The sequence below is a fragment of the Paenibacillus sp. ATY16 genome (assembly GCF_003399985.2).
GTDB lineage: Bacteria > Bacillota > Bacilli > Paenibacillales > Paenibacillaceae > Pristimantibacillus > Pristimantibacillus glycanilyticus.
In genome coordinates, this window is the sequence record NZ_NMOK02000037.1 from 461,371 (window position 1) to 567,858 (window position 106,488).

At 51.2% G+C, this 106,488-nt stretch carries 95 protein-coding genes and 1 riboswitch (1 of these 96 only partly in view); of the genes, 19 read left to right on the forward strand and 76 right to left on the reverse strand.

Annotation, left to right across the window (positions count from 1 at the left end; translation table 11 throughout):
- The 6 genes from CFI03_RS22470 to CFI03_RS22495 form a co-directional block, all read left to right on the forward strand.
- Positions 1-1,110 carry the 3' portion of a cellulase family glycosylhydrolase gene (locus CFI03_RS22470; protein WP_248759846.1) on the forward strand. The gene continues 642 nt to the left of window position 1, outside the view, so 1,110 of the gene's 1,752 nt are visible here — the last part of the coding sequence; the start codon falls outside the window, past its left edge; the stop codon is at positions 1,108-1,110.
- Positions 1,111-1,347: 237 nt separating this feature from the next.
- On the forward strand, positions 1,348-2,493 hold the full coding sequence (locus CFI03_RS22475) for a hypothetical protein (protein WP_248759854.1): 1,146 nt from the start codon (positions 1,348-1,350) through the stop codon (positions 2,491-2,493).
- 594 nt (positions 2,494-3,087) lie between these two features.
- Positions 3,088-5,019, forward strand: a complete 1,932-nt coding sequence (locus CFI03_RS22480) for a fructose-1,6-bisphosphatase (protein WP_248759856.1) — start codon at positions 3,088-3,090, stop codon at positions 5,017-5,019.
- A gap of 681 nt (positions 5,020-5,700) precedes the next feature.
- A complete protein-coding gene (locus CFI03_RS22485; RefSeq protein ID WP_248759858.1) occupies positions 5,701-13,995 on the forward strand; it encodes a GH36-type glycosyl hydrolase domain-containing protein in 8,295 nt (2,764 codons plus the stop codon).
- Between the two features lie 577 nt (positions 13,996-14,572).
- The gene (locus CFI03_RS22490; protein WP_248759860.1) at positions 14,573-14,941 is read left to right on the forward strand and encodes a DUF6864 domain-containing function; all 369 of its coding nucleotides are present in this window, start codon (positions 14,573-14,575) and stop codon (positions 14,939-14,941) included.
- On the forward strand, positions 14,938-15,252 hold the full coding sequence (locus CFI03_RS22495) for a hypothetical protein (RefSeq protein WP_201005905.1): 315 nt from the start codon (positions 14,938-14,940) through the stop codon (positions 15,250-15,252). Before CFI03_RS22490 ends, CFI03_RS22495 begins: the two co-directional genes overlap by 4 nt.
- 130 nt (positions 15,253-15,382) lie before the next feature.
- On the opposite strand, the gene CFI03_RS22500 is transcribed toward CFI03_RS22495, so the two are convergent.
- From CFI03_RS22500 to CFI03_RS22515, 4 genes are all read right to left on the reverse strand, one after another.
- Complete coding sequence (locus CFI03_RS22500) at positions 15,383-15,715, reverse strand: hypothetical protein (protein WP_248759862.1); 333 nt, start codon at positions 15,713-15,715, stop codon at positions 15,383-15,385.
- A 943-nt stretch (positions 15,716-16,658) separates the two neighbouring features.
- Positions 16,659-17,741, reverse strand: coding sequence for a Ger(x)C family spore germination protein (locus tag CFI03_RS22505; RefSeq protein ID WP_248759864.1), 1,083 nt, complete (start codon positions 17,739-17,741; stop codon positions 16,659-16,661).
- Entirely contained in the window at positions 17,734-18,804 is a 1,071-nt protein-coding gene (locus CFI03_RS22510) for a GerAB/ArcD/ProY family transporter (protein ID WP_248759866.1), read from the reverse strand. Before CFI03_RS22510 ends, CFI03_RS22505 begins: the two co-directional genes overlap by 8 nt.
- 5 nt (positions 18,805-18,809) lie before the next feature.
- On the reverse strand, positions 18,810-20,138 hold the full coding sequence (locus CFI03_RS22515) for a spore germination protein (protein WP_248759868.1): 1,329 nt from the start codon (positions 20,136-20,138) through the stop codon (positions 18,810-18,812).
- A gap of 846 nt (positions 20,139-20,984) precedes the next feature.
- On the opposite strand from CFI03_RS22515, the gene CFI03_RS22520 reads away from it, so the two are divergent.
- Positions 20,985-22,784, forward strand: coding sequence for an ABC transporter substrate-binding protein (locus CFI03_RS22520; RefSeq protein ID WP_248759893.1), 1,800 nt, complete (start codon positions 20,985-20,987; stop codon positions 22,782-22,784).
- 157 nt (positions 22,785-22,941) lie between these two features.
- Positions 22,942-23,397, forward strand: coding sequence for a GNAT family N-acetyltransferase (locus tag CFI03_RS22525; protein WP_248759900.1), 456 nt, complete (start codon positions 22,942-22,944; stop codon positions 23,395-23,397).
- A gap of 1,313 nt (positions 23,398-24,710) precedes the next feature.
- On the opposite strand, the gene CFI03_RS22530 is transcribed toward CFI03_RS22525, so the two are convergent.
- Positions 24,711-25,043 (reverse strand): hypothetical protein, encoded by a 333-nt coding sequence (locus CFI03_RS22530; RefSeq protein WP_248759902.1) that lies wholly within the window; start codon positions 25,041-25,043, stop codon positions 24,711-24,713.
- 696 nt (positions 25,044-25,739) lie between these two features.
- Here CFI03_RS22530 and CFI03_RS22535 point away from each other — a divergent pair.
- The 3 genes from CFI03_RS22535 to CFI03_RS22545 all read left to right on the forward strand — a co-directional run bounded on the left by CFI03_RS22535 (position 25,740) and on the right by CFI03_RS22545 (position 27,261).
- Entirely contained in the window at positions 25,740-26,504 is a 765-nt protein-coding gene (locus tag CFI03_RS22535) for a copper amine oxidase N-terminal domain-containing protein (protein ID WP_248759904.1), read from the forward strand.
- Positions 26,473-26,907 (forward strand): hypothetical protein, encoded by a 435-nt coding sequence (locus tag CFI03_RS22540; RefSeq protein WP_248759906.1) that lies wholly within the window; start codon positions 26,473-26,475, stop codon positions 26,905-26,907. Before CFI03_RS22535 ends, CFI03_RS22540 begins: the two co-directional genes overlap by 32 nt.
- Positions 26,908-27,024: 117 nt before the next feature.
- On the forward strand, positions 27,025-27,261 hold the full coding sequence (locus CFI03_RS22545; RefSeq protein ID WP_248759909.1) for a hypothetical protein: 237 nt from the start codon (positions 27,025-27,027) through the stop codon (positions 27,259-27,261).
- A gap of 1,035 nt (positions 27,262-28,296) precedes the next feature.
- On the opposite strand, the gene CFI03_RS22550 is transcribed toward CFI03_RS22545, so the two are convergent.
- The 4 genes from CFI03_RS22550 to CFI03_RS22565 all read right to left on the reverse strand — a co-directional run bounded on the left by CFI03_RS22550 (position 28,297) and on the right by CFI03_RS22565 (position 32,305).
- Positions 28,297-29,367 (reverse strand): LLM class flavin-dependent oxidoreductase, encoded by a 1,071-nt coding sequence (locus CFI03_RS22550; RefSeq protein WP_248759911.1) that lies wholly within the window; start codon positions 29,365-29,367, stop codon positions 28,297-28,299.
- A gap of 2 nt (positions 29,368-29,369) precedes the next feature.
- The gene (locus tag CFI03_RS22555; protein ID WP_248759913.1) at positions 29,370-29,849 is read right to left on the reverse strand and encodes a MarR family winged helix-turn-helix transcriptional regulator; all 480 of its coding nucleotides are present in this window, start codon (positions 29,847-29,849) and stop codon (positions 29,370-29,372) included.
- Between the two features lie 161 nt (positions 29,850-30,010).
- On the reverse strand, positions 30,011-30,766 hold the full coding sequence (locus CFI03_RS22560) for a MerR family transcriptional regulator (RefSeq protein WP_248759915.1): 756 nt from the start codon (positions 30,764-30,766) through the stop codon (positions 30,011-30,013).
- A 135-nt stretch (positions 30,767-30,901) separates the two neighbouring features.
- On the reverse strand, positions 30,902-32,305 hold the full coding sequence (locus tag CFI03_RS22565) for an MFS transporter (protein ID WP_248759917.1): 1,404 nt from the start codon (positions 32,303-32,305) through the stop codon (positions 30,902-30,904).
- 142 nt (positions 32,306-32,447) lie between these two features.
- Between CFI03_RS22565 and CFI03_RS22570 the strand changes: the two genes are divergently transcribed.
- Positions 32,448-33,338, forward strand: coding sequence for a LysR family transcriptional regulator (locus CFI03_RS22570; protein WP_248759919.1), 891 nt, complete (start codon positions 32,448-32,450; stop codon positions 33,336-33,338).
- A 61-nt stretch (positions 33,339-33,399) separates the two neighbouring features.
- Here the strand turns inward: CFI03_RS22570 and CFI03_RS22575 are convergent, their stop codons facing one another.
- The 9 genes from CFI03_RS22575 to CFI03_RS22615 form a co-directional block, all read right to left on the reverse strand.
- Positions 33,400-34,284, reverse strand: coding sequence for a tetratricopeptide repeat protein (locus tag CFI03_RS22575; RefSeq protein ID WP_248759921.1), 885 nt, complete (start codon positions 34,282-34,284; stop codon positions 33,400-33,402).
- A 24-nt stretch (positions 34,285-34,308) separates the two neighbouring features.
- Positions 34,309-35,265, reverse strand: a complete 957-nt coding sequence (locus CFI03_RS22580; protein ID WP_248759923.1) for an ATP-binding protein — start codon at positions 35,263-35,265, stop codon at positions 34,309-34,311.
- A 44-nt stretch (positions 35,266-35,309) separates the two neighbouring features.
- The gene (locus CFI03_RS22585; RefSeq protein ID WP_248760113.1) at positions 35,310-36,410 is read right to left on the reverse strand and encodes a threonine aldolase family protein; all 1,101 of its coding nucleotides are present in this window, start codon (positions 36,408-36,410) and stop codon (positions 35,310-35,312) included.
- Positions 36,398-37,120 (reverse strand): SDR family NAD(P)-dependent oxidoreductase, encoded by a 723-nt coding sequence (locus CFI03_RS22590; RefSeq protein WP_248759925.1) that lies wholly within the window; start codon positions 37,118-37,120, stop codon positions 36,398-36,400. The genes CFI03_RS22585 and CFI03_RS22590 overlap by 13 nt, the downstream gene beginning before the upstream one ends.
- A 161-nt stretch (positions 37,121-37,281) precedes the next feature.
- A complete protein-coding gene (locus tag CFI03_RS22595; protein ID WP_127495119.1) occupies positions 37,282-37,821 on the reverse strand; it encodes a hypothetical protein in 540 nt (179 codons plus the stop codon).
- Positions 37,822-38,120: 299 nt separating this feature from the next.
- Positions 38,121-38,633, reverse strand: a complete 513-nt coding sequence (locus CFI03_RS22600) for an acyl-CoA thioesterase (RefSeq protein ID WP_127495120.1) — start codon at positions 38,631-38,633, stop codon at positions 38,121-38,123.
- A 41-nt stretch (positions 38,634-38,674) separates the two neighbouring features.
- On the reverse strand, positions 38,675-39,634 hold the full coding sequence (locus tag CFI03_RS22605; protein WP_248759927.1) for a nucleoside hydrolase: 960 nt from the start codon (positions 39,632-39,634) through the stop codon (positions 38,675-38,677).
- A gap of 113 nt (positions 39,635-39,747) precedes the next feature.
- The gene (locus tag CFI03_RS22610) at positions 39,748-41,028 is read right to left on the reverse strand and encodes a D-alanyl-D-alanine carboxypeptidase family protein (protein WP_248759929.1); all 1,281 of its coding nucleotides are present in this window, start codon (positions 41,026-41,028) and stop codon (positions 39,748-39,750) included.
- Between the two features lie 17 nt (positions 41,029-41,045).
- Entirely contained in the window at positions 41,046-41,891 is an 846-nt protein-coding gene (locus CFI03_RS22615; RefSeq protein WP_248759931.1) for an HAD hydrolase family protein, read from the reverse strand.
- Between the two features lie 155 nt (positions 41,892-42,046).
- On the opposite strand from CFI03_RS22615, the gene CFI03_RS22620 reads away from it, so the two are divergent.
- The 3 genes from CFI03_RS22620 to CFI03_RS22630 all read left to right on the forward strand — a co-directional run bounded on the left by CFI03_RS22620 (position 42,047) and on the right by CFI03_RS22630 (position 43,672).
- A complete protein-coding gene (locus tag CFI03_RS22620) occupies positions 42,047-42,355 on the forward strand; it encodes a hypothetical protein (protein WP_248759933.1) in 309 nt (102 codons plus the stop codon).
- Between the two features lie 42 nt (positions 42,356-42,397).
- Positions 42,398-42,886: a cysteine hydrolase family protein gene (locus CFI03_RS22625; RefSeq protein WP_248759935.1), complete on the forward strand. Its 489-nt coding sequence runs from the start codon at positions 42,398-42,400 to the stop codon at positions 42,884-42,886.
- 138 nt (positions 42,887-43,024) lie between these two features.
- Positions 43,025-43,672 (forward strand): metal-dependent hydrolase, encoded by a 648-nt coding sequence (locus CFI03_RS22630; protein ID WP_248759937.1) that lies wholly within the window; start codon positions 43,025-43,027, stop codon positions 43,670-43,672.
- Positions 43,673-43,765: 93 nt separating this feature from the next.
- Here the strand turns inward: CFI03_RS22630 and CFI03_RS22635 are convergent, their stop codons facing one another.
- The 28 genes from CFI03_RS22635 to CFI03_RS22770 form a co-directional block, all read right to left on the reverse strand.
- On the reverse strand, positions 43,766-44,038 hold the full coding sequence (locus CFI03_RS22635; protein ID WP_127495127.1) for a HesB/YadR/YfhF family protein: 273 nt from the start codon (positions 44,036-44,038) through the stop codon (positions 43,766-43,768).
- Positions 44,035-44,250 (reverse strand): DUF3006 domain-containing protein, encoded by a 216-nt coding sequence (locus CFI03_RS22640; protein ID WP_248759945.1) that lies wholly within the window; start codon positions 44,248-44,250, stop codon positions 44,035-44,037. Before CFI03_RS22640 ends, CFI03_RS22635 begins: the two co-directional genes overlap by 4 nt.
- A 20-nt stretch (positions 44,251-44,270) precedes the next feature.
- On the reverse strand, positions 44,271-44,993 hold the full coding sequence (locus CFI03_RS22645; RefSeq protein ID WP_248759947.1) for a metallophosphoesterase: 723 nt from the start codon (positions 44,991-44,993) through the stop codon (positions 44,271-44,273).
- Between the two features lie 75 nt (positions 44,994-45,068).
- Positions 45,069-45,575, reverse strand: a complete 507-nt coding sequence (locus CFI03_RS22650) for a metallophosphoesterase family protein (protein WP_248759949.1) — start codon at positions 45,573-45,575, stop codon at positions 45,069-45,071.
- A 41-nt stretch (positions 45,576-45,616) separates the two neighbouring features.
- Positions 45,617-45,985, reverse strand: a complete 369-nt coding sequence (locus tag CFI03_RS22655) for an ArsR/SmtB family transcription factor (protein WP_248759958.1) — start codon at positions 45,983-45,985, stop codon at positions 45,617-45,619.
- Positions 45,986-46,074: 89 nt separating this feature from the next.
- Positions 46,075-46,746 carry a ThuA domain-containing protein gene (locus tag CFI03_RS22660; RefSeq protein WP_127495132.1) on the reverse strand — a complete coding sequence of 224 codons (672 nt, stop codon included), beginning with the start codon at positions 46,744-46,746 and terminating at the stop codon, positions 46,075-46,077.
- Between the two features lie 19 nt (positions 46,747-46,765).
- On the reverse strand, positions 46,766-47,221 hold the full coding sequence (locus tag CFI03_RS22665; protein ID WP_127495133.1) for a VOC family protein: 456 nt from the start codon (positions 47,219-47,221) through the stop codon (positions 46,766-46,768).
- Between the two features lie 124 nt (positions 47,222-47,345).
- Complete coding sequence (gene add, locus CFI03_RS22670) at positions 47,346-48,389, reverse strand: adenosine deaminase (protein WP_248759961.1); 1,044 nt, start codon at positions 48,387-48,389, stop codon at positions 47,346-47,348.
- Between the two features lie 151 nt (positions 48,390-48,540).
- Complete coding sequence (locus tag CFI03_RS22675; RefSeq protein ID WP_248759963.1) at positions 48,541-49,782, reverse strand: pyridoxal-phosphate-dependent aminotransferase family protein; 1,242 nt, start codon at positions 49,780-49,782, stop codon at positions 48,541-48,543.
- Complete coding sequence (allC, locus tag CFI03_RS22680; protein WP_248759965.1) at positions 49,779-51,035, reverse strand: allantoate deiminase; 1,257 nt, start codon at positions 51,033-51,035, stop codon at positions 49,779-49,781. The genes CFI03_RS22675 and allC overlap by 4 nt, the downstream gene beginning before the upstream one ends.
- Before the next feature lie 15 nt (positions 51,036-51,050).
- A complete protein-coding gene (locus CFI03_RS22685) occupies positions 51,051-52,451 on the reverse strand; it encodes an allantoinase (protein ID WP_248759968.1) in 1,401 nt (466 codons plus the stop codon).
- Between the two features lie 18 nt (positions 52,452-52,469).
- Positions 52,470-52,856, reverse strand: a complete 387-nt coding sequence (uraH, locus tag CFI03_RS22690) for a hydroxyisourate hydrolase (RefSeq protein WP_248759970.1) — start codon at positions 52,854-52,856, stop codon at positions 52,470-52,472.
- 5 nt (positions 52,857-52,861) lie between these two features.
- The gene (gene pucL / locus CFI03_RS22695; RefSeq protein WP_248759972.1) at positions 52,862-53,821 is read right to left on the reverse strand and encodes a factor-independent urate hydroxylase; all 960 of its coding nucleotides are present in this window, start codon (positions 53,819-53,821) and stop codon (positions 52,862-52,864) included.
- Between the two features lie 15 nt (positions 53,822-53,836).
- The gene (gene uraD, locus CFI03_RS22700; RefSeq protein WP_248759974.1) at positions 53,837-54,337 is read right to left on the reverse strand and encodes a 2-oxo-4-hydroxy-4-carboxy-5-ureidoimidazoline decarboxylase; all 501 of its coding nucleotides are present in this window, start codon (positions 54,335-54,337) and stop codon (positions 53,837-53,839) included.
- Entirely contained in the window at positions 54,312-54,845 is a 534-nt protein-coding gene (locus tag CFI03_RS22705) for a (2Fe-2S)-binding protein (RefSeq protein WP_248759982.1), read from the reverse strand. The genes uraD and CFI03_RS22705 overlap by 26 nt, the downstream gene beginning before the upstream one ends.
- Positions 54,842-57,151, reverse strand: coding sequence for a xanthine dehydrogenase subunit D (gene pucD / locus CFI03_RS22710; RefSeq protein ID WP_248759984.1), 2,310 nt, complete (start codon positions 57,149-57,151; stop codon positions 54,842-54,844). Before pucD ends, CFI03_RS22705 begins: the two co-directional genes overlap by 4 nt.
- Before the next feature lie 33 nt (positions 57,152-57,184).
- On the reverse strand, positions 57,185-58,078 hold the full coding sequence (locus CFI03_RS22715) for an FAD binding domain-containing protein (RefSeq protein ID WP_248759987.1): 894 nt from the start codon (positions 58,076-58,078) through the stop codon (positions 57,185-57,187).
- Positions 58,079-58,095: 17 nt separating this feature from the next.
- Positions 58,096-59,025, reverse strand: a complete 930-nt coding sequence (locus CFI03_RS22720; protein WP_248759989.1) for an ABC transporter permease — start codon at positions 59,023-59,025, stop codon at positions 58,096-58,098.
- Between the two features lie 16 nt (positions 59,026-59,041).
- Positions 59,042-60,163, reverse strand: a complete 1,122-nt coding sequence (locus CFI03_RS22725) for an ABC transporter permease (protein WP_248759991.1) — start codon at positions 60,161-60,163, stop codon at positions 59,042-59,044.
- Complete coding sequence (locus CFI03_RS22730) at positions 60,160-61,707, reverse strand: ABC transporter ATP-binding protein (protein ID WP_248759993.1); 1,548 nt, start codon at positions 61,705-61,707, stop codon at positions 60,160-60,162. Before CFI03_RS22730 ends, CFI03_RS22725 begins: the two co-directional genes overlap by 4 nt.
- 144 nt (positions 61,708-61,851) lie before the next feature.
- The gene (locus CFI03_RS22735) at positions 61,852-63,009 is read right to left on the reverse strand and encodes a BMP family ABC transporter substrate-binding protein (RefSeq protein WP_127495147.1); all 1,158 of its coding nucleotides are present in this window, start codon (positions 63,007-63,009) and stop codon (positions 61,852-61,854) included.
- Positions 63,010-63,189: 180 nt separating this feature from the next.
- Complete coding sequence (locus CFI03_RS22740) at positions 63,190-63,792, reverse strand: nucleotidyltransferase family protein (RefSeq protein WP_248759995.1); 603 nt, start codon at positions 63,790-63,792, stop codon at positions 63,190-63,192.
- Positions 63,713-64,798, reverse strand: a complete 1,086-nt coding sequence (locus CFI03_RS22745) for an XdhC family protein (RefSeq protein WP_248759998.1) — start codon at positions 64,796-64,798, stop codon at positions 63,713-63,715. The genes CFI03_RS22740 and CFI03_RS22745 overlap by 80 nt, the downstream gene beginning before the upstream one ends.
- 86 nt (positions 64,799-64,884) lie before the next feature.
- Positions 64,885-66,210 (reverse strand): 5'-deoxyadenosine deaminase, encoded by a 1,326-nt coding sequence (locus tag CFI03_RS22750; protein WP_248760000.1) that lies wholly within the window; start codon positions 66,208-66,210, stop codon positions 64,885-64,887.
- 45 nt (positions 66,211-66,255) lie between these two features.
- Complete coding sequence (locus CFI03_RS22755; protein ID WP_248760002.1) at positions 66,256-67,842, reverse strand: PucR family transcriptional regulator; 1,587 nt, start codon at positions 67,840-67,842, stop codon at positions 66,256-66,258.
- A gap of 256 nt (positions 67,843-68,098) precedes the next feature.
- A complete protein-coding gene (locus CFI03_RS22760) occupies positions 68,099-70,060 on the reverse strand; it encodes a stalk domain-containing protein (RefSeq protein WP_248760004.1) in 1,962 nt (653 codons plus the stop codon).
- An 81-nt stretch (positions 70,061-70,141) separates the two neighbouring features.
- Positions 70,142-71,116 carry a serine hydrolase domain-containing protein gene (locus CFI03_RS22765; RefSeq protein WP_248760006.1) on the reverse strand — a complete coding sequence of 325 codons (975 nt, stop codon included), beginning with the start codon at positions 71,114-71,116 and terminating at the stop codon, positions 70,142-70,144.
- Positions 71,117-71,139: 23 nt separating this feature from the next.
- On the reverse strand, positions 71,140-72,555 hold the full coding sequence (locus CFI03_RS22770) for an MDR family MFS transporter (protein WP_248760009.1): 1,416 nt from the start codon (positions 72,553-72,555) through the stop codon (positions 71,140-71,142).
- A 207-nt stretch (positions 72,556-72,762) separates the two neighbouring features.
- Here CFI03_RS22770 and CFI03_RS22775 point away from each other — a divergent pair, with 207 nt between their 5' ends.
- Positions 72,763-73,389 (forward strand): DedA family protein, encoded by a 627-nt coding sequence (locus CFI03_RS22775; RefSeq protein ID WP_248760011.1) that lies wholly within the window; start codon positions 72,763-72,765, stop codon positions 73,387-73,389.
- Between the two features lie 153 nt (positions 73,390-73,542).
- Here CFI03_RS22775 and CFI03_RS22780 read toward each other — a convergent pair whose 3' ends face one another.
- Positions 73,543-73,821: a hypothetical protein gene (locus tag CFI03_RS22780; RefSeq protein WP_127495156.1), complete on the reverse strand. Its 279-nt coding sequence runs from the start codon at positions 73,819-73,821 to the stop codon at positions 73,543-73,545.
- 218 nt (positions 73,822-74,039) lie between these two features.
- Between CFI03_RS22780 and CFI03_RS22785 the strand changes: the two genes are divergently transcribed.
- Positions 74,040-75,452: a hypothetical protein gene (locus tag CFI03_RS22785; protein ID WP_127495157.1), complete on the forward strand. Its 1,413-nt coding sequence runs from the start codon at positions 74,040-74,042 to the stop codon at positions 75,450-75,452.
- Positions 75,453-75,508: 56 nt separating this feature from the next.
- Here CFI03_RS22785 and bacA read toward each other — a convergent pair whose 3' ends face one another.
- The 12 genes from bacA to corA form a co-directional block, all read right to left on the reverse strand.
- Entirely contained in the window at positions 75,509-76,297 is a 789-nt protein-coding gene (gene bacA, locus CFI03_RS22790) for an undecaprenyl-diphosphate phosphatase (protein ID WP_127495158.1), read from the reverse strand.
- 150 nt (positions 76,298-76,447) lie between these two features.
- The gene (locus CFI03_RS22795; RefSeq protein WP_248760013.1) at positions 76,448-77,746 is read right to left on the reverse strand and encodes a hemolysin family protein; all 1,299 of its coding nucleotides are present in this window, start codon (positions 77,744-77,746) and stop codon (positions 76,448-76,450) included.
- A 127-nt stretch (positions 77,747-77,873) separates the two neighbouring features.
- Positions 77,874-78,233 (reverse strand): Lin0512 family protein, encoded by a 360-nt coding sequence (locus CFI03_RS22800; protein ID WP_127495160.1) that lies wholly within the window; start codon positions 78,231-78,233, stop codon positions 77,874-77,876.
- Between the two features lie 14 nt (positions 78,234-78,247).
- Positions 78,248-79,384 carry a DUF3900 domain-containing protein gene (locus CFI03_RS22805; protein WP_481857703.1) on the reverse strand — a complete coding sequence of 379 codons (1,137 nt, stop codon included), beginning with the start codon at positions 79,382-79,384 and terminating at the stop codon, positions 78,248-78,250.
- A gap of 30 nt (positions 79,385-79,414) precedes the next feature.
- Entirely contained in the window at positions 79,415-80,509 is a 1,095-nt protein-coding gene (locus tag CFI03_RS22810; protein WP_248760017.1) for a nitric oxide synthase oxygenase, read from the reverse strand.
- A 242-nt stretch (positions 80,510-80,751) separates the two neighbouring features.
- Positions 80,752-81,198, reverse strand: coding sequence for a disulfide oxidoreductase (locus tag CFI03_RS22815; protein ID WP_127495163.1), 447 nt, complete (start codon positions 81,196-81,198; stop codon positions 80,752-80,754).
- Positions 81,199-81,203: 5 nt separating this feature from the next.
- On the reverse strand, positions 81,204-81,944 hold the full coding sequence (locus CFI03_RS22820) for a DsbA family protein (protein WP_248760019.1): 741 nt from the start codon (positions 81,942-81,944) through the stop codon (positions 81,204-81,206).
- Between the two features lie 175 nt (positions 81,945-82,119).
- Positions 82,120-84,201 carry a HelD family protein gene (locus CFI03_RS22825; protein WP_248760021.1) on the reverse strand — a complete coding sequence of 694 codons (2,082 nt, stop codon included), beginning with the start codon at positions 84,199-84,201 and terminating at the stop codon, positions 82,120-82,122.
- Positions 84,202-84,309: 108 nt separating this feature from the next.
- A complete protein-coding gene (locus tag CFI03_RS22830) occupies positions 84,310-84,600 on the reverse strand; it encodes a DUF1294 domain-containing protein (RefSeq protein WP_248760023.1) in 291 nt (96 codons plus the stop codon).
- A gap of 25 nt (positions 84,601-84,625) precedes the next feature.
- Positions 84,626-87,118, reverse strand: coding sequence for an ATP-dependent helicase HrpB (hrpB, locus tag CFI03_RS22835; protein WP_248760031.1), 2,493 nt, complete (start codon positions 87,116-87,118; stop codon positions 84,626-84,628).
- An 84-nt stretch (positions 87,119-87,202) separates the two neighbouring features.
- Positions 87,203-88,027: a hypothetical protein gene (locus tag CFI03_RS22840; protein WP_248760033.1), complete on the reverse strand. Its 825-nt coding sequence runs from the start codon at positions 88,025-88,027 to the stop codon at positions 87,203-87,205.
- A 30-nt stretch (positions 88,028-88,057) separates the two neighbouring features.
- Complete coding sequence (gene corA / locus CFI03_RS22845; RefSeq protein WP_248760035.1) at positions 88,058-89,005, reverse strand: magnesium/cobalt transporter CorA; 948 nt, start codon at positions 89,003-89,005, stop codon at positions 88,058-88,060.
- Between the two features lie 125 nt (positions 89,006-89,130).
- Between corA and gluQRS the strand changes: the two genes are divergently transcribed.
- On the forward strand, positions 89,131-90,099 hold the full coding sequence (gene gluQRS / locus CFI03_RS22850) for a tRNA glutamyl-Q(34) synthetase GluQRS (protein WP_248760037.1): 969 nt from the start codon (positions 89,131-89,133) through the stop codon (positions 90,097-90,099).
- A 62-nt stretch (positions 90,100-90,161) separates the two neighbouring features.
- Here gluQRS and CFI03_RS22855 read toward each other — a convergent pair whose 3' ends face one another.
- The 16 genes from CFI03_RS22855 to lepB form a co-directional block, all read right to left on the reverse strand.
- A complete protein-coding gene (locus tag CFI03_RS22855; protein ID WP_248760039.1) occupies positions 90,162-90,872 on the reverse strand; it encodes an adenosylcobinamide amidohydrolase in 711 nt (236 codons plus the stop codon).
- A complete protein-coding gene (gene cobD, locus CFI03_RS22860) occupies positions 90,869-91,960 on the reverse strand; it encodes a threonine-phosphate decarboxylase CobD (RefSeq protein ID WP_248760041.1) in 1,092 nt (363 codons plus the stop codon). Before cobD ends, CFI03_RS22855 begins: the two co-directional genes overlap by 4 nt.
- A gap of 22 nt (positions 91,961-91,982) precedes the next feature.
- Complete coding sequence (cobS, locus tag CFI03_RS22865; RefSeq protein WP_248760043.1) at positions 91,983-92,795, reverse strand: adenosylcobinamide-GDP ribazoletransferase; 813 nt, start codon at positions 92,793-92,795, stop codon at positions 91,983-91,985.
- Positions 92,777-93,763: an adenosylcobinamide-phosphate synthase CbiB gene (gene cbiB, locus CFI03_RS22870; protein WP_248760045.1), complete on the reverse strand. Its 987-nt coding sequence runs from the start codon at positions 93,761-93,763 to the stop codon at positions 92,777-92,779. The genes cobS and cbiB overlap by 19 nt, the downstream gene beginning before the upstream one ends.
- The gene (gene cobU, locus CFI03_RS22875; protein ID WP_248760047.1) at positions 93,760-94,368 is read right to left on the reverse strand and encodes a bifunctional adenosylcobinamide kinase/adenosylcobinamide-phosphate guanylyltransferase; all 609 of its coding nucleotides are present in this window, start codon (positions 94,366-94,368) and stop codon (positions 93,760-93,762) included. Before cobU ends, cbiB begins: the two co-directional genes overlap by 4 nt.
- An 11-nt stretch (positions 94,369-94,379) precedes the next feature.
- A complete protein-coding gene (cobT, locus tag CFI03_RS22880) occupies positions 94,380-95,447 on the reverse strand; it encodes a nicotinate-nucleotide--dimethylbenzimidazole phosphoribosyltransferase (protein WP_248760115.1) in 1,068 nt (355 codons plus the stop codon).
- 26 nt (positions 95,448-95,473) lie between these two features.
- Positions 95,474-96,280 carry a heme ABC transporter ATP-binding protein gene (locus CFI03_RS22885; RefSeq protein ID WP_248760049.1) on the reverse strand — a complete coding sequence of 269 codons (807 nt, stop codon included), beginning with the start codon at positions 96,278-96,280 and terminating at the stop codon, positions 95,474-95,476.
- Positions 96,277-97,314, reverse strand: a complete 1,038-nt coding sequence (locus tag CFI03_RS22890) for a FecCD family ABC transporter permease (protein WP_248760051.1) — start codon at positions 97,312-97,314, stop codon at positions 96,277-96,279. The genes CFI03_RS22885 and CFI03_RS22890 overlap by 4 nt, the downstream gene beginning before the upstream one ends.
- A 1-nt stretch (position 97,315) precedes the next feature.
- Positions 97,316-98,296, reverse strand: a complete 981-nt coding sequence (locus tag CFI03_RS22895) for an ABC transporter substrate-binding protein (RefSeq protein WP_248760059.1) — start codon at positions 98,294-98,296, stop codon at positions 97,316-97,318.
- Between the two features lie 172 nt (positions 98,297-98,468).
- Positions 98,469-98,683: riboswitch (cobalamin riboswitch) on the reverse strand.
- Between the two features lie 32 nt (positions 98,684-98,715).
- Positions 98,716-100,950 (reverse strand): heavy metal translocating P-type ATPase, encoded by a 2,235-nt coding sequence (locus tag CFI03_RS22900; protein WP_248760061.1) that lies wholly within the window; start codon positions 100,948-100,950, stop codon positions 98,716-98,718.
- Positions 100,951-101,095: 145 nt separating this feature from the next.
- Positions 101,096-101,404, reverse strand: a complete 309-nt coding sequence (locus tag CFI03_RS22905; protein WP_248760063.1) for a rhodanese-like domain-containing protein — start codon at positions 101,402-101,404, stop codon at positions 101,096-101,098.
- A gap of 1 nt (position 101,405) precedes the next feature.
- Positions 101,406-101,786, reverse strand: a complete 381-nt coding sequence (locus CFI03_RS22910; RefSeq protein WP_248760065.1) for a DnaJ family domain-containing protein — start codon at positions 101,784-101,786, stop codon at positions 101,406-101,408.
- 107 nt (positions 101,787-101,893) lie between these two features.
- Complete coding sequence (locus CFI03_RS22915) at positions 101,894-102,205, reverse strand: YbjQ family protein (protein WP_015844937.1); 312 nt, start codon at positions 102,203-102,205, stop codon at positions 101,894-101,896.
- A 132-nt stretch (positions 102,206-102,337) separates the two neighbouring features.
- Positions 102,338-102,664 (reverse strand): YqzG/YhdC family protein, encoded by a 327-nt coding sequence (locus CFI03_RS22920; protein WP_248760067.1) that lies wholly within the window; start codon positions 102,662-102,664, stop codon positions 102,338-102,340.
- Between the two features lie 80 nt (positions 102,665-102,744).
- A complete protein-coding gene (locus CFI03_RS22925; protein ID WP_248760117.1) occupies positions 102,745-103,554 on the reverse strand; it encodes a VanW family protein in 810 nt (269 codons plus the stop codon).
- A 29-nt stretch (positions 103,555-103,583) separates the two neighbouring features.
- On the reverse strand, positions 103,584-104,120 hold the full coding sequence (lepB, locus tag CFI03_RS22930; RefSeq protein WP_248760069.1) for a signal peptidase I: 537 nt from the start codon (positions 104,118-104,120) through the stop codon (positions 103,584-103,586).
- A 149-nt stretch (positions 104,121-104,269) separates the two neighbouring features.
- Here lepB and CFI03_RS22935 point away from each other — a divergent pair, with 149 nt between their 5' ends.
- Positions 104,270-105,457, forward strand: a complete 1,188-nt coding sequence (locus CFI03_RS22935; protein ID WP_248760071.1) for an MFS transporter — start codon at positions 104,270-104,272, stop codon at positions 105,455-105,457.
- A 5-nt stretch (positions 105,458-105,462) separates the two neighbouring features.
- Here CFI03_RS22935 and CFI03_RS22940 read toward each other — a convergent pair whose 3' ends face one another.
- Positions 105,463-106,374 carry an energy-coupling factor transporter transmembrane component T gene (locus tag CFI03_RS22940; RefSeq protein ID WP_248760074.1) on the reverse strand — a complete coding sequence of 304 codons (912 nt, stop codon included), beginning with the start codon at positions 106,372-106,374 and terminating at the stop codon, positions 105,463-105,465.
- Positions 106,375-106,488 lie beyond the last annotated feature (114 nt).

A 106,488-nucleotide genomic window follows, 5' to 3' on the forward strand; every position in this document is an offset into this window, starting at 1 on the left:
GTGATTCGTCATTCGGGTGGCAATAATGCAACAAGAATGGTTATTATTCCGACTTATGAAACAAACAGTGCTGAGGATAAAACCCTTGCAACCTACAACTTTATCACAGGCCTGAATGATCCGAACATTATTGCCACCGTTCATTATTACAGCGACTGGGTGTATAGCGGCAACCTGGGTATTACAGGTTTTGACGAACAGCTTTACAAAGACTCCGCTCAAACGCCGAGATCCAATACGGATCTGTTCTTTAACACCTTGAATAACACTTTTATTTCAAAAGGCATCGGGGTTGTCATTGGCGAATATGGCTGGTTATCTTCCGATGAAGGCGCTGCTGCAAATCAGTCGGGCGAGAAGCTGAAATATTTGGAATATTTGAATTACATGGCTTCAAAATATAGAGTCAGTACGATGATCTGGCCGCCTGCATTCGATCGGGTCGCGCCATATGACTGGAATTATTTGATAGGGTCAACGATTAAAACATCCGTTCAGGGACAACGTTCCTCCTATTCGACAGGGTTAAACGAAATCTATATTAAAGAAAAGGCTGCTAGGGATATTCAGATTCCGCTTACGCTGAACGGGAATACCTTTAAAGGCATCGCAGGATGGAAGAAAAGCGATTATTCCTATAATGCCAAAACCGCAACCCTTACGCTTTCCAAAAATTTTGTAAACGAGAAATTCACAAAGGGGTCATACGGGCTCATTGCGGATTTGGAGTTGAAATTCTCAGCAGGCGCCGCATGGCATCAATATATAATCAAATATGCAGCGCCAGTATTTCAAACCGCTACAGGCACGACAACATCCGGAATTACGATTCCGGTAACCTTCAACGGTTCCAAGGTAAAACGTGCTTCAGCCTATGATGCATCCGGCAACAGAATCGGCCCAAATTCCTGGTTCACGTATATGCAGTTTGGCTCTGAATTTAATGCGAACTATACCGAAGGTACGTTCAGTATTCAAAGCAACTTCTTTAACAATTCCGTATTGGATGGTACCATCAAGATTACGATCGAATTCTACGATGGGCAAGTCATAAACTATGCCATCCAAAAGAGCGGATCGAATGTGACCGGGATCGGGGTAGTTTCTTGATCTCAGGTTACTGTAGATTCTGCGACGAGTATATACCGTCGGCATAACAACATAGAAGTAGATCCCCGATCCTTACCGGCATCGGGGATTTTTTTGCTCGCCAGATCTCTCTTACGCTATGCACTTGAAATCCAGATTATTTATTTTAACTACAGACAAAAATAGTGAGACTTCGACTACATGTTATCTCTATTCTGTAATTAGAAGATAATATTTCCAAAATGGAGGATGGAACTAATGTATATTATTAGGATATCATTCAAAAGGGTGAATTGTATTGACACCGAATCACTCTTTTCTTCCGACAAATTTGCAATGGCAGGCACTGTATTCAGTGGTAATGATTCTAAAGGAATGATTTTTGACTTGATCCGCATAAATGATGGTGAAAGCAGAGATTTGAGTTCATACGTTTTCGAATTGCACTCAGAAGAGCCTAGCATCGGAGTTGTACTAAAAGCACTCGACTTAGATGAAAATAAAGGCTGGATTGAAAACAAAGCTGACATATTAAAAGCAGCTGAGGGAATATCCACCGCAGTTAAGTTTATACCAGGATACGGTTTGTCGATAAGCAGTATTATTGATACCGCCGCAACGGTCATCCCACCTATTATTGATAAATTTGTAGAATGGGATAACGATGATGAAATAATTGACTATAAGCACGTTTTTGATTTTGTACCGTTGAGTTTAGATAAACAAACCATTCCAGTAACGTTTAATGCACGATATGGAAACGAGCTTTCTTCTATAGGTTTCTCCAACTCTAACTACTCCGTAGAGTTTGAAGTTGAATGTATTTGGGAAGCATCTTTCGGACCTTCTATTACCATCGATGAAGACGCGATGAGCACTTTCCGTGCAATTAACGTAAAAGCTACTGAGGCAGGTTTTAAAGGGGGGTATCCTAATTTCTATAAAGCCATATACGGCATCAATACGTACTATGGCTCGATTAACTTTCTAGAATCAAATTGTTTATTTCGAGACATACCGATCAATGAACTCGGAAATCCTCAGTTGAATGATTTTGCACAGAGGATGAAAGCCGTTCAAGATTATGCAGTTAAAAATGGGTTTGTCGGAGGATTCCCAACGTATTTTATAGCTGACTATCACCATGGAATTGTATGTGGAACTATTTTGTTAAATAGTAATCAAGCAGAATGGCGGGACATTCCCTATGGGCAAATTGATTTAAAAGATATTGGTGCGCGGTTTAGAGCAACACATGATTACGCCATAAAAAACGGTTTTAGAGGGGGCTTTCCAAATTTTTATCATGCGGACTATCCAACAGGTAGAGTTGGTGGAAGTATCTTGATAAAATTAGGCGCTGCTGAATGGCGTGATGATTTAATGTTAGAGGGGGTTAGATAATTTAAAGATTACAATCTCAAGTGACAAGACTATATAAAGAAAAAAAATCATAACTCCACAACATTAAAGAAACCCGTTTCTGTACTTAAACTCAAAGTCGGAGCTGACCTCAAATAATGAGACAAATTAAAACACCTTCAAGAGGAAGCCTCCATGTCGTAAGATATGGGGACAACTTTGGAGGTGCTTTTGCTTTGGCAAGCGGCCTTGGATACTAGAACGGGGAACAAGATCAGTTGTCGGATGATAAGAAAATTATCTCATTAAAGACCGCGTAAATCGCGGTTTTTATATTTTATGGGATAATGTTGTTGTCAAATCAGAATGACAAGAACTTTATCCCATTCCCGATTTTGACAAGAATTTGACATCATTCCCGGCAGAGCTGATTTCCTATAACATTCTAAGCTTGTAAAAGATTAAGCTAACGGGCGGATAGTGGGGGAAGTTTCAGTTATAATAGCTGTTAGTAAGAGTTCCAAAGGCCTAATGACTTTCCCTTTACTGTTAACATAAAGCTTAGAGATACGTGGCTAGCCCCATTAAAAAAACCTCTTATACATTACCATATTTCCTTGAAGGAGGATATCTATTTTGGATGCGCAGTTTCTAGATCTATTAGCCCAAAAATACGATACGGAAGAAAAAGTTGTAACAGAAATCATCAACCTTGAAGCGATCTCCAATCTTCCCAAGGGAACTGAGCATTTTGTCAGTGATTTGCATGGGGAGTTCCAAGCTTTTCAGCATGTACTAAGAAACGGTTCAGGCACCGTAAAAGAGAAAATCAAAGCCTTGTTCCGTGAGGATTGGACGGATCATGAAATCAATGATTTTACGGCGTTAGTCTATTATCCGGAAGAAAAAATACAGCTGGTTAAAGGAGACCTGTGCAATAAACAAGCCTTGAACCGATGGTATAGAAAAACGATTGAACAAATGCTTAAGCTCATTTCATTCGCCTCATCCAAATATACGCGGGCCAAATTGCGCAAGGCTCTGCCGGAGCAGTTTGTATATATTGTAGAAGAGCTTCTATACAAGACGGATTCGACAAACAATAAGGACCCCTATTATGAGGAAATATACCGGCAAATTATTTCCTTGGGCCAGGCGGACAAGCTTATTATTGGCCTTGCTTATACGAACCAGCGCCTGGTGGTTGACCATCTTCATGTAGTCGGGGATATCTATGATCGCGGGCCGGACCCCGATAAAATCATGGACACGCTGATCGACTACCATTCCGTAGACATTCAGTGGGGGAACCATGATGTCCTGTGGATTGGCGCCTATGCGGGTTCCTTGGTCTGCCTTGCGAATATTATCCGGATCTGCGCCAGATACGACAATCTGGACATCATCGAGGACGTATACGGAATCAATCTTCGTCCACTGCTCAATTTGGCGGAGAAATACTATAATGACAATCCGGCCTTTAGACCAAAGCTGCAGACCGACCATAACGGCTCGGAGCAGGAAATCCTGCAGATCACCAAAATTCATCAAGCCATTGCCATGATTCAGTTTAAGCTTGAAATCCCGATTATCAAGAGACGCCCATACTTTAATATGTCTAACAGGCTTTTGCTTAAGCAGATCGATTACGACAAGAATGAAATCAAGATCGGCGGAAAAACTTACCCGCTGGAAAACACCTGTTTTGCAACCGTAAATCCGCAGCAGCCTGAACAATTGCTGGAGGAAGAACAACAGGTAATGGAAAAGCTGCTGTTCTCCGTTCAGCATTCCGAAAAGCTGGCCAGACATATGAGTTTTCTTATGAAAAAGGGTAGCCTTTATTTAATATACAACGGGAATTTGTTATTTCACGGCTGCATTCCTTTGGATGAAGAAGGAAACATGGAAGAAATGCAGATTGAAGACAAGAAGTATTCGGGCCGTCAGTTGCTTGATGTTTTTGAATATTATTTACGTTACGCCTTTGCGCACCCGGAAGATACGGATGATCTGGCTACGGATATGGTATGGTACATCTGGACAGGGGAATGTTCGTCGCTCTTTGGAAAGAAAGAAATGACCACCTTTGAACGGTACTTTATCCAAGATAAAGAAACCTATAAGGAGAGAAAGAACCCTTATTACCATCTGCGTGAAGTTGAGGAGATATGCCGAAAAATTCTGCTGGAATTTGATATGAATCCCGATCATGGACATATCATTAACGGTCACACGCCGGTTAAAGAAATCAAAGGAGAGAGTCCGGTTAAAGCAAACGGGAAAATGATTGTTATTGACGGAGGCTTTTCCAAAGCCTATCAATCCACAACAGGGATCGCCGGCTATACCTTGTTGTATAATTCCTTTGGCATGCAGCTCGTTGCCCATCAGAAATTTATTTCAAAAGAAGATGTGTTATGCAACGGAACGGACGTCTTGTCTATAAAAAGGCTGGTGGACAAAGAACTGGTGCGGAAGCTGGTGAGGGAAACCAATGTCGGGGAGAAGCTGCTGCTGAAAATCTCAAATTTGAAAAATCTCCTAGAATATCGCTACATGAAATGAAACAACTATACGGAGAAGTACCTTTTCATAGGCAACACCAAGCTTACAACATACGGATAAAAGCCTGCGGAGAAAAGCTGCAGGCTTTCCGATGCACATCATGCGGCGCCGATATTACGCCCTGCCATTTCACGAATGTCCATACGATGACTTTCGATGGTCAGGTTGGAGTATGCCGGCGATTTCTGATCATTCCTGTTCAGCGCACCGCTTGCGTATACGGTAACCCGGGATGATAATGGGCTCTCCCGCGCTGCCAAGCTGTTTTCAACTTGACGGTACCCGAAATTATGAACCGTGCCATGATTACCGGCTCAATTGAAATCGCCTCAATCTGGGCGTCGTCACCGTGACCTTCCAAGCGCCGAGGCATTACCTGGAACAGGCGAAGCTAGCTGAGATTGTGGAGGATCAATACGGAGAGTAAAGCGATTGCTCGTTCCGTCATCGAGGCGGCACCTAAGCTGTTGAACGATTTGAATACGACATAATGTTGAAGAACAGTGCCAGATGCCGTCTCAATGAGGCATCCGGTTTATTGTCGTTGGCGAATAAGTTGAAAGGAGTATTTTATAAAAGTCCTTTAAAATGGAAATGATTAGATGGTCCAATATTTCTTCACGAACCGGACGAAAAGTACGTTTGCTGAATTCTAACCTATTTCTTCCGGAGGAACCATTCATGTCTACCACAACTGAACAACTCAGAGAGCGCGCGCACGAGCTGGCGCTTCAGCAACAGCTCAAGTCTGCGGTCGGTCGGTCAGGTTATATAAAAAGACAAGTCGAAACCGACATCGCTAGTATCCGAGCTTTCGTCGCTTTGCTGCAGGATGCGCCAGTCGGCTGCGGTCAGCAAGCCGAAGAATGGCTGCTAGACAATGCGGAGTTCATCGAGGAACAAGTGCTGAACCTGAAGATGCATTTGTCCGAGTCAGTGCTTATCCATCTGCCCCGACTGCGCGGAGAGGAACGATTGCGTATCCACGCGCTTTGTCTGGCATATCTGGAACAAGTCGAAGGCATCCTGGACGAGAGGACGCTGCTAGCTTTCCTTGGCGCTTATCAGGAAATATCCGTACTGACGCTGGCCGAGACCCGGTTGATTCCGATCATGCTCAAAGTTTCTCTTATCGGGAAGATCGCTGAAACCATGGCATTGGTCCGGTACAGGCGGGAAGTATGCAGTCAGGTTGAGCAGCTGTTAAAGCAGATAGAACCGGCCAGACTAAGCACCGAAACGATCGGTACGCTACTTGAGCAAGCAGGTCAGATCCCGCCGTTGTCCGGTCCATGGGCCGCGCATCTCATAAGCCATCTGCGGGAATGGTCGGGCGATTCGGCTGCCGTACGCGAATGGCTCGTTTGTACGTACGAGAACGGCTCGGACGACCTTGACCGAATCGTCACGTACGAAGCCAAGCTCCAAGTCGCCTATCAGGTAAAAGCAGGCAACCTCATTACGAGCCTGCGCAGCAACGAACGCAGAAACTGGGATGAACTGTTCGAGGCGATCAGTCTACTCGATCGCACCATGCGCGAGGATGCGACGGGCCTTTACCCTCGCCTGGATACATCCAGCAGGAATGGAATCTTAAATCGGATCGAGGAAATGGCCAGACGCCTGCGAGTACCGGAAAGTCTCGTCGCTTCGCAATCGATCGCGCTTGCAAAGCATGCCTATGAACATGGCTCCGCGAATCCGATACAAATAGAGAACAAAACTACGGAACAAGAGCATCCGCAAGAAGCGCTAATGCGCCAAGCCTTTGCTGCATATTACGTCTTTGAGCCGGCAGGCGTAAAAAGCCTGGTTCAAGCGTTGAATAAGTGCAGTAAGCCGCGGACAATGCCGCTCAAAGGCTTAGCTAGAAGCGCGCCCATGAACTATTTCTCTTCTCTGCTGGCACTGTTCATGCTGCTGCTGGTCGTCGTGGCGGCTTGGGTCGTCGATTGGGATACCATAACGACAGCAGGCATTGCAGCGGTATTCCTAGCTCTTCTGTTCCCGGTAAGCGAGTGGGTTATGACTGGCCTAAACTTTGGGATTGAGCGAATCTGCCGGGCCAAACCTCTGTTGCGGTTCGACTATTCGAACGGGATTGCGGCGGAAGCTGCGACTATGGTCGTCATACCGGCTATATGGTCGACGGTCCAAGAAGTGGACGAGCTTGCCGATCGGCTCGAGATCCATTACTTAGGCAATCGGGACCCGAATATTCATTACGCGTTGCTCGGCGATTTCACCGATGCAAAAGAAGAAAGCCTTCCCTCGGACGAGATTCTTGTCGCCGCGGTCAAAGCCCGCATCGACCGCTTGAACCGTATGTACGGGGACAGCGGCACAACCTTTCATTACTACCAACGAGCCAGACTGTGGAATCCCGGCGAAGGCAAGTTCATGGGCTGGGAGCGAAAACGGGGAAAGCTGGTCGAGTTCGTGAATTTGTTACGCGGTAGCGAAGATACCAGCTATGCGGTAACGCACGGCGACCGTAAGGTCTTGCCCGGTATTCGCTACATCATTACCTTGGATGCCGACACCCAGCTTCCGATCGGAAGCGCGCAGCGGCTGATCGGAACGCTGCATTTTCCCTACAACCGACCTCGCTTAAACAAGGCGGGCACTAGGGTAGTGGAAGGGTATGGCGTCCTGCAGCCCCGTATCGGCACCAGCCACGATTCGGCCATGCGTTCTCGGCTTGCTTATTTCTGGTCCGATCCGGGCATCGATCCTTATGCGTTTACGGTCTCCGATCCGTTCCAAGACGCGTTCGGTACCGGCATCTTTACAGGCAAAGGAATTTTCGACGTCAACGTATTCGCTCAATTGCTTGGCGAGCGCATTCCGGACAATACCGTGCTTAGCCATGATTTGCTCGAAGGCGGATTTCTGCGGGCGGCGCTCGTGTCCGACATTGAGTTAATCGAAGAGCACCCGTCCACCTTTCTATCTTTCCAGAAACGGATGCATCGATGGGTTCGAGGTGACTGGCAGCTCCTGTGCTGGCTCCGCACCAAGCTTTGTGACCGGCGCGGAGAGCTGCAGCCGATCGATCTGTCTCTGCTCACGCGGTGGCAGATTATCGACAATCTGCGGCGCAGCTTGATGCCTATCGCGATGCTCGTGCTGTTCGGGCTGGCCGTGACCGTTTTGCCCGGCTATCCGGCACGCTGGCTTGCGTTCTTGTTCCTCACTCTGCTGCTGCCCTTAATCAGGCAGCTAGCCATCATGAATTCGGCAGGTGCGCATTCAAAGCATGTGCTGTCGACACTGGTAATGGCCGGCATCGGATTCTGGACGCTTCCGTTTCAGACAGCCGTGTTGCTGGACGCCATAGTCAAGACGCTATACCGCATGGCCTTCAGCAAGCGCGGGATGCTGGAATGGACCAGCTTCTCGCAGACGGAACGAAGTCAAGCTGAGGCACGGCGCCGCTTGATTCTTGGCGGCAGGGGGGGCTACTTGTTAATCTTGCTATTCGCGGTCGCGGTTGTCCTGCAGCCGAGCATCCCGCTTCTGTGTTTCGGACTGGCCCTTTGCCTCTTCTGGGCGCTTGCTCCGGTTGCAGTACGCTGGCTTGATCAACCCGTTCTCAAAGCGGAGCGGCCGCTTGAAGCCGCTGACGCGGAGCAGCTGCGCACCTTAGCGAAGGAAATTTGGCAGTTCTACGAGGACTATGCGGGGAAAGAGGATCACTATCTTCCGCCGGACAACGTGCAAATCGAGCCCCCGAACGGCGTTGCGCACCGAACGTCGCCAACCAATATCGGGTTTCTCCTGACGGCGGCTCTAGCCGCGAGAGAGTTGGAATTCATCACAACGCCGATGCTGGTGGAACGGCTCGAGCGAACGGTCGGCGTGATCGAACGGATGGAGAAGTGGAACGGCCATTTGTACAACTGGTACGACACTTCAACGCTGGAGCTGCTTCGTCCGGCTTATGTCTCGACGGTGGATTCCGGCAACTTCGTAGCCAGTCTGATGACGGTTAAGCAAGGTCTGATTCGCTGGCTTCAGACGGACGGATGGGGCAAAGGTTCCCGGCGGCGCGGGCAAGCTCCATTAGCGGCCGTTGGCACGGAGTTTGCCATCGAACAGGATCGCATTCATCCGGAGGAAATGTACGAAGCGCGACGAGAATCAAATGTGAAGCAAGATGAGCCGATGCATGCAACGACCGGTTGGATTGGTCAGGGTTATGAGCTTGTCGACCGCTTGGAACGGCTGATCGTCTCAACCGATTTCCGACAGCTCTATGACGACAAGGCCAAGCTGTTTGTGCTCGGCTACCATGCCGATTCGGGTCAACGGGAAACGATTCTCTACGACTTGCTCGCATCGGAAGCAAGGCAAACAAGCTTCGTCGCCATTGCGCTTGGTCAAATTTCGGTCTCCCATTGGATGGCGCTTGGCCGCACGGCCAAGCAGCAAGGCGGGCACGCGACCTTGATCTCTTGGTCCGGCACGATGTTTGAATACATGATGCCTTGGCTGATTATGCGAACCTATCCGGGTACGGTCTGGGATAGTACCTACCGCGGCGTCGTGCGGCGTCAGATCGCATACGCCGCACGACGCAACGTGCCCTTTGGCATCTCGGAATCAGGCTATTATGCGTACGACTATCAGCTGAATTACCAATATCGCGCCTTTGGCGTGCCGGGGCTGGGGTTCAAGCGCGGGCTTGAGGAAGACACGGTCATCGCGCCTTATGCCACGATTATGGCGCTTCCGTTCGCGCTGCGCGAAGGCCTTCTAAATTTGGAGCGTTTGGATCAGCTTGGCGGGCGAGGACAATACGGCTATTACGAGGCGATCGATTACACCGCTCACCGTATGCCGCAGGGGGAAACCTACAAAATCATCCGCAGTTTCATGGCGCATCACCAAGGCATGAGCTTGCTTACGCTGGCCAACATGCTGGTGCCGTCTTGCATGATCAACTATTTTCATGCGGATAAGCGCGTTCAGGCCGCCGAGCTGCTGCTGATCGAGCGGATTCCGCACAAGTCGGCGCTTCTCAATCGGGAGCTGCCGGGCAGGTCGCGAAGCGGAGGCGAAACCAAGTTGCCGCAGAACGACCCGCTGCGAGAATTCGCGGAGGTGCCCGCGCATTTGCCTGAGGCGAACGTGCATGGGAACGGTTCGTTAACGACGGTCCTGACGGAAACCGGCAGCGGCTTCATCCGATATAACGGACTGGATTTGACGCGCTGGCGGGAAGATCCGGTGATGGATCCTTGGGGCAGCTACATCTATATTCGGGAAGTGGAGAAGAATGTTTGCTGGTCCCCGACCTATTTGCCATGCCGCAAGCAGGCGGATCGCGCGAGCGTTCAGTTTCGCAAGGAGCGGACGACGTTCCTCCGCGAGGATGACGGGCTGCAGACGAAGCTCGAGGTGACCGTATCGACCGAGCATAATGCGGAGCTGCGCCGGTTGACGTTGACCAACGCGACGCAGGAGGTCCGAATTGTCGAAATAACGACGTACATGGAATTAGCCATGGCCGCGCACAACGCGGACAAGGCTCATCCCTCCTTTACCAAGCTTTTCGTTCAAACGGAGTTTGCTTCGGAGGAGCAGTGCCTGCTAGCCTTCAAACGCCCTCGTAATGATGACGAGAAAGCTCTATGGGCTTTTCACACGCTACGAGTTGACGAGGATCAAGGAGCAGCAGAATTCGAGACGGACCGCACAGCCTTTATCGGCAGAGGGCATACGCTTGCCAATCCGCGCGGACTGGCTGCCCGGCTAGGCGGCACCTTCGGTGCCGTTGCCGATCCCGCTTTTATCATGCGTAAGCGAGTGCATGTTGAACCTGGCAAGCAGATCAGCCTGACAGCCCTAACCGGTGCAGCCGAGAGCAAAAAACAGGCGCTTGAAATGGTTGCGCAGCTGTCGTCCGCCTCGCAGGCAGAACGTACCTTCCAAATGGCATGGACGCGAAGCCAAATCGATCTGCAGCATTTACGCATCGGCGAACAGGAGGCGTCCGCTTACCAGCTGCTGGCCGGACGGGTCCTGTTCGCATCTCCGTTTCGTCCAGAGCAGGAGGCAAGCATCTCCGCGAATACGAAAGGGCAGCCGGGCCTGTGGGCGCATGGCGTCTCCGGCGACAGGCCGATTGTATTGGTGAGCGTGGCCGAAACGTCGAGCCTGCCGTTCATGAATAAACTCCTGGTCGGCTACGAATATTTGCGCCGGAAGGGGTTAAGCTTCGATCTCGTAATTTGGAACGAGTCCTCCGGCGGTTATCAGCAGGAGCTTCGCGATTCACTCCAGCGGATGATCGAGCAGCATGTCCATAACCTTAACAATGGCGCCGGCGTTCATATCGTCGCGGCAACCGAGCAATCCCAAGAAGACAAGAATCTGTTGTTCGCCACAGCGCGGCTGCTGCTGCATGCGGAAGGACCAAGTCTGAGAGCCCAGCTCCTGTCTCGCGAGTCAGGAAGCACCGAGCAATTACCCGACCTGGTGCCGACTTCGCCGCAGAACCTTTATTCCGACAAGCCATCGCGGGACGAAGGCGCGGATCTGTTCTTCAACGGATACGGAGGCTTCTCGCCTGATGGCGGCGAGTACCGGATCGTGCTTCGCAACGGGCAGCATCTGCCTGCTCCTTGGATCAACGTAATTGCAAACGAGAATTTCGGCTTCCTGGCTTCGGAGCTGTACACCGGGCAAACCTGGTGGAGCAACAGCCGTGAATGCAAGCTGACGCCATGGTCCAACGATCCCGCACTGGATCCGCCTGGCGAAGCTGTCTATATACGAGATGAATCGAGCGGTGAATATTGGGGGATGACGCCATCCCGAAAGTCGGAATCCAAAACGGTGCATACCGTATCGCATGGACAAGGCTACTCGCGCTACGAGCACGAGAGTCATGGTCTATCGCATGAGATGACGGTATTTGTCCCTCTGAACGATCCCGTCAAGATCATCCGGCTGCGTTTGACTAATGAAACGAGCGACGTACGGAAGCTGTCCGTGACGTACTACGCCGAATGGGTTATTGGAGTGAATCGCGAAGACAACGCCTCCAATATCGTTACGGAATGGGATCCAGAACATCAGATACTGCTTGCTAGAAACACCTATCAGGACACGTTCCGTAAAGCGACGCCATTCCTTGCCATGCATCCTCGGACATTAGAGCCTAGCCAGACCTGGACGGGAAGCCGGCTGTCATTCATCGGGCGCGAAGGCGACTTGGAGGATCCTGCCGCAATGCGCAAAATGCGTCTTTCGGGAGAGACGGGACCGGTCCATGATGCCTGTGGAGCAATTCAAGGCATCGTATCGCTCGAACCCGGCGAGGCTGGCGTCGTCTATATCCTGCTCGGCTGCGGCGATTCCCGTGATGCCGCGACCCAGCTGGCCCGAAAGTACAGTGAAGCGGACGCATGCGAAAAGGCTTATCAGGATGCTTGCGCCTTCTGGAAAGACATAAACGGCACGATCCATGTTGCTACGCCTTCGGCCGAAATGAATATTATGCTGAACAACTGGCTGCTCTATCAGTCGTTGTCCTGTCGGATGTGGGCACGCACGGCATTCTATCAGGCGGGAGGCGCCTTCGGGTTCCGGGATCAGCTTCAAGATTCTTTGTCCATGCTGCATGTCCGGCCGGAAATGACGAGAGCACAGATCATTCGCCATGCTTCGCACCAGTACCGTGAAGGAGATGTGCAGCATTGGTGGCACGAAGAGACGCACCGCGGTATCCGCACGAGATTTTCGGACGATCTGCTCTGGCTGCCATATGCCGTTGTCCGTTATTTGGAGCAAACGGAGGATGAGAGCCTATTAACGGAAACGGCTCCTTTCCTTCAGAGTGAGCTTCTGAAGGAAGACGAGCACGAACGTTACGAAGAGACGGTTCTGTCGGAGGAGAACGGGACGATACTCGAACACTGCTTCCGCGCGCTTGATCGGGCGCTTCGCTTCGGCGAACACGGATTGCCGCTCATGGGAATCGGTGATTGGAACGACGGAATGAGCAATATCGGACCGCAAGGGCGCGGCGAGAGTGTATGGCTGGGCTGGTTCCTGGGCGAAGTCCTGAGCGGCATTGCCGGAATCTGCGAGCGGTATGGCAAGCGAAGTCACGCGGAGCGTTACCTAAGCGCGCGAAGCAAGCTGGAGAATGATATGCAGGAAGCAGCCTGGGACGGAAATTGGTACCGCCGCGCGTTCACCGATGCCGGAGATTGGCTAGGATCCGTCCGCAATGCGGAATGCCGCATTGACGCTATCGCCCAATCCTGGTCGGTCATATCCGGCATGGCGCCGAAGGACCGCGCGCAGCAGGCGATGCACTCCTTCGACAAGGAGCTGGTCGACCGACATCTTGCCGTCGCGCATATTTTGACACCGCCATTCGACAAGACCAAGCCAAGCCCGGGCTACATCCAAGCCTATCCGCCAGGCATTCGGGAGAATGGGGGGCAATATACGCATGGTGTCATCTGGAGCATTGTAGCGTGGAGCATGCTCGGGGACGGGGACAAGGCTTTCGAGTTATTCCATATGTTCAACCCGATTACGCACACAAAGTCCTCGTTTGACGCCCGCACTTACGTCGGGGAGCCTTACGCCATGGCGGCTGACGTTTATACGGAGCATCCGCATCGCGGACATGCGGGTTGGACGTGGTACACCGGCGCTGCCGGCTGGATGTACCAAGCGGGAATCGAGTGGATAGTAGGGATAAAGAAAAGGGGACAAAAGCTTCTGATCCAGCCCTGCATCCCTGCGGAATGGCCGGAATACACCGTTACGTATAAGTACAAACACACAGCCTATCGAATCATCGTCCGCAACCCGTCGCGCAAATCCGGCGGCTGCACGGCATTAAGGATCGATGGCAAAGAGACCGAGCTCAGCTTGAATCTTATGGGCGAAAGTCCGTTTATCACGCTGGAGGACGACCAATTGGAGCATGTGGTCGAACTGACTTTATAGCTCGTTTGCAGGGATCGTGTATATACCCGCATTCACAACGTTTGATGTACCGAAAGGCCGCATATTTGCGGCCTTTTTGACCTTGATCGGCTTCGTGCCGTTCAAGGTTTTTTTGGAGAAAATTTTATGAGGCTCCCTCGAAATGATGCAGCATCTTCATGTCGTATTAAGACAAGAACTTTTATACAAGGACGAAATGATCAGAGGGTACAAATACATCTTAGAAGATAATAGAACATGGTATCATTGAGAGTCGCATAAATTGCGGCTTTTTTGTTTTATGTTATCAAGTTCTTGTCAATATGAACGGTTGGACCGCAAATTCGACTTTCAACTTCTAGCTGCCTACTTAGAAACAACTGGCAGCTCTGAACGAGCTTTTTGAGCATACTGAGCGCGCTGTAGAAGAGTCTTAATGTCCTTCGTCTCAAATAGCCTGATCCGATAAATAATTATTAAGAAAACATTCAAGACAATATTCCTGCCGCGGCCATCGATCGATAGACATGAATTCGAACACCTGCTCGTACACTGTAATAAAAAGCTTGTTCGAAGACAACTTACCACGGAGGTGTAAATGATGAAAATTAAGTCCGGCGGATATGAAGCAGTGTATCACGGCCGCGTACTGGCCTATGGAATGAATCCGATCGAAATTGTATTGTCGGAAGAGAGTGATCCGCTGATATTCGTGTTTTGTATTGAACACGAATCGGAACGAGACGACTTCATGACGAATATTCAGCTGGTTCGTTACAATGAAGTCCGCATCGCTTGCGTTAATTTTCCGAGAGGCAAGCCAATCGGTAATCAAGATATGATTCAGCTCGGCGTGTTGAACAACCGCAAACTATCTTTGCGTTATGAAGTGACTATAAATTACGATGCGACGTCCTGGGCGTTGGCCTTTACTTTCTTTGCGGGAGAGGGGGTCGTGCCGGTATGAACAAAATCGAAATTCAGGATCCGAAGGTAGCAAGCAAGATCATCGCTGCGAACGCGGAGAACGATAAGCGCAAAGCGGAGCTCGGCTTTCTTGGTAAATTCTTTGGTTCAGGTGAGAACGTGCGCCTGTATATCGTCGGTACGATCACGCTCGGTGTGCTTATCATCGCGCTGGTCTATACGTTGATCCCCGACCAATATCGTTCGCCCGACTTCGGTTTAAAGGAAATGTGGACGCTCGTGGTACTTCCTGTTGAATCGACAATTATCGGTTACTTGATCGGATCGCGGTCAAAAGAAGAAGGAGGCTAGTCGAGCATTTTTGCGAGGGACTCTTAATGATAAAGCTGTTCAATCACGATTGGTTTACTCAAGAATTTAGTAATTCAGATAACAGAACATAGTAACATTGTAAGCCGCAAAAATTGCGGTTTTTTTGTAGTTATATATTGGAACAATACTGGATATTCTTTTTGGAACGTGTGACAACACTATAAGCAACAGCTGCTGTTTTTTCATAGTAAACTGCCCAACCTGATTGCGTTCCGCCAAGTGGATCCGCGATTTGGATTTTAGACTTGTCATCATATATTGCATTGACTACAAGGCTGTGGCCGGTTGTTGAATAATGCCAATTTGCTCCGGATGGATTTGAAATTCCCATCGTGCTCGGTGCTTTCATAGTTACGATATCATAGTAAATATCATTGAGCATGGAAGTTTGAGTTGGGCTTGCTGCGTAAATATAATAAACTTGGCTTTGCTTGCCGTTCAAGTAGGGTGCGATCTTGGTAGGATCTGTACCGTCTGCATCAGTTCCCACAGCTTTTGCAATCGTAGCTTGGCTATCCCGCCAATACTCCTGCTTGCGTCATGTCTGACAGGGCATGTGGTATGAAGTACAGGTGGAGTCGGCAGAACGGCGGCTGTAGCCACCACCCTTCTAGGGAAGGTATGCCAACGGATATGCCGCGCGGCTGAAAAACAAGATATCGTGAGAATGTTCCGCGAAATGGGACTGACAAACTTCCGAATGTACATGTCTAAAGATAGAACGTACGGAAACATACGGACCATCAAAACGATGGGGTGAGTGGCGTAAAGTAAGAATTTTTCTTATGAAATACGCTGTGCCGGACGATGGCGGCACCCAGCTCACAGGCTTAGAGGAAGCACCTAAGTCTTGAACGTATAGCTAGGTTTTTGAGTAGTTCATAAACGAAAGGAAATGTTGATGATACTTAATCATTTGGACATATGCCCATTAGCCGATGGAAGAATACTGTGCATAAACATAACAAATGATGACCTAGTAACTATTCGGTATCTGTATCAGACCTGGGCTAAAGAGCTGCTATACAAGGGATTTGCTAGAATAATAAACATATGTATAAAATACTATGTAACTTTAATATACTGAATCTATATAAAAATATACTATTTATATGACTTTCTATGGATTGTGACACAATTAAATATCTCTGAAAAGAGGCCAGCGTCGCCGCAGCGTCGCCGCTGGCCTTTTTGTCGTTTTTCTTATTAAAAACAAGCAATTCGGTTGATGCACACGGGAGCCAGGTAAGCAGTGCTGAGGAAACGCGATTAATCGCTTTGTGACGGATATGCGCATGCGGGTGTCTACACGCTACCATGATAGCGGCGAATTATTTCCAAAGCAGTGCTTAATGTCAAGGGCACACCACGCCTGCTCCTGGAAGCTAATCCTCTTGAACCAGTTCGCCTAGATTGTTGATCACGACGTGGACGCTGTATTTGATTTTCAGCTTAGGGTAATACTCAGTCCGCCAGTTCGTGAGATTGTTGAACGGGATTTTGCTTCTGAAGTGGTTGCCGAGCCCCATCGGATCGCAGCCGGACTTTACCAGCTTGTTCGTGACGTTCTCCAGCTTCTTCGTGAATTCTACTTGTAGTTCTTTCTCATGCTCGCTTGCCGATTTTACGGCCTCTGACTCCGTAAGCGAAGCCTGAATGGAGAGCTTTCCGAGCAGTTCCGGGCCGCTACCGGTCATCTTACTTTGCCAGTCGATATGGGCTGATCGAATGGTGACGCTCGCATTTTGCATTACTTCGACATCGGCGCCGTAATAGTTATTACTTACCACGTTTATCGCCACAATCTCTTCTTCGTTCAGCCGGCCGACCATCTTCCCTTTTTTCAGCAGGGCGGAGCCGTCGAATTCGAGCACCGTTCTTCGGCCTGGCTTAATGATGGGGATCATGGTGTCCTGCGTGTACGATCTTGTCGCGGCGAATGCGTCCAGCAAGCTGGTTTTCGTCGTTCTAGGCGTCCATCCGGCGCGTTTGTTCGAGAATTTATAGAAAGTCGTGACATCGTTCGAAATGGCATTATTGGAATTGGTCAGTAATTCTTCCATATCTCCGTCCGTAATGGCAAGCAGCGCTTTGGGGGAGAAATTCCTTGACCGGATCACGTTGGTCAGTTCTTCATGAAGTCCCGCTTGGGCGAGCTCTTGACTGAAGACAATGAGTTGCACGCTGAGCAGGTCGATGTAATTCTCGACGTCGACTCGAATGGCGTTAATCGCTGCGCTGACCGTGGAAGCTTCTCTCGAGACGACCTTGACTGTCAGCTTCCGTTCTGCCGGGATGGGAATCTGCAGCGAAACTTTATAAGCTTTTTCCTGCCCTTTGGATATGCCTATGATGACCGGAATGGAGCGGTGATTTATGTCATGACTGTCCCAGCAGCCGCCGGTCAGCAAGCCGCAACAAAGCCAGACGAAAAGGAAACAAATCCATTTTAACGATCGTTTAGGCACGCGGCAGTCCCCCAACCTTTGTTCGATTGCGATAGTAGCCCGCGATCAACGCAAGGATCAGCAACATGCCTAAACGAAGGGGTCCTCCCCAGCGCAATTGGTGTTCCAGTGCTTCCAAAGTCGGAATGGAATAGGCGACGACGATTGCAAGCGAAGACATGACAGCCGGATTCGTGATTAGTCTTGGAACGAACGACGAATGCAGGGCAAGCTGTCTCGTCAGCCATAGCAGGCCGCTTAGGTTTATGAGCGTGCTGAACATGATCGTCATGATATAGAATAACGAGATCCGGTCGAAAAAAAACCATTTTACTCGTACCGTGTCTAGCAGCACGATCAAAGGAAACCGGAGATCTTCCACAACTTCCTGGCCGAGCACGCTTAGGGGAAGATATACGTTTGCGAGGAACAGAAAGAGTGAAACTAACCACGCTCCCCAAAGCCAGCGTTTGGCGGATGCGGAATACGGCCCGAAAAATCCAATCAAGCCGCAGACGTTGACGAAGGCGATAATCGAAGGCAGGATTTTCGGTTCATGCAGGAAAGCCAACGTCGGACGTAGCGGAAAAATCATAAGGTAATTCCCGTACCTCAAGGCAGCAAGGAAGGAGAACAGCATTAAGGGGATGCCGAAGCATCCAATCACCAGCGCCAGCCGCAGCAGAGAATCGCTGTCCGCATAAGCGATGCTCAGCGCGGTGACGAGCAGCAACGCGAACAAAACCCAAAGCGGCGTGGAGGGCAGATACAACATGCTGAGCGTTTGGGCATGCCCCCGGATCATGACCCCGATGGCCATCAGGTTGAAGATGATCAGCGGCCAAACAAAACAGAGACGTATCCATGTTCCCGCATGCTGGAATTTAGCGAGCAGATCCGTCTTGTCCTCACGCAAGCCTCCAACCAGCAGACGCAGCAGCGCTCCTTGTATCAGCCAGCCGATGACGATGACGAGCCAATGGCCGGATGACTGGGACTGAATGATGCTCTGCGGGTACACGAACATAAATAGTCCGTATTGTAGTACAAGAAAGAAGGCTCCAACGCTGATTCCGCGGCTCATTCTGTTCACTCCTTTTTCATACTTAGCCTGAATGGAATCATCGGCTGCCGCATAATCGTAGCCGAGCTGATGAACGAGAGCAGGATATAGAACCCGCACACAATGCCGAGCGGCCCGAATATAGCGGCAAAGAGAAGCATTATATACCGCCATAGCCGGATAACGAGCGCAAAGTTATACCCGATGACGGTGAAATTGGCGATGGTGGAAGCCGCGAGGATGATAATCAACAGGCTGCTGACCAGATTCGCCTCGACGACCGCTTGTCCGAGAATGATGCCGCCGACCATCGTCATCGCCGGACCGACGCTCTTGGGCAGCCGAATAAGCGCTTCGAACAGCATTTCGATAATGAACAAGAGCAGTAGCGCTTCGGTCAGTGAAGGATAAGGAACGCCTACTCGGCTCAACGAAATGGAATAAATGAGCTCGACCTTCATGACGTCCGGATTCACCGATATCAAAGCGACATAAGCCGCCGGAGCGGATATGGCGATAATGACGCCAAGAATGCGGAATGCGACGATCATGAACGCGATGACGGGGGTGTACTCCAGGTCGGTATCCGCAATGAACAGGTCGGGCAGCTCCACAGGGAGGACGATGGCTTCCGGATAACCATCGACTAACAAAACGACCCGGCCTTTCTTCAGGAAGTAGGTGACCTCGTGCGGAGACTCCGTTTTGAAGAAGGACGGAATCGGATTCCATTTGGGCCGTCTGCACAGCCAGTTTGAAACTTGCTGGAGAGAGACGAAAGGAGTGTGCGTCTGCGCGCTCAGCGCCTTCTCGATATCGGCCGCGAAAGCTGGATCCGTTACGTGATCAAGTGAAAGCACTATAATCCGCCGTTTTTCACGGGTGCCGATATCGACATGCGTAAACTTCAGGTCTTGAGAGCGAAGCTCACTCCGGATCAGTCCGAGATTGGTTGACAGATCTTCGATGAATCCTGCTTGCGAAGAGACGAGGATGTTCTGATTATTTGGCGTGCCGACCGGCCGGTAAAGCTGCCGGTCCTCCGACTGCACCCAAGCCGCTCCGGTTCCGCCAGGCTGTAAAATGATGGTCCGGCCGTCAAGGAGGCCGCGAACCAAACCATCGCGCGCTTCCTCCGCGCCAAGCTCACCGAGCAGCGCTTGCCAATTCTCTGCAGGCTCCCGCCCGGCTTCCGACAGACGCCGGGCGGTTGCCGCAACGTCCACAAGACTGGACAACGCGATCATTTCCAGATGGATTCCGCATATTTGAAGAGTAAGGATTTGGAAATCCATCGCATTCCCTAGTTGCTCAATGATCTGTTTTCGTTGTGAATTTTCCTTTTTTATAATCATTTCCCATCACCTATCCTCTAGCATGACCAACGCCATCCAGAATTATGTAAAATATTACCGATCTATCGATTGAACGCGACGGATTTCAATGGAATCATCTCGCACATATCGATGGAAGGATGCATGAAGAATGATTCGCCTGACGTGGGAAGTATTATTCAATTATAGCGAAGTGATCTGGCTTAGGGCGTGAAGGGCCATGAACGTTTCAGTGGTGCATCGATGTGTAGTCTTCACGCGGATTCAGCGGATGCTACCGTTTCTAAACAAGTTCGGAATGTACGGGCCATGCGAGAAGTAATTGCGGGGATTGAGGAGCGTCGTAGTAATCCCCCTACTACATGTGTAGCAGATTTGGATCCCTCATTAACCTAAACATTCCTGTGACTGCGGTTTTCAACGATTAATTATTAAACTCCCAGAAAACGTAAGGCGAGTTTTACGCTGGAATGTTCTTTATTTTCCGTCAGATAACTTTCATATGCCCATAAACGGGGGATTGGAAATCATTCTCGACTAAGAAAAATTTCTTCTCATCAAGCAAGAATTGGAGGTGAGTTCTGGTTGAGAAGGCAAAAATGCCGCCTTGCATAAGCAGATCTAAAAGAAGCCCAGCATGATCCAGTTGCAACGATTGCACGCCGAGTCCGGATACGCAGGCGGTGGAACTGCTGAAGTAGCTAGCGTACAACCACAAAAATACAGACAGGCAGTCTGATGGCTGAAAGAGCCCGAAGACTGCCTTTTTGCTCCCCGCGCAGAAAGGCCCGGCCGCTGGGATTGAAATGAGCCAGCAAAATTTGTATGTTGGTTGCATACCAATTTTTATAAAAGGGGCTATGTCCAGTGAAATTGGCAGAGGATTACCTTCGGCTGCGATGCGCTTATTCCGGTGAAAAAGAAGGAGAACCGTTTCGGGTGACGATCGACGGGCTCGCTGAGACCCTGTACTGCACGCCCCGTAACGCCAGGCTGATCCTGCGCAAAATGACGGATGCCGGCCTGATCCGGTATGTGGCCGGGCAGGGCAGAGGCCATCAGTCGGAACTGACGTTTCTGGCGGACAAGCAGGGGCTCGTGATTAGGGAAGCACAGCGATACGTGAAACAGGGAGATCTGCAGGGCGCTCTGCTCTGGGTAAAAGAGCAGGCGAGCGAACCCGATGTGATGCAGCGGTTTATGGACTGGCTGACCGGCTATTTCGGTTACCGGACGGAAACGACCGGGGAGGGTAGTATAGTGGAAACGCTCCGCCTGCCGATATACCGGCCGATCGTGACACTGGATCCGGCGGACGCGATGTATGCTTTCGATACCCATTTGATCCGCCAAATCCATGCGACCCTGGTGCAACTGGAAATGGAGATCGGCAAGGTTATTCCCGGCATCGCGCACCATTGGGAGTCCAGCTCCGATGCCTGCCTTTGGACGTTCTATTTACGGAAAGGCGTGACATTTCACGACGGCAAGGAGCTTACGGCCGATGACGTCAAATACAGCCTGTTACGCTTGCAGCAGGAATCTAACAATCATTCATGGCTGTGCAGGGACATCGCTGAGATCTACGCGGAATCGCGTTACACCGTCCGCATTGAGCTGCGTCAGCCCAATGTCCTGTTTGCCGTATTTATGTCGCATACGGGGACGGCGGTCCTTTCCCACGGCAGCGGGGAGTCCGGGGCCGGAACGGTTCCCTCAAGCCTGCCTGTCGGGGCCGGACCTTATCGGATCGCTAAGCTTACGTCGGGGATGTGCGTGCTTGAGGTTTTCCCGAATTATTATGCGGCCCGGGGCCTGATAGATCGTATTGAAGTGATGATCATCACGGACATCGGTGGTGTATGGACGGTGGAGAACAATCCAGGTGTACTGGTCGTTGAAACGGGGGAAGCCCGCCGCCAGGAACTGAAGACATGGCAGCGCAGCCGTCTCGTCACCGGATGCAGTATGCTGACCATGAACCTCGCCAAGCCTGGGGTTCTGCAAAACGGTTCCTTCCGCAGGGCACTTGCACTTGCGGTTGACCGGAACCGCATGGTCCGGGAGCTAGGGTACCCGCATGCCTTCCCCTGTCTCGGTTTTCATCTTGACCCTCAGCCGGTTGCTACTGATTCGCTGTATGATCTGGAAGAGGCATCCAAGGAATTAAAACGGGTCGAATATGGCGGAGAGGGGCTGAAGCTGTATGCGTACCGGCGTCATGAACAAGCGGCTTATTGGCTTCAGCAGCAATATGGTCAGGTCGGAATCCGGCTGGACGTTCATATTCTGCCCTGGGAGGAATTAATGAAGGAAGAACGGTTCCGGGAGGCGGACCTGATTTTGTTCGAGGCGCTGCTGAGCGAGGGGCTGCTCCGACAGATCGAATATTTGCTGTCCCGGAAGAGCTTCATTCGCAGCATGCTGAATCCCGGAATGCAGGTGGAAGTAGACCGGCTTGTGGGGCGGCTGCTTCAGGAGGCGGAACCGGAAGCCCGGGATGAGGCGCTTCAGCGATTGGAGACCTGGCTGATCGAACACGGCACGGCGGTCTATTTGACCTACAACGAGGCCCGGGTGCTGTCCCATCCGGCGCAGCAGGGCGTACGGTTGAATGCTGCCGGGTGGGTAGATTTTAAGGACATCTGGTTTAAAGGGGAAGGTTAACAGCGGCTGATCCATCGTGATTGCGGAACGAGAAAACATGACATCTGACGAAAGGGGAAATGTTTCCCGAGAAGATTACCTTTTTTTCATGCTCGTCCGGCTGTACAATGATCACAGCACAAGAGATGAAACTTAGAACGGAGTGAAGGTGAAGGGTATGGAAATTAGGCTGGACGATTTAAGCGGGCCGGAAATAGCAGCATTGATCCGCGAACATCTTCAAGGCATGGCGGAGGAATCCCCGGCGGAGAGCGTGCATGCCCTAGACCTGGACGGGCTGCGGCGGCCGGATGTGACACTCTGGAGCGCATGGGAGCAGGGGGAGCTGCTTGGCTGCGGGGCATTGAAGGAGCTCGATCCTGGCCACGGCGAGATCAAATCGATGCGGACCGCATCCGCCCACTTGCGTAAAGGCGTTGCCCGATCCATCTTGTCCCACATCATTGAGGAGGCCCGGCGGCGAGGATACCGGCGGCTGTGCCTGGAGACGGGCTCGATGGCGTCTTTCGAGCCGGCCAGACGGCTGTACACGGCCTTCGGCTTTGAGGAGTGCGGCCCATTTGCAGATTATACACTCGATCCTTACAGCACTTTTATGACCTTAGTCCTGTAACCTAAACATGCGAAGCTTGATGTGAAATAAGGACATGCTTCCTGTCATCGACAGGGCGAGCATGTTCTTTACATTAAGTGCCGAAGACTTAGCAAGGAATGACAGTGGTGAAGGTACTGCCCTATCGGGAAGTATTAGCTCAATAAAGATACTACGGCAGCTCTCTACATGATGACTGCCGTTTTCTCAACGAAAGCAGATTAATTGAGAAGTCTTAGCAAAATTTGTTTTTAGGAATGAGTTCCGAAAATTGATATAGTGAGTAATAATTCAAATGAAAAATGGAGAGAAAAATGCTCAAATACAAAAAGTTAATCGAGGCAATTCGTTTGATCGGTTTTTTAGCACTTGGATTGTACACGGCCTTTTCTAGAAATATTTTAGTTGGTCTAGCTGTTGCGATAATTTTGGGACTGATAGACCTGAAATTTATTAGGTCTCGTTTAAAACCTAAAGATAAAAATAAATATTGATGTATTAAGCTTCTTACAAAACTAATGAAAACAGAACAGTACGTTGGATCTTTAATCCGTTGCTTAATTATTATCGACAAACATTCCAGTTACTCGAATCTTTAAAAATCAGTGGTATGGATATAGCCATATGTTTGTCTAAACAAAAACGGTTAATTATTACTCCAATGATATATTGAAAAAGTGCGATCAGTCATTAAGCTAATGAGAGACGTTAGGAGTTCAGCAACACGACAGCAGCCGTCACATTATATCCGATGAAGCTGCACTGGGCATTCTTAGGTCTAGTTATTCCTTTCTCGGCATTTAAGTAAAATATATTTCGAGCGGACCTACCAGAACTAACCAAAAGCAACATTTAGAAGCTCACAACAAAAGCTGTGAGCTTCTTTGTTTAGGCAACTTTGACAATTCTTACAGAGACGTTCGGGATGTTAGAAAACTGGGAATTATAAATATTCCCTCCCAACGAATCTGCGGCAATCTCAAGGGTATTGGTAGGGTTGGGTGCAACCACAAGAAAGCCCGAGCTTAAAGTTTGAAAGTTTCCGGAAGTCGTCGAGGGGCTTACGACAGTAGTGCCGGGGATCACCGTACTGTTAAGAAGCGCTCTCGTTGATACAAAGACAGCTGTAGGTGCTGAAGATTTCGTCGTGTACTCGACCCAATAAGTACCGCTTTCCAGATTAATGACGGAAGAACCCGGTGTATGCGTAATTCCCGTAGACAACAGATAATTAGTATCTAGTGGAATACCCGTACCTTGGGAAATAAGCCCGGTAGTTGTGAGGTTGACGATAAATGCATTAGATTGCGTAGCTAAAGGACCTGTGGGCCCGGTTAATCCTTGATGTTGTTGATAATCTCTGTCTGGACTACATTTAGGTTAAGTGACAAGGTAATGAACAGCTGGTTGTAGACCTGTAAGAGCAGGTTGATCTTATCGATTTTAACGAAATTAAAATTTTCCAGCAATTGAATTGTCTTGCGCAGCAGATTCAGCAATACGAATTGATGGCATAAACGGTTGATAGTCAAAAAGTGTTCCAATCTTTTCAATTGCAGAATAAGAGGGCGGCTCTGCTTCTTATCGTCACTTTGAAGCGATGCAGGCAATGTCTCTTGAATGCCTAGTAAAATATTCGATAGAAGCTTGAATTGTTCTTGACTCATCCTCTTACGGCAGCTTCTCTTTCCGCGTGCGGCACTTTCGCGCTTTTTAAAGCACTTTTTCGGTTTTCGTAATTTGTACGACAGGATTTTACTCACCTCCATAGTACAATATGTAGGTGCTTGAATGGCGAAACGGCAGCAGCGGACGGGCCAAGTGCCATAGTCAAACCGTCCAGCATGCCGCTTGCGAAAATGTCGTACAGCCAAATGAGCTTAATTACATTTTTCCTAACGTCCCCGGATATTTTACCAAAAAACCAAAATTATTTGTTAATTTGGGAAAGCGATTTCAATCTAAAATGAAAGGGTATGCTTTGTGATCAGGAGGTGTTGTCGCAAGCTAGCGAGGATTTTGTATGGCTGATTAGCAAGGCTATATTTTTCTAATATAACCGAAACTCTCTGAATAGGGCAGAAAAAACATACATCTATGGAAGCTTCAAGAGTCTTGTTTCTTGCTGTGATTGCCGAATGCGAAATAAGCAGATGCTCAGATGATTTAGTAAAGTTAAGGGTATGACAAAACTAAAGAAACGCCTCCAGTTGCGATATATCCAAAATGCACCTCAATCATGCAGATTAGAAATCATACGATATAAAATTTGAGTTATACAACATAAGAACACAAAGGTATTATTGCCATATGCTGCAGCAGTTATTGATTAGACAAACAAAGAACACATTTGGAGGAAAACGATGAAAAAAGTCACTTTAATGGCACTAATAATTATGCTGTCTGCTATATGGTCAAGCCCCGGCTATGCGAGCAATACTTCAATCATTAATGGAAAGCTTGTTCAGGGGAGGACACTTGTACCCATCCGCGAATTGTCCGCTGTACTCAAAGCCAAAGTCATTTGGAATGAGAAGTCAAAGACTGTAACAATCACTCAAGAAAGTACTGCGATCGTATTAACAATAGACTCCAAACATGTACTCCTTAATGGAGTAGATATGGAAATTGATGTTCCTGCTCAGTTGCTTAATAATACAACTTACGTTCCGATCCGCTATGTAACTCAAGTACTGGGAGGAACAATCAAGTGGGAAACTGATGTTGCCGTCGCAGTTATCTCAGTTAACGATATGCAGATTCGAGTGCTAACCCAAACGGATAGTAAAAGTAATAGCTCGCAGATTCCGCAACAAACCATAGAGACCTTCGTTCAAAAGGCAAACGAGGCTGCTGACCTTTCAAAAATTACACAAGTTAGAACTCATTTTAAAGCCTATGTTACAGACTCCTTTATTAATAAACTCGTTCAACAAAAAGGCTTAGTTTATAAAACCCCGTTCACTGAGAAGTTCTACGCAAATACTTACGGATCATTTGGAAGTATTACGCAGAGTAGTTTTAATGCAGATAGAACCGCTTTTGCTATTGAACGCAGAATAATAGTTAAATTCATTGATGGAAAATGGTTGGTCGATGATATTGAATTTACAACCCTATATCCATAAGAAGACTGAATGTTTATATGATCAAAAAAATCCCAATCACAGCAGTCATTCTCCTAATTTATTATTCGCCGGATGTGCCGTTACGGTTAACAAAGATAAAGCCACTCAACGATTACTTCCAGATGAGAATTGGATCTATACTGTACACGTTTTTGCGGGCCAAGAGAATTACACCTTAATTGGCAAGGAACTTACCCGATTCCAGAATTCTTCAACAGATTTACAAAAAGGGTTCCGCGTACAATTTTGGGACGTTGGTGTAGAAAATCATACGAAGCGTGCTATCGCATTAGGGCTGGCAAATTTTCCAACGATATTAATTGTAGACAAGGATGGAATTGTTTTAGAGACACAAGATATTCCTACGATAGAGCGTTACTTGACCTCTCATCTAATGAAATAAAAGACAATATGGATGGACATAATGGTTATCACGTACCTTACCATTTAAAGAAATTAATTATTGAACCGTAAGGGGAGAAAACATCTCCTCTTACGAATTAAAGGTGGAGAAGCTATTATGGTCGAAATATTAATATGGATTTTTGCAATTGGCATGACTATAGTGGGGTATTATAAACTTTTTGGTTTATATAAAGAGTATTTAAAAACGAAACAAGAGGGAGGGGAATATCGAATCAGAAGGGTGATAAGCAAAATATTATTACCAGATAATCCTGTTCAAGCAACTATAATTTTATCCGGTTTTCTTCTATTGATTGCACTCTTAATAGAATTTGTTCGTTCCATTTTCTGAACTATAGAAGAAACATTTGAACTAATGAATGCCGAGTATTTCTAAAGCTAATCTTACACTTTCGTTTTCACGCTCCTTCGTTAAATAAAGTGCATATGCCCTAGTAATGGGGAATTCATAGTCGAAACGAAGTTCAAATAGTTCTCTAGAAGAAAGAAAAGGTTGTGCAATTTCAGAAGCAGAAATCTTAGGGGTGGAGTAAATTATTGTTTTAGGGATAATTATCTACATTTTTATAATTATATTGTTAGCATACAGAATGGTAAAACAAAGGTTCCGAAAACACAATACTGAGAATCTGGTCATTATTTTCGGCACGTTTATTTTATCAGAACAGATAGAAATTAATGGAACGGCACATGATATACTAAGAATAGTTTCTTTCTTACTTGCAATAATTTATATCGGTTTTATGATTTTTATGAGAGATAAAGAAGACCCTTCTCAGTGAAGGGATAGAGAACCACAGTCTTCGAAAAAAGCACTACGTGCTATGACATGAAATAAGGGTTTTTTATTACTTACAGACATATGTATAAAATACGGGTTTTGTGAAAAAGACGTTAAGAAAACCTGGCCACCCAGGGTTTTTATGATTATTTACTCAGTTTGCATTATTTTGTTTCTTTTTGGCTCTACATTTGATTTTGTTCTTTTGAATTGGATCTTTAGATTTGATCCTTAGATTGGATCTTTAGATTTGATCCTTAGATTTGATCTTTAGATTTGGTCTTTAGATTTGATCTTTAGATTTGGTCTTTAGATTTGATCTTTAGTTTTAATTCTTAGTTTTAATTCCTTAGATTTAATTCCTTAGATTTAATTCCTTAGATTTAATTCCTTAGATTCAATAATCTAATCTTTTATCAGTTTGGATTTTTTATTGTTGATTTAATCAACTGGATGATTATCATGTCATTTGTAATCATCATTTGGATTTGTCATTTACGCACAAAAAAACCAAGCTAATCATTATTCCTGGTTAGCCTGGTTTTCACTACTTATGAAAGCGTTTACATATTTTTTTCTTTTTTATTAGCTATTCTCTATCAACTTACCTTCATTAGCTTCCCATTTCGCGACTTCTTCACGAACTCTTGGTGCTACTTCGGTACCCAGCAACTCAATTGCGTTCATTACATCTTTATGCGGCATGGTGCCAACCGGCAGATGAAGGAAGAATCGCGTGAAGCCTAAATGCTTGCGCATAAAGATAATCTTGTTGGCCACGGTTTCGGGATCACCAACGAATAGTGCACCATCCAAAGTGCGTGACGCATCGAATTGCGAGCGTGTATATTGTCCCCAGCCGCGCTCTCTGCCGAAGTAGTTAAATGAGGCCTGGGTAGGCGGAAAATACTTATCAACCGCAAGCGAGTTGCTCTCCGCAACATATCCAAGGGAATGCACGGCTATCTTTAGCTTCGACACATCATGCCCGGCGCGGGCAGCTGCTTTCTTGTACAGCGGTACAAGCGGAGCAAAGTTTAGAGGGCTGCCGCCGATAATGGCTAATACTAAAGGCAAACCAAGCTGACCTGCGCGGATAACCGAATCCGGATTGCCTCCACTGCCAAGCCACACGGGCAATTGGTTTTGAACAGGACGGGGATACACGCCCAAGTTATCAAAAGCCGGACGGAATCCGCCTTTCCAGGTTACTTTTTCCGACTCGCGAAGCTTTAATAAGAGTTCCAGCTTTTCTTCAAACAGCTTATCATAGTCTTTTAAATCATATCCAAACAATGGAAATGCATCGACCATGGAGCCTCGGCCAGCGATAATCTCAGCCCGTCCATTCGAAATGCCGTCAAGCGTGGCGAATTGCTGGAACAAACGTACCGGATCCGCGGCAGACAGCACCGTCACCGAGCTGGTCAGCCGAATTTTTTTCGTCATTGGCGCGGCTGCAGCCAGAATAACGGCTGTAGCGGAATCCGCAAACTCTTTGCGATGATGCTCGCCAACGCCAAATATATCAAGTCCGACTTTATCAGCCAGTACAATTTCTTCTACAACCTGACGCAAACGCTCTCCATGACTAATCGTTTCGCCGGTTACGACATCCGGAGTTGTCTCGACGAATGTATCTATACCTATTTCCATGTTTAGTCCTCCTGCTTGTGATTATCTTCAGCTACGCGATTTTTGATACCGTAACCAATCTTCTTCATTACGTGGATGAGCTCAAGCTTTTCCTCGTCCGTTGCGAAAGACAACTGATCCGAGATAAATTGAGCATGCTTTGGAAAAATGTGATCAAAGCTGCTTCGTCCAGCAGCCGTTAAGGAGACATTCGTTTTTCTACGGTCCCCCGGAATAGGAGTTCGTTCCACCAAACCCTTTTTTTCAAGCTTGTCCACCACATAGGTGATACTCCCGCCTGGAATGGAGAACGTTTCGCTAATCCTTTGAATCGTCTGCGGTCCTCTATTATAAAGTAGCTCTAAAATTCGAAAGTTCTCCGCACTAATGCCGTAGCTGTCAATATCACGCTCTAGGCTCGTATACAACACGTTCACCATGTTCCTCAATACGCGAATTAGCTTTAAATCTAGTTCAATTCCTTCCGCATCGCGTTCAGTCAAGCTTCATCCTCCTATCAAGGTTTGACCCTAATTAATACCCTAACAATAGTTATTCTAATATTAGGATATTAATTTGTCAATCTAGTCAACACACAAGCCAACCTCCGGCAACCGACAAAAAACCGGACCAATTCCCGTTGGAGAATTGGCCCGGTTCTCTTTTATCCTTTGCTTTGCGCTTGACAGGCTTCCGCTGCAGCCGCCAAATAATAGGATAGCCCGGTTTGTTGAGTCTCCAGCATGCTTAAATGGAAATCATCCTGGAGAAAAAACTTCGTTTGTGCAGCAAAGTCCAAGGCCGAGAGTTTATGCCCGTGCCCATTCAGGAAATCGATATGCAATTTAATAAGATCAGTTACTTTCACATCGTTATGCTTCACTCCAGTTCTCAACGAGTCAGCCATGTTGCTCATAAAAGTCATCGCTTCAGCAGCTTGCTCGTTCATTTTCTGAACATCCGCCTCCTGAACCGTTAATGGCTCTATGCCGTAAGTTTCCTCCAGGTGTTTACTCTGCTCTTCAAGGGCCTCATTCCATTGCTGCTCATTGCTAAAGCCGGCAAATAATCGTTTATTCTCCAAGGGTATTCCTTCTTTCATCGACGTTATAGATAATTTAATCGTATCAATCAGGGTATGAAGTCTTTGGCTTTTGCTGATTAGCAAAGCTTCCTGCTTCTCGAGAATGGTTCTGCGATCGGGATTCGTGTTCATGATTTCTTTGATCTGTTCCAATGAAAATTCCAGCTCGCGATAAAATAAAATTTCCTGCAGGCGCTGCAACTCCTTTTCACCGTAGAACCGATAACCGGCTTCGCTGATTTCGCTTGGCATAAGCAGACCGATTTTATGATAATGATGCAGGGTTTTGATGGTCACATCCGCCATCTCGGAGACCTCTTTCACGGATAACAACATGCACAACCTCCTAATTCCCTTTCTTTTGGAACGGCCGTTCACATATTGAAGTTTATAGTCTCCCCTAAGAGGAGAGTCAATGCTTTTTTTAATATAAAAAACGAACCGATTCCGTTAGAATCGATTCGTTATTCTTTATCTCTGATTACTCAACATATGCCCATTGGTATTCGTCTTTTTCTTGCTGACATATACGCTGCGATACAGAAGAAGCAAACCAACATGAATGAGAGCAAGTACCAGATAAAGATTGCCGAATACAAAGGTAGCTTCGTTTGAATGCCAAGGGATCCAGCTCGACCGGGCGCCGTGGTCCATCACTTTGCCGTAAATCCCGGTAGAGACCGCGCCGGAAAGGAAATTGCACAATGTTAATAACCCCATTCCAACCCCAATCTGATCCCGGGGAATGCTGCGCGAAATGGTATTGGAAAGTACGATTTGCATGAACATCTGACCCACATTGCCAAGGGTGAAAATCAATCCAATCAGAACGGCCGGACTCCCTGCAAATAACGATAACAGTAGAAAACAACTGAATAATAATAACGACGCCGTGTGATACACGAAGGAATTGCCTTTGATATCCGCCAACTTCCCTACTTTTCGGCCTAAATAAGCCGACAAGCAAGCTCCGGGAACCATGACAAAGCCAATTAAACCTGGCTCCAACCGATTGATATCCGCCAACAATTGAGGCGTTAGAAACGGCAGCGCGTAACTGACGCTCATCACGATAGCGGCAATCATTAATCCCATTAAATAAATGCGATCCCTCATAAGCGCCCGTGAGATAAAGGGATCAGCCGCTGTACGTATGCGCCACAAGAAACCGATAAGCAGCAATGCACTGCCTGCTCCCAGCCACATGTTCCCTTGAGTTATCGCAAGTAGCAACAGGGCTACCGTCCCCGTAAGAAGTCCTCCTCCAAGCCAATCAATAGGTCTGCCTTCTTTTATATCCGAGCTCAAATGCTTACGGTAGAACGGCAAAGTGACGAGAATAAGCAAAGGAATCGCGAACAGCCATCTCCAATGGACAAATGATACCAAAAGTGATGAGACAATAGGTCCAATCGCGTTGCCAAGCGCTAATCCGGTAGCCGAAATCCCCAGGGCATGCCCCCTTCTTTCCGGCGGGAAATAGCGGACTGGAATTAACATGGCTAAAGCCGGAATAACGGATGCGCCCACCGCTTGCAAAATTCTGGCCATCAGCACGAAAGGATAAGATCCCGCGAGCAGCCCTAGCAAAGAGCCTGAAGCAAATACGAGAAGCCCAAAGGTGATCAGATTTTTGGCCTGATAACGATCAAGCAGCTTGCCGTAAATAACGGAACCCACTGCATAGATCAGTAAATAGGCCGTTGATACCCAACTGACTTGAGCCATGGATAATTCAAAGTCGGTCCGGATCTCGGGAAGAACAATATTGAACATCGTTGCGCTCATGGAAGATATAATCAAGGTGAACGCTAGAAGCTTAATGAGCACGACTCCTATGGCGGGTTGCGTGACGTCAGGTTGTTCTGCTGGCATTGTGATTTCCCTCCTGCATCTCTTTATATTTACCAATATACCCCTCACAAAAGATAAATGATAATATATATTATTGTATGTTATTATATACTCAGGTATATGGAAACGAAGGTAACAAAGAAAGAATGTGGAGGTTTACTTATTGGAACTGCTTCAGCTTCATTATTTTCGTACGGTCGCGAAATACGAGCATATGACAAAAGCAGCCGAAGTGCTTCGTATTGCTCAGCCTGCGCTTAGCAAGACCATCTCGCGTCTAGAAGAAGACGTTGGCGTCGCCCTGTTCGACCGGAATAACCGGCAAATCCGCTTGAATCGTTTCGGCAAAGCTTTTCTGCAGCAGGTTGAGATCGCGCTTGGAGCGCTTGACGAAGGACGAAGGGAATTGACGGATATGCTGGGCACGGAACAAGGAACAATACGGCTCGCTACCCCTACGCTTAACCGCCTCTCTTCCACCATAAGCGAATTCCGCAAGGAGAATCCGGAAATTATTTTCCGCGTGACCCAGATCCCTCCGGCCTCGTCGAGCGATATGGTCGGACTGTTGGAGCGCGGCGATGTAGACCTCTGCTTCATTGCCGCACCGCTGAATCAATCCTGGATTAAGGAGCAAATCGTATGGAAGGCGGAAGTATGCCTTGCCGTACCGATCACCCACCCACTTGCGGGCAGAGACACAATTACCTTGATTGAGACGGCAAATGAGGCCTATATCGAATATCATGCGGGGCATCCATTCCGTCAAATTAACGAAGCTTATTGCGAAGCCGCGGGTATATCCAGAAATATCATTTGCGAGGTGGATGAGCCTTCCGCGTTATGGAGTCTTGTTCAAGCGGGACTTGGCATTGCCTTTGTACCGAGAAATACGAATGAAGATCCCCATGTTAAGCTGCTGAGCATTCAATCGCCGGTCTGTGAACGCGAATTCTCCATTGCCTGGAACGAGAAGCGTTACTTGTCCCGCGCTTCAAGGCGGTACCTGGAATTCCTGGAGTCCTACAAGCAGCATGATCTAATCGGACAATAAAAAACCGGATCGTTCTCCGTAAGAGAATCGATCCGGTTTCGCTTGTGTTCCGATATATGTTTTATGTCCGCCGCCTGCGCCAGCCAAAAATCTTTACATGAACGATGGCTTTGGTCGACCAATGGGCAATGAGATGAAGAATAATAAAGGCAAAGACCAGGGGCTTGAACAATAACCAACATACCGCCCACATGACAAAAATTTGCCAAGGCTTCATTTTACGGAATAATTTATTAGGCCACAAACAGATCCGGTAGAGTATATATTGATTCTGAAGCGACTCCAGGTATTCGTCTTGATACTGCTTCTCGTCCGGATTTAACCGTACCGCGCTTCGCATGTAAGTCTCGTGCAGCTTATAATCCCCTCTTCTTGCAGCCGACCAAGCTAGATACATCAACACAATCGGTTCCTCTGCACCGTACCTTAGCGCTTCGCGTTCCGTCTCCCTGGATACGGCATCATTTCCAAGCAGAGCTTCCGTGTAGCTGAGAATGGACAAATACTGAGGATTCTCGGGTTCCAGCTCTAAGGCGATCTCGATTTGTTCCTTCGCTTCGTTGAATTTGCCCTTCTTGTTCAACTGATTAGCCTGCAAATAATAATAATGCGCCTCGTAAGGGTCAATTCGCAGCGCTTCCCTGACCGCTTCATGAAAGGCTGCCTCGTTGCCGGTCTCGTAAAACAACGAAACGCGCACATACCAGCCCAGATGGTGCTCAGGATCGCGTTTTAACGCCTCATCCACCCAATGTTGGGCTTTCTCGTAATCCCCCATTAATACGCAAATTTGCGCGTATAAAGCGTAGGGATCCGGACTATGAGGATCATCCCTAAGAAGCTTCTCCGTTTCAATCAAAGCTTCCTTATACTTCTTCCAGGACATCAGCTGGTAAACGTTCGTGTAGCCTGTATGAGAGGATGGGGGTAATGTCTCTTCTTCCAATACGTAATCCTCCTCCCGAATCGTCTATTTTATCCCATGCTTCTTTGCGTAATCCAGCACAATCTTGTAATCTCCGTTCACGTCGCTGAAGGTGGCGTAGTTTCTGGCTGTCGCAAACCATTCGATCGTTGTCGCTTTCCGCTCTTTCAGCGCTTTCCGGAGATCATCCTGGGTAATCGGCTGAATCTCTCCGGTTTCGAACGTTCTCTCCATTGCCGAGGTTACGGCATCATTAACAACCTGCTCCAGATCCGCGCCCGAGAACAGCTTCGTCTCTGCGGCAAGCTTGCCCAGATTCAGCGAGCTCGCGGGCTTGCCTGCAAGCTTCAGCCGCAAAATGGTAGAACGTTCTTCCTCCTCCGGCGGTGGTACAAACACAAGATGATTGAACCGTCCAGGGCGGCGCAAGGCGGAATCCAGATACCAAGGCGTATTGGTTGCCCCAATGACGAATACTTGGTCGTTGCAGGATTGCAGCCCGTCCAGCTCCGTCAGAAGCTGATTGACGAGCATGCGCTCATGATGCTGCCTCATCTGATGACGGCTGCCGCCCATTGCGTCCAGCTCATCGATGAAGATGACGCAAGGTTTATTTTCCCGGGCTTTCTGGAATACATCGTGCAGGTTATGCTCGCTTTGACCGACATACATCGACAGGATCGCCTGCAGCTCGATATGAATGAAGTTCGCGTCAATCTCGCCGGCAACAGCCCGGGCAAGGAACGTCTTGCCGCATCCCGGAGGTCCGAACAAGAGAAGGCTGCCGCCGGCCTCTTTGCCATAAGCCTTGAAGATTTCCGGCTGCTGCAATGGCAAAATAAAGTTCATGCGGATCTTCTTCTTCACTTCTTCCAGGCCGCCAACATCCTCGAAGGTTTCTTTGGGCTTATCCGATTCGACCAAGGAATGCTCATCCTTATCGAACTGCATCAGCTTCAGCTTATTTCTTCGCCTCTCCGAAAGTTCATCATAATCCGACATTCTGGGATTCCTCCTTCACCGCTATATAGAAAATAGTATCATATTCATTTCGCCGTTTGTTTTACTTTCTCGTGAAGAAGCTCGAATGCCTGCTTTAACCGGTCTTTCGGAATCGCAGGATAACGGTCTCCCAAGCTTACTTCATAGTAAGAAGCACCTTCCCCCGCGTCGCGGACATTACCCGTCAGGCCGATCCCGGTCTCTTCATATACGGCGATCAAGATAGTCTCAAAGGTTTCTTTCGGAAAAGCCGCGTGAACATGGAACATATTCGACACCGGCACCAAAGGGCGGGTCGTTACGCCTTCAATGCCGCTATTGTACAAGCCGGCCAATTCGACGGCAGAACGGTAATACTGTTCCATCTTCGGAAGCCGTTCGTCAAACGCTTGATCCGCATTCAGAATATAGGGATAAAGGCTGATCAGATCACCGCCATGGCGCCGTTTCCAGATCTTCGATTGCTTGGTGAACTCTTCCCCGCCGGCAAGAATGGCTCCGGCAATTCCGCCGATGCCTTTGTAAAAGGATACATAAACGCTATCAAACAAGCTGCATACTTCCGCTGCCGTCTTCCCGTAATAAGGCAAAATCTCATACAGTCTAGCTCCGTCAAGATGAAGCTTGATGCCTTTCGCGCGGCAGTAGTCCGCAATCGCCTCAAGCTCCTCGAAGGCAGGCAGCTGTCCTCCGATTTCACGCTGGGGCAGTTCGAGCAGCAGACAAGCAATGCCATCCTCCATGCTCTTCACATCGTCAAGCGTGATTAACCGGTCTTTATCCGCCAGCAGAACAGGCTCGATATGGTGAAGCTCCTTGAGCCCGTCCTGCTCATGAATCTCCAGATGGCATAACGGATGGTACGCAACCTTGCGGCTGCCCTTTTCCTCGCACCATAGACGCAGCGCGATTTGTTGAGCCATCGTTCCGCTCGGGAAAAAGACCGCCGAAGGTTTTCCCAGATAAGCCGCTATTTTCGTCTGAAAGTCTTCGATAACGGTTCCCGTACCGTAAATATCGCTATCTATTGCGCCGTCCAAGTGATCAAACGTATCCTTAAGAACCTGAACATTTCGCTTTCCGTGTCCGACTACCGGGTATTTAGCTGTGTTAAAAGCTTCTAGAAGTGTCTTTACCAATTTAATTTCCTACCTTCATAATCTACGTATTCGCATTCCATTTCAGCTGCATCCCTGGATAATGCCGACTGGATAACGTTCGTAATCCCTGCCGCAGACTGCTGGGGAGTCAGTTCAGCCGCATCATCCAGCTTGCCCTGCATATGCGTCTTCACCCAGCCCGGATGAATGACCAGCACGCGTCCTCCCTGCGGCTTCAGGCCGTTATGTATAAGCTTCGACTGCATGTTTACCGCCGATTTGGACATGCAGTACGCATACCAGGCATCACGCCAGCAGTCGGTAATGCTTCCTGCTTCCGAGGAGATATTTGCAATCAGCTTGGAATCGCTTTGCAGCAGAAGCGGCGTGAACGTGTGGCTCATGCGCAGGCTGCCCAAGGCATTCACATTAAAAACGCTCAGCATTTCTTCGTAATGAAGCTCCCCGAGAATGGTATTTCTAATATCTCCCAATATCGCTGCGTTATTTATAAGGACATCAAGCTTATCGGTCCGGGACCGTACCCATTCATAAGCCTGCTTCACGCTTGCATCGCTTGCCACATCCAGCGGGAACACCGTCAGCTGCTCGCCGTATTGCTGCTGCAGCTCTTGCAGTCCGGGGCTGTCCGCGTACTGTCCCGCGAATACGCGGTTGCCGTCCTCCAGCCATTTGGCGGCAAGCGCCAAGCCAACCCCGCGATCCGCGCCTGTCACTAGCAAAGTTCTGATCATCCGTATCCCGTCTCCTCTCCCTGACTGCTCACGCGTATGCCGTCCAATCCGTCCAGAGCAGTTGTTGCTTCCTCAGTATAGCATACAACCAACCGCATGAAATCGTTTACGCAGGCCGCATAAGGAAAAACCGCTGCCGGGTTCGACAACGGTTTTTCGCCTTACTCTTCTAGCTGCTTGCTGTTCTGCTCCAATTCTTCCAGGCTGTTTTCTGCTTCCGCCTCGTGGGCAGCAGCAATCTTAAGCCGGTAGAGATCCCTGTAATTTTGCAGCAGAGTTGCCTCTTGTTCGTGAATAAGAGCCGTGAGCTGCTCAATGCGCAATTCCAGAGACACGCCGTGTTCCAGTATCTCTTCCTCCACAAGCGGAGGCTCGTAGATTAGGGTCTTGCTGCAGCCGAAGGTTGACTCCGCCCATTCATTGGCGTCATCCTTGCTGCTATGCTTATAGATTTCCACATACGTATCAAACAGCGCATTAACGGCCTTTCGGCAATCCCAGCCTAAAATAACAAGACCTTCTTTGGCTTTGTTCACCGCGCGCATGAGCTGGAAGTCGTTTAATCTTCCGCGTTCGGCTTCTACACGGTCAATCTCCGCGACGAATACTGGATATGCGCGGCAAAATAATGCGGCAGCAGCGAAAAATTCCTCCTGCGGAATGTTGGTGGCATCCTGCTGCGGTTTGGAAGCTTGCTCCATTTTGTCGTCATTCCCCTCTTGCCAGACTTCCTTAAGCCGGGTTAAGCATAACCCGATTATAAAAGTATATGTAACATCGCGGAATGAAGCAAGACCGGGCCGCCATGACTTTACTACCATATTCGTATATAATAGATCAAAGATCGATTTACATAGAAAGCTGGTGCTTAAATGAATGGACGTAAAGCGGTATATATTATCATAGGATTATGCGTGGTTCTAGCCTTATTCGTATACGGTTGTATCCACTATGTAGTAAATGCGCATTCGAGCTGAATGCGCATTTTTTATGTCCATTATTAATCCCACGGATGGACGACTGTCAAATAATCCGCGAATTTCTTGCTTTCCTCGCGGCGGATTCGCCGCATCTCCGCACGATGCGGAGCCGTCTCGTACAGCTTGAACTCTTCTTCGGACTCCGGCATGACCTTCGGCACGGGTACCGGATGCCTATTCTGATCCAGAGCAACGAAGGTCAGGAAAGAGGTTGCCGCAACGATGCGCTCCCCGGTTAACAGATCTTCTTTAATGACCTTAACAAACACTTCGACGGATGTACGGCCCGTCCAAGTAACGAAGGACTCCAGACAGACGGAATCCGATGGCCGGATCGGCTGCAGAAAATCGACGGAGTCGGTTGAAGCCGTTACGACGGCTCGACGGCAGTGCTTGGTTGCGGCAATGGACGCAATATCATCGATATAAGCCATTAGCTTGCCGCCAAATAACGTATTGTGGTTATTTACATCCGTCGGGAAAATTCTGGACGTCTTGTAACATCTTGATTCCCTGGAATAACGTTGTTCCATTTCAGCCATCCTCTTTCCTTGTTATTTCAACTTACCTGTCCTTAAGGCGCAAGAAATACGGACAACATTTGCCGCAGAGCACGGTCGGCATCTACTTCCAGGCAGAACGTAATCTCTCTACCGACAGCCGGAATGACCCGACGATCCGTAATGATCATGCCTGCCGTCAAGTCATGTCCGCAGTCGATATCCGCATGCATGACTCTCGTGTTCACAAGAGACGGGTTAACCGCTACCAGCACCGCGAGCGGGTCATGCATCGGACATTCGCCCAGGTACTGATTAGTTTGGAGATAGAAATCGAAGTACTTTTCGAGCGATGTATGTAAAAAATCAACGATTGGCCGCTTGTTATCCGGTGCAAGCTGACGAAGCTGTGCCAGGTGACCTTTGGATAGTCTAGTTTCCAGCGTAACATCCAGACCTACGATCGTAAGCGGCACCTCGGAACGGAATACTTGCTGAGCCGCCTCCGGATCGCCCCACAGATTCGCTTCGCTGACCGGAGTAACGTTACCCGGAGCAAAGACGGTTCCGCCCATCACGACTACTTGGCGGATCTTGCCCGAAATGGATGGATCCAGCGACAAGGCCAAGGCAAGATTGGTCATTCGGCCAACCGTAATGACAACCAGCTCGCCAGGGAGTTCGTGGGCTTTGCGGACGATAAACTCTGCTGCCGATTCCTTCAAGGGCCGCTGCTCCGTTGGCGGAATCTCCGCATCGCCAATTCCGTTATAGCCGTGAATATGCGGCACCGGGCCGGCATATTCGCGTTTAAGCGGACCGGAAGCACCTGCCGCTACCGGCACCTCATAGCCGCAATTCGCCAGCTTAATAAGCCGAAGAGTATTTTCCGTAGCTTGTTCCACATTAATATTTCCGAAGCCGGTTGTTAATCCTTCAACATGAATTTCCGGCGAGAGCAAGGCATACAAAATCGCCAGTGCATCGTCAATCCCCGTGTCTACATCCAAAATAATGCGTGTCTTTGTGTTCATATTGCTATTCCTCCTGTCCGAATACCTCTATTGTAATCGAATTCGACAAATTTTGCCTACCCTAGATGAAACGGAAGAGCCAAGACTTCATAAGTCCTGGCTCTTCTGCATGGTCATTTATATAATCTTCTTCTGCGCTGCCTTACATACATGATTCTTCCTGATAACAGCATGAATAGCAGCATGACGGACCAGGTAATCGCGACCCCCAGATTCCAACCAGAGAATTTAGCGGCTTGACCGCTGCCTTTTACCGGATTGGAGTTGGTAACCGAAGCAATCTGAACCTCCGCCTGCTCGGCAAGCGGAATGACCGGAACTAACGCTCCCGCTGTTTCGGCCGGATTATAGACTTCCGAGGACTGAACATAGACTTTGCCATTGGAGTCGACCGCTACGGTAGGAACAACCCCGTCCTTGATCGTTACAAATAACGGCTTATCGGCTATAAATTCAGCCGGTTTACCCGTATCACGCGTTACGAATGTCCGCTTCTCGTCGGCAGCCATAACCTGCTTGCTTGTAAAATGGGCAAAACCGTAATCGAGAAGCTGCGTCATATCCTTATAAACGCCCGAATCGGTAGTGCCTTTCAGAATAACGCCGATAAGCTCCATATCGCCTCGCTGAGCCGCGGAGACCAAGGTATACCCTGCAGCTTGCGTAAAGCCGTTTTTGACGCCAATGGCGCCTTCGTAGCTCCCCAGCATCTTATTATGATTTTCGAGCTTGGAGACCCACTCTTCTCCGACCCATGGCCTCGATTTGGTTGCTACAACCTGCCGAAACTGCTCGTTTTGCATAGCATATTGCGCGATCCTGGCCATATCTCTGGCCGTCGTATATTGATTCTCGTCCGGCAAGCCGCTTGGGTTCACGAAATTCGTATCCCAGAGCCCAAGCTTACGCACAAATTCATTCATTCGCTCGGCAAATTGCTCTTTTGTTCCGTCGATATGCTCCGCAATGGCCGTTGCCGCGTCATTCCCGGAGTTAATGAGCATCCCTTCGATAAGATCCAGCATGGGCTTCTGTTCGCCTTCCGCCAGATAGATCCGGGTGCCGTCCTCGTTCCGCGCCGTCTTGGAGACGGTTACGATGTCGGATGGATTGGACTGCTCCAGCGCGATGATGCCGGTTACAATTTTGGTTATGCTGGCCGGATACAGCCGCTCCGTTTCATTCTTGGCGAACAACACGGCGCCGGACTTGGCATCGATCAGGATCGCGGCTTCGGAATGCGGCGTTTCCGGCAGCTGCTCTACCGTCTGGTCTGCTGGCTGACCGGTTTGCTCTGCCGGCGGCTGCAGGGCTTCTTCCGCAAAAACAGGTTCGGCTGCTAGTATAACGAGAAAAATGAACATCATTGCTATCAAGCCAGGAAGTCTTCTCATAATTCCCCTCTTTATTGTCATGTAGTCAAACGAGACCGTTCTACCGCTATATATCGGGCGACCGCATCCTCATTACTGGTGCCGACGATGCAGTCCGCCAATTGTATGATTTGTTCATGCGCATCCGCGACGGCTATTCGGGTTCCGGCTTCACGGAACATGCCTAGATCATTCAGGTTGTCTCCGAATACCGTTACGTCTTTTAATTCCGCTCCAACGAGCTTTGCCCATAACCTTGCCCCTTCGCCTTTATTCGCCAAGGTATGACTCATTTCGAGGAAATAATGATCTTTAATATACGCGTCTTTTATGAACTGAATGTGAACAAGCCCTCCAAACAGCCGCTCGGCGGCCTGCTTCAATGGCAAAAGCTCCTCATAAAGTCCGATAAAGGAGAGGATAAGCGGACGGAAGGAATCATGGATATGAAGAAACTCTAGCTCCGTAAACCGCGGATCTTGGGGTCTGCTCTCATAAAAAGCAAGATCGCCCGCTCGGGTCAGCTTCTCATGCAGCACCTTCTCCTCATCGTCTTCGTTCAGCGCGAATACCAGCGGAGCAAGTCCATGCTGCCGTCCCGCTTCCAGAATGTCATTCGATAATTGGGGACTAAGCCAATGACCGCCTAATACCCGCTTCCCTTCAGGATCGAAAATGACCGCGCCGTTATACAATACAACAGGATAACGCCATGGAATGGACGAAGTAACCTTATTAGAGCTCGCATAACTTCTTGCCGTCGCATAGCTGATAATCGTACCCGATTCCAGCGCTTCCTTAAGCTGAGCGATCGTGTAATCCGATAAAGACTGATCCGAACGCAGCAGCGTGCCGTCCAGATCCGTTAAATAGCAGGAAGGCATATTTAATTCCTCCATTAGCTTCGATTAGTCCGTCCGAAAACCATGAATCGCTATGGCAAAATAGACAATTGTATTCTGACTGCTTTCATATTACAATCCGTCTATTATGAATAATTTTTCGTAAATTATATTACCTTCTTAAAGGAGAAATAGCAATGAATTCAAAAGAAATGGAACAGATTATCATAGAAAGCTATAAACGTGATGAGGATACGATGATTCTTGTGTTCGCCCAGTGGTGCGTCAATCATGGGCTGGATGCCGCAGAACTCTATGCTCGGGCCTATCCTGAACAAGTAGGCAATAGCCGTCTGCTTGAAGCGATCCCTTTAACGGCGCCTAAGGAAGAAGCCGGCGATATCGACGACGCTACGGTTTTGCAGGTGCTGTCGCTTTTTGGCAATGAAGAGCTTGCCTTCGTCGTGTCCGAAGAGATTGACCGCCGTCCGCGCAAGCATCGTTAGCAATCGAATACATAGCTGCATCCAAATAAAGGAGGTTGTTATATGGAAAAATATACAAAACCGAACTTTAACCGCTGTGCAGTCATTACCATTGATACGCAAAATGATTTCAGTCTGCCTGGAGCGGTTGCCGAAATTAAGGGAACCTACGCCGTCATTCCAAGGATGAAGCTTATATTGGATGCCGCAAGAGCTTCAGGGATTCCGATTATTCATGTCGTGCGGCTCTACATGGAAAATGGTTCAAACGTCGACCTTTGCCGCAAAGAGCTGATTGAATCCGGCGTTGACATTGTCCGTCCGGGTACTAAAGGCGCGGAGCTTGTGGAGGAAATTATGCCGGCTGACGCCAAAGCGGCTGATCCACGGGTATTGCTCGAGGGCGGCCTTCCTCTTATAGGGCCTTCCGAATGGATGATGTATAAACCGCGCTGGGGCGCTTTTTACCAAACGGGGCTTGAGGCCTTTCTGCGCATTGGCGTCCGGATCTATCAGACCCAACCGCTCCTTAATGAACTGCAGCAGCAATAGATGCTTTATAGGACTTAAAATGGGCTGTGTTAACGTATGAATATTTATGTTAACTAATGTGGCATTAACCGAACGTATGCGCTATAATAGACGGGCGAACATACGTTTGATTACCGCAAATCAGTCACGGGAGGTCCAATGAAAGGCACGACTCATCTTACTATCGGCGTTGCGATTGGCTCAGCCGCTGCAGCTCATTATCCGTTTACTCTCGTTAACGCAGCGACTTATATTGCCGTCGCCGCATTTTCCGCCTTAAGCGCCGATCTTGACGGGCCTAGCCTATTAAGCTCGAAAGCAAGCAAAATATCAAAATGGCTGCATGGCCTTCTTCTCGGAAGCGGCTGGCTGCTGACCGCCGTTACGGCGTATTTGTACTTCAGCGATCATTACATAAACATCCCGCTTGGCGTTGCCTGCGCCGCTCTTCTGCTGCTCGGTCTCGTTGTACGCAGCGGCACGATCCGGAATGCCTTGGTAAGCGCGGTAGGCGCTGCTCTGATCTATGGCGGAATAACGATGAGCATGACCTGGTTAATCGGCTTTGGCGTGTTTGTCGCTTGGGTGCCTTGGCTTAAGCATCGAGGTCTAACTCACACGGTATGGGCGGTTGTTGCATGGGGCGCCATTGCTTGGGGTCTGGAGAAGCAGCTGCGGCTGGAAGGCATTATGCAGATTGCCGTCGCCGGCTACTTATCGCATTTGATTGCCGACACGTTAACGCCTAGCGGAGTGAAATGGCTGTATCCGCTCGTTAAGAAATCCTTCAAGCTGCCTTTCCTATAACGATTACGGCCGGCCGCAACATGAAGAAAAGACGCTTCAAGACCATGTGTTTACAAGGTTGAAGCGTCTTTCTTTGTATCGTTATAAGCGGGATTACCGAATAAACACGATATTGTCATTGCGGCAGTCGATGGTAAGATCCTTTCCATCCATATACCACGCATCATTTTCCTCCATGTAGAACGTAATGCCGTCTTCCACCGTCGATACGGCCGGATAACGGGCGGTATCCTTCATGATGCCGAATGCGAAGGCGTCCTCTCCGCCGCCGCTGTACCGGACAAAGATCCGCACGCTGTCATTGTTCTTGAAACCCCATTCTTGTTTGAAAAGTGCCGTTGCGGCAGAAGTAACGCTCATTTTCATCGGTTCTTCACCTCCTCTTCCCTTATTTTCACCCAGACTGTCCCGCTCCAGCTCACCCGATCACCAGAAACCAGGGTTTCCGAGGTTTTGCTTCGGGGGACATAAACAGACTTTCCTTCTACTTCGAGCTGCACCTGATCGTCCGTAATGCCTGCGACTATACCGATGCGTTCCGTTTTGCACGATTTCGGCTGTTGATCCTGATTTGCCACGGCTTCCCGCTCCCCGCCTGCTACAATTGATGGATGGTGACTTCGCTTCGAATGAGGAACCGTGCATTCGTGCCGGTCTGGCTGATTCCTTTCGAAATATAAATCATGCCGTTCTCCATCCGATGCATTCCTTTATAGATTCCTGCCGCAGGCAATGCGCCTTTCTTCAAATACTTGAACAGGAACGGCAGATGAAACTGCATCCCGTGAAAATGCCCCGCCATCAGGTACGCGAACGAATCCTTGATATGCAAAACAACATTGGGATCATGCGTCAGTACAATGGATGGTTTGCTCGAATCCGCCTTGGCGAACGCGTGTTCGGGATCGCTTTTCTTGCTGGTCCAATCATCGATACCGATAAATTGATAGTGCCCTTGATCCAGAACTTCGTTGTGCAGCAGACGAACTCCGGCGCTTTCCAGTATCTTCGTCAATTGCTTCAGGGCATCGGGAGGAAGATGATGATCATGATTCCCGTAAACCGCCAGGATAGGCACGCCGGCCGATGCCAGCTCTTTTATATAACGCTGCATCTTGTGAAGATACGGGGCAAGCTCCGTGAAATCTCCCGTTATCACAATATACGAGGGCCTCTCCGTCTTTATTAACCGGGTTAGCCGGCTAGCCGGAATACGAATATGCTCGATATGAATATCGCTGATTTGGAGAACTTTTATACCTGCTCCCGTCTTATAATGGACTCTCTCGACCTTCAGCCATTGCGTAGGGAGAATAAACAAACCGTAGATCAGCGCAATTAGGGCTATCAGCCCGATTAGGATATAGACGATTATACCAGCCTCCCCTGCAGCTCTTCACACCTTATTATCGTAAAAAATATGCCTGGCCTTCAGTTCGCCCTCCGTAATGCTCATTATGCCGAACGAATATTGGGGCTGCTTGCGCTTGGCCGTCGCCGAACCGGGATTAAACAGCAGCATTCCGTTCTGTTCCTTTAAAAATGGAACATGGGAGTGGCCAAATACGATCGCATCGACCTGTCCCGCTTCAAAAGACAAGGCCGCGTTCTGTTCCGCCTTCTTGCTGGAGTATGGAAGATGGCCGTGCACAAGGCCAATCCTTTTCCCTCCGGCTTTGACGATTTTCTTAAAACCCAGCTTCTTGACGATCGTTTCCCCGTCATTGTTGCCGGCAACGCCTTTTACCGGCGCAAACTTAGACAACTCCCGGTGTACGTCGGAGCTGGTCCAGTCGCCCGCATGGAGAATCAGATCAGCGTTCGCAAGCTCGGCCAGAAGCCTTGGCGGAAGAGCCTTCGCCATACGCGGCATATGGGTATCCGAGACGACAACAATTTTCATAGCAAGCAACACTCCTTTTTGCCTTCCGGATTTCGTGTCAATCAGGCATAATGCTGCACATGCTGGAGCGTCTGAATAAAGATTTCCTTCACATGATCATCGTCTAGCGAATAATAGACCGTCTTGCCCGCCTTCCGACGTTTGACAATCCTGACATTGCGCAAATACCGCAGCTGATGGGAGACAGCCGACTGCGCCATGTCGAGTACCTGGCATAAATCATGTACGCAAAGCTCCCGGTCCAGCAGCGCGTAAATCATTTTTACCCGGGTTGGGTCGCCAAGCGCCTTGAACATTTCCGCCAAATCCGTGGCCGTTGGCTCTTCCATCCTCGCATTTGCCAGATTATCGCTATGAAGCTCCGTTCCATGGCACGTATCGTCACATTGATCATCGATCATTTTTTCCATTACGAGCACCACCTTATGTACATACCGACATTATAGCAGAAAAAGAAGAAGCTCCTCTATAGAAGGAGCTTAATCGGGAATCTGCGGTTTTATGCCCGTGCGCACCAGCGGATGCAGGCTTCGACCAATTGTTTCATCTCGGTCAGGATAAGAGTGTGAAGATTATGGGCAGGGGTGAGGCAGCATACCCGTCCTTTGCCGTACGGATGGGACCAGCCGCCGATGGATTCTCCATCCTCCGAGTAGGTACGCATGAACACATTGGTGTTAGCTTCGTCGCAAGAAACGAAATAGTGCTCTTCCATCGATTCAAAGCCAAGCGCCGGGTTTACGGCAAAATGGTTCGTTGAATCCGAGGAATGGCTCGCCACAGGTTCAAAGCGAACCAGCTTCTGCTCGGGATGGTACTTGAAATATCCGCGCGTCATGGAGATATACGCGCCGTCCTCCGGGTAGGAGGCAAGCCCGGAGTGCCAGGAGAACCAGCCGCCGCCTTCATAGACGTATTGAAGCATCGCCTGCTCCGTCTCGGAATCCAGCCAATGCGCGGGATTCTCGTCGGCCGGATTGATCTTGTCGTCCTTGAAGAGGATCACTGCGTCCGGCTTATCCAGAAGCGCTTTCGCTAGATGGTCGGCCGTCGTATAAGCAAGGCTGACGTTACCGCTCGCGAGCCAGGATGCGAGGCTTTCCTCAAGCCCTTCTTGGATGGCCGACTCCGGGTGATAGTAATCCCCGACTACCGCTAATAGTCTATGCATGATGATGCCCTCCCCGCCGTTATTTATCGTTCTCCAACAGTTCGATCAATACCTTAAGCTGCGGAGCGGAATCGAAATACGCATAACGCCCGCCGGTATATTCGCCCTTCTGCTGCAGCTTCATGCCTTTGCTCTCCATGATGGCGATTTTCTCTTTCATGCCTTCCACCACAAACGCGATATGATGCGGTCCTTCCCCATGCTCCTCCAGATGATTCCGCCAGGTGCTTGGGTGCAAGTCCGGTTCGATCAGCTCGAGCTGAAGGGAATCCATATCGAAAAAAGCCAGCTTGGCGCGTGCCTCTGAAGGCTCGCCTTGAAACTCGGTTTGCGCTTTGTCCGGGGTATCGGTCCAGTTCCACCCCGGTTTTTCTACGCCGAAGAAGTTCGCGTACGCTTCACTTACGGCCTCGATATCATGCACGAGAATTCCGATTTGGGTAATCATTTTGGTTCCGATTGCCGATTGACTCATTCTAATACCCCTTTCTTTCCGGTCGCTGTAATGGGCAGGAGTTGAGGAAACAGAAAACGTTTTCTCCCTGTATTGGGAGGTTCGCCATTCTCGCTATGATCCCTGCCGATACGCGCAAAAAAGATTAGAGGGTATAGCCAAGCTTTTGCAAGGCGCTGCGAACAGCCGCTTTAAGCTCTTCCTTTTCCTCGCCTTGAAGGAAGGCTGCTTCAGCGCTATTAACGGTCAGCTGTGCAAGCTCTTCGATCGTAAAGCCGCAATGCTCCGCAAGCATCTCGAATTCGAGATTCATGGTAGTGCCGGACACTGTCATGTTATCCGTATTCACCGTGACCAGAACCCCCTCGTCCAGGAAGCGACGGATCGGATAATCATCCCAGCCCGGTACCGCTTTGGTCTGAATATTGCTGACCGGACACATTTCGAGCGGGGTTCGGGTTGTTCTTACCAATTCGATGACCGACGGATCCTCGGTAATGCGAACGCCATGGCCAATCCGCCGGGCGCCTAGTCTCGTAATGGATTCTCTCACGTTAACCGCTCCGCCCGCTTCGCCGGCATGAATCGTTATCGGCAGCTCGTAGCGGCTGGCCAGCTCGAACGCTTCTTGATGTAGAGCCGGAGGGAATCCCGCTTCGTCGCCGGCCAGATCGACGGCAACCACGCCTTTTCCGTAATACTCGCGGGCCGCTTCGATAACCTCCAGGTTTCTTTCTACCGAATCATGACGCATGCAGATAACGATAACTCTAGCTTTAACCCCAAACATTTGTTCGCCCTTCTGCAATCCGGCAATCGTATGCAGAATCGCTTCGCCTGCCGACAGGCCTTCAAGGGTATGAAGTAAAGGCGCGAAGCGGACTTCGATATAAAGGCAGCCGGAAGCGGCCGCCTGCTCGACCACCTCTTCCGCGATACGTTCAAGCGATTCTGCCATCTGTATAAATGGCAGCACAAAACGGAACTTGCTCAAATATTCAACCAGGCTGGTACAGGTCTCGTCAATTTGCATCCATGGCGTCAGATCGCCTTCCGCCCCTTCCGGAAGCGGCTTTCCTTGTTCCTTCGCAAGCTCGCGGATGGTATCCGGCTTCACGCTGCCGTCCAAATGCACATGCAGATCGATCTTGGGGAGCTCTTTTATTTGTTCTAGTAGTTGTTCATTCATGATGGGATGTACACCTTCCTTCCGTGACGATTATGGATATCGGTAAGCGAAAACGGCATCTCCCTTCCTGCGGCAAGCAAAAAGGTGGACACCGTTTCTCAACATATACACATCGTTCAGCTGTCGAAACTTATGTTGTTCCGTCATTTTACTATGTTTGATCGTAAACATCCAGCGCCGCCTGCAAGCCCGCTCCGGCATGAAGCTTCGCCCCGTGGCGAATCAAAACGGCCTCTAGCGCGCCTAGCAATTGAAGGACATTTTGCTGGCGGCAGCTATAGCCCATTGTGCCAATCCGCCATATCTTCCCCTTCAAGCTGCCAAAGGAGCTGGCGATTTCGATGCCAAAGGCGTTCAGCAGCATGCCGCGTACGGATTCGCCGTCGATACCGCTTGGAATCGCGATGCAGGTCACAACCGGCAGCTTGCAGGACGGATCGCCGTACATTGCAAGCCCCATTGCTTCCAAGCCGGCTATAAGAGCGGTTTCGTTCAACCGGTGGCGGGCGAAGCGCTCCTCCAGACCCTCCTCCAGCACCAGACGCAGACCTTCGCGCAGCGCGTACAGCATCGAGGTCATCTCGGTATGATGATTAAGCCGGGCCGGGCTCCAGTAATCCTGCAGCTGGGCAAGATCGAAATAGTTGCTTTGAATGACGGGACGGCGTGCAGACGCGTTCTCGAGGTTCGGTTCGTGCGCTGCGCGCAGCCCTCGTTCAATAGACTTGCGGGCGTTAATCTTCGCCGCCGCGATGTCATTGTACGTGATCGGTGCCATTCCGGAAGGCACGGAGAGGCATTTTTGCGTTCCGCCGATAACCGCGTCGATAAACCATTCATCCGTATTCACCGGAACGCCGCCGATCGTTGCAACCGCGTCAACCACAAAGAGAATGCCAAGTTCGCGGCATACCTTCCCAATCTCGGCAAGCGGCTGCATCCGTCCGGTCGACGTTTCCCCGTGAACCATCAGCACAAGCGCCGGCTTCTCCCGGTGAATGGCGTTGATCACGTCCCCGGGATCAAACACGGTTCCCCATTCCGCCTCGATAATAGCGACTTCGGCGCCAACCCGCTCCGCAATTTCGTACAGAAGATTGCCGAACCGACCGTAGATCGGAATAAGCACCTTATCTCCCGGCTCGATCAGGCTGGTAAGTACCGCTTCTATCCCGGAGCGGGAGGTTCCGTCTATCGGAAAGGCCCAATGATTCGTTGTACGGAACAAGGAGCGGAGCATCTCCATCGTATCGTTCATGTAAGACGTAAATTCTGGATCGAATTGACCCAGAATCGGATAAGAGAGCGCCCGGAGCACTCGTGGATCCACTTCCACCGGACCGGGGGTCATAATCGTCCGTTGCGATGGGGCTAATTCGGCGTATCGTTTCATGGCAATACCCCCTCGTAAGCTAACTCGTATAGTAAAGCGGCCAATACGGATACCCCTTCGGCCAGCTCTTCAGGCGACGTAAATTCCTGCGGCGAATGGCTGATGCCGGATTGGCTTGGTACAAACAGCATCGCGGTTGGACACTTACTCGTAAACATCTGAGCATCGTGACCCGCTCCGCTGACCATCCGGCGGTAAGGAAGAGACAAGTCATTGGAGATGCGCTCAAGCTTGTCGATCAGCTCCTTGCTCATCGGCGCAGGCTTTGCTTCCAGCCAGGGAACAATCGAAAGCTCGAGTCCCCGCCATTTTGCAATTTCATTAAACTTGGCAATCGCGCTATCGCAAAATTTGGCAATGACGGCTTCGTCGATATGACGGACGTCTACTGTAAAGCTTACTTCACCCGGAACGACATTTGGCGTATTCGGCATGCATTCAATCCGTCCGACGGTGGCAACAAGCGGTTCTCCGCATACGAGAGCATCGGCTTCAAGCTGAAGAATCATCTCCGCCGCTCCAACGAGCGTATCGTGGCGCATCGACATCGGCGTCGTACCGGCATGGTTCGTTTCCCCTCTCACCGTTACGACATACCGACGCTGCCCGACTATCGCTTCAACAATTCCGATTCGTTTGCGCTGACGCTCTAGGACCGGACCTTGCTCGATATGAATCTCGACAAAAGCACCGATATCTTCCCTCTTGCTTGCATCCTGCTCCGGCTTGCCGAAGCCCGCGGTTTCCATCGCTTCCTGAATGCTGACGCCGCCTGAATCAAACACGATTCCGCCGCTCTGCCAATCGTAGACGCCGGTCATATTGCCCGAGCCCCAATAGGTGAGCGGAAACCGGCTGCCTTCTTCCTCGCAGAAGGAGACGATCTCAAGCGTGTTAACCGGCTGACCGTACGTATCCTTCAGATAGGTTACAGCCGCGATTCCGGCCGCTATGCCATAAGCGCCGTCATAATGGCCTCCGGAGCGTACCGTATCGATATGCGAGCCGGTAAGGATAACCGGCGCTTCCTTGCTGCTTCCCTCCAGCCGGCCGAATAGATTGCCCACCCGGTCGAACCTTACCTCCATGCCGAGCGATTTCATCTTCTCCGACAGGAACAGCTGCGCCTGCAGCCATTCCGGCGTATATAACAGCCGCGTAACTCCTCCTTGTTCATCGGCCCCAAAAGAGGCAAGCTCATCAAGAAGGCGGGATACAAAAGAGGCTGCTTCTTGTTCCATCGGAATCCTCATCGTTACAGCCTCCTTTTATGGGGTTTGTTGAGGCGCGTGTACAGGCTGCAGCAACAGTTGACCTTGCTTCACCGGGTTAACGCCTTGTTCTTCGGTATAGACCGTAATGCCGCGTACTAGCGTTGTTGTCACCTTGCAGGCAAATTTCCGTCCAAGGTAAGGACTGACTTTATGTCTTTGCCACAACTGATCTTCCATCAGCGTATAGGAGCGGCTTGCGTCCACGAGGACCAGATCCGCATCCGCGCCAACGGCTATTTGACCTTTTTGCGGGTATAAACCAAACCGTTTCGCCGGTCCAGCAGACAAGAGCTCAACCAGCTTGTGCAGCGGGATCCCTCTCTTTATAAAGCCTTCGTCCAGCATGAGTTCGAGGCTGCTTTGCGCGCCGGCAATACCGCCCCAAGCCTCGAAGAAGGAAAGGGATTCGTCGAATTTGAGCTCCGGCGGGCAAGGAGAATGATCGGAAGCGATAACATCCAGCTTGCCCGCCGCAAGCAGCCGCCACAAGCCTTCCTTCTGCTCTTTGCCGCGTAGAGGAGGTGCGCATTTGGCGGCAGGACCTATCTCCGCCATATCCTCATCCGTCAACAGGAGATAATGCGGGCAAGTTTCTACGGTAACCGGAATGCCTCGCTTCTTCGCCCGGTCGATCAGCTCCACCGCTTCCACGCTGCTGATATGGACAAAATGGACTTCGCAGCCCGTCTGCTCGGAGAACAGAATGGCTTTGTTTACCGCTTCCAGTTCGGCGATAACCGGACGGGAAGCCGTAAAGGCCCTTGCATCTGTCCTTCCTTGCAGAATGGCTTGTTCCGCCAGCGCAGAGGTAATCGCGTCACTCTCCGCATGGAGGGCAACAAAACCTCCCAATGCCGCGATCTTCTTCATTCCTTCATATAACGTTAAGTCGTCAACCTCGCGGAAGCGGCCTTCGCCTTCTCCGCCGGGATTGGACATAAAGGCTTTGAAGCCGCGGACGCCTTCCTCCGCCAGCTTTTCCAACTGATCCAGCTTGCCCGGGACGAGACCGCCCCAGAACGTATAATCGACCACCGATTTTCCATTGGCTAGCTCTCCCTTTAAGGCTAGAGCCTCCGGGGTAACCGTTGGCGGGTTGCCGTTCAGCGGCATATCGGCGTAAGTCGTGCAGCCGCCTGCGGCAAGCGCGGAGGAACCGGTTGCGAAGCCCTCCCAATGGCCGAAATTGGGTTCATTGAAATGAACATGGATATCGATCATGCCGGGAAGGACGAATTTGCCCTCGGCATCAACCATTTCATCTGCCGGGGAATCGGCAAGCGATTCGGAGATAGCCGCGATTTTTCCGCCGATAATCCCAATGTCCAATCGATAAGTCCCGCCCGGGAGAACAACCTGCCCGTTTAGGATGATGCGGTCATATTCTTGGTTCATCCTGCTGCCTCCTTTTGTTCAGCTTCCGCGGTAAGTGCTGTAGCCGCCGGGAGCGACAAGCAGCGGGATATGATAATGGGAACCGGCATCCGTTACGGAGAATCGGATCGGAATCCGGTCGAATACCGGTTCAGAATCGAGAATATGGCGTCTCTTCTCATCCCGGAAGTAGTCCCCGGCGCAAAAGACGATTTCATAGACGGCGGCCAGCATCTCCTCGCTGCCTAGCAGCGGGGCATCCAGGCGTCCGTCCTCGTTGGTGGCTGCCGTCCGCAACAAGGTGCGTCCTTCGGGCAACGTGGAGCTTTCGGCTGACTCGATCAGGTAGAGTTCAACTTTAATGCCTACGGCAGGCTTGCCTTTCGACGTGTCCAGCACGTGGGTTGTAATTCGTCCGCCGCTCATTGGCTTCACTCCCCGTCCGTAGTCAGATCTTCTTGCGTCATCGTAAAGCCTTGGAAGCCAAACGGCGGGCGAGGTTCGGTATAGACGCCGGCCGGATCGTTCTCGGTGTTGTCCACGATCGTCTCCCAGGTCCGGTTATTCGATTCGAATCGGACTTCGGCCAGCTGCGGGAAACGGGTTAGAATCCGGCGGCCGACATGGTAGATTAGGAACTGAATGGACGGAGATTTCATTTCATGAAAGACGTTATGGGTGATGTCCCGAATTTGCTCGGCAGGAACGTAACGTCCTAGCCCGGCATCAACGGCATCGTCTGCTTGATCGTATTTCCAGAAGATGTCCAGAAAGATGAACAGCGGACGGTCATAGCTCTCGGGCAGCGTTGTATATTCGTCGCGGACAAAGCCGTAAAACGAGCTTCCGCTCACCTTGATCAGCTGCAGATCGGTAATGGCGCATTCATGCGAATCAATACGGGGAGCTCCGTCTTTCCGGACCAGCTTCATCGAAGCGCTGGCATGATCGTTATGCGAACGGCGGTAGACAAGCGAACTTGGCTCCAGGCCTGAGCCTGCTTGGGAGGTTACCTCCAGCGTCTGGAACGGGATCCGGTCCGCGCTCAGCTCCACGGCATCGATATGGGGGTAACGGTCCATAAACTTCCGGCTGATAAACGCCAGCAAGCCTTCCGTTGTGCTGCCTTCGTAAGCGGCCGTGTTGCGCAGAATAAAGTTTTTCATCGAGTCGGTAGCCACGACTAGCGAGTTATCGCCTTCGGTAAACGAAGTGAGGAGCTGTTCGCCGCTAACGGCAAACGTTACGTTATGGGCAAAGATGACATTGCTGTCACCGGTATAGGCGGATTCGGGAACGGCAGCTACGGATAACGGATTTGCATAAGTGCGGTAAGTGAGAACATCGCCTTTACCATAATAGAGAGTACGACCGCTGCGGAGTTTAAGCATGAATACCAATCCCTTCTATTCTGTAATAAGATCGTGCAGCCGGAATTTCGTAATGCGGGCGATTTGCCATAAGGCCTCGTCGGCTTCTTCTTCCAGGCTGTTGTTGATTCTTGCTTCCATAGCGGCTAAAATATCGGATTTACCCTTGCCGCGGACGGCCAGGATAAACGGAAAGCCGAACTTGCCGGTATATTGGCGGTTGCTTGCCGTAAAAACCTCGAACTCTTCCGGCGTCAGCCTGTCGAGTCCCGCTCCCTGCTGCTCCTTCGTCGAATAATCGCCAATCTTGATTCGGGTAGCCAGATCGGGATGCTCACGGAATAGCTTAAGCTTGGTCTCTTCCGAAGAATGAACAACCGCCTTCACCATGGCGTCATGCAGCTCATCCACCGATCGGAAGGGGCGGGCGGCAAAGGCGGATTCGGCTACCCAAGGCGAATGCTCGAAGATAGCGCCAAGCGCTTCGACAAAAGATTCCTTCGGCATTTCGTTAATCGCGGATAGATTCAGATTCATAGGCTTCCTTCCTCCACTCTATCGCTTTTTGTACGGCTCTCTTAATGCCTCCGTAGCCGGTGCACCGGCATATGTTTCCTGATAACGCTTCTTCGATCTCAAGCGACGTCGGATCCGGATTATGATCAAGCAGCGCTTTGACCGATATAATCATTCCCGGCGTGCAGTAGCCGCATTGGAATCCGCCTTCCTCGAGAAAAGCTCTCTGGATCGGATCGATGCCGCCGGCTTGCGCCGAGACTCCTTCAATGGTTGTAATAGATTTGCCCGAGCATTGATAGGCCATCGTAAGGCAGGAATTAACGGGAACGCCGTCCACCATAACCATGCAGGCGCCGCATCGGCCGATTTCGCAGGAACGCTTCGCCCCCGTCATCCCCAGGTCATCGCGCAGCACATGAAGCAGCCGCTTGGCCGGCGGTACGTTCAAGCTCGCTTCATGACCGTTAATCGTGCACGGAATCGAGCTTGCCGCAAGCGGGGTAACAGACTTTGCCGAATCTTTCATTCTCCGCTCACCGCCTTGTCTAGGAATGAATCAAAAGATTGCGCGAGCAGCAGCTCCGAATCTATTGGAAGCTTAGTCACCCGAACGCCAACTGCGTCATAGATGGCTGCGGCGATGGCCGGTGCCAGCGTAACGGATCCTACCTCGCCAATGCCGCGGGGACCGTAATTGTCCTCTTCCGGCAGCTCTTCAATCGGCTGAACGTCAATGGTGCCTCGATGTTCCGCTATCGTTGGGACCAGGTACGTATCCAGGTTTTTCGTCAAATATTGTCCGCTGCTCATAACCGCGTCTTCCGTAAGGGCGAAGCCGATGGCCATGCTGCTGCCGCCTTCGATTTGCCCAAGAAAGCCTTGCGGGTTGATCACCGGCCCGGCTGCTACCGCATGGTATTGATGCAGCACCCGGACTCGGCCGGTCAACTGATTTACCTCTACCTTTACGGCAACCGCGGAGTACGTATAGAGGAAATGGGCGCCTACCTTTTGCGTGTCGGAGGTAGGGAAATGAAATTGTGTTGAACGGGTAACCGGTTCCCCGCAAGCTGCCGCGAGTGCCTGATAGGTCATGAGACATTTCGGATTGTCAGGCTCGGGGCTGGCTTCGATCGCGTAAACGCCGCCTTCACCAAACCTCAGCCGGCTTGCGGGAAGCTGCAAAATATCCGCGGCTTTGCCGAGAACGGCGTCTTCGAACAGCGGCCGCAGATTTTGCAGCGACTTCCACATCATGCTTGTGGCGCGGGATGCGGTGGTTGATCCGCTCTCCGGCACGATATCCGTATCGCCGATAACGATTCGGATATCCCCGGAGGCGAAGCCGAACTGCTCAATCAGCATTTGTTCCAGGGAAGCGATCAAGCCTTGCCCGAATTCCTCGTAGCCGAATACCGCTTCGATCTTGCCGTCCGCAGCCAGCGTTAATCGACCGCCGGCCGGATCGGGAATCCCGAAGCCTAATCCCGCTCCATGCATCGTAAATGCAGCTCCGATTCCCGTACGGATCCACGGTTCGTCTTGCGCTGCCTTGGCCGCCGGATTGCTGCGCTCCTGCCAGAGCGGGCTGGAAGTCATCGCGGCAGAGACTTGTTTGGCGCCTTCCGTCAGGGCGATGGGCTGGTCAAACGGGCCGGGATCATCGCTTCTCCGCATATTCCGGAGCCGGAGCTCCCATGGATCCATGCCAAGCTTTTCCGCCAGACGGTCGAACTGCCCTTCCAAGGCAAATATCGCCTGATTGCCGCCAAAGCCACGGAACTCGCCGGACATTCCGTTGTTCGTGTAGACCGAGAAGCCCTCCACGTCCAAATGCTCGTACCGGTAAGGACCAATCACATGCTCCACCGCGAAGTTAAGCACTTCCGCGCCAAGCGTGGCGTAAGGACCCGTGTCCGCGATAATTCGGACTTGGTGGGCAATCAGCCGGCCGCTGTCGTCTACGCCGGTCTTCATCGTAATTTTCATCGGATGCCGCTTGAGACCGGCCCGAACCGATTCCCATCTGGAGTTATGGAGTTTTACCGGACGTTTGGTTATCCGGGCGAGCAGCGCTCCATAGGGCTGAACGTTAAGCTCGTCTTTTCCGCCGAAGGAACCGCCGATTGGGCTGGATACGATCCGAATCTCGCTTTGCGGAATCGCTAGAATGCGCGCCAGCTGCATACGGTCCATAAAGCCATGCTGGGTTGGCGAATAAACGATGAGCCGCCCGTCTTCTCCCGGGATAAACAAGCCGCCTTCCGTCTCCATGTACGTATGCATCTGGCGCGGCGTATAATAGGTTTCTTCTACGACATGGGCGCAGCTGTCAAAGCCTGCAGCAATGTCGCCTCGCTGGAATCCGTTCCTGTGAAGCAGATTGCCTTGCGGGTGAAGCTGCGGCGCCTCGTCGGTAAGCGCGTATTCCGCATCCTCCACAATCGGCAGCGGTTCGTAATCGACCTCGATTAACCGAAGAGCATGCTCGGCAATCTCAAGGGTATCCGCCGCAACGGCCGCAACCGCGTCTCCAACATACCGCACTCGGTCCTCGCATAGAACGGGCTGATCGGGATGAGCGATTCCGAACCGGTTAAGACCCGGTACGTCTTTATGGGTAATGACGGCATGCACGCCATCCAAAGCGGCAGCATGCTCGGTTCGAATAGCCGTAATCCGCGCATGCGCATGAGGACTTCGCAGTACACGGCCAATCAACATATCCGGCGCTGTCATATCGGTCAGATAAGCCAGCTTGCCGGTTACTTTATCGGGTCCGTCGGGACGAACACGCCAGCGAGCCCCGCTTCCTTTTTTGTTCAAGAGCATAGTTGACCACCCGTCCTCTCTTTAACAGCTGCATTACTTTGCCGCTTTCCACAATTCCGAAGCAATCAGATTCGCCGCTGCTTTCTTCCGGTAACTGACCGGGACAAAAGCATCTCCTTTCGGCTCGTAATGCTCGAGAATCATGGAATAAACCTCAGTAATGGTCTTCTTATCGGCCGGCTTCCCGGTCAAAAATTGTTCCACCGTCTCCAGTCGATGCGGGATGGTCTGCCCGCCGCCAAGCGCGAGCCGCACATCGCCCAGCCGGTTGTCCGAATCGAGCTGTATGCTGAATGCGGCGGTTACGACGGAAGGGGTAAAAGCATCTCTTCTGCCGACTTTATGGTAAGCGACGAATCGCTTCGTATTCGAATTCAAGGTTGGCGGTGTCAGCGCAACCGAGAGAAGCAGACGTTCTTTCCAGACCGGATGCACCGCCGCGGTAGACAGCCATTCCGATAAAGACTCCTCAAGCCCGCTTGAGCCGTCGTGCCAATGCAGCACCGGATCATAAACGAGCAAGGCCGGTATCGAGTCGCCCACAATCGACAGTACATTGCCGCCGATCGTTGCCAGATTGCGGATAGACGGTGCGGCGATGCTGCGCGCTGCTTCCGTCAGAAGCGGGAAACTCGCATTTACAAGCGGGCTGGTTCGTATTTCCGATAGTGTCGTCATGGCTCCGAAGCAGACTGTTCCGGTCTCGCTGTCCGTCCGTGGTCCATGCAGTTCTTGAATTGCCCCGATGTCGATCAGATGGTTCGGCATGGCCGCCAGCCCCGATTCCCATTGCGTGCGCAGCAGCGTGCCTCCTGCGGTGAACACGCCCTCAGCTCCAAGCGTTGCCTTAAGCTGCCAAGCTTCCTCGGCGGTTGCCGGATGCCAGACGAAAGGTGCTTCCGCCACTCCTTGTGCATTTGCAGCCATAACGCCATCCCCTTCCGTTAAAATCTTTGTTCGCGAATATACGGTGTACCCAGCGACTCCGGCGAGCCCGAAGGCTTATTGCGGTTGCGCCAGCCAAGGAACATCAGAACCAGAATCGTTACAATGTAAGGAATCATCTTCAGGAAATAGGATGGAATCTCGCTTCCGATCAGTTGAATGCGGAAGCCGATGGTGTCCAGCGCGCCGAAGAAGTAAGCGCAAAACAGAGCGCGGACCGGATTCCATCTTGCGAAAATAATGAGAGCCACGGCGATCCAGCCTCTGCCTGCCGTCATGCCTTCAATCCAGGTTGGCGAATACACCATCAGCAGATCCGCGCCGGCAAGACCGATCAACATGGAGCCAATGATGATATAACCGTAACGGAATGTTTGTACCCGGATCCCCATCACGTCGGCCGTTGGCGGATTATCGCCAATCGCTCTTAGATGAAGGCCCCATGAGGTGCGGTGAATATATAAGTGCAAGACGATAACGAGAACAAAGCTGAACCAGGTTAAAATATCGAGATGAGCGAATATTCCGCCAATTACGGGTACATCTTCAAGCCAATTCAGGTTTACCTTCGGAACCGCGCCCGCTACCGGCTGTCCGGTAATGCTTTTGCCAAGATAAGCGCTAAGCCCGGTTCCGAATAACGTTAAAGCCAGGCCGCTGACAATCTGATTGGCCCGAAGCGTCACGCACATAAAGGCATGGACGATGCCCAGCACGGCGCTTATCGCGCAGGCGGCCAGCAGGGTTAAGGCCAGGCTGCCGGTATGCAGGTATGTCATACAGGCTATGACGGCCCCCATCAGCATTAGACCTTCCGCGCCGAGCTGGATAATGCCTGACCGTTCGATCAGGATGCCTCCAAGCGTGGCGAATAAGAGAGGCGTGCCGGAAGAGATGGCTGCTACAATGATTTGAACGAATATATCCATGGTCTACACATCCCTTCTACGCGTTTCTCCGGATACGGAATTTGCTGGCCATGCTGCCTGCAATGAGGAAGAACAGGATCGCCCCTTGGATCATGGACGAGATGGAAGACGGAAGGCCAATCGTTTGAACGCTGAAGCCGCCCACGATAAGTCCGCCGAACAGGAACGATGAAACGACAAGACCGAGAGGATTCAGCTTCGCAAGCCAAGCCACGATAATCGCCGTATACCCGTAGCCCGGTGATATTCCATACATGAGGCGGTGAGTGACGCCCGATACTTCCGCCATTCCGGCGAGCCCGGCCATTCCGCCGCTAATCAGCATTACGAGCAGAATATGGCGGCTGATCTTGATGCCGGCGTTTTTCGCCGCTTCCGGGTTCGCGCCAATCAAGCGGAGCTCGTAACCCCAGCGGGTATATTTCATAAGGAAGGCGTACAGAAGAACAGCAACAATGGCAAACAAGAGACCAAGATGCAGCCTTGTATCCCCAAGCACCGGAAGCGACTGCGCATCCGTGAATACCGGAGTACCCGGGAAATTAAAGCCCTTCGGATCCTTCCAGGGACCAAAGACGAAGTAGTTCAACGCCAGCAGGGCCACATAGTTAAGCATGAGAGACGTAATTAGCTCGTTTACCTGGAAATACGTCCTTGGGATTGCAGTCAACAGTCCCCAAATCCCGCCGCCTAGTATACTGAACACGACCATCGCGGGAATCACGAGGTATACGGGCATATTCGGAAAATAGACCGTTACCGCCGTCGCCGCCATCGCTCCGGCGAGGAACTGCCCCTCCGCCCCGATATTCCAGACCGAGATGCGGTAAGCAATCGCAACCCCGATACCGCACAGGAGAAGCGGGATGGACTTCACGAGCGTTTCCGTTATGCCGAATGAGGTTCCGAACGCCCCGGTAATCATTTTCGAATAAACCGTAATCGGATTCATGCCGTTAGCTGCGATAAAGATGCCGCAGAAGACTAAAGCAAGCAGGATAGAGACGATGGTCATCCACCACGGGCTTTCTTTTCTGGACGGATCCAGCTCGATTCGAAGAGACAGCAGCTTGCTGCGGCGTGTTGGTGTATCCGGTTGTTCGATGGCTAAAGCGCTTTGTACCGGCTGCTTGCTCATACGACCTTCTCCTCCTCCGTGTCATCCGTTTCCCGAACGCCGGCCATGTATAAGCCGATCTGTTCGCGGGTCGCTTCCCCTCGCGCCAATTCGCCGACCATTCGGCCGTTATAGATTACTAATATGCGGTCGGACAGCTGCATAACCTCATCGAGATCTTCCGAAATAAGAAGGATGCTTTTGCCTTGTCCGCGCATCTCCGTAAGTAACCGGTGTACGCCTTCCGTTGCTCCGACATCCAGCCCTTGCGTAGGGTGAACGGCCACCATAAAGAGCGGATCCTGCTCAACTTCCCTGGCAAAAAGCAGCTTCTGCTGATTGCCGCCGGATAGCTGTCTTACAGGCGCATCCAGTCCCGGAGTTTTGACATCGAACTGCTCTACCAGCGACTGCGACCAGCTTCGATTCGCCCGCGAGCGAAGGAAGCCGAAGCGGGAGCGATCGCTTGTGCGATAGGATTTGAACAGCAGGTTGTCAACAATGCCCAGGCTGCCGGCAAGACCGCTCTTCATTCGGTTCTCCGGCACATGGGCGATACGCGCTTCGATCGCTCCGCGAACCGAAGCGTTCTTCAGCGGGCTGCCGTTAAAGGTAATGCTGCCTTTGCGCCATGCCCGAAGTCCTGTCAACACCTCCGCCAGCTCCTTCTGGCCGTTGCCCGCTACGCCCGCAACCCCAACGATCTCGCCTTCATGCACCTGGAATTCCATCCGGTTCAAAGCCTTTCTTCCATGATCGGCATATACATCAAGCTGATCAACGATCAGGAGCGGCTTGCCTTTCGGACGGCTGGCAAGCGGCTTTTGAACGGTCAGCTCCTTGCCAACCATTAACCTCGCAAGCTCGCGTTCGTTCGTCTCGGTTTTCATCATCGTATGAGTGAGTTTGCCTTTCCTCATAATCGATATGCTGTCGGAGATCGCCATAACTTCCTTTAATTTATGAGTCGTAATAATAACGGTCTTGCCTTCCGCCTTCATCTGCGCAAGCGTGACGAACAGCTGCTCCGCTTCGCCTGGCGTAAGAACCGACGTTGGTTCGTCCAGAATAATAAGATCGGCGCCGCGATACAGCGTCTTGACGATCTCCACCCGCTGCTGCTCTCCTACGGACAGCTGCCAGATCGGGCGGTCCACCGGGAAGGTTAGCCCGAATTTGAACGCTATCGCCTCAATCTCTTCCTGCTTCTTCTTCATCCAGCCCGGGCCGCGCCAGAAGGAGGATTTCTCGCCTAAAATAATGTTCTCGGCAGCCGTTAAGGTCTGAACGAGACGAAAGTTTTGAAACACCATCCCGATGCCAAGCTTCATGGCATCCTTGGGCGAGCGGATTTTTACTTTTTCGCCTTGGATATAGATCTCGCCGCTAGTTGGACGATAGACGCCGGACAGCATGCACATCATCGTGCTTTTGCCGGCTCCGTTTTCTCCTAGCAAGGCGTGAATCTCTCCTGCCTTCGCCTTGAAATCGACCTGGTCATTCGCGACAACGGAGCCGAACTGCTTGACGATACGCTGCATTTCTACGGAGTAGGTTTCGAGCATTCCGTTTCCTCCTTAAAAGAATTGTCACACAAGCGGGCCTTTTTTCCGGCCTCTTGTGATAATTTTGGATGAGATGGAGGCCAATAAATCAACAAATCCCTTTAGCAAGGGATTTGTTGATCGGCAGTTTTGGCTGGCTGAAGGCTATTGAGGAATGGTTCCTTCTACGCCTTTGACGAACCAGTTCATCTCCAGAATTTGCTCCAGGCTCATCGTTTGCCCCGCTTCCTGCTTGGCTGCGCCGGATGCATCGGTGATCGGACCGCTGAATACGTCCAGCTCGCCGCTGATGATTTTCGCTTTTGCATCCTCTACCAGCTTCTTCACGTCGTCAGGAATGCTAGGTCCAAGCGGAGCGAGGCCAACCATGCCGTCCACCATATCGCCGGAGAATTGCTCGCTCTTCCAGGTTCCGTCGATCACGGATTGCACGACCTTCGTATAATAAGGGCCCCAGTTCCAAGTCGGGTTCGTTAAGTAAGCATCCGGTGCGTAACGGGTCATGTCGGAGTCGTTGCCGCCTGCCAGCGCGCCGCGTTCGGCAGCTGCCTGAAGGGTTGCCGGGGAATCCTGATAAGCGAGCAGGACGTCCGCGCCTTTATCCAGCAAGCTGATCGCCGCTTGGCGTTCTGCGGTTGGATCGTACCAGGTGTTGCTCCATACGACGTCTACTTTCGCGTCCGGATTGACGCTTTGAATGCCAAGCGCAAAGGCATTGATGTTATAAATAACTTCGGGAATCGGGAATGCGCCAACGTAACCGATGACATTCGACTTCGTCATTTTCCCTGCCGCTATACCTGTCAGGTAGCTGGCTTCATAGTTTTTGCCGAAGTAGGTGCTCATGTTGTCCGCCGTTTTGTAGCCGGCCGTATGCATGAACTTTACGTTCGGGAACTTCTTCGCCACATTTAGCGTCGGATCCATGTAACCAAAGCTTGTCGTGAAAATAATGTCGTGGTTTTGAGCCAGTTCCGTAATAACGCGTTCCGCGTCCGCGCTTTCCGGTACGTTTTCCACCGTGTCAGCTTTAATGCCAAGCTTCTCTTCCATGTACTTCCTGCCGTTATCATGCTCGAAGGTCCAACCGCCGTCTCCGGGAGGTCCGATGTAAACGAAAGCGACCCGCGGCAGCTTCTTGCCGCTATCTGTTGCCGACGGCTCTGTAGATGTCTGTGTATTGCCGCCGCTTGCCGTTTCGTTTGTTTTGTTATTGCTGTTACTGGAACAAGCAGATAAAATAACGACCATAAATACGAGCAATGCCAACCCCACTGTACGTGCTTTTGCAAAATGTTTCATATGGTTCCTCCCCAACTCTCTATCATCATCATGACCAACGGATGATGTAGTCTCAATATACTTCCGCGTAACCAACACGTCAATATATCTAACATGAGATTGGAAAGACAGATAAAATAACAAAAACTCATTGTGCATGATGCACGTCTGATGACATCCATGTAACAAAAGATCACATTTTTATCTCCGGCCTCGGATTTGGCGGTATCGCCTAACTGCCTGCCCAAGACTGTCCTCATCATCTACATCAAGCAGCAATTCAGCAGCCTCTTCGCCGAATTCAACGATTTCTCCGGTATAATCCGGAGACGCAAACAGCTTGCGCGCTCCCATATCCCCTTTCAATCCCCGAAGCGCCTTATACATGGTATGACGAATAACGGCTGGAGGCATAACGACTCCCCGCATAGAGGATGCGGCAAAATCCAGGCCCGGATTTTCCTCCATAACAACAAGAAGACGCCGCACCATGGCAGCCGTGACAAAAGGTTGGTCGCCAAGCCCAATGACGACAGCATCGGGAACCGGCAGGCTGGATAGCGCGGCGTCTACACCGGCACGAATGGAATAAGACATGCCGAGACTTGCTTCTTCGCAGACGACGATATTTAATTGAGGTGCGTATAGCGAGCTTTCCCTAAGATCCTGCAGCCATGTTAACGGATCATCCGGACGGACCACAAGGTGTATCCGTCCAATTCCGCTAGCCAAGAGAGCACGAAGCGCCAGACTGCCGAGCGCTACGCCCGGCGAAAGCTCGAGCGGCAGCTTCGGCTTGCCCATTCGGCTGCTCTGTCCTGCCGCCAAATATATTGCGGATAGGTTCATGCCGTTCCTCCTTTTGCCGATCGGCCTTTTGCTTATTCCGCCATTGATATCGCAAAGCGATTAATTCCGCGGCAATACTGACCGCAATCTCGTAAGGCCCCTCAGCTCCAATCGATAATCCGACAGGGGCCTTCACGTTAACAGGCGGGGCATCCCCATCAAACAGCATGCCAATCCGCTTGGTTGAACCCATTACTCCTATATACTTTGAGTTTGACGTTAATGCCCATTCGATCATTTCCCGGTCGTAACGGAGATGATGGCTGCAGACGATAATAGCATCCTCGGTATCCAGAAGCAGCATTTCTTTGAGCTGCTCCGGCGTGCCAAGATAATGCTCGGCGCCCTGATAATCAGCCAACAAACGCGGACGCCAGTCCGCGACGATAACGTGAAAACTGCTTTGCGCCAAGAGTTGATAGATGGGAACGGCATCCGGACCTGCGCCAAACAGAATAACCCGTTGCCTATTCGTTAAATGAAGACTAAACTGCCAGTCGTAGCCGGACTGACCGGAAGGCAGCGGTATAACCTCTTCCGCCGAAAGCTCATAACAGAGCTCTTCCCCCTTCAGCCTGCGCACAAGCTGAACCTCCCTGCCTCTATCGAGCAGATCCAGAGCATCCGTCAGAATGGTCCGGAGCGTTCCTTCTATCGGCTCAAGAAGCACGCGGATAACTCCGCCGCAGCCAACCGCTTCTCCCCAGATGGGATCGTCGTCCGGGTCCATGTTATATTCCGCAATCTCATACCGGTTCGCTTCCCAAATGGAGGGAACCCGCTCCAGGAGATCGGATTCGATACAGCCCGGACTAACCGTTCCGACGGTATCTCCGCTTAGCGGGAGAAGCATGGCTGCTCCGGCCTTTCGGTATGCGTGCCCCTCAACCGCGATAATGGTTGCCAGGACTGCCGGCTGATCAAGCCGCCGGATCGTTCGCAGGATGTTAATCATGTCCATCGGCAACCCCTCCTGAAAGCGTATAGTTTCGCAAAGCAGCTTGCCGAGCAGGCATTTGCAGAAAGAACAATCACTTAACCGGTTGATTAGAGTCTTGCCAACAGCTCCTTCAACGTTCGGTCTGCCTCGCGCAACACGAGCGGCTTATCAACCGTCTTCATGATTCTGTTCTCCATTACGAGCTGCCCGTCAATCATCACGGTATCGACATCGCCGCGCGTAGCCGCGTAGACCACTCTGGAGTACCAGTCCGCATCAAATGAAGGATAGACATGGAAGTCTTCCAGATCAAGCAGCTGCAGATCAGCAAGCTTGCCAACCTCGATGCTGCCTATTTTCTCCTCCAGCCCGAGAACGTGAGCTCCACCCATGGTCGCCATGCGAAGCACGGTCTTTGCGTTCATGACGGTTGGACCATGCTGTACCTTCTGGATAAAAGCCGTAAGCCGCATCTCCTGGAACATATCCAGATTATTATTGCAAGGCGCACCGTCCGCGCCGATGCCGATATCGATCCCTTCACGCAGCAATTCGGGAACCTGCGCCACACCGGATGCAAGCTTCAGGTTTGAGCCCGGGCAGTGCGTAACCTTTACGCCCCGCTCCTTGATAATCCGCTTTTCCTCTTCATCCAGCCAAATGCTGTGCGCCAGAATAAGATTCGGACGCGCAAGACCGATATGATCCAGATAAATCACGTTTCGCATGCCGCGTTCGGATTCGACGATTGAGATCTCTTCCCTGTTTTCCGACGCATGGGTATGTACCTTTACGCCGTATTGCGCGGATAAATCCCTTACGCCAATAAGAAGCTCTTCCGTACAGGAGACAACGAACCGCGGGCAAAAAGCGTATTCGATCCGTCCGCCGGCAGCTCCGTGCCACTTCTCCAGCAGCTCCACGCTTTCCTTCAGAGACTGCTCCGTCTTCTCCTGGAGCGGGAGCGGAACCTCCGTTCCGTAATCCATCATCACTTTGCCGGAGACGGCTCGAATCCCGCTCTCGAGAATCGCTTGGAACGCGGACTCCGTATGATTAACGGTCTCCATATCAAGAATGGTCGTTGTGCCGCTTCTAATCAGTTCTCCAATACCCAACAGGGCCGAATAATAGACCGATTCTTCATTATGCGCGGCTTCAAGGGGCCAGATCCGCTGTCTCAGCCAGTCAATCAGCTCCAGATCATCCGCTCTTCCGCGGAATAGAGTCTGGCACAGGTGAATATGCGTTTGAATGAAGCCGGGCAGCAGCACCTTGCCTCCGGCATCGATGACGCGGTCAACTTCATTTTCCTGAATATTCGGACCAATCTGAGCGATCTTGTTGTCTTTTACAAGCACGTCGCCAATTAAAATATCATCTGATGCATTCATCGTCATAATAACGGCATTTCGGATCAAAGTCGAACTCATATGTTCCGCTCCTTTGTTGTAGCACAGTGGATTGATAATAGTTGATTATGATTGTTCGTTAATTAACAGCTTGCGGAACAAGAAAGCGATTTTGAGCCTGAGAAGATCATTCATTTTCTTGAAATCCACCCCTAATATTTCGCTCAGCTTCTCGATCCGGTAAGTTGCCGTGTTGCGGTGAATATACAGCTTCTTCGCTGTTTCGTTTAACTGGCCATCCTGCTCCAAATAGGTCTCTAGCGTGCGAAGCATTTCGCTTGCGTAATCCGGGTCCTTGTTTACAAGTCCGCCCAGCCAGCGGTTGCAGAAGGCCTCCATCCGGTCCTTCGATACATGCTCGAACACGATCGCCAAATCCATTGTATCAAAGGAAGTAATGGATTGCCCGACTCCCCATTCGGTAGCAAGCCTTTGGGTCTGCCTGCACTCGTCAAAAGCTTCGTAAAGCTGATCTGCCCGTTTTTTCCGGCAGCTGACCGCCGCCCGGGGACTCTCGCCGCACTCCCGCTGAATAGATGCAAAGCATGCGTTTAACGCGGACATAAGACTACCTTCCGCTTGCCCTTCAGACTCGGGAAAAACGGATAAAAGCCCCTCTTCCATTACAATATGCATGCCTTTCCATTCTTGAAGTTTCGCGTGGCTTAAAAAATCCGATTTCAGCTTCTCGAGCTTCTCAGACCGTTGCAGCGCGGAAGCATGAGCAATATCGCTGAGTACGCAGACATAATGGCTTTGGAAAACCTCGAGCTCCCAGCGATCCGCATATTCGACAACCTTATCGATCGGCAATCCGTTTCTCAAATAGCGTTTGATCAGTACGCCAAAATCCTTTTGCACGGACAACTCGAAATAATCCTCGTAATTAAAATTCATTTGATAGGATAATAGCTCCGCCGCCTGCAAATAGAGACTTTCTTCAATAGTTGAGAGAAATAGCTGCGGGTTAAAAAACAAAACAAATCCCGTACAGCGGGATTGCTTCATAAGCGGAATTCGAAAAGCCTGCCACTGCTTGCTCTTCATCCATTTCTGCTGCTGCGGCCATGGCCAACTGCCGGTTAATTCCGTATCAGCCACCTGCGAGCTGTTGTATACGATCTGTCCCCTTGAGCCAACAATCGCCATCGGGAATCCGATAATATCCGCTACCGCATCAAACAATTCGTTAATATGGTCCGTCTTGAGAGCCATCCTCATCAGCCGGACCTGTTTGTCGAAAATATCCTGCAGCACGCCGGTATTGCGCCTGAGTTCTTCCTTGAACAAGCCGCTCATCTGATCGGAGAACGTGAATTGATAAGGAAGCTCTATAAGAGGAAACCCCAGTTCATTGGCGAAAGCAATCAACTGTTCGGGGATCGCGTCCCAGAACCGGCCTAGCTTGATCCCAAGGCCCGACGAGCCGCGCTGGTTCAGCTTAACTAGCAGCTCCGTCGCATCCTGTGGATGGTCCTTGATCAGGTAGGCGGTCGTAAACAGCATTTCTCCTTCCTTGATCCAATCGGTAATATCCGGAGCATCCATCACATTGACGGATCTCACGATCCGATTGCGCCCTGCCGTTCCGGCAACCAGTTTCCCTTCCGATAAAGGAAAAACGTTCAGCGCCTGTTCCACTGTCAAATGCATAGCGCGCACCTCCGATCACCTTGTAAACACATTTATCGTGTCATTTTATATAACATCATAAATCAGAGATTTCCTTTTATCAATAGTTATGTAAATATAATTAACCATGTAAACTCTTAATCTAGTCATCCAAACTCTATATCATCTTATATTCTGGCTGCACTCTTTTAAATCTAACATATATATAACGCATCAGAACGCAAAAAATGCCGATAAAAGCAAATTTGCTCTTATCGGCATTTTTTCTTACCTTCAATTATTGTTTAACTTCCGGCAATGGCAGGAACAGAAGGTTGATCGGCAGATTGCTGCCGGATGCCGGCGTAAATACGATCGATACCGATTCTTCGGTATCTCCCGTCCGGTAAAGGACGCCTGCTTCGTTCGCATTACTCAGAATGGTCGTATTTGTTGCGTAGACCAGCTTATTGTTGATCAGGAACGCGCCGCCGTAATGACCGCCGCGCGGATTCAAGGCAATAAGCGTGTGCGGTTTTACATGCCACAGATTCAGAACGTACAATGCTCCGTTGTTGCCGTCATTGGACATCGCGTCACCTGTCAATACATCGAAACCGGACAAACGGGTATCCACTACTTTGTCGGCCAGGATCATGCGGGAAGGAACATCGCCAATGGTCTGCAGAACGTTAATGCTGCGGTTCGCTTGTTCGAAAGTACCGCGTACGTGTTTGCCGTCGCGAGGCAGAATCGGAAGCTGCGGAAGCGCCTGCAGCACGTCTTTGCTTGCGTCTACCACGATCACGCTGAATTTGATTGGCGCGGAAGTGGATACATCCGCATACAGCGTAATGACGCGGCCGTTCACGACTTCTTTGCTGCTTAACGGGCTAAGTACAACACGGCTTTGTCCCGCGGGAATGGTTGTTACCGTTCCAACCGGGTTAACGGTTCTCGACAGCAGGTAGTTCGCAGTTGCGGCTTTGCCTGCCTGGGTTACGTAAGGAGCCGGACCGCCAAGACCGATACGCTCATCGGTTACGGTAGCCGCCGTGGGGTTTTCGTTGGTTGCTACGATATAAACCTTAACCGGATTAGGACGGTTATTCTGATTGTGGATCAAGAAACGGACATTGCCGTTTGCCGTATCCTGGTAGTAAATCCCCTCGTCGTTAATCATCTCGGGACTGTTGCTTCGGATAAACGTTTGCTGACCGTTCGAGACAACGGTGTAAGGCTGCGTAGGAAGCTTAAGTACGCTTGCGCCGTCAATCGTGAATTTCTCGCCTTGATCCGTGTATAGCTGGTCGAACTCCTGCTTCGTATACAGCGTATCATTCGTAATCGTAACCGTCTGGGAGAATTCGCTTGTAAGGCCATGCGCATCCGTTACCTTCAACGTTACCGTCTGTTCGCCTGGTTCGAAGAAAGCCTTAGCGTTATTAACCCACTCGCGTTTAGTAATCTTGTTCTCGTCATCGGTGCTGATATCATTATATTGAATAAGTTCGCCCATTTTGTAATAGGACTTGTCCGTTGCAAAACGCGCTTCCGGCGGAAGATTCGGCGGAAGTACGTTAATCGTCACCGAATACGGGTCGCTCCAGACACCGTTTGCATCTTGAACCCATTTGGTTACCGTATAGGATCCTGCTGCCTCGAATACGGTTTGTTTGCCTTCCCAACGCTCGTTAACGATGGCGGCACCGCTTGGCGAATACGACATATCGCCATAGGTCACTTCGGTTTGGCCGGCATATACAACGCCGGATGCAATGTTAAACTTGGCTACCGGCTTAGTTGTCCAAGTCAAGACAATCTTCTTCTGTGCCGGAATCGTAGACAATGTCATTCCGAACGGCTGAAGCACCGAGCGGAGCGGGATCATCAGGCTTCCGTTTTGTACAAAAGGCGCGCCCGTAAACGTTGCGCGAGTACCATTTACCGTATAGGAGGATTTGCCGGCCGCATAACGGAGTTCGTTTGTTGCGCTGCGAAGGACATATTCCTTCTTGTTCGCATCGTACAGCACGGATCCCCCGAGTCTGCCTGCGATGGCGGTAGCCGAAATATAAGTCGTGCCTTTCAATTCGGTAAGCGGCTGAGCAGCCATGTAAAGCTTGCCGTTATGGTACATTTGCTTTGTTTTTTGAAGAAGAATTAATTGATTCTGACCGTTGGAAGCGCCTTGCGCCGCTATAGGTATAGCAAACAGCATCAATGCGGCAAGGACAACTAAGCTGACTTTCTTAAACATTGGATTCTCCTTTTCTCTTTGGGATGGTTTGAACAGACATAGATTAAACGCATCCCAGAGCAAAAGGTTGCACCAAACCGCCTACTTTTTTAAGGCTCCCGCAATATGTTCAAAGATAAGATTGCGAGATTTGACCGCTTCGTTTCGTCCCGCCAGTGCTTTTCGAAGCACAATAACCAGTCGTTCTTCAGGCGCAACAAGCAAATATTGACCGCCGTGCCCAAACGCGAAATAGCAGTCAAACGCTCCGTTATGCTCGGCTGGCGACTGCCACCAGTGGTACCCGTAAGCCCCGTAAATCGGCGGTTCGTAGTGAAGAAGTCCTCTATGGTGCCGTTTTGTCGACTCCTGTACCCATGAAGCCGGAATCAGCCGCTCGCCAAACCAATCGCCTTCTCTTAAATGCAAAAGTCCCAGCTTTGCCAAGTCTCTTCCGAATAATTGAAGACCGGTGCCTCCTTCATTAATCCCTTTATGCGAGGTCCATTTCGCTTGGCGGAAGCCCATTGGCCGGAAGAGCCGGCTTGTGGCGTAGTCAAGCGCGCTTTGGCCCGTAGCTGCCGTCAGAATAGCGGATAAAAGATGGGAGCCGCCCGAATTGTAGAGATAGGCGTTACCCGGTTCGCTTATCATGGATCTCTCAAGTACAAACCGGATAGGGTCAGGAGCTTTTTTCATCGCTTTGTAAGGCTTATCGAAGTCCGGCCAGTCCCAACCGGAGGTCATCGTCAGCAAATGCTTGATTCGAATGGATGAGTCTGCCGCTCCTTCGAAATAATCCGAAACAGGCTGATCTACGCTATGGATATGACCATCCTCGATGGCAACTCCGATAAGCGCGGACAACACGCTTTTGGTACAGGATAAGAGCGGCCCAACCGAATCTTCGCCCTTCGCATGCCACTCCCAGGCTATCGCGTCATCTCGCATAATAATGACGGAAGTCATTTTCCATGGCTCCAGCCATTCCTTCATCCGTTCCAGCTTCGATTCATCCAGACCTGCAACGGATGGCTCAACGATACGTAAATAAGGATCATCGATTAAAGTTGTCATGCCATTTATCAGCCTTTCTGGTTCTAAGAGGATGCATCCGCAGCATCCGGTGCGGCATGGCTGCCTTCTGTGCCGGCTTTTGGCAGCATAAACATAGACAGCAGCGCCACGACCGACATGACGCCCAGGATCATAAAGATCCGGTGAAGGCTATGCTCCAGCTTAAGCGCATCAATCGCTTCCGTATTCCCGGTGTTAAGGAGCAGTCCGAACATGGCTATCCCCACCGTCTGTCCAAGCGTGCGGATGAAGTTGTTGCTCCCCACCGCCGCTCCGCGCAGCTCCCAGCTGACAGCCGAAGTTACCGCGACGGTAAAGCTTGTTAACGATAAGCCAAACGACAAACCGGATAAGCATGTATAAACCATAAACAGCGCGATGGAGGTGTGGGCGTTCATAAGCATGAAGCCGGCGCTTCCGGCTATGAGAAAGAGCGAGCCCGTTACCGCCATGCGGCGCATGCCATACTTGGCAATAAAATTACCGGCTAGAATAGCTCCAAGCGGCCAACCTATGGACAGCGGGATCATGGCCATGCCGGAGTATGTCGCGCTTTCGCCAAGTACGCCTTGAATCCACAGCGGAAGATAAAAGATCGCAACCACGTTGATTACGCATATTAGAAAGCTGATTGCGTTCACGGCGCTTATCGTCCGGATTTTAAAAATCTGCAGCGGAATAATCGGCTCGCGCGACTTCTTTTCAATATAGTAGAACAATGTCAGCAGGATCACCGCGGATGCCAGAAGCAAGATGATTTCGGTAATGGATTGAGAGGCATCCGGCTCACGGAGAATCGTCAGTGCGTACAGGAAAGCGAACATCCCTGCCGCAAAAGCAGCGATACCGGGATAATCAATATGCCGCTTTTGCTTCACGGACACCTCCTTCATCGACACCATCAGAAGCACAAGCGCGACGATGCCGAACGGAAGATTCATATAAAAGATGGCCCGCCAGGACACGTAGTCGACAAGCAAGCCGCCAGCTAGAGGTCCCGTGATGCCGGCGATGCCCCAAATACTCGACATCCAGCCCTGGACTTTAGCCCGTTGCTCGAAGGGGTATAAGTCGCCGATAATGGTGTAAGGAATCGTGGTCAACGCCCCCGCTCCAAGCCCTTGAACCGCCCGGAAAGCAATCAGCTGCGGCATGGAGGCGGCAAGTCCGGACAGCATGGAGCCCAGAAGGAAAATACCCGCTCCGGCGATAAACATTTTTTTGCGACCGAAGAGATCGGATAGTTTGCCGTATATCGGAGTCGTGATCACCGTTGCAAGCAGATAAATCGAAATAATCCAGCTGTATTGCTGGATCCCGTGCAATTCACCGGTAATGCTCGGCATAGCCGTGCTTACGATGGTTCCTTCTATCGCCGCAAGGAAGGTCGCAACATACAAGGCAACGGTTACGGTACGTCTATTGGTTGTTGTACTCATTATTTCTCCTTTCCGTACGTCTTATGACTTGGTAAAAATGCGAAACACTCTATTATGATACTTGTTCATGGAAAAGAGCAATGGTTTTTGCGGTTTTTGGCAAAGAACACAACCATTTCGACCTATCGGAAAGCCATGTTTTATGTTAGCTTTATAAAAGCGCCTTTTTAATCAAATACGTTGATGATGTAAGGGATGAATAAACAAATGGGATATGATTATTTAGTATCCATCATTGATCAGTTCGGCTACGTCTCGCTTTTTCTGGTACTGTGCCTTGGCTTAATCGGGCTTCCCGTTCCGAACGAAGTTGTCGTTATGACGGGCGGCGCGTTTGTTGCTTCGGGTCTTTTAAGTCCCGTGCCGGCTTATCTGATGGTATTCCTTGGAATATGCTCGGCGATGACTTTTAATTACTCGATCGGCCGGTTCGCGGGCAGTAAAGTGTTCGACTGGTTCATGAGAAAAAAGAATATGGATAAATTCATACATCAAGCTCAAAACATGAGCGAAAAGTACGGCGGCTTTGCGCTAAGCATCGGCCTAGTTCTTCCCGTGCTGCGGCATGTGATGCCGTTTGTCGGGGGAACCAACAAGATGACTTTTAGACGTTTTGCGTTATTTGCCTATCCAAGCGCGCTTGTATGGACGCTTATCTATTTTATCCTTGGTACGTTCGTCGGCGACCGGGTGCAAGCGATTGGCGACTCGATTGCCGATAACGGCATGATTGTCGTCTATGCCCTGATTGCCGTTGTTGCAGGCGCGGCAGCCTGGCTTTACATTCGCAATCGCACGGCGAAGAAGAACGACAAAGCCGAGAGGCCGATGTGATGAAATCTTTATCGAAGTCATTCGATGTTGAGCAACCGCGGTTAGCGGTAGATTTAATCGCCAATTAGAATTTATGTTTCCAAATTGTTTGGAAACGTGAAATTCTAATGTAAAAACCTCCGGACCCCTATACTTAGGGAAGCCGGAGGTTTTTTATTTGAACTTCGGATCCAATTTTTCTTCCGCCGCGTTCACCAGGTAATCAAACAGCTCGTCATCCTCCTCGAGCATGTCCTCTACCGCCAGCAGCTGGTCCTCGTCGCCCGATTCGTGAAGGAAAAATAGGCCGTACCCCCACTCCGTTCTTTTCCGGCTGTGAATGGTCATTTCGTATTGATTGGGCTGGCCGGTCATTTCGAATTGTATGCGGCCAACATAGCCTTCTTCCTTCGTATAAGTCATTGACGCATCCAAAATTTTAACGTTATCCATCTGTTCTATACTTCCTTCCGATCATTCAAGTTTGCGATTGAAATGGTTAAAATAGCCTGTCCTCTAATTGTATACGGTTTGCCGCATTCGTCAACAAATGTTCACTCCGGTTAAGCACATTCTCATGGATCCCGTGACGAACGCCTATGGGCGGCCCTGCATACTGTACATTACGGCAGCGGTTACCGAAGCCGTGTATCCCATGAGAGGGTGATTTTATGGCCATTGATTTAGTTGCGCTGCATTGGGTGTATCTCGTCTTTATCGTCGCCATTATCGGTTTTATGGTGATGCGCAGAGATACGTCGCTCATTTGCATCGTTGGCATCTTTGTGCTTGGCCTACTGGCAACCGAATCGTTGAGCGACTCGGTCAGCGGCGTGTTTAACAGCTTTATTTATGCCATTAAAGAACTAATGGGCACTATCCTCATTATATCCATAATTGTCGCAATGAGCCGGGTATTGATCCGGACTGGCATAAATGAAGTGATGATCTCCCCATTCGCCCGCTTCCTGCGGACGCCTACCCTGGCCTTTTGGGGAATCGGCTTAATCATGATGGTCACTTCGTGGTTTTTCTGGCCATCCCCTGCCGTAGCTTTGATCGGTGCCGTGCTGCTGCCGGTTGCCCTAAGAGTGGGTCTTCCCGCATTAGGGGCCGCGATGGCAATGAACTTGTTCGGCCACGGCATTGCGTTGTCCGGCGACTACATCATTCAAGGCGCCCCAAAACTGACGGCCGACGCGGCCGGCTTGCCGGTTAGCGATGTCATGGAGGCAAGTATTCCGCTTGTTATCGTAATGGGGCTCGTTACGACGGTTACGGCTTTCTGGATGATGCGCCGCGATATGAAGACCGGGAAATGGAACGATGGCATCATCTCCAAAGTGGAAGGCGATAAAGAGCTAACCGGCGAAGATGATCTTGCTTTCAAAAACGTGCTGTCCCACGGTACAAAGCTGACGCTTGCCATTCTGATTCCGTTGCTGTTTGCCGCAGACGTAGTGGCCATGTTTATGCTGGACCTGCAAGGCGGCGATGCGACCGCGCTTGTCGGCGGTACTGCGATCTTTATCCTGCTCATCATCACTATGCTCGCTCATAAGAACAAAGGCTTGGAGAAAACAACGAATTATCTGATTGAAGGCTTCTTGTTCGGCTTTAAAGTGTTTGGCCCCGTCATTCCGATCGCGGCCTTCTTCTATCTGGGGGATTCCGGCTTTACCGCCATCTTCGGAGATACGCTTCCTGCCGGCTCTCAAGGCATCGTCAACGACCTTGGCGTTGCCCTTGCGAATAATGTACCGGTGAATGGCGAGGTTGGCTCCGTTACGTTGACGCTGGTAGGCGCCGTTACCGGCCTTGACGGATCCGGCTTCTCGGGTATATCGCTGGCGGGTTCCATTGCCCATCTGTTCGGAGGAGCAATCGGCTCCGGCGTAGCCACCTTGACCGCTCTGGGTCAGGTCGCAGCGATCTGGGTAGGCGGCGGTACCCTTGTACCGTGGGCGCTTATCCCCGCTGCAGCCATTTGCGGCGTAAGCCCATTCGAGCTGGCACGACGTAATCTAAAACCCGTTATTATCGGACTTTGCGTTACTACGGTTGTAGCCATGTTTCTGGTCTAACACTAAAAAAGGATGATCCCGTTGGCTTTAAGCCATGAGGATCATCCTTTTGTTGTTTACAGAATAATAAAAGCAAATACAATTGCAAGAGCAAAGCGGTAATATGCGAACCACGACAAGCTAAGACGCTTGATCAGGTTCAGGAACGTCACAATCGCGATCATCGCAACGATAAACGCAGCAACGAAACCGATAATAAACAGCGGAGCGTCCGATGCCGTTAAGAACTCGCGGCTCTTGATCAAGTCAATGCCGCTGGCACCCGCCATAATCGGCACCGATACCATAAACGTAAATTCGGCTGCCGCCTTTTGGCTTGCGCCAAAGAACATGCCGCCCGAGATCGTCGAACCGGAACGGGAAAAGCCTGGCCACAAGGCAAGAACCTGGAACATACCGATAGCAAAAGCTTGCTTGTATGTAATGTCATCCAGCTCTTCCGCGGTAACTTTCTTTTTCAACCGGTCTGCTACGATCATCAGGATACCGCCTGCTACGAGACCGACAAGCACCGTTGCGGAGCTGAATAAATAATCTTTGATAACATCATGAAACAAAACTCCAATTACTCCGGCAGGAATCATGGCAAGTACAAAGTGAATAGCGTTAACGCCCGATCCTTTTCTGAAATCGAATTTCAGCAAGCCCAAAAACTTTCTCCAGTACAATACGAGGACGGCAAGTACGGCGCCTAATTGGATAACAACCTCAAAGACCTTTGCCCGGTCATCCTGAAAGTTTAACAACTCTGCTGTCAGAATCAAGTGGCCTGTTGAAGAGACAGGCAAAAATTCCGTAAGCCCTTCAATGATGCCCATAATAATGGCATTAAATAAATCTCCCAAATGTAGTCCTCCATCTCCTAAATTTTCTTTCGCTTATTTTTCTGAGTTAACCAACCTTATTATCATAGCACAAGGAGGAGACAAGCGAAAGCAACCAACGTTTTAGGAGAAAAGCCGCATCCCGAACATCGGAATACGGCTGATTAGTCCTTATTCGTTAACGAGGTTAACGATATTGACGATGATTTCAATCTTGCGGATGCGATGCCGTTCCTTCTCGCGGATAATGAAGGTCAGCTCTTCGTAATCCTGAGGCACCCCGGCCTGCAAATCGGGATATTGATTAAACAGCCATCCTCCGATCGAGTCCACGTCATGGCTTTCCAGGTGGGAGCCAAGCGCTTCATTTACCTCGCTGATTAAGGCTTTGCCGTCTACTATAAAACGATTCGGCTCGATGGCATCGATTTCCTTCACCTCGTCGGCGTCAAATTCGTCGCGGATCTCGCCGACAATTTCCTCGAGAATATCCTCAATCGTAATCAACCCGGACGTCCCGCCGTATTCGTCAAGCAGAATAGCGATATGCACCCGCTCCTGCTGCATTTTCCGGAGAAGCTTCTTGATGGGCATCACCTCCGGTACCGACATAACCGGCTGCAGAAGCGTGGCAACATCGGTCTCATCATTGCCGAAGTACTGCATGAAGAACTGCTTCGTATTGATGATGCCGATAATATTGTCCTTGCTTCCTTTCGCAACCGGGAACCGCGTATATTGCTCGCGCCGGATAATCGAGATATTCTCCACCTTGGAATTCTCGATAAACAAACAAACCATGTCGGTACGCGGCACCATGATTTCCCTTGCCAGACGTTCATCGAATTCAAATATCCGGTTCACATAGCTGAGCTCGCTTTGATTGATTTTGCCGTTCTCGAAGCTCTCCGACATGATGCTTTTGATCTCTTCCTCCGAATGAGCTTCATGCTCGCCCGTCGGCTTGAAGCCCATCAATCGGACGATACTGTTGGCGGAGCCGTTAAGCAGCCAGATAAAAGGGAACATCACTTTATAAAAAACGATGATAATCGGAGCTGCGGTTAAGCTGATTTGCTCCGGCTTAATGATTGCAACCGTCTTTGGCGCAAGCTCGCCAAGCACGACGTGAAGATAGGTCACCACTGCGAAGGATATAATAAAGGACAGCACGTTAACCAGATTTCCGCCGATATGCAAGCTGTGAAACAGCGGATCCAGCAGATCATGAACGGTAGGTTCGCCAAGCCAGCCCAAACCCAGCGCCGTAATCGTGATGCCCAGCTGACAGGCGGACAAATAACTGTCCAAATGCGTAATTACATTTTGCACCGCGGTCCCGTTTCGGACACCTTCCGCGACCATTTGGTTCACCCTGCTGGGGCGGAGACGGACAACTGCGAATTCTGTTGCTACGAAGAAGGCAGAACAAAACAGCAGCACCGCAAACAAGATCAGTTTCAGAACCATAAGCGTCTCTCCTCGGCACTGTTCGTAATTACAAGTATTTTACCCTCCTTGGCCGCTCATGAATCCTGAAAAAATAAACCGTATCCGGATCAGCGAGATCCGAATACGGTTTAACTAGCGCATCTTATTAATAACCAACTTCCACCGAAGCGTTAACGATGTAGATCAGATCGTTTTTGTCATCCTTGTCCGGCAGTACGACTCCGCTTGTCGTCATCATCCCGCCATCCATAATTTCCACCGTGACCTGACCGTATGGCAATACAGCCTTCACTTGCTCTACGTCAAGAAGTTCCTTGTCGCAAGGCACAGCCAGCTTGACATGGACCTTCATGTTGTCCAACGTCCCGCCAGGCAGGACCGAACGCAGTCCGGGCATCGAATTATGATGGATCGCGTTCTGGACCGCTCTAACCGCAGCTTTCGTTACGTTCTGGCCGTGCAGATCGCAGCCCATTCCGATCTCGATAAAAAATAATTTGTCCATTGAATTCCCCTCCGTTACCAAGGTACGTCGTCATCCTGCGCGGATGACGCCTCTTCATACGGCTGTATAGCCGGTTCTTCTTCCTTGACGTTCGTGCCGATAATCGGCAGGAGCTGCTCCAGATCCGGAGGCAGTAGCAATTCGACAGGCGAGACCCCTTTCTCGAACTGGAAGGCATCTCCTTCAATAACGGCAACATAACGTCCATTATGTTTAGCAAAATGCAGCGTGATTCCGAAGTCGGCCAGCAGCCCCTTAACGGTTACGCCGCCAAGCTTGAACGAAAACGGCAGATCCGGCTTTTGCTCGACAAGCGCTGCCGAAGCCGTGCTCACCTGCTCATGGGTCCAATATTCCTGAAGCTCGCGCTTCTCGCTGGCTGCCCATACCTCGATCGCATTCTCTTCCTCGCGTCTTTCCGTGCTTTCCGGCTCAGCCTGCCACTTATCCTCCATGTACTGCTGGACCATGCCCAGCACTTGTTCGCCCATAACCTCGGGAAGCGGCTTTTCGTAAGACACGAACTTCAGGAAATCCTCGAAATAACGGGCATGCGAAGCCTGATGGATTTTGAGCTCCCAATGGTCAAGCGATCCTTCCTCGGGCATATGCGGATATTGAATTGACTTCATCCCCCGTGCGCTGATCGCCATTTCGACATGCGAAATCAAGCTCCGTTCATCGGAAATCCGTGCAATCTTTGGTTCGAAATCGCATTTAAGCAGGAAGAGGAAAGGTTCGTCGAAATACGTGTTTAGCTTAGCCCTCGCAATGATAAAAGCTCCGCCCCGAACGGCCGTCGTATCCATATAAATATGGACCAGTTCGTCGGCGATCCCGATGAAGCGTTCTTTCGAGTCCGCTTCCCGCAAGCGTTGGAACAGGTTGTAGTTCTGGTTGCTCCCCAGCTCGTAACCCGGCTCAACCATGAAGCGGCCGATTTTCGTTGGCGCATTTTCGGTATTGGGGTTGCGTTCTACTTTTCTTTTGACAATCCGCGTAAATTCCCCGTCGAGAAAACGTTTGATCTCGCTGTCTTCATAATCGTCTTCCTCCAGCGTTTGAAAATGCTTATACCGCTTCGAGGAAGAGCTGTCCTCGCCATCCGTTACAATAACGAAGAAAGAGAGATATTCCATTCTGAAATCCACTTTTTAGTTTTCCCCCATGACCTTGGCTTATTAATTTTTCCGGGTATAAGGAGCCTTCTGATAGCCGTAAGCCGGCTTCAGCTCCGTATTGTCAAACCCGCGATGCCATACCGGCGTCGTAGAAGGCGACATCGGCGGGATGAGCCAGGACCATCGGCCGGTCAGCGGCCTGTCGTTATTTTGCTCCTGCTGGGCGAACCGCATGAACTGCTCCGAGGCCGTATGATGGTCCACAATGCTCACGCCGTGCTTTTTGAAGGAGTGAATAACCGCGACATTCAGCTCGACGAGCGCACGATCCTTCCATAGCGATGTATTGGTCGACATATCCAGCCCCATCAGCCGGGCAACCTCAGGAAGCTTGTTGTAGCGGTTGAAGTCGGCCAGATTGCGCGCTCCTATCTCCGTCCCCATATACCAGCCGTTGAAGGGTGCGGCCGTGTATGTGATACCGCCGATTTCCAGCTTCATATCCGAAATGAAAGGAACCGCGTACCATTTCAGAGCCAGCTCTTCAAACCGTTCAATTTCGGGATGAGACAACGGTACTTCCTTCACTAGTCCTTCCGGATGCTCGTACCATCTTGGAGGATCGTCATTCACCTGAATGACAAGCGGCAGCACGTCATACGCGGTTCCCGCCCCTTTCCAGCCCAAATCCGTGCACACCCGGGTAAAATCCAAAGATGCCGGATCCCCCAGTATTCCGCTTCCCGTATCGTAACCAGCATATCGTACAAGCTGATGGTTCCAAATCCGGATCTGCCGATCTCCGAATTGCGGCGCGAATACCGTAATAGCGGGACGGATACGTCCTTCGTTTGTCGCATATTTAATATGATTAAATACCTGTTCGGCTATTTGATCGGCATCCTCTAAAGAACGCGCATCGATCACTTCAAGCGATTGCCAGAATAACCGGCCTATGCAACGGTTGCTGTTCCGCCAGGCCATCCTCGCTCCATGCCGAAGCTCCTCCAACGTATGTACATAGTAGCCCTTGCTCTCAATCGACTGCTCGATTTCCTTCAGACGGTCCAATGCTTCCGATTCCGTCTTGCCCAGCTCACTGTAGCAATTGGCGATAAACGGCTCCGCCTCTTTATATAATTCCGTTGCAATCATGCTCGCACCTGCTCTCTATCCAACAACTTTCTTCTTACGATAACGTATTTTGAAGGAGCATGCCACTTTGCCGCGAGCGAAAAAGGGGCGTTCACTTATTGTTCATGGTTTTATTTAACCGGCTTGTCACAATTGCGTTTGAAAGCATCATCTCAAAAGAAAATCGCCCCCTCCCTTTAGGCAAGAAGAAGCTGTTGAAAGCTTTCCTACCACAGAGGGAAATAGGCGATTTCATTTTTTCATTACTCGCTTTTTTGGCGGCCAAGCACCAGAAGAACGGTAATTAAAATAAAAGCGGTCAAGGCCATCAGCGGGATGGTGATGAAGCCCAGCCAGTTCAGATAATCATAGTTGCACGGAATACCCGAGCGGCATGGCATCATATCGCCCACCTTCGGAAACCAGATTTCGAAATTGTGATAGATCGAAATCAGCATTCCGATGATGCTCAGCGGCAGAACATAACCGATGATGCGGCGGTCGCCGCGATAAGCCGCGATTCCAAGCAGAATGACCTGCGGGTACATGAAAATTCGCTGGTACCAGCACAGATCGCAAGGTATAAAGCCGCGGATTTCGCTAAAATACAAGGACCCGCCCGTAGCGACTAGAGCGACAAGCCAAGCCAAATATAAACCATATCGCTGAAACCAGCTTTCATAGATTTCGGATTCGGTTGTCGTTGTCAAGTTCCCTACTCCTTATTCACAGCTTCGTCGATTGCCGCTTTGATACTCGCGTAATCAAGGTTGCCGGCATATTGGACGCCGTTAATAAAGAGCGTTGGCGTACCCGTTACATTCAGCGGGCCTACTTTTGCGTTGTCTTTGTTCACTTCGCTTTGATACGTTTTATCGTCGATATCCTTCTTCAGCTTGTCGAAGTCAAGCGTAAGCTTCGCGTCCTTCGCGAGCTGAACAAGGTAGTCCGAGGTTGCCCATTTGGTCTTCTCGTCCTTTTGATTATCATAGATCGTTTTGTAATACGTCCAGAACGCTTCGTCGCCGGCTTGCTGCTGCACTGCTTCGGCAGCCAATGCCGCTGTTGTTGAGTCGGGACCGATAAAGGTATAGTTCGCGAAATACAAAGCCGCTTTGCCCGTATCGATAAAGTCTTTCTCCAGCTGCGGTTCTACGTTTTGCGCAAAATACTGGCAAATGGGGCATTTGTAGTCGCCGAACTCGACGATTTTGACCGGAGCCTCCGCATTCCCCTTAACCGGCAATCCCGTATAATCGATGTTGTATACCTTGTTTGCAAGATCAGCCTGCTGCTTGGATTGATGATTAATACCTAAAATGATAACTACGATTACGGCTACGATCGCCAGCGTCAAAACAATAAGCGATTTATTGGATTGCTTCTTTACCGGCTGCTTGTAAGTGCCTTGTCTTGGCCGCTGCTGCTTGGCCTTTGCTTTTGCTTGAGTGCCCAAACTTGTCCATTCCTCCCCGGCATTTGAATAATGTCGTTGGCCGTATCCGGCGCCAGGCACAATTTCCAGTGCCTGGCGCCGATGATGGGCCTGTACTTGTGACCAGTGTAGTTACAACGGGCTTTAATGTCAATAACTAGCTGTGACATGACGAAATACTGTCATATTTATTCGGCTATTCTTCGTTAATTAATGTCGTTAAAGAATCACGGTGCAGCAGCTTCAGCTTATGAAGAGCACGCGTGCAGCCTACATACAAAAGCTTAGCGTCATCCTGCGTATACATATCGGCTCCGGCGTCCGCAATGAGTACCGCGTCGAACTCCAGCCCCTTCGACAAATAGACCGGCACGACCGACAGCCCCCCGCCGTACTCTGGCTGTTTGCTCTGTACCAGCGACGCCTCGAGCCCTTCGCTAACCAGATAATCATGCAGCTCCGCGCATTGCTCCGCGGTACGGCCGATAACCGAAATCGTCTGGAACTGGCCGTCAGCCTGCCACTCACGGACGGACTGCGCAATCTGCTTCTGCCATGCGGCTTGGTCCGCCTTCACAACCTCAACCGGGTCTCCGCTCCGGAACACCGGCACCGCCGGTTTTACCCCGCCGCCCATCGCGCCTAGAATTCGGTTCGCGAATTCGATGATTTCCATGGTCGAACGATAGCTGCGGTTCAGCTCGAAAAAGCCGGTCTGTTCCTCGTTAAAGAGCTGGATCAGCTCCGTCCAGCTGTTAATTCCTGCGTATGCGTGAATGCCTTGCTGAAGATCGCCGAGTACCGTCATCGACGGCGTTCGTTGGCAAAGCTTCAGGGCTTCCAGCTGGAATGGCGAGTAATCCTGCGCCTCGTCAATAACGATATGATCGTAAGCCGGGATCTTTAATCCATACAGCCGCAAATGGATGTAGACTAACGGTGCCAGATCCTCCGCTTCAACCACGCCATCCTTCAACGCGGCGGCCGTAGCTGCCGCGATATCCTTCGGAATGACGGACACGGCTTGCTTGCCTTGGAATAAAGCCGTATATAGCTGCGGTGCCGTGTAAGATGGGATCTTTTTCGCAAAGGCAGTGAGCTTGGTCTGCGCTTTGGCGCGCAGCTTCTTATCCACAACCTTGCGCAGCTTAAGCTCCGATTCATACCAGCGGCGGATGCGGTTCACTAGCCGTTCGCGCTTTTGCATCAAAGTCTCGTCGCCGTAATCCGTCTCGTACCATTCCTTCATTTGCTCCGGCTGCAGCACAAGACCTGGCAGCGGTTCAAACGGAATAACCGGAACGATCCGCTGCGCCAGCTCTTCTATCCGGGAATCGATCGCTTCTTTGAAGGCCAGCGACCCTTTGATCCGGCCTGGCGCATTTGCCATCTCAACCGCCGTACGATGCTGCTCGAACCAGTAAGCCAAGGCATCCGATGCGCTTCTCAGCTTCACCTCGTGCCCTAACAGCTCAAGCGACCAGTCCGCAAACGTCGTCTGCAAAATATCGCCTACGCCAAGCTCGGGAAGAACGCCGGAAATGTAATCCAGAAACATTCGGTTGGGAGCGAATATAATCATCCGTTCCGCTTTTACCCGATCCGCGTATTGATAAAGAAGAAACGCCAGTCTATGAAGGGCCACTGTCGTTTTACCGCTTCCCGCTACCCCTTGTATGAACAACGCTTTGCTCCGTTCGGAACGGATAATCCGGTCCTGTTCATGCTGGATCGTCGAGACGATATCCCGCAATTTGTTATCTTTGTTCTCGCCCAAGCGGTATAAGAGGAATTCATCCGTTACGGACTCTTCTTCCTTCCCGCGCACGTAACTGTCAACCATGCGGACAAGCTCGCCCTGCCGCACCATAAAATTGCGTTTCAGATGCACATAGCCTTGGATATCGCCTTCCGGCGCCGTGTATGTAGCCGCATCCTCCCCGCCCGTAAAAGAATAGAACAAGCTGGCGACCGGCGCGCGCCAATCGATGACAAGCAGCTCGTTGCTGCCTTGCTTGGCAACGCCTGCCTTGCCGATATACAGCGGCTTCTTCTCGCCTTCCGGCAGCTCCTCGAAATCAATCCGCCCGAAATAAGGCTCGCGGAATGCAACCTCCAGACGCTGTTTGCGCTCCTCGCGCTGCAGATCGAGCATCTGCTCCGTAAAATCGTCGCCCGTATAACGGGGACCAATGCCTGCCAGCTGACTCTTGATATCGTCGAGCGACCGAGCCAGCCTTTCTTGTTCTTCTTGATAGGCACTTTGAACCGTGGTCATGTCAGTTACCTCCTAAAAAGAATGACTGCACTGTTGACTCCATTATAGTCAACTGCAGTATCTTGCTTTGCAAAAAACGAATAACCAATATACCACAGGACAAATGCCTTAAGCAACGAAATTGAAATTCATCCCGATCAATCCCGCCAAATAATAAATCACGACAAGGTTAAAAATGAACAACAACGGAATTCCGACCCGGAAAGAGGCATGCTTCGTTTTGTGCCTCCATGCCTGCATGCCTATCCAGGCCCCTAAAGCTCCGCCGATTGCGCTTACTCCAAACAGCCTTTTTTCCGGAATGCGCCTCTTCTTGCGTCTAGCATAGCTTTTGTCCATTCCCATCATCGCAAACGCGGTTATATTAACGACAAGCAAATAAATAATCAACAGGATCATGCTCGTATCCCCTTCCTGCAATCGATTACGTACGCGGCTTTACCCGGTTCGTTGGCTGCGCCGCATACGGATCATCCGGCCAATAATGCTTCGGATACCGTCCTTTCAAGTCTTTTTTCACTTCGAAATAGGCTTCGTTCCAGAAGCTTCTTAAATCTCTGGTCACCTGCACCGGCCTTTGGGAAGGCGATAATAGATGAAGCGTCAATGGCAGCCTTCCCCCAGCGAGGCGCGGCGTCTCTTGCAGCCCGAACAGCTCCTGAAGCCTTACGGCAATGAAAGGCGCGTCCGGATCGCTGTAATCAATCGGAATCCGCGAGCCGCTAGGCACCGTCATATGCGTAGGTACCTGCTCGTCAAGCTCCTGCCGCTGCCCCCAAGTCAGCAGCCCTTCAAGCAGCTGCACCATGTTAAGACGCTGCAAGTCCGACTTGTTCTTCATGCCGTACAGATGCGGTAGCAGCCAATCGTGAACGGTAGCGAGCAGCGCAGCTTCGGATACATCCGGCCATCCGCTGTTATGATGCGCCATCAGCTGCATTCTTGCCTGCAATTGCGTTGCCGCCTTCGACATCGAGAGCAGACCAAGACCAGCGCTTGCTATGCCATCAGCCAGCGCTGCCGCAATCAACTCCGGCGCTGGCTGCTGAATTGGCGTTTCCTTTAATATAATCGATCCAAGCCGTATGCGTCTTCGTGCGCGCACCGCTTGCGCTCCGGGATCCCATTCGACGCTCTCTTCCACTTGAAACTGTTCACCGGCTGCCTGCTCGAGCATATCTAGATCCAGCTCGGCTGCAAGGCGTATGCGGCTTTCGCTGCCCGCATCGTCAAGCTCCGCTGCAGCCAAGAAGGCAGACCGCGACAAGGGCTGAAGCTCCGGCAGCGCGGCACCGCGGCCATTCGCCAGCAAATAACGGCCATCCGCCCGTTTTTGCGCGATCCGGTCCGGGTAAGCCAAAGCAATCAGCAGACCCGCATAGGAGGTTCCCTTCCAATCCCGTTTGCCTTGATCCTCCTGCTCCTTAGCTTTCACCATCTGCCGCCACTGCTTGGCTTGTGCTTTAATCCGCTGCACGACTCCGCGGTCAGCCTCCAGTCTACCGCCTGCTCCGTGCAGAGCTTCAAGCCGAAGCGATACATCGACATTCCGCTCCTGCGGCAATAAATCACGCTCGCTAAGTAATCCGGCCAGCTCGCATGCTTCATCTAACAGATTCAGCTCTTCTGCCTTAAGCAGCATAAACCCCAGCCTTGGATGAAGGCCAAGCTTGCCCATTCGTGCCCCCCGGCTTGTTATTCGGCCATCCGCATCAAGAGCCTGGAGCAGCTTCAAAAGCTCAAGCGCTTGACGGTAGGCAGCCTGCGGGGGAGCGTCCAGCCACATCAATTCACCCGGTTCGTCGGCCCCCCATGCAGACAGCTCCAGAGCAAGCGGAGCCAAATCCGCTTCAAGCAGCTCCGGCGTGTTATGCGGCGGTAAATAAGGATGCTCCTGCTCCGTCCACAGCCGGTAGCAGACGCCTGGCGCAAGCCGTCCTGCCCGGCCTCTGCGTTGGTCGGCCGAGGCTTGCGAGACAGGCACTGTCTCCAGGCGCGTCATCCCGGTGCGGGGAGAAAATTTCGGAACCCTCATCAGTCCGCAATCCACAACGATACGAATCCCTTCGACGGTTAAGCTGGATTCCGCAATGGAGGTCGCCAATACTACCTTGCGTTCTCCGGGTTTGCAGGGAGCAACAGCCGCATCCTGCGCTTCCAGCGGAAGATTGCCATGAAGCTCAGAGATTCGGATCGATGAAGCTAGTCCGGATTGCGCAAGAAGGCCTGCCGTTCGCCTGATCTCTCCTACTCCGGGCAGGAATACTAGGACGTCGCCCTCATGTTCCCGAATAGCTTCCACTATAGTGGAAGCAACTAGCGTTTCAATCCTGCCTTCTACCCTCGTACTACGGTAGACGGTCTCAACCGGAAAGACGCGCCCGCTGCTTTGGATCACTGGTGCCCCGCCAAGCAATTCTGCGACAGGCTCCGCGTCAAGCGTGGCTGACATAACGAGAAGGCGAAGCTCCTCCCTCAGCAGCGACTGGGACTGCAGGGTTAACGCCAGGCCAAGATCCCCATGAAGGTGGCGTTCGTGGAATTCGTCGAACAGAACCGCCCCAACCTGTTCAAGCGCCTGATCCTCCTGCAGCATGCGGGTCAGTACGCCTTCCGTGACCACTTCGATTCTCGTTTTTGCGCTTACCTTCGTATCCAGCCTTACACGGTAGCCGACAGTCTCTCCGACTTGTTCCCCCAATGAGGTTGCCATAAATTTGGCTGCGGATCGCGCGGCAAGCCGGCGCGGTTCCAGCATCACGATTTTCCGCCCGCCCAGCCATTTCTCTTGAAGAAGCGCCAGCGGAACCCGGGTTGTCTTGCCGGCTCCGGGCTCTGCGACAAGCACCGCGTTTGTTCCGTCCCGCAAGGCTTGCAGCAGCTCCGGCAGTACGGCGTCAATAGGCAGTTGCTTCATAAGTTATACATTCCCCCGCTTTTATTTAACCTCATTAAACACCTTTTATTTAATGCCATTAATTATGATAGTTAATGGCGTGAATTATTTGACCAGCCTCATCATTTGAACCACCGGCCGGTTATCCCCGGTTAATGTTTTTTCCGCGGAACGAAGCTGGGACGAACCGTCCCCGTCAAGAAAAATCCCGTCCACCAGCATGCCTCTGCCAACCTTTTCTATTATCGCATCGCGAAAAGCCTTCAGCGACCCCTTCGAGCTGCTAACGACCAGAAAGAGCAATCCTTCCCGGTCATAGACGGCGGCCGAACGCAAACGGGCATCGTCCGGATATGGCGCTTGTTCCGTCTCGATCTGCTCAAGCCAGTTCTGATTCTGCATCAGACTCATGCTTATGCCGCCCTGCGCCCAAAACCTGGTGTGGTCCATAACCTTCAAATCGGCGGCTTCGCTTACCACCTGCACGGACAGCTTGTCCGAAGCTCCGTCCCAGACTAATGTTCCGCGTGCATACTTGACATTCTCCGCACCGGATCCGTAATCATCAGGAGCCCCATTGACCGGCAGTCCGTCTACCACGGCGATGCTTAACAGAGAATTCTCATAAAAAAATCCGCCGTTTACTCCGTAATAAGGCGTTAAAGAGATGTTGTTCCGAATAGAGGCCAGAGTGATATTCGAAGGCCTTGTCTCCAGCACGTGAAGCTTCATGCCGTTGGATGCTTCAATTTCTTCATAAATATAAGCAGACGGAGCATTTGCATCCCGCTTCAACCCTTCGCTTTTCGTCTGCATGGCGTAGATCATCACGGCAAACAGCAGCCCCAGCAATAGAAAGATGCCCGCCATGATACCGGCGATTTGTAGCTTTCTTTTCCTATCCAAGCCCGCAACTGATGGATTCTCCATGAAAAACCCCAATTCCTGGAAATTGTTTTTCTAATCAAACCAGCCTTTCCTGCGGAACCAGATGTACATGGCTATACCAATCATGACCATAAATCCGATTAGCCCGAAATATCCCCAATGCCATTTCAACTCCGGCATATTCTCGAAATTCATTCCGTAGATCCCGGCCAGAAACGTCAGCGGCATAAAGATCGTTGTGATTACCGTTAACGTCTTCATGATGGCATTCATCCGGTTCGCGTTGTACGACATAAAGCTGTCGCGCAAATCCGATGTCATTTCGCGCGAGGCGTCGGTCATTTCAGTCAGCTTCAGAAGATGGTCGTACACGTCGTGATAGAACGCCAGATAACCTTTTAATCCTTCAATCCGTTCCGTATTCAGTGTTCGATAGAGCAGGTCCCGCATTGGCAGGATCGTCTTGCGGAGACGCAGCAGCCTTGAACGAATGTTGAAGATTTCGTCCATCGTCATTTGATTCGCGCTTTCGCTGCCGATCTCCATATCAAGCACCTGCTCCTCCAGTTCCTGTACGGCAGGGAAATACTCGTCAACCAGCTGGTCGATAACCATATAAGCCGCAAACAAATAGCCGTCGTTTCCCAGCTTGGAGGCAGCTTGTATTTTGGCCCACGCTTCGTTAATCTCTTCCGAATTTTTTACGTGATAGGTCACGATAAATCGGGGGCCAATAAATAAATTGACCTCCTCCACATCCAGGCTGCGCGAGTTAACCGAATGCAGCACGAAGAAATGCGTATCGTCGTAATGGTCCAGCTTAGGCCGCTGCAGCAGATGACAGCAGTCCTCAATCGCCAGCGGATGAAAATGAAAGTATGTATCGAGAAGCTTCGTCTCCGAGGCTTCCGGCTCGCTGAAATCGACCCAATACCAGTCAAGATCGAGCTTTTTGAGATCCTCCAACGCGATGTCGTTGACCCATGTTTTTTGTTTCGTATATCCTTTTATCCGAATCATAGCCGAATCCTCCATCGTGATAACCGATTCTCTTATTTTAACGCGAAACCGCCATTCTGTAAAAAAGTTGCGTCGTTCAAAATAGTCGTGCTATCATCGGTGTCAATAAAGGAGAGTCGATCGATATGTCGAATATACGCGGACGCTTCGCTCCTACTCCGTCCGGACTGATGCATGTAGGCAATGCCTGGGCAGCGCTGATCGCCTGGCTGCAGATCCGCAGCCAAAACGGGCAATTCGTGCTGCGGATGGAAGACATCGACGGTCCGAGATGCCGCCCGGAGCTTGCTGGACAAGCACTTGCCGATCTTCGCTGGCTGGGACTTGATTGGGATGAGGGACCCGATGTCGGAGGACCCCATTCCCCGTATACGCAAAGCGAGCGTATCCCGCTCTATGAAGAGGCGCTGAACAAGCTGCTTGCAGGCGATAAGCTATATCCATGTTTCTGCAGCCGGGCGGAGCTGCTTGCGGTTGCCAGCGCCCCTCACGGGTTATCCTCCGAGGGTCCCGCTTATGCCGGAACATGCCGGCATTTGACGCTGGAGCAGCAGCGGGAACGGCGCGAAGCCAAGACCCCATCCCTGCGGTTTAAGGTGGACGAGGCAAGAGCGATTACTTACGAAGACGGTATTGCGGGAACGCTGCGATTCCCTCCGGGGGTTGGCGGCGACTTTGTGGTCCGCCGCGCGGATGGCATCATCAGCTACCAGCTAGCGGTCGTTATCGATGACGCTGCCATGAACATGACCGATGTTCTGCGCGGAGCGGATCTGATGGATTCCACCCCGCGCCAGCTGCTCTTGTACGAAGCGCTGGGGCTTCCCGCTCCCCGCTTCGCCCATGTTCCTCTGTTGATGGGCGAGGATGGAAAAAGGCTGGCCAAACGGCATGGCGATACCTCGATTGCCGGCTTAAAGGAAGCTGGCGTAGGACCCGAGCGTATTATAGGCTGGCTAGCTTTTCTTGCCGGTCAAACGGACAGATTCGAGCCCATTGCCGCGACCGAGCTCATCGGGTATTTCGATCAAGGCCGGATTCCCAATGAACCGATTACGATCAGCGAGACTTTAATGAAGCAGCTGTTCAACTAATGGATCGGCAAAAAAACACGAGAGCCGGTTCCAGCCCTTCACGCAAGACGTGAATGGCTGAATCAGCTCTCGTGTTGTGTCCGGCAAGCTTCATGCACGGTCTCGTAAACAAGACGGCCTATCGCATTACCAATGGTTGTGGCTGCTCCCGCATAAGCATGCACTGCCTGATAGGCAGGATTGCCGCTAACCCCAACCACGACGGCATCCGTCGTGGTACCGGTTGCAATCCTGCTTGTTTCGGGATCCATCAGCCGCAGATCGGCAAGAGCCGCAGCTTTCGCTTCGGCGTACGTAATAATCGCGTTTGTCATCGCCGAATCGGTCATTTGACCATCCACAAGCAGCACCGTATTAATGGTGCCCGCGGAATACGCGGAGAACGTTTCCCTCGGCAAGCCCGCTCTGGCCGCATTCCGGGTCCCCGCCGTCGTCAGGCACAGCAGCTTGAAGCAATCCCCTTCCAGCTCCGCTACGGAAGCATGCGTCAGCTTCGCCGCGGTCAGCAGGCCTATCGTATGTTCCGGCTTATAGCCCCATTGCCTCAATTGATCGGACGTATCTCGTGCAGGGTCTGTACCGCTGTAATGCAGAGGCACCTTCCAGTTCACGATAACATCCGCCTCGGCCAGGCCACCGGTATGAATCGCATTGCTTAACGTCCTTAACTTTCCTGGACAACCTATTTCCAGCCGTTCTTCCCGAAGGGTAATGCTTACCCCGTCCCATAACCTCGAACAATAATGCTGGCCTTGCCTAAAGGGCTGGCTCATCGAGTTGCCGCCTCACGGAACTTGGACAAAGAACGGTCCAGCGCCTCCAGCAGCCATTCATTCTGATGGCGGAGCTTAACCGCAAAGCGGCAATACGACTCATCCAGACCGATAAAATGCGAGGCATCGCGGATGAGAATTCCCATTCTTCCCATTTCGTGCTGCAGACCCGCGGCCGTTAATCCTGGAATATGCGGCAGCCGGACAAGCAAATAATTCACCTTCCCCGGAATAACCCGGAAGCCAAGCGCCTCTAGCTTGCCGATCAGCCATGGACGCTCCTCCAGCAGCCAATCCATCGTGCGCGCGGCATACTCCTTCTCATCCAGCACCGCTTCTCCAATCTGCTGGGCCAAGGAATTTACGCTCCATGGTACCTGAAGTCTGCGCAATTCCGAAATTTTATGAGGCGCTCCTACCATATAGCCTAGACGAATACCCGGTACGGCATAAAATTTGGTCATCGACCGGATGACGAATAACCTCTCATGCGACGCCGCTTCCCTCAGAAGGGTATAGCTCTCTTCCTCCGGCACAAAATCCATAAAGGCTTCATCCACCACAACCGTTGCGCCGTTATACAGCAGCTTCATGATCAGTGCCGGATCCACCAGTTGTCCGGTTGGATTGTTAGGCGACCCAATCATATAAAAGGCTGCTTCCGAATCTTCTATCATCGATGAATTCAAGACAAAATCATTGTCGGCAGACAACATAATTGGTGTAATTGAACCGCCGGTCTTCATCACCGCGTCACCGTATTCCGTAAAGCATGGATAAGCTAATGCCGTAACGGCCGGGCGAAGCGCTCGCACAACCAAATCGATCAACTCTGCGGCGCCGTTGCCGATTAGAATGGATTGCTCGTCTACGCGGTGAAGCTGCGCCAGCTTGGTCCTAAGACCGCGTACAGCCGGATCCGGATAGCGGTCAATCTGCTCCGCATAATGCACCAAGGCGCTTCTAACTCCATCCGGCGGGCCAAACGGATTCATATTCGAGCTGAAATCGATAAACTGTCTTGCCGGGAAGCCGAAGGTTTCTTCCGCCGTCCGTAAATCTCCCCCGTGTCCATAGCGTTCAAGCATGGATATTCCCCTCTTCCCCTTGCTAAATGACGTGAATGGCCAATACTCCTGCAAATAATAATACGGCCTCTACGGCTTCGTTCAGCGCACCGTAGGTATCCCCGGTCAAACCGCCAAGCTTGCGGCTGAGCCATACGGCGAACAGTAATCCCGTAAGTATCGTTAAGACAATGCACCCGGCAAGAATCAACAGTGTTTCCTGCCAAGCCAATCCGTCAAGGGACAAGCACAGCACCGTTACGAAGACAGCTGCGATAAAGCCTGCCGCAACCTGTCGGCCCGATGCCAGATGGAATAAAGCGCCGATCCCTTCCCCTTGCCGGGCATTTGGCCAGCCCGCGATGGCAGCTCCCATCCACCATCTGCTCCAGACCGGTATGATCACTAGAAGGGATAAAACGCGGCCGCCGTCCTGCTGACCAAACCATTCGGCAAGCAAGGAGAATTTGAAGAGCAGCAGCAGCACCGCAGCAATGACGCCCATGGCCCCAACGCGGCTGTCCTTCATGATCTCCAGCATCCGCTCCCGGGACCGGTGGCTGAGCACGCCGTCTGCCGTATCCATCCATCCGTCGAGGTGCAGGCCTCCGCTAAGCGCTGTCCAAATAGCCAGCAGCAATACGGCAGACGGCATCGCGGGCGAGAACAACTCCAACACGGCAAATCCTCCTGCCAATATCGCCCCAATAAGCACGCCAGCCGCTGGAAAATAAATAACCGTCCGCGCCAACGTCACCGGTTCAAACGGTACCGTTACCGGTATAGGAATCCGCGTAAGAAATTGCAGAGCCGCGGCGGCTGCCAACGCATGGCGTTTTAACGCAGCAATAACCATAAACCCAACACTCCAGCCATTATAAGAATACTAACCGTGTACAAGAGACGGACGGAACGGACGATATCATAAGGCTCCATCGCTCTGGTCGGCCACCCCATCCTGGCCCGTTCGCTTGGCTGTCCGAAATAATAATTCAGTCCGCCAAGCTCAATGCCAAGCGCTCCGGCCACGGCAGATTCCGGAATACCGCTGTTTGGACTTGGATGATAACGGGCGAACCGGCGAACGGAAGCCCAGGACCTTGCAGCCGACATTCCCCTGTTCAGAAATGCGGCAAGCGTGAGCAGCAGCCCTGTCAGACGTGCCGGAATATAATTGAGCACATCGTCCGTTCGGGCGGAACACCAACCGAAGTTTACATAACTATCATTACGGTAACCAACCATGGAATCCAGCGTATTTGTTGCCCGGTACAGCATGGCAAGCGGCGCACCGCCAAGGATGGCAAACAGGATAGGCGATACAAACGCATCTACCGTATTTTCCGCAACCGTCTCTACAGCTGCCCGTGAAGCTTCGGGTGGCGTAAGATTTCCCGTATCCCGTCCTACAATATATCCCACGAATTTGCGCGCGTCCTCCAAATGGCCGGCGGCAAGCGGACGGTAGACAAGCATGGCCGCATCCTTCAGCCCTTTTACCGCAATCGTGGTGGAGATAAACCAGGCGCTTGCCGCATACCCCAGCCAAGGATGGATCCATGCTGCCGCAGCCGTTACTCCCCACATGATGCCATAGGATACGGCTAGAGTAATTATCGTCAAAATTATGCCCATGCCCTTAATGTGCCTGGCTTTGGCGTTCCGTCCTTCTTCGTTCCTGCGAAGACGTTGCTCGAGTACGCGAATAAGCCGACCGATCCAGATAACGGGATGGGTCGGCCACTTCGGATCGCCGATAATCCAGTCTATAACGATAGCTGCCGCAACAAGCAGCAGCGTTTCCTGCAAAGAATAAAAGATCATAAGCTCTCCCACCGAAATTGCAAGGCTTTCAGCTCGACCGGAATTCCCGCCGTAACAAGGAAAACCTTGTCCGACAAGGCAGCCATCCGTTGATTCAGCCGTCCGGCTTCATCGCGGAACCTTCTACCCAGCGGATAAGCCGGTACAATTCCGTCCCCGACTTCATTGGTCACGAGGATAAGCGGATAGATGTACTCCTGAACGGCAGCTGCCAGTTCATTAACCTGTTCATTCAACCAATCCCGGGCTTTGTCCGCAGATTCGGATTTTTCCCGTTCCTCCGCTTCCATTAGAACATTTGTCAACCATAACGTTAGACAATCAACCAATATCACAGGCGAATTTTCATCCATCAGCTCCAGCTCATAGGCTTCCTTCGCCAGCTGTCTCAACCGGCCCGGAAGTTCCATCGGCTCCTCCATGGTGGTCCAACGAAAGCCTCCTTGTTCCCGGTTCTGCCGGTGCAAAGAAATCCGTTCCGCCATTTCCTCATCCCAGACCCGGCTGGTCGCAATGTAGATCCCTTGCTCCCCGAGGCGGGCTGCAAGCTTCTCGGCGAAGGAGCTTTTGCCGCTTCTTGCTCCGCCGGTCACCAACATAGCCATGTCCGATGCACCTACTCCCTGGAAACTCCGGCGCTTGAGAAGGTCGCCATTTCCTGCATCAGCTTTAAAGCGGCATCAACGAAATGGAAGCACAAGACGGCGCCCGTCCCTTCTCCAAGCCGCATATCGAGCTGAATCATCGGAGATAGCCCCATCGACTCCAGCACAACCGCATGCCCTTGTTCCTGTGACAAATGGGAGGCGAACAAATAAGGCTTCGCCTGTTCCGCCAGCCGAACGGCTACCAGAGCGGCAACCGAGGAAATAAACCCGTCAACGACAACCGGACAGCCGTTTGCTGCCGCGCCGATGATAAATCCGGCCAATCCCGCGATTTCCGCGCCGCCTACCTTGGCAAGTACATCAAGCGGATCCGAGGCATTGGGCTTATTAACGGCAATCGCGCGTTTCACGACTTCAATCTTATGCCGCCAGCTTTCATCGTTAATGCCGGTTCCTCTGCCAACGGACAATTCGGGCGATAATCCCGTCAATACGGTTGTCAGAGCGGCGCTTGGGGTCGTATTGCCGATGCCCATCTCTCCCGTTGCGAACAGCCGGTAGCCTTTTTCAGCCAACTCATTGGCTACTTGTACGCCTGCCATAACCGCCTGAAGCGCTTCTTCCCTGCTCATTGCAGGCTGCTTGGCCATATTGGCTGTACCTCGAACCACCTTCCGGCTGATTAGCCCTGGATGTTCAAGCTCGGCGTTTACGCCAATATCCACGCAATAAACATCCGCTCCCGCCTGTCGCGCGAGGACGTTTACCGCCGCTCCGCCGCTTAAGAAATTAAGGACCATTTGAGGGGTCACTTCTTGCGGATACGCGCTGACTCCTTCCTCGCATACGCCGTGGTCTCCAGCCATGACGACTACCGCTTTGCGGCTCAAATCCGGCCACAGGCTTCCTGAAATCCCGGCTAAGCGAAAAGCAATCTCTTCAAGCTTCCCGAGACTGCCGGTTGGCTTTGTCAGCTGGTCGGAATGCGCCTTGGCTTCAATTACAGCCTGTTCTTGGAAAGGTCTGATTCGTTCGATCACCTGTTTTAACTCGGCACCTAATTCATTTGCCACAATATTTTCTCCTCTCCGTATGTAGAACTCTATGTCATTTCAATTAATCTGCCGGCATCCCGTTGCTTCGGCTGCAATAGAATCTGGGGCGTACCGGTTAAAGGATGCTTCACGATCGTTGCTTCCGTCTGATAAACCTCACGGATCAGTTCAACGCTAAGCACCTCCGCTGGAGCGCCCATTGCCGCTACTCCGCCCTTATGCAGGACGAGTATCCGATCACAATAAAGGGAAGCCAAATTCAGATCGTGCAGAACGGCTACAACCGTCAAATTGCGCTCCTGCTGCCACTTCCGCACGGTATCCAGCAGCTGTACCTGATAACCGATATCCAGATAAGTCGTTGGCTCATCCAGCAAAATAATTTCCGGCTCCTGCACCATCACCTTCGCTAGAGCTACCCGCTGACGCTCCCCGCCGCTTAGCTGATCAAGCGGCCGGTTAGACAAAGGCGTCAGCCCCATCGACTCCAGCGTATAGTCAATCAGCGCCGAATGATCCTCCCGTTCATCGCCAAACCAATTCTGATAGGGAAAACGCCCCATTTCAACCACTTGGCGGACGGTAAAGCCAGCTGGGGGTAACCCGCCTTGCTGCAGAACCGCCAAACGTCTCGCGAGCGCTTTGCGGGAAAAATTCGACAGATTCACGCCGGATAAGCTGACATCGCCCGAAGAAGGCTTTGTCACGCCGGATAATAGCTGCAGCAGCGTTGACTTTCCTACGCCGTTTGGCCCGATAATGCCATGAATACGGCCAGGCTCCAGCGTAAACGAGAGGTTCTCCAGGACAGAACGGCCGTTAACTTTCTTGCTCACATGTTGAACCGAGATCATGAATAGCCCTCCTGTCCTTTTTTGCGCCGGTACAGCAGATACGCGAAGAATGGCGCGCCTAGCAAAGCGGTTACGACCCCAAGCGGTATTTCTTTCGGGGCAAGGGCTATTCTTGCAAGCGTATCGGACCATAACACGAATATGCCTCCGCCAATCGCCGAGAGCGGAATCAGCAGCCGGTAATCGGGACCAACCATTAACCGGATGAGATGCGGCACCACCAAGCCTACGAAGCCGATAACTCCGCTGACCGACACCGCCGCCGCGGTAAGCAGCGTCGAGCCGATCAGGACGATCAGCTTTGTCCGTTCAACCCGGATTCCCAGATGCGCCGCATGCCTCTCGCCAAGCACAAAAAGATTCAGCGCTTGTCCGTATGCAATCAAAATCGGCAGGCCAATCACCAAGCACGGAAGCACGATATAGACGTCCGCCCAGTTTTTCATCGCCAGAGACCCCATCAGCCAGAACAGAATCTGGTTAATGACTTCGTCGGACATCGATACCATAAACGATACAAACGCGCCTAAGAAGGATTGAATGATGACACCGGACAGGATCAATGTCTCTATCTGCATGACGCCCCTGCTGCGCGCCAGGAAAAAGACGCCGAGCAGCGTCAGCGTTCCCGTCATAAAAGCAACAACTGGAATCGTCCATTCGCCCAGCACGGCCTGATAACCAAACAAAATAAGAAAAGCCGCCCCTACCGAGCTGCCGGATGATACCCCTAACGTATACGGATCGGCAAGCGGATTGCGAAGCACGCCTTGAAAGCCCGCTCCGGCAAGCCCGAGGCAAGCGCCAACAAGCACGCCTAGCAGCACGCGTGACAATCTGACCTGCGTCACAATCGCGATCTCTCCGGTACTCCAATGACTGCCGGCGTCATCCGTCCAAGGAAGCTGATGCAAGAGGATTCCCCATACATCGGCAAACGGAATCATGGAGGACCCAATCGACAAACTTAGAACGATAGAAACAGCAAGAAGGAGCAAAGCTGCTCCTCCATAGACCGCTAATTTTCTTTTCATCTTACTTCACAAGATCCGGGTGAAGAGCTTTCGCAACCTGCAGCAGGGCATCCGCAAGACGCGGACCTACTCGCGAAGTCTCGTCATTGCCAACTTCGAACATCTGCTTGTTCTTCACCGCATCAATCGCATCCCAGCCCGGACGGCTGTTAATTCCGGTAACGATTGGATTCGGATCCTCTCCCAGATCAGGATAAAGGATAATTTCAGGGTTTTGCTTCACGACTTCTTCCGCGCTAACTTCATACCAGCCTGCTTGCGAAGCGCCCACGTTCGTTCCGCCGGCAATCGTAAGCAGTTCATCCAGGAATGTGCCGGAACCAACCGTCCAGCCTGGCGAGAATTCCAGGTAAACCAGCTTTTTCGGAGCGTCCTTCACGGCATCCGTCACCTGCTGCTTCACATCGCGCATATGCGTTGCGACTTGCGCGGCTTCCGTGTTCTTATTCATTATTTTACCGATTGTCTCGATTTTGGCAATTGTTTCATCGTAAGTTTTAGGATCCGTTGCAAGAACCGTAATGTTCAGCTTGCGAAGCTGCTCGACCGCATCGGTATTCATCGAAGAGGAAGCCACTACAAGATCGGGATTAAGAGCCGCGACTGCTTCGATATTGGTCGTCATGTCGCCTACTTTAGGCTTGGACGCCGCTTCTTCCGGATAATTGCTGTAGCTGTCAACGCCGGCTACTTCTTCGCCTGCGCCAACCGCATAAAGAACTTCCGTCTCGCTTGGCGCGAGAGATACGACCTTCGCTGGAGCTTTCTCAAACGTCAATTCCGTTCCAGTAGCATCCGTCACCTTGAACGGATATACCGTCTCCGCTGCGGCTGCCGGACTTTCGGCCGGCTGTTCGCTTTGAACCGGCGATGCCGACGCGCCCGCATTCCCCGCATCGTTCGTGTTCGCTTTGTTAGCGCCGCATGCCGCCATAAAGACCAGAATTGCGGCCATCAGCATGGCCAGCATTAATTTCGACAATCTTTTGTTTCTCCCAACCATTGTTTCCAAGCACCCCTTCTATTTATCTTGAATCGAAAACAAAAAAAGGCATTCCCGGCAAAGGTGCCGGAAATGCCGGAAGCCTTTTTTTGCATGCGTGCAAAGAAAGACGGGTTCCCTCATTCCAACACTTCCCTAATTCCGCGTAGGTACAGCGTTATGCGAACAGGCAGGTCTCCTGACTCGAAGCAGTAGCGCCAGCGTCTTCCCGAATATTGCATTCAGTGACGTAAGCTGGCACACGGGTCTAATTAAAATTAGACCGCTTCTTACAGTGGCGGGTCCGTGCCGGATTTTAACCGGACTTCCCTATTAAGCTTGCAACAGCCTGTCGGCTCCTGCAGCACCTGTTCCATGATTTATTCGTTTTCGACCAACGTAACTATACCACCCATATTCTAGAATTGTCCAGCAGCTCTTCTTAATCTTGCTCCAAGTCGGATGGCGTTGCCCACCACCGACACCGAACTGAACGCCATTGCCGTACCGGCCATCCATGGCTGAAGCATTCCGCAAGCGGCGAATGGAATGATAAGCGCGTTATAGATAAAAGCAAACGTCAGATTTTGCCGGACATTGCGAACCGTTAGGCGGCTGATCAGCAAAGCCTCCGGAATAGCGGTCATCCGGGGCTGGAGTAGCGTAATGTGACCGGCTGTTAACGCCGCATCCGTACCGTCTCCCATCGCGAGGCCTACATCCGCCGCGGCTAGTGCCGGAGCGTCATTCCAGCCGTCGCCGGCCATTCCGACCTTGTAGTCCTGCTCCTTCAGGCGGTCAACCAGTTCCAATTTATCTTCAGGCAGCATATTGGCATAGACCTTCGAAGGATCGATTCCCGCCGTTTGGGCCGCGCTCAAGGCAGGCGCAGGATGATCTCCCGTTGCCAGAACCACGGTTACTCCTGCTTTCCGAAGCTGCGTCACGGCCGGCTTGGCAAAAGCCTTTACCGCATCGATGAAGGAGATAGCTCCGATTACCCGGTTATTATCCGCTACGTATAACACCGTTTCCCCAAGCTTCTGGCGTTCTTCCGCGAATCTTTGAATAGCTGGACTGCCGATGCCCCACTTTTTCAGTGCGGCAAACCCGGCATTGCCGATTCCGATTCTTCTCTGCTCCACCAATGCTTCTACCCCTTTGCCTGTCGTATAGGAGAAATCGGTTGCGGCAGGAGGAACGAGGCCGGTCTGCACGGCCTCCGCCCGAATGGCGACGGCAAGCGGATGAGTCGAATTGGCTTCAACGGCGGCTGCAAGCCTCAAAAGCCCTTGCTTGCTTCCTTGCGTAACGTGTATGCTGCCAATCTTCGGTTTTCCTTCGGTTAAAGTTCCCGTTTTGTCAAGCACGAGCATATCAAGCTGTGCCAGGCGTTCAAGCGCACCCGCTTCCTTCACCACAATCCCTCTTTTGGCGAGACGCCCCGAGGCTACGACAAGGGAAATCGGAGTCGCGAGTCCAAGCGCGCATGGGCAAGCCGCCAACACTACCGCGACGGCGCAACGGAAGGCCATCGTCCAATTGCCCGGATCCACAGCCGTAACCCAAATAACAAAAGTGCCTAACGAGAGAAGCAGCATCGCCGGTACAAACCAAGCCGATACCGAATCGACCTGCCGTTGAATCAGCGACTTCGAACGTTGCGCCTGCCTGACGAGATCAACAATACGGCTTAACATGGTAGCATAACCGGCAGCGGTGGTGCGGATTCGGAGGCTGCTGCTTTCATTCCGGGTTCCCGCCCATACCTGGTCGCCGGGACGCTTGGCAAGCGGAACGCTCTCGCCCGTCAACAAGGATTCATTAATTTCCGACTCTCCGTTAGTTATAACGCCGTCAACGGGAATAATCTGTCCGGCAGGCACAAGCACATAATCGTTCTCCCGGACAAATTCCGTTTTGATCTCCATTTCAACGCCGGCCCGCTCCACTTTTACTACCGTGTTCAGCAGCTTGCTGTATCCCGAGGCATCCTGCTGCGCGCGCGAAGTAACCGAGGCTTCAATGAACTTGCCAAGCAGCACGGCCGTTATAACGACTGCGGATGTCTCGAAATAGAGAGGAACCTCATGGGCATACAAAGCGGTTCGATCCGCATTAAATACGAGAAAATGGCTGTACAAATAAGCAGCCGAGGTTCCGGTTGCCACCAGGACATCCATATTGGTCGCCCGCGACCGGATAGCGTGATAGGCCCCGATATAGAACGGCAGACCTATGACGAACTGTATTACGGTCGCAAGAACCAGTTGAAGCCACGGATTGGTCAGAAGCTCGGGAAGCTCTATCCTGGCAAACGGAGCCAGATGCTGTACCATCGCCGAGAGCAAAGGCGCAGTAAGAATCATGGAGATGATCAATCTCAGCCGAAGCCGGCTTCGTTCCTTCTCGAAGCCTTCCTTCGCATTTTCGGGCAGATCCGCTTTAAAGCCAAGCTTGGCGATCTGCTGCATGATGGCTGACGGTTCAATCATTCCAGGCTTATATTGCACCCAGGCCGTACGTGCCGAATAGCTGACCGCTACGGCTTCAACGCCTGGCATTTTTCCGACATTCTTCTCTATTCTGGCCGCGCAAGCGGTGCAGCTCATCCCTTGCACGGATAAATCGATCGTAATTCCCTTATCGTCCATACGGCTCACCCGCCTTCCGCTTGTCCATTCTACTGCCGTAATCGAACAAGCTCCTGCGTTAATCTATATGATTTGAATGGAGGATGTAGAATTAAAAAAGCGTGCTTGCGGAGGCAATTGCCGCCTGACAAGCACGCTTTGATTTTTATTTGCCGTATGCGACATCGCCATTCCAGGCCAGCATGCCGCCGGTCATGTTGGTTACGTTATAGCCTTGGGCATGAAGGAAATCGCAAGCTCTTGCGCTGCGTCCGCCGCTGCGGCAAACCATGATCAGAGCCTGATCCTTCGGCAGCTCTTCGTAGCGTTCGCCGAATTGCGAGAGCGGAACGCTGACCGCTTCCGCGATATGTCCCGATTCCCACTCGTCGTCCTCGCGCACGTCAATCAGATTCAGCTTCTCGCCGTTTTTCAGGCGCTCTTCAACTTCTGCTGGCGTAATTTCTGGATACACTTCATTCCACTCCTTCATATTTCTTCAGTATCTTTGTTTCATATTGCTGAAAAACCGGCGATTGCCGCAGTCCGCGCGCTTCCATGAGCATCTTGAACCTCAGCTCTTTCTCCGTCAGCTTCTTCTTGAGAACGGCTTGTTCATCCGGATTCCGGCATAGGCGGATCATATCGCGGAGGCTGACGATTTCCTTTTTCACAACCATCTCTTCGGGAATCATTCCGGCGTTGCTCAGAAGCTTGTAGGCAACCCGGAGCTCCTCCGGCACATGGGAGTTATCCTCCAGTTCCAGCGGTTTGCCTTTCCCTTTCAGGTTGTCAAATTCGCCCTTCGCGACAGATTCCTTAATCCGCTGCTCTACTAGCGAGGACATAAAATCCATGCCATGTCCGCCTCCTGTCATTGCCCGTCATCCCTAGCGCTTTCTTTAAGCATTGTAACGAAAAAGAAGCCTCCCGGCAATGAGAAGCTTCTTTTCTCAACCTTATATTAGATACGAACGGCCGTGCCGCTGACAGCGACCATCAGCATGCCATCGCGCACGACCTCGTAGTCGATATCGATGCCGACGATCGCATTCGCTCCCAAGCGGAAAGCCTGGTTTTTCATTTCTTCAAACGCAACATCCCTTGCTTCCTTCAGCTTGCTCTCGTAAGCACCGGAGCGTCCGCCCACAATATCCGTAATGGAAGCGAAAAAGTCGCGGACAACGTTAGCCCCCATAATCGCTTCGCCGGTTACAATGCCGGAATATTCGATAATCGGACGTCCTTCAATAGCTGCGGTTGTTGTTACTAACATAAAATGACCCCTCCCGATAATAGTTAAGCCGATATTAAGAAGGAATACGTTCCCTGGGAAAAAACGTTTCATTTAGCACTAAGAAAAGGGCAATTTCCCCGAGGGCTTTTGGATACCGATTTGCGTTCGACTTCAGCCCCTCAGCTCCTCGATCCGAACATCTCTTACTTGGCCGGTATCGGCTGCCACAAAAATATGGACGCGCACCCCGAATTCGGCACCGCTGCCTCTAAGCCATAACTTAAACCGCTCTTCCGTCCTCGAACCTTCGGCCGTAAAATGCCCCTCGTATTTGTAATCGATAATATCGGCATCTGGATATTTATTCGCGGTTTCCTGGATCGCGATTTTTCCGTATTTGGCATATGAAGGCTCCGCATGCGCGGCTGAAGGCACCGCAATCGCAAATAAAACGGCAATCAGCATATAAATCAATAGTCTGCCTTTTTTGAATCCCATACTGCCACCTCCCTGACCACATTTTTGGTATTCCGTTTAGTGTGGCTGTTCGTGAAGGCAGGCATACATGTTATTCTCTTTTACACCGTTTCAAGCATAGGGGCATACATCATGACGGCTTCATTCTCCGTGACGAACTCTTCACCCAGCAGCTCCCCTTCATCCAACGCGTATTTCCTGCGGTAGATCGTATTGCTTCTGACGTAACCGCCCCATGGCTTCAGCTCGATCCGGTGATCCTTCTCCACGACTTCGTACCGGTAGTTCACCGGAAGTGACGAGCGCCACTCGCCAACCAGCTTATCCTCCGTAAGACCTACGATCAGCTGAAAAGGCTGCCGCGTCGGATTATGGATCTGCAGATCCAGATAATTGTACGCGCAGGTTGCCCCGCTTCCGAACGGCTGCGTCCGCCCGGCGTCCGGAAATACATCGTAGCTGTGCCTGTGCCGTTCAATGACCTGCAACGGGGTATGCAGCGTCATCCAATAGATGAGATTGGACATTTGGCATAACCCGCCGCCTATTCCATGTTTATATCCGCCATAAAATAAGATCATGCCGTCCACATAACCCTTCCTTCTTGTCGGTTTGCCTATAGCCCGCCAATAGGAGAAGGTTTCGCCGGGCATTAATACGATGCCGTTCAACTTCTCAGCCGCCAGCCGCAAATTAATGACCTTGTTGGTCTGCAGCCACATGTCTACATTTCGAAGCTGCCTCATAAGAGGAGTTGCATGGGTAAAAACCACATACGGCAAGGACAGCTCATTATGGATTCTGGCAAGCTTTCCGGCGCTGAACAGCCATTCTACCCTTCTTTTATTCGTATACCACCATTTACCCGCCTGCAGTCGCAAAAACGAACGTTTGACGGGCCGGTGCTGCATCAGATTATTCAACTTCCCTCTTCTCTCCTTTACAGAAGTCCAATTTTGTTGAGCGGCCATATCCGGTATACGGCCTTCCCTTCAATGCTGGAAAAGGCAATCGGCCCGATTGACCGGCTGTCCACGCTATGCTCGCGGTTGTCGCCAAGAACAAAAAGCTCCTTCCGGTCAACCGTGTAGGGGAAGTTCATCCCGCCAGGCTCCGTCATCCCTACGGCGTAATTCTCCGTTAGCTGCTGCCCGTTCAAGACAACCATTCCGTCCCGGACATCAATAACATCGCCTGGCACGCCTATGACTCTCTTCACCAAGCGCAAGGAGCTTTCCGGCCCATGGATAATAACGATATCTCCGCGTTCCGGCGGCTTGAAACGGTAGGACCATTTGTTTTCGATCAGGCGCTGGCCTTCCACAAGCGTTTTTTGCATCGAGATATTATGTACCTCTGCCTGCGCGTAAACATAGTTTTGGAACAGCAAAGCGATGATGATGGCGGCCGTAATCGAAATCAGCCACTCTCTTAGCTCACGCAGCAGCTTGCGATTCCCGGTTAGTTGATCATCCATTCCCTAGCACTCCTTGAAGAAATAGGAATTCAACATAACCATCACCTATAACGTTTTCGCCCGGCAAAAAGTTACCTGAGGACTAAAAATACCGTGACAGGTGCGTGGCATGTCTTATAAAGTAGATTTATATGAGGGAGGTAGCCAGAATGGAACCATCAACACGATCGCAGCGACTACTTTTTATGTCGATAACGTTAATGTTCTGGATTGCAATGTATACATACGTGCCGACGTTGTCGCCTTATTTGAGCTCGAGAGGGCTTTCGCTTGATTTAATCGGGGTTGTGCTTGGCAGTTATGGCTTCGTCCAGCTGTTAATCCGTTTTCCGCTCGGGATGCTGTCGGACCGTTACGGTAAAAGGAAGCCTTTTATCCTGCTTGGTATGCTAGCCGCCAGTGTCAGCTGTCTTCTGTTCATCATTCCGGGAAGCTGGCTGTGGCCGCTTGCGGGGCGCGCGATGGCGGGGTTATGCGCATCGACCTGGGTTGCTTTTACGGTAATGTACGCGAATTATTTCGCGGCGGAGGATGCCACGAAGGCGATGGGGAATATTAGCGTGATGACCGTGTCCGGCCAAATGATCGGGATGCTGTTAAGCGGATGGATGTCCGAGGGATTCGGAGCGGATGCTCCTTTCGTGCTTGGGGCGGTTATCGGTGGAATCGGGCTGTTGCTGGCGCTCGTGATTCACGAGCCGGCCAAACCGCTTCATGAGCGGAGCGGAATATCGTTCTCGAAGATTCAAAGCGTAATTCGGACGAAGCTGCTGCTGCAGGTGGCCCTGCTCTCTTTGCTCGCGCATTGCGTGCTGTTCATTACGATGTTCGGGTTTACGCCGTTAAAAGCGGAGGACATGGGCGGCAGCGGACTCGAGCTTACGTTGCTCGTATTCGCCTTTATGGCGCCGCATGCTCTCGCTTCCATGTTTACGGCCAGGTGGTTTGCTCCGCGCTTCGGGAATTGGACGACGATCGGCGCCGGATTTATCCTAAGCGCCATCTGCACCGTCTCGATCTGCTATGTGCATTCCATCTGGATTCTTATGCTAACGCAGGTGATTAACGGATTTGCGCAAGGCTTGCATATCCCTCTTCTGCTTGGTCTTGCGATCCGGGACGTGGATCCTCCCGGCCGGGCTACCGCCATGGGTCTGTATCAGGCGGTCTACGCGGCAGGCATGTTCGCCGGGCCATTCCTTGCGGGCTGGCTGAACGAAAGCTGGGGGTTAAACAGCGGGTTTGCGCTAGGCGGTATGTTTGGATTGATCGCCGCCGCGCTATGCCTGGTCTATTACCGTTCGGATCGCAAATTAATTAAGTCCATTAATGATTAATGCTATTATCTAATTAAAAAAAGAATGATTGCAGCGGCAGCCGCAGTAATTACGATGCCGATATCCTCCCTGCTGAACTTCAATCTCAGCCCTTGCGTTGGCTTCGCAAGCGGATGACCGATCCCGCGGGCTTCAAGCGCATCCGCCATTTGCTCGGCCATACGCAGCAAGGAACGGATGTAGGGCACCATGGCAGGCAGCAGCATACGGAACGGAAGCGATCCTACGGCGGTCGTGACCTTGCCCCGCGCATGCGCGATCTTCACGTAACGCTCCCATTCCCCCGCAAGCAGCGGTATAAAGCGGAAAATCAGGGTTACCGTAAGCGCGATGGACATGACTGGAACGTTGAACCTGCTCAACCAGCCAAACGTCTGCTCCAGGCTGCGCTGGACTCGCAGCGGCGTCACGAGCCCCATTAGAGGCAGCCCCAGCATCATCACAAGCAGCAAACCGCTGAAGCGCTGGATGGTCTGGAGGGCGGCCTCCCAATCGAAGCTAAATGGCGAAAAATGCACGCCCGAAATAATGGCGATCACCGCCGTCATGATCACGTAGGCCCGGATGGCTTTCATCCAGGGCCTTATTTGTGCCCGCAGCGGAATAAGCACCGCAAGGGAGACGGCCGCCGCGACAGCCAGCCCTGCCCAGCTGTGCTGGAGCAGGATGGTTGTGGCGAGCAAGAGGTACGCGGCGATTAACGCCCGCGGATCGAACCGCGCAGCGAGCGCAGCCGTAGCAGGCGGAGCGGCGGCGGGCGATGCCGACGTAGGCTGAGCCACGGGCGATCCAGCAGCGGGCGGAGCAAATGCGCGCGATGCTTCTGTGAGCGATGCCGTAGTAGGCGAAGCCTGCGGCTCCGCCGCCAGTGCTGCTGCCGATTGCGGTGCAGCAGCACTGGCGGCAGCGGCTTGCAAGGACGGGTGTTCCGCCGTCCTTGCGCCGTGGGCGGCGCGCTGCGCCGCCAGCAGCGCCGCGAGCTCGCGCGGCGCCGGCCACGGCGCGCCGCCTGGCGCAGCCGGCGGCGCAAA

What these genes read in the sequence shown, in the direction of transcription:
- CFI03_RS22900 (WP_248760061.1), bottom strand. Translation starts at nt 100,950, where the DNA reads ATGGACGATAAGGGAATTACGATCGATTTATCCGTGCAAGGGATGAGC.
- corA (WP_248760035.1), bottom strand. Translation starts at nt 89,005, where the DNA reads ATGATTCGGATAAAAGGATATACGAAACAAAAAACATGGGTCAACGAC.
- CFI03_RS22735 (WP_127495147.1), bottom strand. Translation starts at nt 63,009, where the DNA reads ATGAAACATTTTGCAAAAGCACGTACAGTGGGGTTGGCATTGCTCGTA.
- CFI03_RS22910 (WP_248760065.1), bottom strand. Translation starts at nt 101,786, where the DNA reads ATGGATTTTATGTCCTCGCTAGTAGAGCAGCGGATTAAGGAATCTGTC.
- CFI03_RS22605 (WP_248759927.1), bottom strand. Translation starts at nt 39,634, where the DNA reads ATGAACACAAAGACACGCATTATTTTGGATGTAGACACGGGGATTGAC.
- cobU (WP_248760047.1), bottom strand. Translation starts at nt 94,368, where the DNA reads ATGGCTATGTTGGTGACCGGCGGAGCAAGAAGCGGCAAAAGCTCCTTC.
- CFI03_RS22530 (WP_248759902.1), bottom strand. Translation starts at nt 25,043, where the DNA reads ATGAGTCAAGAACAATTCAAGCTTCTATCGAATATTTTACTAGGCATT.
- CFI03_RS22560 (WP_248759915.1), bottom strand. Translation starts at nt 30,766, where the DNA reads ATGTTGTTATCCGTGAAAGAGGTCTCCGAGATGGCGGATGTGACCATC.
- CFI03_RS22650 (WP_248759949.1), bottom strand. Translation starts at nt 45,575, where the DNA reads ATGAAAATTGTTGTCGTCTCGGATACCCATATGCCGCGTATGGCGAAG.
- CFI03_RS22760 (WP_248760004.1), bottom strand. Translation starts at nt 70,060, where the DNA reads ATGTTTAAGAAAGTCAGCTTAGTTGTCCTTGCCGCATTGATGCTGTTT.
- CFI03_RS22685 (WP_248759968.1), bottom strand. Translation starts at nt 52,451, where the DNA reads ATGAACCAAGAATATGACCGCATCATCCTAAACGGGCAGGTTGTTCTC.
- CFI03_RS22890 (WP_248760051.1), bottom strand. Translation starts at nt 97,314, where the DNA reads ATGAAAAGAAAATTAGCGGTCTATGGAGGAGCAGCTTTGCTCCTTCTT.
- CFI03_RS22600 (WP_127495120.1), bottom strand. Translation starts at nt 38,633, where the DNA reads ATGGAACAACGTTATTCCAGGGAATCAAGATGTTACAAGACGTCCAGA.
- CFI03_RS22590 (WP_248759925.1), bottom strand. Translation starts at nt 37,120, where the DNA reads ATGATCAGAACTTTGCTAGTGACAGGCGCGGATCGCGGGGTTGGCTTG.
- CFI03_RS22540 (WP_248759906.1), top strand. Translation starts at nt 26,473, where the DNA reads ATGATATTGAATTTACAACCCTATATCCATAAGAAGACTGAATGTTTA.
- CFI03_RS22925 (WP_248760117.1), bottom strand. Translation starts at nt 103,554, where the DNA reads ATGCAGCACCGGCCCGTCAAACGTTCGTTTTTGCGACTGCAGGCGGGT.
- CFI03_RS22630 (WP_248759937.1), top strand. Translation starts at nt 43,025, where the DNA reads ATGAAAGGCACGACTCATCTTACTATCGGCGTTGCGATTGGCTCAGCC.
- CFI03_RS22595 (WP_127495119.1), bottom strand. Translation starts at nt 37,821, where the DNA reads ATGGAGCAAGCTTCCAAACCGCAGCAGGATGCCACCAACATTCCGCAG.
- CFI03_RS22720 (WP_248759989.1), bottom strand. Translation starts at nt 59,025, where the DNA reads ATGGATATATTCGTTCAAATCATTGTAGCAGCCATCTCTTCCGGCACG.
- CFI03_RS22515 (WP_248759868.1), bottom strand. Translation starts at nt 20,138, where the DNA reads ATGATTATAAAAAAGGAAAATTCACAACGAAAACAGATCATTGAGCAA.
- CFI03_RS22755 (WP_248760002.1), bottom strand. Translation starts at nt 67,842, where the DNA reads ATGCATTTGACAGTGGAACAGGCGCTGAACGTTTTTCCTTTATCGGAA.
- CFI03_RS22830 (WP_248760023.1), bottom strand. Translation starts at nt 84,600, where the DNA reads ATGATCCTGTTGATTATTTATTTGCTTGTCGTTAATATAACCGCGTTT.
- lepB (WP_248760069.1), bottom strand. Translation starts at nt 104,120, where the DNA reads ATGGATGATCAACTAACCGGGAATCGCAAGCTGCTGCGTGAGCTAAGA.
- CFI03_RS22775 (WP_248760011.1), top strand. Translation starts at nt 72,763, where the DNA reads ATGGGATATGATTATTTAGTATCCATCATTGATCAGTTCGGCTACGTC.
- CFI03_RS22610 (WP_248759929.1), bottom strand. Translation starts at nt 41,028, where the DNA reads ATGAGAAGACTTCCTGGCTTGATAGCAATGATGTTCATTTTTCTCGTT.
- CFI03_RS22745 (WP_248759998.1), bottom strand. Translation starts at nt 64,798, where the DNA reads ATGGACATGATTAACATCCTGCGAACGATCCGGCGGCTTGATCAGCCG.
- CFI03_RS22770 (WP_248760009.1), bottom strand. Translation starts at nt 72,555, where the DNA reads ATGAGTACAACAACCAATAGACGTACCGTAACCGTTGCCTTGTATGTT.
- hrpB (WP_248760031.1), bottom strand. Translation starts at nt 87,118, where the DNA reads ATGAAGCAACTGCCTATTGACGCCGTACTGCCGGAGCTGCTGCAAGCC.
- CFI03_RS22580 (WP_248759923.1), bottom strand. Translation starts at nt 35,265, where the DNA reads ATGTCGGATTATGATGAACTTTCGGAGAGGCGAAGAAATAAGCTGAAG.
- CFI03_RS22510 (WP_248759866.1), bottom strand. Translation starts at nt 18,804, where the DNA reads ATGAGCCGCGGAATCAGCGTTGGAGCCTTCTTTCTTGTACTACAATAC.
- CFI03_RS22825 (WP_248760021.1), bottom strand. Translation starts at nt 84,201, where the DNA reads ATGACCACGGTTCAAAGTGCCTATCAAGAAGAACAAGAAAGGCTGGCT.
- CFI03_RS22810 (WP_248760017.1), bottom strand. Translation starts at nt 80,509, where the DNA reads ATGATTGCAACGGAATTATATAAAGAGGCGGAGCCGTTTATCGCCAAT.
- CFI03_RS22475 (WP_248759854.1), top strand. Translation starts at nt 1,348, where the DNA reads ATGTATATTATTAGGATATCATTCAAAAGGGTGAATTGTATTGACACC.
- uraH (WP_248759970.1), bottom strand. Translation starts at nt 52,856, where the DNA reads ATGAGCGGCGGACGAATTACAACCCACGTGCTGGACACGTCGAAAGGC.
- CFI03_RS22655 (WP_248759958.1), bottom strand. Translation starts at nt 45,985, where the DNA reads ATGGAAAAAATGATCGATGATCAATGTGACGATACGTGCCATGGAACG.
- CFI03_RS22625 (WP_248759935.1), top strand. Translation starts at nt 42,398, where the DNA reads ATGGAAAAATATACAAAACCGAACTTTAACCGCTGTGCAGTCATTACC.
- CFI03_RS22615 (WP_248759931.1), bottom strand. Translation starts at nt 41,891, where the DNA reads ATGCCTTCCTGCTATTTAACGGATCTGGACGGCACGCTGCTGCGTTCG.
- CFI03_RS22635 (WP_127495127.1), bottom strand. Translation starts at nt 44,038, where the DNA reads ATGAAAATGAGCGTTACTTCTGCCGCAACGGCACTTTTCAAACAAGAA.
- CFI03_RS22485 (WP_248759858.1), top strand. Translation starts at nt 5,701, where the DNA reads ATGTCTACCACAACTGAACAACTCAGAGAGCGCGCGCACGAGCTGGCG.
- cobD (WP_248760041.1), bottom strand. Translation starts at nt 91,960, where the DNA reads ATGCTTGAACGCTATGGACACGGGGGAGATTTACGGACGGCGGAAGAA.
- CFI03_RS22725 (WP_248759991.1), bottom strand. Translation starts at nt 60,163, where the DNA reads ATGAGCAAGCAGCCGGTACAAAGCGCTTTAGCCATCGAACAACCGGAT.
- add (WP_248759961.1), bottom strand. Translation starts at nt 48,389, where the DNA reads ATGAATGAACAACTACTAGAACAAATAAAAGAGCTCCCCAAGATCGAT.
- CFI03_RS22915 (WP_015844937.1), bottom strand. Translation starts at nt 102,205, where the DNA reads ATGTTAGTAACAACAACCGCAGCTATTGAAGGACGTCCGATTATCGAA.
- CFI03_RS22620 (WP_248759933.1), top strand. Translation starts at nt 42,047, where the DNA reads ATGAATTCAAAAGAAATGGAACAGATTATCATAGAAAGCTATAAACGT.
- CFI03_RS22780 (WP_127495156.1), bottom strand. Translation starts at nt 73,821, where the DNA reads ATGGATAACGTTAAAATTTTGGATGCGTCAATGACTTATACGAAGGAA.
- CFI03_RS22855 (WP_248760039.1), bottom strand. Translation starts at nt 90,872, where the DNA reads ATGAGCCAGCCCTTTAGGCAAGGCCAGCATTATTGTTCGAGGTTATGG.
- CFI03_RS22765 (WP_248760006.1), bottom strand. Translation starts at nt 71,116, where the DNA reads ATGACAACTTTAATCGATGATCCTTATTTACGTATCGTTGAGCCATCC.
- CFI03_RS22545 (WP_248759909.1), top strand. Translation starts at nt 27,025, where the DNA reads ATGGTCGAAATATTAATATGGATTTTTGCAATTGGCATGACTATAGTG.
- cobS (WP_248760043.1), bottom strand. Translation starts at nt 92,795, where the DNA reads ATGGTTATTGCTGCGTTAAAACGCCATGCGTTGGCAGCCGCCGCGGCT.
- CFI03_RS22920 (WP_248760067.1), bottom strand. Translation starts at nt 102,664, where the DNA reads ATGGGATTCAAAAAAGGCAGACTATTGATTTATATGCTGATTGCCGTT.
- gluQRS (WP_248760037.1), top strand. Translation starts at nt 89,131, where the DNA reads ATGTCGAATATACGCGGACGCTTCGCTCCTACTCCGTCCGGACTGATG.
- CFI03_RS22495 (WP_201005905.1), top strand. Translation starts at nt 14,938, where the DNA reads ATGAACAAAATCGAAATTCAGGATCCGAAGGTAGCAAGCAAGATCATC.
- CFI03_RS22705 (WP_248759982.1), bottom strand. Translation starts at nt 54,845, where the DNA reads ATGAAAGATTCGGCAAAGTCTGTTACCCCGCTTGCGGCAAGCTCGATT.
- pucL (WP_248759972.1), bottom strand. Translation starts at nt 53,821, where the DNA reads ATGCTTAAACTCCGCAGCGGTCGTACTCTCTATTATGGTAAAGGCGAT.
- allC (WP_248759965.1), bottom strand. Translation starts at nt 51,035, where the DNA reads ATGAGGATTCCGATGGAACAAGAAGCAGCCTCTTTTGTATCCCGCCTT.
- CFI03_RS22535 (WP_248759904.1), top strand. Translation starts at nt 25,740, where the DNA reads ATGAAAAAAGTCACTTTAATGGCACTAATAATTATGCTGTCTGCTATA.
- cbiB (WP_248760045.1), bottom strand. Translation starts at nt 93,763, where the DNA reads ATGATCTTTTATTCTTTGCAGGAAACGCTGCTGCTTGTTGCGGCAGCT.
- pucD (WP_248759984.1), bottom strand. Translation starts at nt 57,151, where the DNA reads ATGCTCTTGAACAAAAAAGGAAGCGGGGCTCGCTGGCGTGTTCGTCCC.
- uraD (WP_248759974.1), bottom strand. Translation starts at nt 54,337, where the DNA reads ATGAATCTGAATCTATCCGCGATTAACGAAATGCCGAAGGAATCTTTT.
- CFI03_RS22660 (WP_127495132.1), bottom strand. Translation starts at nt 46,746, where the DNA reads ATGCATAGACTATTAGCGGTAGTCGGGGATTACTATCACCCGGAGTCG.
- CFI03_RS22715 (WP_248759987.1), bottom strand. Translation starts at nt 58,078, where the DNA reads ATGGCTGCAAATGCACAAGGAGTGGCGGAAGCACCTTTCGTCTGGCAT.
- CFI03_RS22800 (WP_127495160.1), bottom strand. Translation starts at nt 78,233, where the DNA reads ATGGACAAATTATTTTTTATCGAGATCGGAATGGGCTGCGATCTGCAC.
- CFI03_RS22795 (WP_248760013.1), bottom strand. Translation starts at nt 77,746, where the DNA reads ATGGTTCTGAAACTGATCTTGTTTGCGGTGCTGCTGTTTTGTTCTGCC.
- CFI03_RS22490 (WP_248759860.1), top strand. Translation starts at nt 14,573, where the DNA reads ATGATGAAAATTAAGTCCGGCGGATATGAAGCAGTGTATCACGGCCGC.
- CFI03_RS22565 (WP_248759917.1), bottom strand. Translation starts at nt 32,305, where the DNA reads ATGCCAGCAGAACAACCTGACGTCACGCAACCCGCCATAGGAGTCGTG.
- CFI03_RS22525 (WP_248759900.1), top strand. Translation starts at nt 22,942, where the DNA reads ATGGAAATTAGGCTGGACGATTTAAGCGGGCCGGAAATAGCAGCATTG.
- CFI03_RS22550 (WP_248759911.1), bottom strand. Translation starts at nt 29,367, where the DNA reads ATGGAAATAGGTATAGATACATTCGTCGAGACAACTCCGGATGTCGTA.
- CFI03_RS22935 (WP_248760071.1), top strand. Translation starts at nt 104,270, where the DNA reads ATGGAACCATCAACACGATCGCAGCGACTACTTTTTATGTCGATAACG.
- CFI03_RS22730 (WP_248759993.1), bottom strand. Translation starts at nt 61,707, where the DNA reads ATGCTCGAAACCTACTCCGTAGAAATGCAGCGTATCGTCAAGCAGTTC.
- CFI03_RS22885 (WP_248760049.1), bottom strand. Translation starts at nt 96,280, where the DNA reads ATGATCTCGGTTCAACATGTGAGCAAGAAAGTTAACGGCCGTTCTGTC.
- CFI03_RS22840 (WP_248760033.1), bottom strand. Translation starts at nt 88,027, where the DNA reads ATGGAGAATCCATCAGTTGCGGGCTTGGATAGGAAAAGAAAGCTACAA.
- CFI03_RS22675 (WP_248759963.1), bottom strand. Translation starts at nt 49,782, where the DNA reads ATGAAACGATACGCCGAATTAGCCCCATCGCAACGGACGATTATGACC.
- CFI03_RS22750 (WP_248760000.1), bottom strand. Translation starts at nt 66,210, where the DNA reads ATGAGTTCGACTTTGATCCGAAATGCCGTTATTATGACGATGAATGCA.
- CFI03_RS22665 (WP_127495133.1), bottom strand. Translation starts at nt 47,221, where the DNA reads ATGAGTCAATCGGCAATCGGAACCAAAATGATTACCCAAATCGGAATT.
- CFI03_RS22785 (WP_127495157.1), top strand. Translation starts at nt 74,040, where the DNA reads ATGGCCATTGATTTAGTTGCGCTGCATTGGGTGTATCTCGTCTTTATC.
- CFI03_RS22740 (WP_248759995.1), bottom strand. Translation starts at nt 63,792, where the DNA reads ATGGGCAAGCCGAAGCTGCCGCTCGAGCTTTCGCCGGGCGTAGCGCTC.